Origin of the sequence: Christiangramia flava JLT2011 (assembly GCF_001951155.1) — a bacterium.
Classification (GTDB): domain Bacteria; phylum Bacteroidota; class Bacteroidia; order Flavobacteriales; family Flavobacteriaceae; genus Christiangramia; species Christiangramia flava.
The window spans coordinates 2,062,747-2,178,089 of record NZ_CP016359.1 but is presented as its reverse complement, the minus strand read 5'-3'; the positions used below and the strand labels follow the sequence as shown (position 1 = coordinate 2,178,089).

General features: G+C 42.3%; 117 protein-coding genes and 3 tRNA genes (2 of these 120 only partly in view). 52 read left to right on the top strand and 68 right to left on the bottom strand.

Going from position 1 to position 115,343, the window contains the following annotated elements; all coding sequences use genetic code 11:
* The 27 genes from GRFL_RS09580 to GRFL_RS09450 form a co-directional block, all read right to left on the bottom strand.
* On the bottom strand, positions 1-1,034 hold the beginning of the coding sequence (locus GRFL_RS09580; protein ID WP_083644408.1) for a GumC family protein. 1,369 nt of this gene lie to the left of the window's left edge; only the first 1,034 of its 2,403 coding nucleotides appear in the window; its start codon is at positions 1,032-1,034; its stop codon lies off the left edge, out of view.
* A 2-nt stretch (positions 1,035-1,036) separates the two neighbouring features.
* Positions 1,037-1,834 carry a polysaccharide biosynthesis/export family protein gene (locus tag GRFL_RS09575; protein ID WP_083644407.1) on the bottom strand — a complete coding sequence of 266 codons (798 nt, stop codon included), beginning with the start codon at positions 1,832-1,834 and terminating at the stop codon, positions 1,037-1,039.
* Positions 1,835-1,890: 56 nt separating this feature from the next.
* Complete coding sequence (locus GRFL_RS09570; protein WP_083644406.1) at positions 1,891-3,234, bottom strand: exopolysaccharide biosynthesis polyprenyl glycosylphosphotransferase; 1,344 nt, start codon at positions 3,232-3,234, stop codon at positions 1,891-1,893.
* Between the two features lie 66 nt (positions 3,235-3,300).
* Entirely contained in the window at positions 3,301-4,059 is a 759-nt protein-coding gene (locus GRFL_RS09565) for a glycosyltransferase family 2 protein (protein WP_083644405.1), read from the bottom strand.
* A gap of 6 nt (positions 4,060-4,065) precedes the next feature.
* The gene (locus GRFL_RS09560; RefSeq protein ID WP_083644404.1) at positions 4,066-4,959 is read right to left on the bottom strand and encodes a glycosyltransferase family 2 protein; all 894 of its coding nucleotides are present in this window, start codon (positions 4,957-4,959) and stop codon (positions 4,066-4,068) included.
* 5 nt (positions 4,960-4,964) lie between these two features.
* Positions 4,965-5,513: an LbetaH domain-containing protein gene (locus tag GRFL_RS09555; RefSeq protein ID WP_083644403.1), complete on the bottom strand. Its 549-nt coding sequence runs from the start codon at positions 5,511-5,513 to the stop codon at positions 4,965-4,967.
* Positions 5,503-6,051: an LbetaH domain-containing protein gene (locus GRFL_RS09550; RefSeq protein WP_083644402.1), complete on the bottom strand. Its 549-nt coding sequence runs from the start codon at positions 6,049-6,051 to the stop codon at positions 5,503-5,505. The genes GRFL_RS09555 and GRFL_RS09550 overlap by 11 nt, the downstream gene beginning before the upstream one ends.
* Positions 6,051-7,193: a glycosyltransferase gene (locus GRFL_RS09545; protein WP_086047709.1), complete on the bottom strand. Its 1,143-nt coding sequence runs from the start codon at positions 7,191-7,193 to the stop codon at positions 6,051-6,053. Before GRFL_RS09545 ends, GRFL_RS09550 begins: the two co-directional genes overlap by 1 nt.
* A gap of 23 nt (positions 7,194-7,216) precedes the next feature.
* Positions 7,217-8,053, bottom strand: coding sequence for a glycosyltransferase family 2 protein (locus tag GRFL_RS09540; protein WP_083644400.1), 837 nt, complete (start codon positions 8,051-8,053; stop codon positions 7,217-7,219).
* Positions 8,054-8,064: 11 nt separating this feature from the next.
* Positions 8,065-8,658, bottom strand: a complete 594-nt coding sequence (locus GRFL_RS09535; protein ID WP_083644399.1) for an acyltransferase — start codon at positions 8,656-8,658, stop codon at positions 8,065-8,067.
* Positions 8,659-8,664: 6 nt separating this feature from the next.
* The gene (locus tag GRFL_RS09530; RefSeq protein ID WP_169833973.1) at positions 8,665-9,789 is read right to left on the bottom strand and encodes a hypothetical protein; all 1,125 of its coding nucleotides are present in this window, start codon (positions 9,787-9,789) and stop codon (positions 8,665-8,667) included.
* A 26-nt stretch (positions 9,790-9,815) separates the two neighbouring features.
* The gene (locus tag GRFL_RS09525; RefSeq protein WP_083644397.1) at positions 9,816-10,730 is read right to left on the bottom strand and encodes a sulfotransferase domain-containing protein; all 915 of its coding nucleotides are present in this window, start codon (positions 10,728-10,730) and stop codon (positions 9,816-9,818) included.
* A complete protein-coding gene (locus GRFL_RS09520) occupies positions 10,699-12,075 on the bottom strand; it encodes a lipopolysaccharide biosynthesis protein (protein WP_083644396.1) in 1,377 nt (458 codons plus the stop codon). Before GRFL_RS09520 ends, GRFL_RS09525 begins: the two co-directional genes overlap by 32 nt.
* On the bottom strand, positions 12,072-13,463 hold the full coding sequence (locus GRFL_RS09515) for a UDP-glucose 6-dehydrogenase (RefSeq protein ID WP_083644395.1): 1,392 nt from the start codon (positions 13,461-13,463) through the stop codon (positions 12,072-12,074). Before GRFL_RS09515 ends, GRFL_RS09520 begins: the two co-directional genes overlap by 4 nt.
* A 41-nt stretch (positions 13,464-13,504) precedes the next feature.
* A complete protein-coding gene (locus tag GRFL_RS09510) occupies positions 13,505-14,455 on the bottom strand; it encodes a GDP-L-fucose synthase family protein (protein WP_269466420.1) in 951 nt (316 codons plus the stop codon).
* A 55-nt stretch (positions 14,456-14,510) separates the two neighbouring features.
* Entirely contained in the window at positions 14,511-15,626 is a 1,116-nt protein-coding gene (gene gmd / locus GRFL_RS09505; protein ID WP_083644393.1) for a GDP-mannose 4,6-dehydratase, read from the bottom strand.
* Positions 15,627-15,630: 4 nt separating this feature from the next.
* Positions 15,631-16,887: a sulfate adenylyltransferase subunit 1 gene (locus GRFL_RS09500; protein WP_083644392.1), complete on the bottom strand. Its 1,257-nt coding sequence runs from the start codon at positions 16,885-16,887 to the stop codon at positions 15,631-15,633.
* A 28-nt stretch (positions 16,888-16,915) separates the two neighbouring features.
* A complete protein-coding gene (gene cysD, locus GRFL_RS09495) occupies positions 16,916-17,821 on the bottom strand; it encodes a sulfate adenylyltransferase subunit CysD (RefSeq protein ID WP_083644391.1) in 906 nt (301 codons plus the stop codon).
* Positions 17,821-18,420: an adenylyl-sulfate kinase gene (gene cysC / locus GRFL_RS09490; RefSeq protein WP_086047707.1), complete on the bottom strand. Its 600-nt coding sequence runs from the start codon at positions 18,418-18,420 to the stop codon at positions 17,821-17,823. The genes cysD and cysC overlap by 1 nt, the downstream gene beginning before the upstream one ends.
* The gene (locus GRFL_RS09485) at positions 18,410-18,874 is read right to left on the bottom strand and encodes a DUF2061 domain-containing protein (RefSeq protein WP_083644389.1); all 465 of its coding nucleotides are present in this window, start codon (positions 18,872-18,874) and stop codon (positions 18,410-18,412) included. Before GRFL_RS09485 ends, cysC begins: the two co-directional genes overlap by 11 nt.
* Entirely contained in the window at positions 18,875-19,873 is a 999-nt protein-coding gene (locus tag GRFL_RS09480; protein ID WP_083644388.1) for a mannose-1-phosphate guanylyltransferase, read from the bottom strand. It lies immediately after the preceding gene.
* 299 nt (positions 19,874-20,172) lie between these two features.
* Complete coding sequence (gene rfbB, locus GRFL_RS09475; protein WP_083644387.1) at positions 20,173-21,192, bottom strand: dTDP-glucose 4,6-dehydratase; 1,020 nt, start codon at positions 21,190-21,192, stop codon at positions 20,173-20,175.
* Positions 21,189-22,064: a glucose-1-phosphate thymidylyltransferase RfbA gene (gene rfbA, locus GRFL_RS09470; protein ID WP_083644386.1), complete on the bottom strand. Its 876-nt coding sequence runs from the start codon at positions 22,062-22,064 to the stop codon at positions 21,189-21,191. The genes rfbB and rfbA overlap by 4 nt, the downstream gene beginning before the upstream one ends.
* Before the next feature lie 5 nt (positions 22,065-22,069).
* Positions 22,070-22,864 (bottom strand): 3'(2'),5'-bisphosphate nucleotidase CysQ, encoded by a 795-nt coding sequence (gene cysQ, locus GRFL_RS09465; protein WP_083644385.1) that lies wholly within the window; start codon positions 22,862-22,864, stop codon positions 22,070-22,072.
* Between the two features lie 45 nt (positions 22,865-22,909).
* The gene (locus tag GRFL_RS09460; RefSeq protein ID WP_083644384.1) at positions 22,910-23,344 is read right to left on the bottom strand and encodes a UpxY family transcription antiterminator; all 435 of its coding nucleotides are present in this window, start codon (positions 23,342-23,344) and stop codon (positions 22,910-22,912) included.
* Between the two features lie 57 nt (positions 23,345-23,401).
* Positions 23,402-24,076 carry a porin family protein gene (locus GRFL_RS09455; protein WP_083644383.1) on the bottom strand — a complete coding sequence of 225 codons (675 nt, stop codon included), beginning with the start codon at positions 24,074-24,076 and terminating at the stop codon, positions 23,402-23,404.
* Positions 24,077-24,197: 121 nt separating this feature from the next.
* Positions 24,198-24,270, bottom strand: a tRNA-Gln gene (locus GRFL_RS09450).
* Positions 24,271-24,481: 211 nt separating this feature from the next.
* Here GRFL_RS09450 and GRFL_RS09445 point away from each other — a divergent pair.
* Together GRFL_RS09445 and GRFL_RS09440 are read left to right on the top strand one after the other, a co-directional pair.
* The gene (locus GRFL_RS09445; RefSeq protein ID WP_083644382.1) at positions 24,482-27,793 is read left to right on the top strand and encodes a protein O-mannosyl-transferase family; all 3,312 of its coding nucleotides are present in this window, start codon (positions 24,482-24,484) and stop codon (positions 27,791-27,793) included.
* Between the two features lie 43 nt (positions 27,794-27,836).
* Positions 27,837-28,508 carry a polysaccharide deacetylase family protein gene (locus tag GRFL_RS09440; protein WP_083644381.1) on the top strand — a complete coding sequence of 224 codons (672 nt, stop codon included), beginning with the start codon at positions 27,837-27,839 and terminating at the stop codon, positions 28,506-28,508.
* Here GRFL_RS09440 and GRFL_RS09435 read toward each other — a convergent pair.
* Together GRFL_RS09435 and GRFL_RS09430 are read right to left on the bottom strand one after the other, a co-directional pair.
* Positions 28,480-28,776, bottom strand: a complete 297-nt coding sequence (locus GRFL_RS09435; RefSeq protein WP_083644380.1) for a thioredoxin family protein — start codon at positions 28,774-28,776, stop codon at positions 28,480-28,482. The two genes, GRFL_RS09440 and GRFL_RS09435, sit on opposite strands and share 29 nt — an antisense overlap.
* A 74-nt stretch (positions 28,777-28,850) precedes the next feature.
* On the bottom strand, positions 28,851-30,074 hold the full coding sequence (locus tag GRFL_RS09430) for a metallophosphoesterase (protein WP_083644379.1): 1,224 nt from the start codon (positions 30,072-30,074) through the stop codon (positions 28,851-28,853).
* 133 nt (positions 30,075-30,207) lie between these two features.
* Here GRFL_RS09430 and GRFL_RS09425 point away from each other — a divergent pair, with 133 nt between their 5' ends.
* From GRFL_RS09425 to GRFL_RS09415, 3 genes are all read left to right on the top strand, one after another.
* Positions 30,208-31,182 (top strand): glycosylasparaginase, encoded by a 975-nt coding sequence (locus GRFL_RS09425; RefSeq protein ID WP_083644378.1) that lies wholly within the window; start codon positions 30,208-30,210, stop codon positions 31,180-31,182.
* A 73-nt stretch (positions 31,183-31,255) separates the two neighbouring features.
* Complete coding sequence (gene polA / locus GRFL_RS09420; RefSeq protein ID WP_083644377.1) at positions 31,256-34,084, top strand: DNA polymerase I; 2,829 nt, start codon at positions 31,256-31,258, stop codon at positions 34,082-34,084.
* A 9-nt stretch (positions 34,085-34,093) separates the two neighbouring features.
* On the top strand, positions 34,094-34,660 hold the full coding sequence (locus GRFL_RS09415; RefSeq protein ID WP_083644376.1) for a sugar O-acetyltransferase: 567 nt from the start codon (positions 34,094-34,096) through the stop codon (positions 34,658-34,660).
* 37 nt (positions 34,661-34,697) lie between these two features.
* Here the strand turns inward: GRFL_RS09415 and GRFL_RS09410 are convergent, their stop codons facing one another.
* On the bottom strand, positions 34,698-37,346 hold the full coding sequence (locus GRFL_RS09410; protein WP_139839242.1) for a DUF5916 domain-containing protein: 2,649 nt from the start codon (positions 37,344-37,346) through the stop codon (positions 34,698-34,700).
* Between the two features lie 139 nt (positions 37,347-37,485).
* On the bottom strand, positions 37,486-38,040 hold the full coding sequence (locus GRFL_RS09405) for a DUF5004 domain-containing protein (RefSeq protein ID WP_169833972.1): 555 nt from the start codon (positions 38,038-38,040) through the stop codon (positions 37,486-37,488).
* Positions 38,041-38,379: 339 nt separating this feature from the next.
* On the opposite strand from GRFL_RS09405, the gene rplM reads away from it, so the two are divergent.
* From rplM to GRFL_RS09380, 5 genes are all read left to right on the top strand, one after another.
* A complete protein-coding gene (rplM, locus tag GRFL_RS09400) occupies positions 38,380-38,835 on the top strand; it encodes a 50S ribosomal protein L13 (protein ID WP_083644374.1) in 456 nt (151 codons plus the stop codon).
* Positions 38,835-39,221 (top strand): 30S ribosomal protein S9, encoded by a 387-nt coding sequence (rpsI, locus tag GRFL_RS09395; protein WP_083644373.1) that lies wholly within the window; start codon positions 38,835-38,837, stop codon positions 39,219-39,221. Before rplM ends, rpsI begins: the two co-directional genes overlap by 1 nt.
* Positions 39,222-39,385: 164 nt before the next feature.
* The gene (rpsB, locus tag GRFL_RS09390) at positions 39,386-40,279 is read left to right on the top strand and encodes a 30S ribosomal protein S2 (protein WP_083644372.1); all 894 of its coding nucleotides are present in this window, start codon (positions 39,386-39,388) and stop codon (positions 40,277-40,279) included.
* Positions 40,280-40,369: 90 nt separating this feature from the next.
* On the top strand, positions 40,370-41,194 hold the full coding sequence (tsf, locus tag GRFL_RS09385) for a translation elongation factor Ts (RefSeq protein ID WP_083644371.1): 825 nt from the start codon (positions 40,370-40,372) through the stop codon (positions 41,192-41,194).
* 195 nt (positions 41,195-41,389) lie between these two features.
* On the top strand, positions 41,390-42,112 hold the full coding sequence (locus GRFL_RS09380) for a tRNA1(Val) (adenine(37)-N6)-methyltransferase (RefSeq protein ID WP_083644370.1): 723 nt from the start codon (positions 41,390-41,392) through the stop codon (positions 42,110-42,112).
* 108 nt (positions 42,113-42,220) lie between these two features.
* On the opposite strand, the gene GRFL_RS09375 is transcribed toward GRFL_RS09380, so the two are convergent.
* Entirely contained in the window at positions 42,221-42,574 is a 354-nt protein-coding gene (locus GRFL_RS09375) for a bleomycin resistance protein (protein ID WP_083646054.1), read from the bottom strand.
* Between the two features lie 174 nt (positions 42,575-42,748).
* Between GRFL_RS09375 and GRFL_RS09370 the strand changes: the two genes are divergently transcribed.
* From GRFL_RS09370 to GRFL_RS09355, 3 genes are all read left to right on the top strand, one after another.
* Entirely contained in the window at positions 42,749-43,924 is a 1,176-nt protein-coding gene (locus GRFL_RS09370; RefSeq protein WP_083644369.1) for an acyl-CoA dehydrogenase family protein, read from the top strand.
* An 11-nt stretch (positions 43,925-43,935) separates the two neighbouring features.
* Positions 43,936-44,373, top strand: a complete 438-nt coding sequence (locus GRFL_RS09365; RefSeq protein ID WP_083644368.1) for an SRPBCC family protein — start codon at positions 43,936-43,938, stop codon at positions 44,371-44,373.
* A 306-nt stretch (positions 44,374-44,679) separates the two neighbouring features.
* Positions 44,680-45,465 (top strand): DUF3050 domain-containing protein, encoded by a 786-nt coding sequence (locus tag GRFL_RS09355; protein WP_083644366.1) that lies wholly within the window; start codon positions 44,680-44,682, stop codon positions 45,463-45,465.
* 66 nt (positions 45,466-45,531) lie between these two features.
* Here GRFL_RS09355 and GRFL_RS09350 read toward each other — a convergent pair whose 3' ends face one another.
* The 7 genes from GRFL_RS09350 to trmB all read right to left on the bottom strand — a co-directional run bounded on the left by GRFL_RS09350 (position 45,532) and on the right by trmB (position 50,111).
* Positions 45,532-45,867, bottom strand: coding sequence for a 2Fe-2S iron-sulfur cluster-binding protein (locus GRFL_RS09350; protein ID WP_083644365.1), 336 nt, complete (start codon positions 45,865-45,867; stop codon positions 45,532-45,534).
* Positions 45,867-46,928, bottom strand: coding sequence for an NAD(P)/FAD-dependent oxidoreductase (locus tag GRFL_RS09345; RefSeq protein ID WP_083644364.1), 1,062 nt, complete (start codon positions 46,926-46,928; stop codon positions 45,867-45,869). Before GRFL_RS09345 ends, GRFL_RS09350 begins: the two co-directional genes overlap by 1 nt.
* A 24-nt stretch (positions 46,929-46,952) precedes the next feature.
* Positions 46,953-47,198, bottom strand: a complete 246-nt coding sequence (locus tag GRFL_RS09340; protein ID WP_083644363.1) for a NifU family protein — start codon at positions 47,196-47,198, stop codon at positions 46,953-46,955.
* On the bottom strand, positions 47,199-48,335 hold the full coding sequence (locus GRFL_RS09335; RefSeq protein ID WP_083644362.1) for an Mrp/NBP35 family ATP-binding protein: 1,137 nt from the start codon (positions 48,333-48,335) through the stop codon (positions 47,199-47,201).
* 136 nt (positions 48,336-48,471) lie between these two features.
* Positions 48,472-48,807, bottom strand: a complete 336-nt coding sequence (locus GRFL_RS09330) for an MGMT family protein (protein WP_083644361.1) — start codon at positions 48,805-48,807, stop codon at positions 48,472-48,474.
* Positions 48,807-49,430, bottom strand: a complete 624-nt coding sequence (locus GRFL_RS09325; protein WP_083644360.1) for a LysE family translocator — start codon at positions 49,428-49,430, stop codon at positions 48,807-48,809. The genes GRFL_RS09330 and GRFL_RS09325 overlap by 1 nt, the downstream gene beginning before the upstream one ends.
* Positions 49,431-50,111, bottom strand: coding sequence for a tRNA (guanosine(46)-N7)-methyltransferase TrmB (gene trmB, locus GRFL_RS09320; RefSeq protein WP_083646052.1), 681 nt, complete (start codon positions 50,109-50,111; stop codon positions 49,431-49,433). It abuts the gene before it with no gap.
* Between the two features lie 67 nt (positions 50,112-50,178).
* On the opposite strand from trmB, the gene GRFL_RS09315 reads away from it, so the two are divergent.
* The gene (locus GRFL_RS09315; RefSeq protein ID WP_083644359.1) at positions 50,179-51,240 is read left to right on the top strand and encodes a glycosyltransferase; all 1,062 of its coding nucleotides are present in this window, start codon (positions 50,179-50,181) and stop codon (positions 51,238-51,240) included.
* Here the strand turns inward: GRFL_RS09315 and GRFL_RS09310 are convergent.
* On the bottom strand, positions 51,178-52,257 hold the full coding sequence (locus GRFL_RS09310) for an ATP-binding protein (protein ID WP_083644358.1): 1,080 nt from the start codon (positions 52,255-52,257) through the stop codon (positions 51,178-51,180). The genes GRFL_RS09315 and GRFL_RS09310 overlap by 63 nt on opposite strands.
* 2 nt (positions 52,258-52,259) lie before the next feature.
* The gene (locus GRFL_RS09305; RefSeq protein ID WP_083644357.1) at positions 52,260-52,943 is read right to left on the bottom strand and encodes a response regulator transcription factor; all 684 of its coding nucleotides are present in this window, start codon (positions 52,941-52,943) and stop codon (positions 52,260-52,262) included.
* 172 nt (positions 52,944-53,115) lie between these two features.
* Here GRFL_RS09305 and GRFL_RS09300 point away from each other — a divergent pair, with 172 nt between their 5' ends.
* From GRFL_RS09300 to GRFL_RS09285, 4 genes are all read left to right on the top strand, one after another.
* Positions 53,116-55,917 (top strand): TonB-dependent receptor, encoded by a 2,802-nt coding sequence (locus GRFL_RS09300; protein ID WP_083644356.1) that lies wholly within the window; start codon positions 53,116-53,118, stop codon positions 55,915-55,917.
* A 45-nt stretch (positions 55,918-55,962) separates the two neighbouring features.
* The gene (locus GRFL_RS09295) at positions 55,963-57,948 is read left to right on the top strand and encodes a hypothetical protein (RefSeq protein ID WP_083644355.1); all 1,986 of its coding nucleotides are present in this window, start codon (positions 55,963-55,965) and stop codon (positions 57,946-57,948) included.
* 157 nt (positions 57,949-58,105) lie between these two features.
* On the top strand, positions 58,106-58,447 hold the full coding sequence (locus GRFL_RS09290) for a T9SS type A sorting domain-containing protein (RefSeq protein ID WP_083644354.1): 342 nt from the start codon (positions 58,106-58,108) through the stop codon (positions 58,445-58,447).
* An 83-nt stretch (positions 58,448-58,530) separates the two neighbouring features.
* The gene (locus tag GRFL_RS09285; protein ID WP_083646051.1) at positions 58,531-59,505 is read left to right on the top strand and encodes a long-chain-fatty-acid--protein ligase; all 975 of its coding nucleotides are present in this window, start codon (positions 58,531-58,533) and stop codon (positions 59,503-59,505) included.
* Between the two features lie 144 nt (positions 59,506-59,649).
* Here GRFL_RS09285 and tyrS read toward each other — a convergent pair whose 3' ends face one another.
* Positions 59,650-60,945, bottom strand: coding sequence for a tyrosine--tRNA ligase (gene tyrS, locus GRFL_RS09280; RefSeq protein WP_083646049.1), 1,296 nt, complete (start codon positions 60,943-60,945; stop codon positions 59,650-59,652).
* A gap of 84 nt (positions 60,946-61,029) precedes the next feature.
* Between tyrS and GRFL_RS09275 the strand changes: the two genes are divergently transcribed.
* Complete coding sequence (locus tag GRFL_RS09275) at positions 61,030-62,043, top strand: NAD-dependent epimerase/dehydratase family protein (RefSeq protein WP_083644353.1); 1,014 nt, start codon at positions 61,030-61,032, stop codon at positions 62,041-62,043.
* Here the strand turns inward: GRFL_RS09275 and GRFL_RS09270 are convergent.
* Genes GRFL_RS09270 through GRFL_RS09260 form a run of 3 tightly spaced genes read right to left on the bottom strand, consistent with a single transcriptional unit; the run spans position 62,040 to position 64,679 of the window.
* Positions 62,040-62,615, bottom strand: coding sequence for a DUF4296 domain-containing protein (locus tag GRFL_RS09270; protein ID WP_083644352.1), 576 nt, complete (start codon positions 62,613-62,615; stop codon positions 62,040-62,042). The genes GRFL_RS09275 and GRFL_RS09270 overlap by 4 nt on opposite strands.
* Complete coding sequence (locus GRFL_RS09265; RefSeq protein WP_083644351.1) at positions 62,605-63,948, bottom strand: dihydroorotase; 1,344 nt, start codon at positions 63,946-63,948, stop codon at positions 62,605-62,607. The genes GRFL_RS09270 and GRFL_RS09265 overlap by 11 nt, the downstream gene beginning before the upstream one ends.
* Positions 63,948-64,679 carry a polyprenol monophosphomannose synthase gene (locus GRFL_RS09260; protein WP_083644350.1) on the bottom strand — a complete coding sequence of 244 codons (732 nt, stop codon included), beginning with the start codon at positions 64,677-64,679 and terminating at the stop codon, positions 63,948-63,950. Before GRFL_RS09260 ends, GRFL_RS09265 begins: the two co-directional genes overlap by 1 nt.
* A gap of 102 nt (positions 64,680-64,781) precedes the next feature.
* Between GRFL_RS09260 and GRFL_RS09255 the strand changes: the two genes are divergently transcribed.
* Both GRFL_RS09255 and GRFL_RS09250 read left to right on the top strand, forming a co-directional pair.
* A complete protein-coding gene (locus tag GRFL_RS09255; RefSeq protein WP_083644349.1) occupies positions 64,782-65,435 on the top strand; it encodes a DUF4271 domain-containing protein in 654 nt (217 codons plus the stop codon).
* 21 nt (positions 65,436-65,456) lie between these two features.
* A complete protein-coding gene (locus GRFL_RS09250) occupies positions 65,457-66,203 on the top strand; it encodes a uroporphyrinogen-III synthase (protein WP_083644348.1) in 747 nt (248 codons plus the stop codon).
* A 79-nt stretch (positions 66,204-66,282) separates the two neighbouring features.
* Here the strand turns inward: GRFL_RS09250 and pckA are convergent, their stop codons facing one another.
* The gene (pckA, locus tag GRFL_RS09245) at positions 66,283-67,881 is read right to left on the bottom strand and encodes a phosphoenolpyruvate carboxykinase (ATP) (RefSeq protein ID WP_083644347.1); all 1,599 of its coding nucleotides are present in this window, start codon (positions 67,879-67,881) and stop codon (positions 66,283-66,285) included.
* A gap of 77 nt (positions 67,882-67,958) precedes the next feature.
* Positions 67,959-68,348 carry a DUF423 domain-containing protein gene (locus tag GRFL_RS09240; RefSeq protein WP_083644346.1) on the bottom strand — a complete coding sequence of 130 codons (390 nt, stop codon included), beginning with the start codon at positions 68,346-68,348 and terminating at the stop codon, positions 67,959-67,961.
* Between the two features lie 69 nt (positions 68,349-68,417).
* On the opposite strand from GRFL_RS09240, the gene GRFL_RS09235 reads away from it, so the two are divergent.
* A complete protein-coding gene (locus tag GRFL_RS09235) occupies positions 68,418-69,791 on the top strand; it encodes a saccharopine dehydrogenase family protein (RefSeq protein WP_083644345.1) in 1,374 nt (457 codons plus the stop codon).
* Positions 69,792-69,843: 52 nt separating this feature from the next.
* Positions 69,844-70,314: an Lrp/AsnC ligand binding domain-containing protein gene (locus GRFL_RS09230; RefSeq protein WP_083644344.1), complete on the top strand. Its 471-nt coding sequence runs from the start codon at positions 69,844-69,846 to the stop codon at positions 70,312-70,314.
* A 53-nt stretch (positions 70,315-70,367) separates the two neighbouring features.
* Here GRFL_RS09230 and GRFL_RS09225 read toward each other — a convergent pair whose 3' ends face one another.
* Complete coding sequence (locus tag GRFL_RS09225; RefSeq protein WP_083644343.1) at positions 70,368-71,063, bottom strand: zinc metallopeptidase; 696 nt, start codon at positions 71,061-71,063, stop codon at positions 70,368-70,370.
* Positions 71,064-71,248: 185 nt separating this feature from the next.
* Between GRFL_RS09225 and pyrH the strand changes: the two genes are divergently transcribed.
* From pyrH to GRFL_RS09210, 3 genes are all read left to right on the top strand, one after another.
* A complete protein-coding gene (gene pyrH, locus GRFL_RS09220) occupies positions 71,249-71,956 on the top strand; it encodes a UMP kinase (protein WP_083644342.1) in 708 nt (235 codons plus the stop codon).
* 24 nt (positions 71,957-71,980) lie between these two features.
* Positions 71,981-72,535, top strand: a complete 555-nt coding sequence (frr, locus tag GRFL_RS09215) for a ribosome recycling factor (protein ID WP_083644341.1) — start codon at positions 71,981-71,983, stop codon at positions 72,533-72,535.
* 108 nt (positions 72,536-72,643) lie between these two features.
* The gene (locus GRFL_RS09210) at positions 72,644-75,106 is read left to right on the top strand and encodes a DUF5686 family protein (protein ID WP_083644340.1); all 2,463 of its coding nucleotides are present in this window, start codon (positions 72,644-72,646) and stop codon (positions 75,104-75,106) included.
* A gap of 89 nt (positions 75,107-75,195) precedes the next feature.
* On the opposite strand, the gene GRFL_RS09205 is transcribed toward GRFL_RS09210, so the two are convergent.
* On the bottom strand, positions 75,196-75,804 hold the full coding sequence (locus GRFL_RS09205) for a hypothetical protein (RefSeq protein WP_083644339.1): 609 nt from the start codon (positions 75,802-75,804) through the stop codon (positions 75,196-75,198).
* A 127-nt stretch (positions 75,805-75,931) separates the two neighbouring features.
* Here GRFL_RS09205 and GRFL_RS09200 point away from each other — a divergent pair, with 127 nt between their 5' ends.
* The 5 genes from GRFL_RS09200 (at position 75,932) to GRFL_RS09180 (ending at position 82,888) form a co-directional block, all read left to right on the top strand.
* A complete protein-coding gene (locus GRFL_RS09200; protein WP_083644338.1) occupies positions 75,932-78,349 on the top strand; it encodes an efflux RND transporter permease subunit in 2,418 nt (805 codons plus the stop codon).
* Positions 78,350-78,417: 68 nt separating this feature from the next.
* Positions 78,418-79,860: an asparagine--tRNA ligase gene (gene asnS, locus GRFL_RS09195; protein ID WP_083644337.1), complete on the top strand. Its 1,443-nt coding sequence runs from the start codon at positions 78,418-78,420 to the stop codon at positions 79,858-79,860.
* A gap of 18 nt (positions 79,861-79,878) precedes the next feature.
* Complete coding sequence (locus GRFL_RS09190; RefSeq protein WP_083644336.1) at positions 79,879-80,745, top strand: RluA family pseudouridine synthase; 867 nt, start codon at positions 79,879-79,881, stop codon at positions 80,743-80,745.
* 80 nt (positions 80,746-80,825) lie between these two features.
* The gene (gene rpoN, locus GRFL_RS09185) at positions 80,826-82,283 is read left to right on the top strand and encodes an RNA polymerase factor sigma-54 (RefSeq protein ID WP_083644335.1); all 1,458 of its coding nucleotides are present in this window, start codon (positions 80,826-80,828) and stop codon (positions 82,281-82,283) included.
* On the top strand, positions 82,283-82,888 hold the full coding sequence (locus GRFL_RS09180) for a hypothetical protein (protein WP_083644334.1): 606 nt from the start codon (positions 82,283-82,285) through the stop codon (positions 82,886-82,888). Before rpoN ends, GRFL_RS09180 begins: the two co-directional genes overlap by 1 nt.
* On the opposite strand, the gene GRFL_RS09175 is transcribed toward GRFL_RS09180, so the two are convergent.
* From GRFL_RS09175 to GRFL_RS09125, 11 genes are all read right to left on the bottom strand, one after another.
* A complete protein-coding gene (locus tag GRFL_RS09175) occupies positions 82,883-83,596 on the bottom strand; it encodes a porin family protein (protein WP_083644333.1) in 714 nt (237 codons plus the stop codon). The two genes, GRFL_RS09180 and GRFL_RS09175, sit on opposite strands and share 6 nt — an antisense overlap.
* Positions 83,597-83,685: 89 nt before the next feature.
* Positions 83,686-84,168, bottom strand: a complete 483-nt coding sequence (locus GRFL_RS09170; RefSeq protein WP_083644332.1) for an ExbD/TolR family protein — start codon at positions 84,166-84,168, stop codon at positions 83,686-83,688.
* Between the two features lie 30 nt (positions 84,169-84,198).
* Positions 84,199-84,807: an ExbD/TolR family protein gene (locus GRFL_RS09165; RefSeq protein ID WP_083644331.1), complete on the bottom strand. Its 609-nt coding sequence runs from the start codon at positions 84,805-84,807 to the stop codon at positions 84,199-84,201.
* 1 nt (position 84,808) lies between these two features.
* Complete coding sequence (locus GRFL_RS09160) at positions 84,809-85,246, bottom strand: hypothetical protein (RefSeq protein ID WP_083644330.1); 438 nt, start codon at positions 85,244-85,246, stop codon at positions 84,809-84,811.
* A 24-nt stretch (positions 85,247-85,270) separates the two neighbouring features.
* Positions 85,271-86,080: a MotA/TolQ/ExbB proton channel family protein gene (locus tag GRFL_RS09155; RefSeq protein ID WP_083644329.1), complete on the bottom strand. Its 810-nt coding sequence runs from the start codon at positions 86,078-86,080 to the stop codon at positions 85,271-85,273.
* Between the two features lie 65 nt (positions 86,081-86,145).
* A tRNA-Ser gene (locus GRFL_RS09150) sits at positions 86,146-86,233 on the bottom strand.
* A gap of 68 nt (positions 86,234-86,301) precedes the next feature.
* Positions 86,302-87,330: an asparaginase gene (locus GRFL_RS09145; RefSeq protein WP_083644328.1), complete on the bottom strand. Its 1,029-nt coding sequence runs from the start codon at positions 87,328-87,330 to the stop codon at positions 86,302-86,304.
* Entirely contained in the window at positions 87,314-88,456 is a 1,143-nt protein-coding gene (locus tag GRFL_RS09140) for a 1-acyl-sn-glycerol-3-phosphate acyltransferase (protein WP_083644327.1), read from the bottom strand. The genes GRFL_RS09145 and GRFL_RS09140 overlap by 17 nt, the downstream gene beginning before the upstream one ends.
* 49 nt (positions 88,457-88,505) lie before the next feature.
* Complete coding sequence (locus GRFL_RS09135; protein ID WP_083644326.1) at positions 88,506-89,273, bottom strand: TatD family hydrolase; 768 nt, start codon at positions 89,271-89,273, stop codon at positions 88,506-88,508.
* A gap of 77 nt (positions 89,274-89,350) precedes the next feature.
* A complete protein-coding gene (locus tag GRFL_RS09130; protein ID WP_083644325.1) occupies positions 89,351-89,794 on the bottom strand; it encodes a QcrA and Rieske domain-containing protein in 444 nt (147 codons plus the stop codon).
* Between the two features lie 187 nt (positions 89,795-89,981).
* Positions 89,982-91,046 carry a flavin-containing monooxygenase gene (locus GRFL_RS09125; protein ID WP_083644324.1) on the bottom strand — a complete coding sequence of 355 codons (1,065 nt, stop codon included), beginning with the start codon at positions 91,044-91,046 and terminating at the stop codon, positions 89,982-89,984.
* Positions 91,047-91,164: 118 nt separating this feature from the next.
* Between GRFL_RS09125 and GRFL_RS09120 the strand changes: the two genes are divergently transcribed.
* The gene (locus tag GRFL_RS09120; RefSeq protein ID WP_083644323.1) at positions 91,165-91,935 is read left to right on the top strand and encodes a creatininase family protein; all 771 of its coding nucleotides are present in this window, start codon (positions 91,165-91,167) and stop codon (positions 91,933-91,935) included.
* Here the strand turns inward: GRFL_RS09120 and GRFL_RS09115 are convergent, their stop codons facing one another.
* The gene (locus GRFL_RS09115) at positions 91,936-92,433 is read right to left on the bottom strand and encodes a DUF456 domain-containing protein (RefSeq protein WP_083644322.1); all 498 of its coding nucleotides are present in this window, start codon (positions 92,431-92,433) and stop codon (positions 91,936-91,938) included.
* A 112-nt stretch (positions 92,434-92,545) separates the two neighbouring features.
* Here GRFL_RS09115 and GRFL_RS09110 point away from each other — a divergent pair, with 112 nt between their 5' ends.
* The 5 genes from GRFL_RS09110 to GRFL_RS09090 all read left to right on the top strand — a co-directional run bounded on the left by GRFL_RS09110 (position 92,546) and on the right by GRFL_RS09090 (position 96,670).
* A complete protein-coding gene (locus tag GRFL_RS09110) occupies positions 92,546-92,911 on the top strand; it encodes a BlaI/MecI/CopY family transcriptional regulator (protein ID WP_083644321.1) in 366 nt (121 codons plus the stop codon).
* Positions 92,908-94,494 (top strand): M56 family metallopeptidase, encoded by a 1,587-nt coding sequence (locus tag GRFL_RS09105; RefSeq protein WP_083644320.1) that lies wholly within the window; start codon positions 92,908-92,910, stop codon positions 94,492-94,494. The genes GRFL_RS09110 and GRFL_RS09105 overlap by 4 nt, the downstream gene beginning before the upstream one ends.
* A 7-nt stretch (positions 94,495-94,501) precedes the next feature.
* The gene (locus tag GRFL_RS09100) at positions 94,502-94,972 is read left to right on the top strand and encodes an energy transducer TonB (protein WP_083644319.1); all 471 of its coding nucleotides are present in this window, start codon (positions 94,502-94,504) and stop codon (positions 94,970-94,972) included.
* A gap of 4 nt (positions 94,973-94,976) precedes the next feature.
* Entirely contained in the window at positions 94,977-96,122 is a 1,146-nt protein-coding gene (locus GRFL_RS09095; protein ID WP_083644318.1) for a tetratricopeptide repeat protein, read from the top strand.
* 74 nt (positions 96,123-96,196) lie between these two features.
* Positions 96,197-96,670 carry a hypothetical protein gene (locus GRFL_RS09090; protein WP_083644317.1) on the top strand — a complete coding sequence of 158 codons (474 nt, stop codon included), beginning with the start codon at positions 96,197-96,199 and terminating at the stop codon, positions 96,668-96,670.
* 40 nt (positions 96,671-96,710) lie between these two features.
* Here GRFL_RS09090 and GRFL_RS09085 read toward each other — a convergent pair whose 3' ends face one another.
* Positions 96,711-97,844, bottom strand: coding sequence for a glycosyltransferase (locus GRFL_RS09085; protein ID WP_083644316.1), 1,134 nt, complete (start codon positions 97,842-97,844; stop codon positions 96,711-96,713).
* A gap of 67 nt (positions 97,845-97,911) precedes the next feature.
* On the opposite strand from GRFL_RS09085, the gene ruvC reads away from it, so the two are divergent.
* From ruvC to GRFL_RS09040, 9 genes are all read left to right on the top strand, one after another.
* Positions 97,912-98,490, top strand: coding sequence for a crossover junction endodeoxyribonuclease RuvC (ruvC, locus tag GRFL_RS09080; protein WP_083644315.1), 579 nt, complete (start codon positions 97,912-97,914; stop codon positions 98,488-98,490).
* Between the two features lie 16 nt (positions 98,491-98,506).
* A complete protein-coding gene (locus tag GRFL_RS09075; RefSeq protein WP_206601038.1) occupies positions 98,507-98,758 on the top strand; it encodes a four helix bundle protein in 252 nt (83 codons plus the stop codon).
* Positions 98,759-98,903: 145 nt separating this feature from the next.
* Positions 98,904-100,028 (top strand): radical SAM family heme chaperone HemW, encoded by a 1,125-nt coding sequence (gene hemW / locus GRFL_RS09070; RefSeq protein ID WP_083644314.1) that lies wholly within the window; start codon positions 98,904-98,906, stop codon positions 100,026-100,028.
* A gap of 52 nt (positions 100,029-100,080) precedes the next feature.
* Positions 100,081-100,833, top strand: coding sequence for a cyclase family protein (locus GRFL_RS09065; RefSeq protein ID WP_083644313.1), 753 nt, complete (start codon positions 100,081-100,083; stop codon positions 100,831-100,833).
* Positions 100,830-101,180, top strand: coding sequence for a DUF4260 domain-containing protein (locus GRFL_RS09060; protein WP_083644312.1), 351 nt, complete (start codon positions 100,830-100,832; stop codon positions 101,178-101,180). The genes GRFL_RS09065 and GRFL_RS09060 overlap by 4 nt, the downstream gene beginning before the upstream one ends.
* Position 101,181: 1 nt before the next feature.
* Positions 101,182-101,796, top strand: coding sequence for a DUF4230 domain-containing protein (locus tag GRFL_RS09055; RefSeq protein WP_083644311.1), 615 nt, complete (start codon positions 101,182-101,184; stop codon positions 101,794-101,796).
* A 1-nt stretch (position 101,797) separates the two neighbouring features.
* Entirely contained in the window at positions 101,798-102,157 is a 360-nt protein-coding gene (locus GRFL_RS09050; protein ID WP_083644310.1) for an MmcQ/YjbR family DNA-binding protein, read from the top strand.
* On the top strand, positions 102,154-103,932 hold the full coding sequence (locus GRFL_RS09045; RefSeq protein WP_083644309.1) for a MutS-related protein: 1,779 nt from the start codon (positions 102,154-102,156) through the stop codon (positions 103,930-103,932). The genes GRFL_RS09050 and GRFL_RS09045 overlap by 4 nt, the downstream gene beginning before the upstream one ends.
* Positions 103,933-103,989: 57 nt before the next feature.
* Entirely contained in the window at positions 103,990-104,565 is a 576-nt protein-coding gene (locus GRFL_RS09040; RefSeq protein WP_083644308.1) for a PhnA domain-containing protein, read from the top strand.
* Positions 104,566-104,594: 29 nt separating this feature from the next.
* On the opposite strand, the gene GRFL_RS09035 is transcribed toward GRFL_RS09040, so the two are convergent.
* Positions 104,595-105,986 carry a dipeptidase gene (locus tag GRFL_RS09035; RefSeq protein ID WP_083644307.1) on the bottom strand — a complete coding sequence of 464 codons (1,392 nt, stop codon included), beginning with the start codon at positions 105,984-105,986 and terminating at the stop codon, positions 104,595-104,597.
* A 119-nt stretch (positions 105,987-106,105) separates the two neighbouring features.
* On the opposite strand from GRFL_RS09035, the gene GRFL_RS09030 reads away from it, so the two are divergent.
* From GRFL_RS09030 to GRFL_RS09010, 6 genes are all read left to right on the top strand, one after another.
* Positions 106,106-106,187: transfer RNA gene (locus GRFL_RS09030), tRNA-Leu, on the top strand.
* A 197-nt stretch (positions 106,188-106,384) separates the two neighbouring features.
* The gene (locus GRFL_RS18285; RefSeq protein ID WP_206601039.1) at positions 106,385-106,714 is read left to right on the top strand and encodes a GNAT family N-acetyltransferase; all 330 of its coding nucleotides are present in this window, start codon (positions 106,385-106,387) and stop codon (positions 106,712-106,714) included.
* Entirely contained in the window at positions 106,663-106,944 is a 282-nt protein-coding gene (locus GRFL_RS18280) for a GNAT family N-acetyltransferase (RefSeq protein WP_206601044.1), read from the top strand. The genes GRFL_RS18285 and GRFL_RS18280 overlap by 52 nt, the downstream gene beginning before the upstream one ends.
* Positions 106,945-107,068: 124 nt before the next feature.
* Positions 107,069-109,906, top strand: coding sequence for a hybrid sensor histidine kinase/response regulator transcription factor (locus tag GRFL_RS09020; RefSeq protein WP_083644306.1), 2,838 nt, complete (start codon positions 107,069-107,071; stop codon positions 109,904-109,906).
* Positions 109,907-110,062: 156 nt separating this feature from the next.
* Positions 110,063-110,635 carry a hypothetical protein gene (locus tag GRFL_RS09015; protein ID WP_139839177.1) on the top strand — a complete coding sequence of 191 codons (573 nt, stop codon included), beginning with the start codon at positions 110,063-110,065 and terminating at the stop codon, positions 110,633-110,635.
* A 142-nt stretch (positions 110,636-110,777) separates the two neighbouring features.
* Complete coding sequence (locus GRFL_RS09010; protein ID WP_206601040.1) at positions 110,778-111,383, top strand: class I SAM-dependent methyltransferase; 606 nt, start codon at positions 110,778-110,780, stop codon at positions 111,381-111,383.
* A 9-nt stretch (positions 111,384-111,392) separates the two neighbouring features.
* On the opposite strand, the gene GRFL_RS09005 is transcribed toward GRFL_RS09010, so the two are convergent.
* From GRFL_RS09005 to GRFL_RS08985, 5 genes are all read right to left on the bottom strand, one after another.
* Positions 111,393-112,943 carry a PepSY-associated TM helix domain-containing protein gene (locus GRFL_RS09005; protein ID WP_083644304.1) on the bottom strand — a complete coding sequence of 517 codons (1,551 nt, stop codon included), beginning with the start codon at positions 112,941-112,943 and terminating at the stop codon, positions 111,393-111,395.
* A 1-nt stretch (position 112,944) separates the two neighbouring features.
* Positions 112,945-113,247 (bottom strand): hypothetical protein, encoded by a 303-nt coding sequence (locus GRFL_RS09000; protein WP_083644303.1) that lies wholly within the window; start codon positions 113,245-113,247, stop codon positions 112,945-112,947.
* Entirely contained in the window at positions 113,247-113,576 is a 330-nt protein-coding gene (locus tag GRFL_RS08995) for a DUF3325 family protein (RefSeq protein ID WP_083644302.1), read from the bottom strand. Before GRFL_RS08995 ends, GRFL_RS09000 begins: the two co-directional genes overlap by 1 nt.
* A gap of 10 nt (positions 113,577-113,586) precedes the next feature.
* Positions 113,587-114,312 (bottom strand): DUF4198 domain-containing protein, encoded by a 726-nt coding sequence (locus GRFL_RS08990; RefSeq protein WP_083644301.1) that lies wholly within the window; start codon positions 114,310-114,312, stop codon positions 113,587-113,589.
* 79 nt (positions 114,313-114,391) lie between these two features.
* Positions 114,392-115,343: the 3' end of a TonB-dependent receptor gene (locus tag GRFL_RS08985; protein ID WP_083644300.1), read on the bottom strand. Its footprint extends 1,382 nt past the window's final position; the window shows 952 of its 2,334 coding nt (coding positions 1,383-2,334); its start codon lies beyond the right edge, outside the window; it ends in the stop codon at positions 114,392-114,394.

Genomic DNA, 115,343 nt, shown 5'->3' with positions numbered 1-115,343 from the left:
TCGAGCATGGTATTTGCCAGTTCCAGCTGAGTTTCAATTTCCTGTTGGCGTTTGTTAAAATCACTGGCATTTTCGATGAACATTTCCGATTCCGCCTCAATATCTGTAAGCCGATTAGTTTCTTTGAATTCCTCTTTGTCAGTTTCAATGGAATCCAATTCGGTATTGATAATCTGCAAGCGTTCGTCAATAAAATCTGCCGTATTTCTGGCAACCAAATTTTTATCCTCAATGGCTTCGCGGTTGTATTCGAAAACCAGTTGATCCAAGATATCCTGTGCTTTTGCTTTTACCGAATCATCCATACCTAATTCGATCAGGCTGGAATTCTTATCGGTCAAATTAATCTGAAGCTTTGAACGATAATTGGAAACAACCGATTCCAAGTTCGAAAATTTGACAATGGTATTTGGTATACCATCTTCAGGTATTTCAAATTCTGGATTTTCAATTACAAGGGCATCCGCAAAAGGCAATTCTATTGGCTGACCTGGTTTTCCTTTGAATTTTTCTTCCGTTTCGGAATTGATCAATTCTACGGAATTATCAGTTAGTATAATTCTATAGGTATTCGCAGATTCCTTTGAATAAGTTGATAATATCTTCTCATCAAGGTTTAAAACCTGGACATAATAAGGTGTATTTCGATATAACTCAGGGCTTTTAATAGCATCTTCATCATAGTAAGTGACATTCAGATTTAAAGCTTTCACCACGTTCGTCATCATTCGCTTAGACTTCAGAATTCCAATTTCATTTTCAATGGAATTGGTTCCCATTCCGCCTAATAAACCAAGGTCTGCAAAAGCAGCCATTTCCGAAGAAGGAGATTTGCTTTCTTCATCCTTGATAATAATACTCGCAATCGTGTGATAACTTGGAGTAGTTACTTTTAAATAAATGAAAGCGAGAATCACACAAGCAATGACTCCAAACACGAACCAAGGCCAGTGCTTTGAATATTTTTCTAATTCTTCCCGGAGATCAATTTGTTCTTCCTGAACAGGTCTGTTTGGATAATTTTGTTGCGCCATAATTATCTAGTTAAAAGTACTGCCAGTGAAACGAGCACTGACGCTATGGAAATATAAACTGAGGCATTTCTATTATAACTTGCAGACTGCACCTGTGCCCCATTCGGCTCCACATACACTACATCGTTTTGCTGCAAATAATAAAAGGGAGACTCTAAAACATAAGGATCGGTCAGGTCTAAATAAGCATGAGTCTTTTGCCCGTTTTGTTCCCGAACCACCAACACATTCTTGCGTTTACCATAAATAGTCAGGTCACCTGCAAGTCCTAAAGCTTTAGGCAAACTTAAATATTCATCACGTATTTCGAATGTGCCAGGACGATTGACTTCTCCTAAAACACTCACCTGGAAGTTCACGATTCTCACATTCACAATCGGGTCCTGAACATAATCACTTATTTTATCAGATAAAAGATCTGCCAGTTCCTTACGGTTCAAATCAATGGCTTTTATGCTTCCTAAAACCGGAAATCGAATCGTTCCGTCATTATTCACCAGGTACGTTTGTAATTGCTGTCTTCCGGTCACGCCAAGATCCATCGTGCTTCCTGATTGAGGCATCCCGACAACTGGTAAATTGAATGGCATAGCCGCCGCCTGCTCCGGCGCAGACACCGTTATAGTCAATAAATCATTAGGTTTGATTTTCAGACCTTTACTAATATTTTCAGATAGTTGCTGATCTGCCCTTTCCAGACCCTGGAAATAAACTACTTCCTTACGTGATACACAAGAGGTAAGGAAACTGCATACTAAAATAATCGATAAAATATTTCTTATCGAAACTCCAATTTTCATTCTCATTAAATTTTTGCGAAGATAGAATTATTAATTCGTTAAAAAAATGTGAAAACCTAATAAGCTTTTTCTTCACCTCCCAATGCATTAGTAACGGTACGAGTTATAATCTGAATATCCAGCAACGGAGACCATTTTTCTAAATAAAATATATCTAACCTTGTTCGATTAATAATATCTCGTTCCTCAATAATTTCTCCCCTATAACCCTTAATCTGTGCCAGGCCGGTTATTCCAGGTTTTGCATAGTGTCTAACTAAGTATTTGTCTACAGAAGTTTCATATTGGAAAGTATGAGCTTGCATATGCGGCCTTGGACCTACAACGCTCATATTTCCCATTAAAACATTAAAAAATTGCGGCAATTCATCTATACTAGTCCTTCGAATAAATGCCCCAATTCTAGTAACTCTAGAATCCCCTTTTAAAGCCATTTGTTCATGTGCCTGAGAATTTACCGCCATGGATCGAAACTTCAGACAATTAAATTCCTTTTTATTTACACCATGACGCTTTTGCCTAAAAAATAAAGGTCCTTTTGATTCAGCTTTAATTAAAATATATAATATCGGAGTTAACCAAGAAAGGATAAAAAGAATCACGACTCCCGAAAAAATAACGTCAAAAATTCGTTTACCATAAACCGCATAAGGGGTTTCCAAAGGCGACTTGCGCAAATTAAGAATCGGTATTTTATTAAAAAGCTCCACATCCATTGCCCTAGTAAAGATTTCCTTATTATCTGGAATTATCTTAATCTTCTTTAAATTATTGTCTGCAAAGGTTATCAAATCATTTAATTGTTGCTTACTTAATCTTGAGGCCAAACAATATATTTCATCAACACCATTTTCTAATATATACTGATAGGAGTGAGCAACCTTTCCATGATACGTTTGACTTGCAGAACTATTCTCATCGAAATAGCCTAAATAACGATATCCCAGTTCGGGCTCATCAAAAATCTGCCTTATTTTTTTTAAGTTTCGGTCACGGCCTATTACAATTACTCTCGCCGAATTCCCACCAAGAATCCTCCATTTATTTCTGATATAGAAAAACAGAATTCTATATATCAATAGGAAAAAGAACAGCCAACTTAATATGTAAGCCTGATTTAAAATTTGAAAATGAAAATTTTTAAATGCGAAAATTGTAAAATAACCCAGACAGAATAATAGAAACACCTGAATAAACCGATGGAAGTTTTCGAAGAAACGCTCTTTCCGGGATGTGGGATAAAAATCCATAAATATACATACCAAAACCCAGAAACCTAGATAAGCACTAATGGTTTTCCAACCGATAAGATGTGATGGCAAAAAGTAATTTAAAGTAAAATGAATGATCGCTAAATGTACTACAATAGAGATCGGAATGATAAGATCAGATCTTTTCATAACGAAAGTTGATTTGGGTGGTTAAAAATCAGTTTGAATAAAATAATTGAACTATTGTAGGGATAGTTAGGAGGCAATAAGCCTTGGAATAAGATATTGTGGGATCTTTCTTACTATTTTGCAGGCCAGAGTAAATTTACCCCTTAAGCCATGTTTCTTTATTATCTTAAGGTCTTCGGAAGATTTTTTCTTTTGAAGACTGGCAGTGGTACTTTTCCCTCCCAGTCTCATCTTCACCACCCACTCATCAAGAAAAACCTTTTTGATTTGATCATTTTTGAACCAGCGGAGCGAAATATCATAATCGCTTGCTATGGAGTATCTAAGATTATATAATCCAAATTTTTCAAAAACCTCTTTTTTAACATAAATAGTAGTGTGAAGGGGAATCCAACCGAAATTTAAATACTTGGGTTTATAGTCCTTTGAGGGATATAACCGCTTTATTTTAGAAATATCCTCCTTGTCCACATATTTCCCTTTGGCATAAACAAGATCAGCATCAGTTCTATTAAAAGTTTCAGCTATTTTTTCAAGCGTATCTTTTTTATAATAAAGATCATCCGAATGAAGGATCCCGATCACATCACCTGTACACTTCTGAATTCCTTTATTGAGAGCATCATAAAGACCATTATCCATTTCAGAAACGAAATAACCCAGATCATCTTTATAATTTTCAATAATTTCAAGAGTGCCATCGGTTGAACCCCCATCGATCAAAACATGCTCAACATTTGCATAGGATTGAAACCGCATCGACTCGATACACTGGGCTATGGAATCCTTGTTATTAAAGACAATGGTAATAATTGATAATTTCACAAGGGCTTAGATATTATATGTAGTTTTGATAAAATCGATAATGGCTTTACGGTCATTTTTGAATTTAAGATTTAATTCAAAGATCTTGGCATCCACTAAAAAACGATACCAGAATCCCTGTAGTAAGTGCCATACAAAGCCCTGTTTTCCATCAAGAAAACCTAATTTAAAGAAATACCTATAGATAAAATAAACAAAAGGGCGAAGGAAAAGAGGTAAATTTAAATACCTTAATTTCAACCATCTTTTTTTCTGTTCCGTGGTACCGAAAAAATTGGGCTTTAGTTCATTCTTAGAAAAGATTTCATATTTGGTATCCAATAGATCGATCATTTCCCGGGTAGCATAAGAATTATGTTTCGCTGTCCACCAAGTGAGATCGTTCAAATTTTCATCTACCTGTACAATATCAATCCGTTCGGTTTTTCCAGAATCCAATATAATGTGCTCATCCATCCATCTGGCTTCGCACTTTCCGGAACCGTGTCTCCATATTTTCAAATGCCATACAGGATACCAGCCTCCATACATTAAAGGTTTTTCTAAAAAAACTACTTTACGTTTTATGTATAAGCCAGTGATTTCTGGTGACAGTTTTGCTAAATAATTAGATATCGAGAATCCCAGAGGCTCAATGTATTCATCTGCATCAATTCTCCATACCCATTCAGAACTTATTTCGCAGTTCTTAAGAGCCCAGTTAAATTGGGTAGCATAATTAACCCAGGAGTTTTGATACACCTTAGCCCCCATATCTTTTGCGATCTGGACTGTATTATCACTACTGTAAGAATCCACCACAATAATTTCATCAGCAATTCCTTTTAAAGATTTAATGCATCTCTTAAGATGCTTTTCTTCGTTAAAGGTTAATATTATAACTGAAATAGAAGACCTCACTACTTCTAGGTAATTACTCTTTTTTTAATGAATTTGGCAGGATTACCTCCAATGACATCGAATTTTTCGGTGCTTTTTATAACATTTGAGTTTGCCGCCACGACGGTAAACTCCTTTAAATGAACCCCAGGAAGAATATAACACCCGGTCGAAACCCAAGTCCCAGAATCTATTTTAATTGGTTTAGTTGTTTGGTAAAAATTTGGATGAGAAATATCATGTGATCCAGTAATAAGGTAAGAATCCTTACCAATAGTACACTTTTCACCTATACTAATTTTATCTAGACAATATGCCCATGAGTTTTCACCTAGACTAGAAAGATTGCCGATTTCCAAATTCCACGGATGTTCAATGTTAGATTTTCGGTTTATGAAAGCTCCTGAATGAACTTTTGCTCCGAATAATTGCAGCAAGATAATTCTAGGACTACGAATTTGATTAGGGATAATTCTAAATAAAGTCCGATTAGTAAATCTCCAAAAATAAACTTTGAGTTTCACCAATAAAGAGTAAGGAGTAGTTTGAACAGGTTGAAAGTCATTAATGTTCATGTACAATTCGTTCTTTTAAAAATTTCGCGGGATTACCACCAACAACTGTCCAGGGTGCAATATCTTTAAATACCGCAGACCTTGCCCCCACAATAGCACCTTCCCCGATTCTAGTATTGTTCATTATAAAACTTTCCGCAGCTACCCATGCAAAATCTTCTATTTCAATTTTCCCTGAAATAAATGGTGTGTTTATTGAATCAATTTTGTGAGTGGCACTACATAAGTAACTTCGTTGAGAGATTGTAACCTTATTTCCAATTAAAGTTAAACCGATATGCAATTTGACTTCGGGTCCAATAGCTGATTCTTTACCAACTTTCAAATTCTTTGGTGATGGAATATATGCAGATGCATGGATAATGGATCCTTTTCCAATTTTAGCTCCAAATAATTTCAACAAAAATGCTCTCCACAAATTGAAAATTGGCAGGGAAAAGGGCTTAAAAAGAAACAAACTCACCAATCGCCAAATCAATCTATAGAACTTATCCGATCTCGGAATTGTATCCACATATGTTGGTATTTCCTTTTCCATCAAAGCTCCTGCAGTTCCCTTAAAAGCACTTCTGATTGTTTTTCGGCATTGAAAAGTCTCTGAAAACCAGTTTGAGCATTAGCGCCAGCTGCCTCAATTTGCTCTTTCGGTTTTAAAGTAAATTCCTTTAAAGAATTATAAATTGATGCTGCCGTAAGGTCTTTGAAAAACCAACCGCCCTTTATCTCTGAAATTTCCCTCCAAATATTCACGTTTTTAGAGATTAACACCGGTTTCCCGCAGGCCATAGCTTCAACTACCGCGATCCCGAAATTTTCCTGGTGACTCGGAAGAATAAAAGTCTCACAATTATACAATGCGCCCCATTTTTCCTCCCCGACCAACATTCCCGGAAAATGTATCTTGGAATGACCTCCAGCAATTTTCTGAATTTCTTTGGCATAACTTGAATTCAGCGGCCCGGCAATAACGAGGTCCGGAATTGAGCTATTTTCTTGCACACTTTCCTTATAAGCTTTTATTAGCAAGTCAACTCCCTTTTTAGGATGAATACGGCTTAAAAAAAGCCAATAGTTATTTTGGAGGTTGGGCAACCTCTTCCCAAAAGCTATTGAAAATTCCTCCCGGAATTTTGGAGGCTTCTGGATGCCATAACCCACGTTGATCTCCCTTTTGGGTTCGTAACCTTTGAAGGTGGTCCTTGCTAGCTTTAATTCCTCCTCACAGGTAAAAAAAATGGCATCGGCATTATTAATAGCTTTCTTCTCCGTAAATCTCCAAACAACTTCATTCCGTATTGCCTTAATTCTTCGGTCTTCGGCCTTTTGAAAATACGGATCAAGCATTCCGTGAGGCATAGAGGCTACCTTTGGGATACTTTCCCCTTTAGCTCTTAATTTTTCAATAGCTTTATATACCCCATAATTTGGAAACTGCCATAATCCGTGCACAATTACATGACTGTAATTACCTAGGTTCTGAACTAACCAATTCACTAGCCTTGGATGATATTGATATCCTGTCTTTCCAATACCAAGTTTATAGATCTTAAAATTATCTTTAGTGGGATAATCCAAGCTTGGATCATCAAGACACACTACTTCATTACTTACATTCATCGCCTCCAAATAAGGAAGACTATTACGAATACCCTGGCAAGGACCTCCTGATCTGGGGTCCATCGATGTTATTACTCTTAAAAGCTTCATTTTACCACGTATCTATCTCCGAATACAGTTTTGTTCAAACTGTCAGGCAGCAGATTTAAAAAATGTTGGAAAAGAAAGTAAATACTGGCATTAACCAATCCATAATGTCTTTTTCGGAAATGAAAATTTATAAATGGGTTGGATCCCAAAGGGGAATAAAGTTTTTGAAATCTTTTTCTAAGTGTACTATTCTGAAGCCTTACCCGACATTGCGGATTGGACTCACCGGAGGCCACTGGCTTTGTTGTTGTGAGAACATTAAAACCTCTTTTTTTAGCCCTTAGGCCAAAATCAACATCCCCTAAGTCATGATGAAAAACCGGATCCAAATTACCAATATTATTGAATACCACCTTCGGAACTAAAACTACATTGCCATTCATAAATGTAATATTCTGCATATTTCCGTTAGGCTTTATAAGACGTTTATACTCATCACTGCCTCCATATAGAATTTTCCGGGAGTTTTTACATTCAATTATCCCCGAAATAACAGCTCTGTGATCCTGAGCTCTTGAACACCTATATAGTTCTTCCAAAGAGTCTTCATATAAAACAACATCATCATTTAGCCAAATGTAAAAATCGTAATCTTTTTTTGAACCTTCTTGCCAAGCCTTATACATCCCTCTGTTCCAGAAGCAATTCCCAGAGCCGTTAATAATATTTACACTGGGGAAGCTTTCTGCAATTAACGAAGCAGTACCATCGCTAGAACTATCATCTAACAAGTAGACATCTAATTCTCGTTTTGATATTCCAAAAAGCCTTCGAATACATTTAAAAGTATGTTGTTTTCTATTAAAAGAAGTTATTAAAACTGCGACTTTCATATAAGATGATTCTACCGAATTTCAGTAATTATTTTTGCGGGATTGCCTGCAGCAATAACCATAGGTGGAATGGATTTAGTTACCACAGATCCTGCGCCAATAACTGAACCCTTCCCTATAGTAACACCTTTTAATATAATTGACCGTGCACCAATAAATACTTCATCTTCAATATTTATTGGTGAAGTTTTAATTTTTGAATTTATATCCCGGTCCTGCGGATGAATAGGATGGGCATCGCTATCAGTAATTAATACACCACTCCCAATCAAAACATTATTACCAATATTTATTTCCTTTCCAGAAATTGTTGCTCCTGATATACCAACATTATTTCCTATATATATTTTAGATTCTGGACTGAGAGCCTTAATAATTACTTTTTGGAATACCCCAATACTGTTTTTTCTTGGATTACTACATAACTTTATGTTCCGACCAAGAGAAATAGTTGCCTTAGAATGTTTTTGAATTAAGGGTAATTTAATAAACCTCCATGACTTGTTCCAGTAGCCTAACTTAAGAAAGCAAAAAATAAAATTTCTAGGTATATAAAGAAAAGATATTATAAAATACCTGTATTTTTTCAAAAGTTCTTTATTCATAAATTTTCATATAAAACTTGCTCTTGATTTCCCCAAAAAATTAGAAAATGTACAATAAGACAGGCCAATCACTAGACTCAGAACCAACACTTTATCAAACCTAAAAATACTTCCATTAAAATTTAGACTAAGAAGAATATAAAGAATTAGTAGCCAATTATGCTTGAATAACTTTACAAAAGCAAGAAAAATGGGTATGGACAAAATACCGTAATTTAAAACAAGTGCTATTGCTGCATTATCAATATCATCTCTTATATCTGAATAATTCGGAATTCCAAACAAACTTTGATTTTTCCAAATTTCTTTAATATACTCTAAGGGTTGTATTAACCTTCCATTATAAGACCTATCCGAACCCTCTATTATCCCGTACAATCTTTCAAAGATTTGAAAATTTTTATTTATGACAAATAGTATAATAGATATAAGTACTAAAACAACAATATAAATTAAAGAGTCCCTATTTGTTTTTATAAACCAAGTCAGTAAAATTATATTTATGGCAAAGAAACCAGACATCGCTTGCGAGATTATTATTATTAGGTAACTAATAATAATAAAGGTGTATTTAAATTTCTTTGTAAACTCATCTCTAATAAGGATTATCATTAAAAGGGAAATAACAATCCAGGAATTATAGGACGGCTCGCCATAAAATCCCACTGGTCTAAATCTCGTCCCATAATATAATGCTTTACTAGCCCCTTCCAAAGTGCCCTTATTCATTACAAAAAGATCAATAGGAATACCAAAGAAAATCCCTTTCGAGAAATAATAATATTGAGCAAGAACTACACCAAGTAGAATAATTAAAAAACAGCCAATTAACAGTTTGACCTTTTGTAAAGGCAAATGAGCCTTTATTAAATTTTCAGAAATAATTATAATTCCAATAAAGCAAACTAGATGTCTTAATGGAAGTAAAATATCGGTGATTGATGCATTATTTAGGATTTCGACAAAAACTTTGAGTAGAAAAAGAAATGTCGAAATTATTATTAAATTCCATCTCTTTTGAAGAGCAGGGATATAAAAGGAAATAATACCATAAAAAAGGAATGCAATAAAAAAAACCGATAAATAATAACTCATTCCCAACTGAATGACTGGGAAGATTAAAAACAACAAATAAATGCGTTTTGTATTAAAGGGTTTTATAACACTTTCCACACTTCTAAATCTCTTTTCAATAAAGCCTCTAACTTCTTAATATCTTCTCTATAAAATTCATTTAGTTCCATAAGAAGTTGCTCATCTACTTTGTCTTCTGCTGTTTCCAGTATAAACGAAAAACTATTTTTCAGTTTTAATATTGATTTTCTATCGAGAATCAGATTTAAAAATTCACCTATACCTAGTTTAAAAAGTAATTTTTTAAGATTCGAATTTCTCTTACTCTTATTGTGCACTTTAAAATTTGGCCGAATTGGTTCTACTTGAAGAAAACGAAATAAATTCGTCATTATCAATTGTGGATTCTTAATAAAATCTTCAAAAATTAAGACCTCTACTTTAGAAAAATTTTCCTTGTAAGCTTTTACTTGCTCGTAATACAACCCTAATTCCTTATAATACCAGAAAGAATTAAAATTTTGTGTGAAATAATTAATTTCATTAGCCAATTCCTTCCTCAAAGGATTGTAATGAAAATTATACAGGAAATCATAATTGGATTTAAGTCGCTTAATGGGATTTCTTAGTATAATTATTATAGATACTTCATCCCCTAAATAGGATTTTATTTTTGGAATAGCTGAAGAATGATGGTATAAATAATGCACACTTGCTTCCCCTTTTACTTTTTCTTCCCGTTCAAAATTTTCAAAATACTCCTTTTCATCTAAAATTGACTGCTCAAAAATCCGTTTTCTTAGCGGATCATCGGGAGAAATATCTTTAATTAGTTCACTGATAAAAAACCTTAGTTCCTTTTTATCTGGAATATAGATATCGGGATGATCATTTAAATATTTAGCTAATGAAGTAGTTCCAGCTTTTGCTGCTCCAACGATCAAAAAGTTAGGAGTATTTTCCTTGCTATGAAGCCCAGACACCTTTTGCTGTTCCATTGATAATTTTGTGATATTGAATTTTCCGAAGAATTACGTAGAGTAAAATTGATATATTCGTTGCCAAAATAACTCCGGTAGATCCTAACCCGAGATTTTTTGCAAAATAAATTGATAATGGAATATTTAAAATTACTGTGAATAAATTGGACCACATTTGTAAAGCAAGCTTTCCAGTACCGTTAAGGAAATAAGTGTAAATTTGATTAAGGGTTTGTAAAATTACAAAAATAGCCCATTGGCATGCAAGTAAAACTGGAATGTTTATTTTGTTCCCAACCCATAACTTCAAAACTGGATTATAAAATATAAACATTATTAAAACCATTATACAAACGCTCATCCAACCATAATTTAATTTTTTTATTAGATTTTTAATCCACCTTAAATCTTTTTTGATGTACGCGTCCGTAATTGCTGACCAGAAAGGGCTCATTAAAATAGTAAATATCATTAAAGCAACTCCAAAATATTTATTTGCAATCTGATAAGGTGTTACTTCCGCAGGTCCCAAGATTTTGGAAATGATAAGATTATCGCTCATAAAAAGAATGGTCATTCCGATTTGGATCACGAAAAATTTTCCTCCCAGCCCTAGTAAATCCCCAATTAAATTCTTATCAAAGTTATTCCAAGAAGGTACCAATTCTCTATATTCATGGGTATAAAAGTAAATGGATAAAATAGTCAGAACAAATATTGGAGTAAAAAGGTATAAACTAGCATAAGAAATAAGATCGCTGTCTTCAGAGAACATTAATAAAAGTCCTAAGCCTATAAAAATAAATAGTTTTGTAGCTGTATTTATCATACCGCTCATGACAGGCATCTGCTTAGCCAAGAAAATAGAGGATATAACTCTAAATGTGAGATTAACGGAAAGATATATTATCATTAAATCCATTATTGTTTTTAAAACATGTTCAGACACATTCGAAACATTTAAAATGTTCCTCCAATTTATAATTTCAACAATAAATAAGCCCAATATCAGAAATAGTGTGCTTATAAATCCTATTGTAAAGTAAATGGTGCTAGTGTAGCTCTTTGCTAATTCTACGTCACCTTTCCCTAAAGCTATAGCCATTTTATTCCGGTAACCATGCGACATACCCAAGTCAAAAAAGTTAAACCAGTTTATTAAGGAATAAATTGTTAGCCAAACTCCATATGATGTTTGTGTTAGATATGATAAGGATAAGGGCACTAGAGCAAACTCAAAGACAATATCAAAAAATTTAAGTCCGAATGAGCCTATAATATTTCTTTTTGCTAAAGAGGATCTTTGACCACCTCTATCGACATACCCTTTTATTTTTATAAAAAGTGTATCTATTTTGATCATCCTATAGCATAAAATTCAAATCCAATATCTTCTTTTTTCTTTCTGTTCAAAAGTTGCCTTCCATCAAAAAGAAAAGCAGGCTTGAGCATTCCATCGTAAATTCTTTGCCAATCATAATCTTTAAACTCATCCCATTCGGTAAGTACAGCAATTGCATGAGCATTTTCACACACTTCGTAAGGATTACTTAAAACAGTTACTCGTGCTATATTTTCTTCTTCCGATCTCGTTCCCAAATAGTTTAAATCAGCATAAATTTGCTCTTCAGTTACCTTTGGATCATAGATTACAATATCAGCCTGTTCATTTAAAAGATAATCTGAAACATAGATTGCAGCAGATTCTCTGGTGTCGTTAGTATCCTTTTTAAACGCCCAGCCTAATAAGGCAATTTTCTTTCCAGAAACGGTATTAAATAATGTCCTTACAATATTTAATGCAAAACGTTTCTTCTGATGATCATTCATAGTAATCACCTGCTCCCAATAATCAGCTACTTCATTTAAACCAAATGACTTTGCAATGTAAACCAGATTTAAAATATCCTTCTGAAAACATGATCCACCAAAACCAACAGATGATTTTAGGAACTTAGGTCCAATCCTAGAGTCCATCCCTACCGCTTTCGCTACCTCATTCACATCAGCTCCAGTTTTTTCACACAACTCACTCATCGCATTGATGCTAGAAACACGCTGTGCCAAGAAAGCATTTGCTGTCAGTTTAGATAATTCCGAGGACCAAACATTCGTCGTTAGAATCTGCTCTTTTGGAACCCAGTGGGCATAAACATCAACAAGCGCCTGAACAGCTTCCTTACCTTTTTCGGTATCAATATCCCCACCGATCAAAACCCTGTCTGGCTGCATTAGATCTTCCACAGCAGTTCCTTCAGCCAAAAATTCCGGGTTAGAAAGAATCTGAAAACTTACTCCATTACCAGTATTCTCCAGAATGTTCTTTAATGCTTCTGCCGTTCTTACAGGAAGGGTTGATTTTTCAATTACAATTTTATCTGAGGTGGAAACTCTAGCTATCTGACGAGCACATAATTCAATAAATTTTAAATCTGCAGCCATACCTTTTCCCATTCCGTAGGTTTTGGTAGGCGTATTAACAGAGATAAAGATCATATCAGCCTGATCGATTGCTTTATCAACATCTGTAGAAAAGAAAAGGTTTCTATCTCTAGCTTCTTCTACTACTTTTGATAATCCCGGCTCATAAATAGGAATGTTTTCTACATTCTCATCATTCCAGGCTGCTATTCTTTTTTCGTTTATATCGACAACCGTTACATTTATTTCAGGACATTTTTGCGCGATGACCGCCATAGTAGGACCACCAACATACCCTGCTCCAATGCAACAAATATTCTTGATTTTCATTTCTTGGTAATAAGCCTAAAGCGGTATGCCTCAAGCATTTCTTATAATTTAACTTCTTTAAATCTGCTCTGATTTTCTAAGAACCAATTATAAGTTATATGAATTCCTTCTTTAAGATCTGTATTAGCTTCCCATCCAGCTTTTTTTATCTTATCCACATTCATCAGTTTACGCGGAGTACCATCTGGTTTTGAGCTATCCCAGATGATCTGTCCTTTATGACCAACAATCTCTTGAATAGAATTAGCTAAATCATTGATAGTCAGATCCTTTCCGGTTCCAATATTATATAGATTCTCCGGAAGTTTATTTTCCAAAGCGAAGCAAACCGCGTCTGCCAGGTCGTCTACAAAAAGGAATTCACGCCTTGGGGATCCACTGCCCCATAGTTCGACTGGTGCATTATCATTCCGTTTTGCCTCGTGAAACTTTCTAATCATAGCTGGTAACACATGAGAGGTTTCCAGATCAAAATTATCATGAGTACCGTATAGATTGGTAGGCATCAAGCTAACATAGTCCTTTTCAAACTGTTCCCTTATGGCCTCACAGGCTTTTACGCCTGCTATTTTGGCGATGGCATACCATTCATTCGTAGGTTCCAGGCTATCGGTTAAAAGATATTCTTCTTTTAAAGGTTGCGGCGCATGCTTTGGATAAATACAGGAGCTCCCAAGAAAAATAAATTTTTGAACCTCAGATTTATGAGAAAAATCGATCAGGTTATTTTGTATCTGAAGGTTCTCCATCAAAAACTGGTATGGATAATCATTATTTGCCAGAATACCACCTACTCTTGCTGCAGCATCAATGACTACTTCAGGTTTTTCTGTTTCGAAGAATTTCTTTACAGCTGCTTGATTACGAAGATCAAGTTCTATAGAAGTTCTCCCAATAAGATTTATATAACCTTCAGCCTTCAGTTTTCTCCAAATCGCCGAACCGACCATACCTCTATGGCCTGCGATGTATATTTTAGTTGATTTATTAATCATAAATTTTCTAGCAGATAAGATGCTGAAACAAGTTCAGGATTACGTGTGTTTTCTATTCGAAATAATTCATAATACGATAACCACCTTCTTTTAAATACTGATCCTTTTTCATCAGTTTAAGATCGCTTTGCATCATGTCTTTTACAAGAGCTGGAAGATCGTACTCCGGAGTCCAACCTAACTTGGTATTGGCTTTGGTTGCGTCGCCTATTAAAAGATCCACTTCAGTAGGTCTGAAATATTTTGGATCTACTGCCAGAAGTTCTTTCCCCTCTTCAAGCTGATATTCCGGATTGGAGCAGGATTTAACATACGCCTTTTCCTCAACACCTTCCCCTTTAAATTCCAGTTCAATTCCTGTTTCTGCAAAAGCCATTTTAACGAAATCTCTTACGGTAGTAGTTTTACCGGTAGCAATCACCCAGTCTTCCGCTTCATCTGCCTGCAGGATCATCCACATCATTCGAACGTAATCTTTTGCATGCCCCCAGTCACGTTTTGCATCAAGATTACCCAGGTAAAATTTATCCTGCAGCCCAAGCGCAATTCGTGATGCTGCCCTAGTAATTTTTCTAGTTACAAAAGTTTCCCCTCTAATAGGCGATTCGTGATTGAAAAGAATACCGTTGCAAGCATACATGCCATAAGCTTCCCGGTAATTAACTGTAATCCAGTAGGCATACATTTTGGCAACAGCATAAGGAGATCTGGGATAAAATGGGGTAGTTTCAGATTGCGGAACCTCCTGCACTTTACCGTAAAGTTCTGATGTAGAAGCCTGGTAAATTCTGGTTTTCTTCTCGAGGCCCAGCAATCTAACTGCATCCAATATCCTGAGTGTACCTAATCCATCCGCATTTCCGGTATATTCCGGAGTTTCAAAAGAAACTGCCACATGACTCATCGCAGCAAGATTATATATCTCGTCTGGTTGAATTTCCTGGATCAGTCGAATTAAATTTGTAGAGTCTGTCATATCACCGTAATGAAGAATGAATTTTAAATTCGCTTCATGCGGATCCTGATACAGGTGATCTACCCTGTCAGTATTAAAAAGCGATGCTCTTCTTTTAAGCCCGTGAACTATATACCCCTTCTTTAAAAGAAACTCACTTAAATATGCTCCATCCTGTCCGGTTGCCCCGGTAATTAATGCTACTTTACTCATAATTCTAAACAATCATCCCCGCCGCGACGGTTTCGTTCGTATTTTCATCTATTAAAATAATGCTTCCGGTAATGCGATTATCACGATACGAGTCGAGCATTAATCTTCGGGTGGTACGAATGGTCACCCGTGCAATATCATTCATTTTTAGATCTTTATCTTCCTCATTACGGTTGTAGGAGTTAATATCAATCTTATAAACTACATTTTTGATCATCGCACGCTGCTCATTCGAGGTGTGCATGATCGTGTATTTTGCTCTTGGTTGTGCCGAATCATTATTCAACCAGCAAAGCATCACATCAAACTCCTGCTCTCCCTCCGGCTGGTTATTCTTTCTAACAATCATATCTCCCCTGCTCACATCAATATCATCTTCCAAAGTCATCGATATAGACATCGGAGCATAAGCTTCGTCTATCTCTTTATCTCCGGCATTCATCGATTTGATCTTTGAAGTAAATCCTGATGGTAATACTGCTACTTCATCTCCTTTCCGGTAGATCCCACTAGCTACCCTTCCGGCATAACCTCTGTAATCTCTATACTCCGCACTTTGTGGTCTTAGCACTGTTTGTACCGGGAATCTGGCGTCGATCTTATTGATATCACTACTAATATGCAGCGTTTCCAATATATTTAGCAGGGTTCCACCTCCGTACCAATGCATATTTTCTGAACGATTCACCACATTATCTCCCAGTAACGCACTAATCGGAATAAAACGAATGTCCTTTACCAGAAGTTTCGAAGAGAATTCTTCAAATTCTGAAATAATCTCATTGAATCGATCTTCTGAAAAATCAACCAGATCCATTTTGTTCACACATACGATTAGATGTGGAATATTCAGAAGGGACGCTATGAATGAGTGTCTTTTAGTTTGCTCGATTACTCCGTGCCTGGCGTCAATAAGAATGAGAGCCGCATTGGCTGTAGAAGCACCGGTAACCATATTTCGGGTATACTGAATGTGTCCCGGGGTATCAGCAATAATAAATTTTCTCTTCGGTGTGGTAAAATATCTGTAGGCTACATCAATAGTGATTCCCTGCTCTCTTTCATCTTTCAATCCATCAGTGAAGAGTGCCAAGTCCACTCCATCGTGTCCTTTCTTCTCACTGGTGCTAGTGATCGATTCCAACTGGTCCTCAAAGATCGATTTGGAATCGTATAATAGTCTCCCGATAAGAGTACTCTTCCCATCATCCACACTTCCTGCGGTTGTAAATCGTAGTAATTGATTATTATTAATTTCCATGATTCTTTATACTTGCTTTTCGTGTGTTTTAAAAATATCCCTGACGTTTTCTGTCTTCCATAGCGGTTTCCGATCGTTTGTCATCAGAGCGATCACCTCTTTCCGTTTTGCGCATAGCCGAAACCTCCTCCGCAATCTTTTCTAAAGTATCTGCATCTGATTCGATTCCGCCGGTAATAGTAATATCACCTAAAGTCCTAAATCGGATCTTTTTCTTTTCTATTTTCTCACCTTCTTCCAGTTTCAGGTATTCTGAAACAGGGATCCAGGAATTACTTCTGAAAACCACTTCACGTTCATGAGCAAAATACAAGGAAGGGATACTGATATTCTCTTTTTTGATATAGTTCCATACATCCATCTCGGTCCAGTTACTAATAGGGAAAGCCCTGAAGTGTTCTCCTTCGAACTGCTTTCCGTTTAACAGATTCCATAGCTCCGGACGCTGGTTTTTCGGGTCCCATTCTCCAAAATCATTTCGATGGCTGAAGAAACGCTCTTTAGCACGAGCCTTCTCCTCATCACGTCTTCCTCCTCCAATGGCACAATCCACCTTGTTCAATTCAATAGCATCTAAAAGTGTAGTGATTTGAAGCGCATTTCTGGTAGCATTTTTACCTTTCTCTTCCTTAACTCTACCCTGGTCGATCGATTCCTGAACAGATCCTACGATCAGCTGGGCTCCCAGTTCTTTGATCAGGTCATCTCTGAATTTAATGGTCTCCGGAAAGTTATGACCCGTATCCACATGCATCAGTGGAAACGGGATTTTACTCGGATAAAAGGCCTTTTTAGCCAAATGCGTTACCAATATCGAATCCTTCCCTCCTGAAAAAAGGATCACCGGATTTTCAAATTGCGCCCATACTTCCCGTAATATGAATATCGCTTCTGATTCTAATTCGTCTAGGTAATTTAAATAATACTTGCCCATTACTGATTAATTTTCAGTTTTGCTTGTAAATAATTCAGAACTTTTGCTACGGAAGCTTGCAGTTCTTCTTTTTCTGTTTCTATTTTTATATCAGGTTTCGCTGGTACCTCATAAGGTGCATCAATTCCTGTAAAATTTGTTATTTCTCCTGCCCGCGCCTTTGCATAGAGTCCTTTTACATCTCTTTTTTCGCATTCCTCCAAAGAAGTATTCACAAAAACCTCTACAAAATGATCCTTTCCAATGATTTTCTTTAAAAAATCCCGATCAGATTTCAACGGAGAGATAAAGGAGGCAATGACAACCATTCCTGAATCCACAAATAATTTAGCTACTTCTGCAATTCTTCGAAGATTTTCCCTTCTATCTTCCTGAGAAAAAGTCAGTCCTTTATTAAGTCCACTCCGAATATTATCACCATCTAAAGAAAATGTATGAATCCCTTCTTTAAATAAAGCTTGCTCAACCCTATTAGCAATAGTTGATTTACCAGAACCTGACAAACCCGTAAACCAAACGACTAAAGCCTTGTGACCGTTCAGTTTTTCACGACCGGCCCGATCCACCGAAAAAGTATGAGGAACGATATTATAATTCATCAGTATATTGTAAAGCTTTTTTTTCCTTCAGCTCCTTCTTTCGTCGTTGTTGCAATCCGTAATCGAACTTATACCAGGCCCGTTCATGTAAATAATAAAGCGCCATTTTCGTTACCAGTTCGATTCCACCGATCTTCAACCCTGTAAGCGGATTCCCAGAAATGATCCAGGCCAGAACCATTGTATCCATTGTTCCTATGACCCGCCAGGTTACAGTTTTAGCGAGATGCCTCTTTCTACTATCACCATTTTTGGTAACCCCGGCTTTAATATTGAACCAAATCCGCTCGTGTAAATAATACAAAACCATTTTTGTGGCAACCTCGGAGAAACCAATTTTTAAACCTGTTACCGGGCTTCCCGTCACAATCCAGGACAAAACTATGGTATCGATGGTTCCAACGATTCTCCAAGTAATGGATTTGGCTATATGACGCTTATAGGACTTTGGCATTTATGTCAAGTCCGAGTATTCCTTTTCCAAGTTTTTATACACCACCTTAACTTCCTGAGAATCTTCTTTTTGAAGTATCAGATTTGCATCTTCGGTAGCTACAAAAATACTGTTTTTAAGACCAACAAATGATGTAAACTTATTGCAGCCTATACTCATATTCCCATTTTCATCAACCGGGTGTCCCTGGGATTGCAGGTATTCATAAACTGACTCAAAGCTCCCCATGTCACTCCATTTGAAGGAAGAAGGCACCACCTTGATTTTATCACTTCTTTCCATAACGGCATAATCTACACTAATGGAAGGTATTTTCATAGAAAGATCCAGGTCAAGAAAATCGCTTTCAGTGTTCTCTAAAACATTTCTGGATTGATCATAAACATCAGGTTCAAACTTTTTTAATTCTTCCAGAAAGACCCCAGCTTTAAAACAAAACATTCCGCTATTCCAAAGAAAGTTGCCAGACCTTATAAAATCCTGAGCTGTTTCTTTATTAGGCTTTTCCCGAAAAGATTTTACCTCAGTTCCATTGTACTCTATGTAACCGTATCCTGTTTCAGGTTTGGTGGGCTGAATTCCAAATGTAACTATAGAACCCTTCTTTGCTAGTTCTTTGGCCTTTTCAATTGCCAAATCATATTGAGGTCCTTCAGCAATAATATGATCAGAAGGAGTTATAAGAAGCATATCATCCTTTTCCACAGAAAAAGCTGCAAAAGCTATTGCCGCAGCGGTATTTCGAGGAGTGGTTTCAACAATATGATGATTAGTTACTACACCAAGACGACTGAGAGAACCCTTAGACAACTGATCGTTTTCAATATTTCCAACCACACACAGCTCATCAGTTAATGCTTGATTACGTTTTACTGTTAACTCAAAAAGTGAATCTCCACCAAAAATATCAGCATATTGTTTTGGCCGGGCCTTTCTTGAAAGCGGCCACAACCTACTACCAACACCTCCCGTTAATAAAACATGAATAAATCTTGACATGAGATTTGAAAATTAAAAACGGCTTCGCCGCCGTGAGTCCCAAAAACCGAACTCCCGTAGAAAATTTTATAAAAACCTGAAGGAAAACTCTTTCCTGGATCGGTAAGAGAAGAGACATAAGTAGGGTTTATGATCAGGTCTTGATTCAGACCACAAAATTAATTTGAAACAAAGATTTGATCAAATTAGTACTGTTAAAATTTTTAACTTTTTTTATGAAAACGTTTGAGAAGTACCCTGAAAACATTTAATATTTAAAAGATTTCTAACACCCCCTGAAAAACACTGAAAATTAATCGTTAATTAAACATTAACAGCCAATTACGTAAATAGTTTTGAAGAGTAGATTCCAAGTCTTTCTTCGGCTTCCACTGAAGCTGCTTTTTGATTTTAGAACTGTCTATTGCATACCTCCTGTCGTGGCCAGCTCGATCTTTAACAAAACTGATTTGATCGCTGTACGACCCATCTTTCTTCGGTTTTAGTTCATCTAAAAGAGAACATATCAAATGCGCCAATTCTATATTCGACTTTTCACAATCTCCGCCGACATTATAGGTTTCCCCGGCGTTACCATAATTAAAAACACTGTCAATGGCCTCGCAATGATCCAGGACGTATAACCAGTCCCTGATATTTTTTCCGTCGCCATAAATAGGAATTTCCTCACCGGCAAGTGCTTTCCGAATAATGGTTGGAATTAGTTTTTCATCATGCTGATTCGGACCATAATTATTAGAACAATTGGCAATAATGGTATTGAGTCCAAAAGTATGGTGATAACTCCTCACGATCATATCTGAAGAGGCCTTGCTGGCAGAATATGGCGAATTGGGAGCGTAAGGAGTTTCTTCAGTAAATTTTCCGGTTTCGCCTAAACTTCCGTAAACCTCATCGGTGGAAATATGATGAAAACGAGCGTTTTCAAAAGCTTTTTTTACCTGAAATGGCTCATCAAACCAAGATCTATAAGCCACATCAACCAAATTATACGTTCCGTTTACGTTAGTTTCTATAAAAACTCCCGGATTTTTTATGGAATTATCCACATGTGATTCGGCCGCAAAATGAACAACTCCCTGAAATTGATACCTTTCAAATAATTCCTCTATTAATGCACGGTTTCTGATATCTCCATGGATGAATTGATAGTTCGGATGATCTTCAACTTCCTTCAGATTATCAAGATTTCCCGCGTAGGTAAGCAGGTCCAGATTGACAATTGCAGTCTGCGGATGCCGTTCCAGGTAAAAAGGAATGAAATTGGAACCAATAAACCCCGCACCACCAGTAACCAGAATCACTTTTTCGGTTTTCATCTTTTGAGTCGCTTTAACAGGTATTTGCCATATTCGCTCTTTTCAAGCGCTTTTGCTAGTTCTTCAAATTTCTGACGATCAATAAATCCCCGATCGTAGGCAATTTCTTCCAGGCACGCGATCTTTAGGCCTTGCCGCTTTTCTATGGTATGAATATAATTAGAAGCTTCCAGCATACTATCCTGAGTTCCGGTATCCAGCCATGCATAGCCACGGCCCATCAATTCTACTTTTAACTGGTTATTTTTTAAAAAATGCTCATTTATGGAACTAATCTCTAATTCTCCCCGGTTGCTGGGTTTGACATTTTTCGCAACATCAACAACCGAATTAGGATAAAAATACAAGCCCACTACCGCATAGTTACTTTTCGGATTTTCAGGCTTTTCTTCAATACTGGTAACTTTTCCATCCTGATCAAAACCGGCTACTCCATATCGTTCAGGGTCGTTCACATAATACCCAAAAATAGAAGCTTTTCGATCATTTGTTACATTCTGAATACTTCGCTGCAACATCGGCGTAAAACCATTTCCATAAAAAATATTGTCTCCCAGTACCAGGCACACATCGTCATTCCCTAGCCATTCTTCAGCGATTAAAAACGCCTGAGCCAGACCTTCCGGTTTAGGATGCTCTGCATAGGTGAATTGCAGGCCCCAATCTGCTCCATCGCCAAGTAATTTCTTGAAATTCGGAAGATCTTCAGGAGTCGAAACAATCATGATCTCGCGTATTCCGGCAAGCATTAAAACCGATAGCGGATAATAAATCAGCGGTTTGTCGTAGATATTCAGCAATTGCTTTGAAACCCCTTTCGTGATGGGGTAAAGCCGTGTCCCCGACCCGCCTGCCAGAACAATTCCTTTCATATTTGTTATTTTACCAAGAACCAGTTATTTAACAAATTCTCCCTATTGTACAACATTTCTTTTCCGGTTTCATGATCATAGACCGTTTTCCCGGCAAACGTACAAATTGCCTGTCCGGCGGCCGTGTCCCATTCCATTGTGGGTGCGAATCGAGGGTATTGATCGGCTGCACCTTCGGCAACCATACAAAGTTTTAAAGAACTTCCTTTGGAAATACGTTCCACCGTTCCATGTTTTTCTTCCAGTGTATTAATGTATTCCACCGTTTCTTCGGAAAGATGAGATTTACTGGCTACCACGGTAAACTTTTCCCTGTTGGTTTTCAGCGGAAGTTTTGTCGAAATTTCAAAAATTTTTGCCAGATCAGCATCAGAAGACACCTTTTCAGCTTTAAAGCTTCCGTTTTCCAAATCTCCGTAATACAGGGTTTCCAAAGCCGGAACATAGATTACGCCAAGAATGGGCTTTTGATCTTCGATCAGCGCTATGTTCACCGTAAATTCGCCGTTGCGTTTGATAAACTCCTTGGTACCATCAATAGGATCCACGATCCACAGCCTGTTCCAGTTTTTTCGCTCCTGAAAATCCAAATCTCTCCCTTCTTCTGAAAGTACGGGGATATCGGTTTTTTCCAGGTATTTCATAATAATATGATGAGAAGCAAGATCAGCTTTGGTCAGCGGAGAATCATCTCCCTTAAAATCGACCTCAAAATCTTCATTTTCATAAATCTCCATGATCCTTTTTCCTGCGTCCAAAGAAGCTCGGATGGCCGTATGCAGTAAATTTTTCAAATCCATATTTTTAATTGAAGAACAAAGATAGCATTCCTGAGAAGAAATGGCCTAGAGTACATCCTGGATGTTAGCGGTTACTTTCCACCCCATTTCAGGTAATATAAGTTGTAGTTTTTTAGATCCGATTTCCTCGATTATCGCCTCTTTTCCCTGAAACTGTCCATTTTTCAACTGAAGCCGATCGCCTTCCTGCAACTGAGCCACCTTCACTTCATCAATTCCCTCTTTATCAAGCCAGTTCTTAATGGTTTGTATTTCAGAATCTCTCACTAAAGCTGGTTTTCCAAGCCAATTTAAATACCCAAGGACTCCCGATGCTTCATAGATAAGGCTTACATTGGTTTTCTCTACCTGGACAAATAAATAGGAATTAAATAACGGGACCGTTACTTTCTTTTTCCGGTCACTCCATTGCCGAACCTCTTTCACCACAGGGCAGTAAACCTCTACCCCGAGTCTTTCCAGGCGCTCTGAAACTTTAATTTAGTGTCTTGGCTTCGTCTTTAAAACCCTCCATGGCATATCCTGAAAATTTTAATCCTAAAAATAGCAATTCCCGCTGCTATGAACTCGATACTGCTGAGTGTCAAATATCTTAAACCCGATACCGACCATCACATTATTTAGTCGCCCGTCGTCGAAAAAAGCATTGTACATGGTGTTATTGATATTGATAGTTTGGGAATCATCATTCGCCACCGTAAAATCGTAGCGTAAATCGATCTCAAACTTTCTAAAATTAAACTTGATGCCAGCCTGCCCGGCCAAAAAGTTTAGGTACTGCTGAAAATCTCCGTTTACATTCTCAAAACTTGAATTTATCAAAAATTGAAGAGACGGCCCGGCATATAGATCAATAGGACCTACAATATTGTATCCAACCAATAAGGGAATGCTTACTTTGTCAATCGTATAAACAGAAGTAGTATTCGGGAACTGGAATTCACCTTTAACGTGATTGTATAAAATTTCAGGTCGCAGAAAGATTTTCTCGAATCTCATTTCAGCAAAAGCTCCGGCATAAAAACCAGGCATTGACTGCGCCGTAAAATTTCCAAGGGAACCGGTAACTTCAGCACCTTCAGTATCCAGACTATAATTAAGACCAGCCTTTAAACCGGCATCGAATTCCTGGCCATATCCTTTTACAGAGAACAGAAAAGATAGTAAAAAAACAAAATAAAGAATGGACTGAAAAGGTTTCAGTAATTTCATAGATAAGTGGTTGGCTTCAAACAAAGATATTATTTCTCAAAAAACTACACTACCACAACGGCGTTTAGCTTTTCAAATTGCCGGAAAATAAAAAACCCGAACGAAATGTTCGGGTTTTTTGTTGGCCCACTAGGGCTCGAACCTAGACTCTTCTGGACCAAAACCAGACGTGTTGCCAGTTACACCATGGGCCAATGCTTAAATGCGGATGCAAATTTAATACAAAGTTTATTTCACACAAACTTTTTCAATTTTTTTTCTGAAAAAAATCACCTATTTCAACTCCTGAATTCCCCTCCTCCTCATTTCCAGCTACTTTTAAAATAAATCCTTTTCCAGTCCGTTCATAAGGCATTCAGCATTTTATTATTAAATTCGCCACTTTACTGGAAGATTCTAAAATCTATGACCGACATTAACTTTAGCAAGTGGAACAAAATACTGGGATGGCTGGTATTTTTGGTCGCTTTGACAACCTATACCTTAACGCTTGAACCTACCGCCAGCTTTTGGGATGCCGGCGAATACATCGCCACATCGGCCAACCTGGAAGTAGGTCACCCACCCGGAGCACCGCTCTACCAGATGCTCGGAGCATTTTTCTCCACCTTTGCACCCAGTAATGCAGATGTCGCCCATATGATCAATTTCATGAGCGGCCTAGCCAGTGCTTTTGCCATCCTGTTCATGTTCTGGTCGATCAGCCTGTTAGTCCGGAAAATTGCAGGCCCCGCCGAAACACTTACTCCCGGTAAAAAAATAGCTGTTTTGGGAAGTGCTATGGTGGGCTCACTCGCCTTTACGTTTACTGACAGTTTCTGGTTCAATGCCGTGGAAGCCGAAGTATACGCCTCAGCCGCCTGCCTCATGTCCTTAATGTTCTACCTGGGATTGCTCTGGGAACGCGATATGTTTACCCCGCGTGGCAACAAGTGGATCATCCTGATCTCCCTGGTTATCGGGCTTTCTTTCGGAGTGCATTTTATGGGGCTTCTAACGCTCCCGGCGATCGGTTTCCTGTATTTCTTTAAGAATTACAAAAAAGTGACCATTAAAAACTTCATCATTGCTAACATCGTGGTAGTGGCCGTATTAATGTTCATCTTTAAACTCCTTTTACCTTATACACTTACTTTTTTCGCCGCTTCGGAAGTATTCTTTACCAACAGCCTGGGAATGCCTTTCAATACCGGAACAATCATTGCCTTTTTGGTGATCGTGGCCATCTTTTACTTCGGAATTAATTACACCCGAAAAAAGAATCTGTATCAATACAATACTTTATTACTGTGTATACTGTTCGTCTTAATTGGTTTCTCAAGCTGGATCATGCTTCCCATCCGAAGCAATGCTCCAACCGTGATCAATGAGAACAGTCCTGATAATGCCCGGGAACTACTGGCCTACTACAACCGCGAGCAATATGGGGAAACCTATCTTTTCTACGGTCCGCAATGGACAGAGATGTATGCCAATATCGATGAAGACAATCCGTATCGCGATGGCAAACCGAAGTATGAAAAAGATGAAGAGCAGGGAAAATATGTGATCGTAAATGATTATAAAAATGCCCGGCAAAACCTGGATGATACTCATAAGGCTATTCTTCCCAGAATGTGGAGTACCGAGCATGCTGTAAATTATATGGCTTACACCGGCCCACTGGAATTCACCATTAAACCCGAATACCAGGGAGAAGACCGGCTTATACAGGCCGTGAACCAGTTCAAGACTCAGTTTGCGCGCGGCGAACGGGATCTGGAAGATTACCACAACTTCCTTCGGCAGTTTAGCGATTATATAAATGTAGAGAAACCTTCTTTCGGCGATAACATGAAATACCTGTTCCAGTATCAGATTGGTTATATGTACTGGCGTTATTTTATGTGGAATTTTGTGGGTCGACAGGACGATATTCAGGGAAAAGACAATGTGTTGCATGGCAACTGGCTCAGCGGCATCAAATTTATCGATGAGTGGCATCTGGGTTCCCAGGATAACCTCCCTTCAGATGCGAAAAATAACCCGGCAAGAAACACCTACTATTTTTTACCATTATTACTGGGACTTGTAGGCCTGGTCTTCCATTTTAAAAGAGATCAGAAAAGCTTCTGGGTACTACTCGTCTTTTTCTTATTCACCGGGATCGCCTTAAAGATCTACCTGAACGAGCGCCCATTCGAACCAAGAGAACGGGATTATGCTTTAGTAGGATCGTTTTATGTTTTCGCAATGTGGATCGGCTTCGGGGTGTATGCCATTTTTGACAAACTTCGGTCGAAACTCTCAGCAAAAGTCCTGGCACCGGCCATTACGGTGGTTTGCCTGCTGTGCGTTCCGGTATTGATGGCTTCGGAAAACTGGAATGATCACGACCGCTCCGGAAGGGATACCGCCTTTACAATGGCCAAAATGTACCTCGATTCCGTAGACAAAAATGGGATTATTTTCACCATTGGAGACAATGACACCTTTGCCCTGTGGTATGTCCAGCAGGTCGAAAAATACCGAACCGATGTTCGAATTGTGAATACCAGTTTACTGGCAACCGACTGGTACATCGACCAAATGAAACGCAAGGCCTTTGATAGTGATGCAGTTCCATCCCAGCTTACCAACGATTTTTATAATGGTAAAAATGAGGCCATTTTACTTCGGGAAGTCACAGATGATACGATCCCGATCAAAACGTGGATGAACTACATCCAGAATGACGATCCAAGAACGAAAGTGGAAATGCAAAGCGGAAGCATGTTGAGTACTTTCCCATCCAAGTACATCCGTATTCCGGTAAACAAAGAGACCGTTTTAAAGAACAGGATCGTAGACCCGAAAGATGCCGATAAAATTGTGGATCATATTGATGTGACCATCGATGACCGCGTGTTGTATATCAACCGCCTGATCATGTTCGATATTATCGCCAATAATAACTGGGAACGCCCAATTTATTTTACCGGCGGTAGTTTTGGAGATGACGATTACCTGTGGATGAAAGATTACCTGGAACTCGACGGAATGGCATACAAACTGGTTCCGATCAGGACACCGATCGATCCAAGAAATCCGTTTGACATGGGCCGAATTGATACGGAAAAAATGTATAATATCGTCAAGAAATGGGATTGGGGAAACATGAGTTCGCCTGATATTTACCACGATCCTGAAACCCGTAAAAATTCGATTTCTTACAGAAGCAACCTGGCCAGGCTTACCGAAAACCTCATCAATGAAGGTGACACCATTCATGCCAAGGAAATCCTGGATATGGGGATGGAACAGATGCCGGTAGATTATTTCGAATATTACACCTTGCTGGAACCGTTCATCAAGGGCTATTATGAAGTGAACGAACATCAGAAAGCTCGAGAGCTTTGGGATCAAGTAGCTGAAAAATACCAGGAAAACCTGAAGTTTTATAGCGGCTGGAAAGTAGACAGGCAGTATAACTATGCGGATGACATCATCACCGACATGGAACGATATCGCGCCCTTCTGGACATGATGGCCCGTTACGAAGATGCAGAAACCATCCGCAGGAAAGCAGATGAATTCAACAGCTACATTAAGCTATTCAGCCATTTTTACCGGGATGACGAACAATTTGACACGGAAGATAATCTTCCCGAGCAAACTCCCGAAATGCAGGGAATTGATGGCTCTCCTACTGCAGTTCCGATAGATTCCCTGGACATGGATTCAGTTGATCAACCATAAACAATCAAGCAGGCCGTTCACGCGGCCTGTTTCTATTTAGAGAATGTCACTTTTTCTACCAAAATATCCACAACTCCTGAAATGGCTTTACCCGAAGAGGCTTAGCAGACTGCCAGGCAAAGACACCATTTACCTGAGCTTTGATGACGGCCCTATTCCGGAGGTTACGCCATGGGTGTTGCAGGAATTAAAGAAATTCGACGCCACCGCGACGTTTTTCTGTATAGGCGATAATGTGCAAAAACATCCGGAAATATTTCAACAGGTTCTGTATGCCGGCCACGCGATTGGCAACCATACTTTCCATCACCTGAACGGGTGGAAAACGCGCACTTCGGAATATCTTCAGAATACAGAGAAGGCCCAGCAACTGATGGCCGACTATTCGCAGCATCAGAACCAGGTTATTTCAGCCAAGTTTTTTAGACCTCCCTACGGAAAGATCAGGAACAGCCAGGCTTCCAGTTTGGTGAGAAACGGGTATAAAATCGTCATGTGGGACGTGATCAGCGGGGATTATAATTCCCAGTTTTCCGCTGAAAAATGTTACCAGAATGTAGTTCAGAATACGGTAGCGGGCAGCTGCATTGTTTTTCATGACAGCCAGAAAGCATTCCCAAACCTTCAGGAAATCCTTCCGAAGATTTTGCAGTATTACGCTGAAAAAGGTTGGGAGTTCGGCAGTCTTACTGATGCTCTTTCAGCAGGCCAATAAGCGTATTAGCGTCCTGCTCGCCGCTATGTCTCCATTTCATCTCACCAGATTTGTAGATCATGAGCGTTGGCAGGCCTTTCACGCGCAAAGCTTCTGCCAGCTGGGAATTCTTATCCACATCGATCTTGATCACTTTCGCCTTATCGCCCATTGCCGCGGCAACGTCGCGTAAAACCGGGTGCATGGCCACCGAGGCTTCATTCCATTCGGTATAAAAATCGAGAAGAACGGGAATATCCAGATCTACTAATTCACCAAATTTTGACATACTTCATCCATTTATAGAGACAGGAGTTTGGAAGAGCTGCTGCCTGTTTAATCAAATATAGCAAATTCTGCTAATTATGCAGGGTTCGGGCCTTTTTTCAACTCGATCACACTTACTTCCGGCCAAATTCCAACCCTGCCCGGGTAAGCCAGAAATCCGAAGCCGCGATTCACATTGATGTACCGCCCGTTGTGCTCGTAAATCCCCGCCCACTGCTTGTACCGGTATTTCACGGGACTCCACTTGATCCACCCAGGAATTTCAATCCCGAACTGCATCCCGTGGGTATGACCGCTCATGGTTAAATGGTACTTATTATTATGATTTTTAACCTGCTCGTTCCAGTGGGAAGGATCATGACTCAACAGAATCTTGAAATCATTCGCCGCGACGCCCTGTTCTGCCTTTGCCAGGTCTCCAACCTGCTTGAATCCGGCACCCCAGTTCTCTACTCCTACCAGCGCAATTCGCTGGCCGTTCTTTTCCAGGTAACGATGCTCGTTTAACAGTAAATTCCAGCCCATTTGCCCGTGCGTATCTTTTAACTTCTGAAGATTTTCAGCTTTTGCCTGGTCGCTGGACCACTGATGATAATCGCCATAATCATGGTTCCCGAGGATGGAATACACACCGTCTTTTGCTGAAATTTCAGAAAACAAGCCTTTCCAGTTCTCCATTTCATCGGCAATATTATTTACCAGATCCCCGGTGAAGACAATAAGATCGGTATCCTGTTCCTTGATCAGGTTCACCCCGTATCGAATCTTCTCTTCATGATCAAAACTTCCGCTGTGAATATCACTAATCTGGGTGATTCGGTAACCGTCAAAAGCGTCTGGAAGATCTTCGAAATACAGCGTGTAATTCAGCACCCGGAAATTATATCTTCCGCGGAACATCCCGTATAAAAATCCGGCAAAAGGAATTGCTGCGATTCCCAGCGCCAGCGTTCCCAAAAATTTCCTGCGGGACGGCAGACTGAAGTTTTCCGAAGAACCAAAAAGTTTCTGAATACCGGCAAAAGGCACGCGCACAACATCTTCCCCAAGCATCAATATCGCCACCAACAATTTGGAAACAAAAAATGCCAGGAAAATCCCGATAGCATACCCGCGACCTCCGCCCAGTCCGTCGTATGGTGCAGGCTGATTGAACTGGTAAAAAAGATTAGCGATCACCAGGGCCGAGACTGCAAAATAGGCAATGCCGAACCAGCCATTTCTAGTAAAGATTCTAAAGGCCTGGTAAGCATAAATATCAACAAGGAGGTACAGAAGGATGAGAATGATCCAGCGCATGAAACAATTTTTTATGCGAAGATAAATTCATTCCCAGTCTTTTAAGGTTAATTTCCCGTTATTTTATGGCAATAACTCCAGGCCAGTGACAATTTTAGTAATTTAGAAAACCTATCGAAGCTTAAATTTTACAATGAAAAGAAGAAATTTCCTAAAATCAGCGGGAGTGGCCGGCCTCGGAATCTCAGTTTCCGGTGACTTGCTCGCACAATCTCTTTTACAAAATACTATGCAAAGTACTACTTATCCTGTAGCGGTGGCTACGTGGAATTTTCAGAATGCGGTAAAAAAAGCCGGTGAATTTTTAAGCACAGGATCCAGTGCTCTTGATGCTGTGGAACAGGGAGTCATGGTGGAAGAAGCCAACCTGAAGAACACAACTGTTGGGAACGGAGGTGCTCCAGACCGCGATGGCAACGTGACCCTTGACGCCTGTATCATGTCTCCGGCCGGTGATGCCGGTTCGGTGGTGTACCTGCACCATATTGAGCACCCGGTTTCGGTAGCGCGGAAAGTCATGGAAGAAACGCCACATGTGATGCTGGCCGGGGAAGGTGCTTTGCAGTTTGCGATTCAGCAGGGTTTCAAAAAACAGGAATTGCTCACTGAAGAATCTGAAAAAGCCTGGAAAGAATGGTTAGAGCATAAAAATTACAAACCGATCATCAATATTGAAAACCACGACACCATCGGGATGTTGTGCATGGACGAAAAGGGTGATATTGCCGGGGCCTGCACCACTTCTGGTCTTGCCTATAAAATGAATGGCCGGGTTGGGGATTCCCCTATTATTGGCGCCGGGCTTTTCCTCGATAATGAAATTGGTGGCGCAGTTGCAACCGGGATGGGGGAAGCAGTCATGAAGAGCGTGGGCTCTTTCCTGATCGTGGAGTTGATGCGCCAGGGAAAAACTCCGCAGGAAGCCTGTGAAGAAGCAGTAAACAGAATTGTCGCTAAAAACACCAATTACCAGGATTTCCAGGTAGCTTTTGTAGCGATGAACAAAAAAGGAGAAATTGGTTCTTACTGCATCCACGAAGGCTTCAGTTACGCCAAATTTCAGCATGACGAAGTAACGAACAACCCCAGCAAATTCTACACTAAGTAAAAAATCGCTACCGGAGAACAATTAAATCTTCGTAGTTTTGAAAGAATTGAATTTCCAACTTTAAAATCTCGAAATGGCAGATAAAAAACGCCTGTTCTTACTCGACGCATACGCTCTCATTTTCCGCGGATATTACGCTTTTATCAAAAATCCCAGGATCAACTCCAAAGGTTTCAACACCTCGGCGATCATGGGCTTCACCAATTCACTTTTTGATGTGATTCGCCGCGAAAAACCAGATCACCTGGCAGTGTGTTTTGATAAGGACGGCAGCGAGGCCAGGACCGAGATGTTTTCTGATTATAAAGCGAATCGCGACGAAACACCGGAACCCATCCAGCTTTCCATCCCGATCATACAGGATATTCTGCGCGCCATGCACATCCCGGTGATCGAGTGCGCCGGAATGGAAGCCGATGATATCATCGGGACCCTTGCGAAACAGGCCGAAAAACAAAATTACCAGGTCTTTATGGTGACCCCTGATAAGGATTTTGCCCAGCTGGTTTCTGAAAATATCTTTATGTACCGCCCCGCCAGAATGGGTAACGGCATCGAGATCTGGGGAATTCCCGAAGTGCAGAAGAAATTTGAGGTAGAAAGACCGGAACAGGTGATCGATTTCCTCGGAATGATGGGCGACTCGGTAGACAATATCCCCGGGCTTCCCGGTGTTGGCGAGAAAACAGCCAAAAAATTCCTCAAGCAATTCGGAAGCATGGAAGGACTCCTGGAAAATACCGATCAACTGAAAGGCAAAATGAAGGAGAAAGTCATAGAAAACGCGGAGTTGGGCCGACTTTCCAAAAAACTTGCCCGCATCTTTACCGATTGTGATGTGCAATTTCACGAGGAAGATTTTGAGCTTTCGATGCCCGATGGCCAGAAAGTTCAGGAGATCTTTGACGAACTGGAATTCCGAAGATTGAAAGACCAGTTCATCAAGTTGTTCAGCGGCGAGGACGATCAGCCGCAAACGCAGGTTACGAACTCTCCTTCCGCAAAAAAAGCCGCTGTAACCGTAGCCGGCGCAGGACAGTTTTCGTTATTTGATTCGGATGGCGGGCAAATTGAACGAACAGATTCCAGGAAATCACTTACTGATACGCCGCACGTTTATCAAAGCATCGAAACCGGGCTTGCCAAGAAACTTTTCCTGGAGAAATTAATGCTTCAGGAAAGCGTGTGTTTTGACACAGAAACCACCAGTATCAATCCGCTGGAAGCCGAGCTGGTAGGGATCGCATTTTCATGGGATTCCGGCAAGGGCTTTTACCTGCCGTTTCCGGAAGATCAAAAGGAAGCTCAGAAGCTCATCGAGGAATTACGGCCATTTTTTGAGAATAAAGCAATTGAGAAGATCGGTCAGAATTTAAAATATGACATTAAGGTTCTCGACAAGTACAAAGTCAAATTAAAAGGACCTTTATTTGATACGATGATCGCGCATTACCTGATCAATCCTGATATGCGCCATAACATGGACGTGCTGGCTGAAACCTACCTGAACTATTCCCCGCAACCCATCACGGAACTGATCGGTAAAAAAGGGAAAAACCAAGGCACGATGCGCGATGTGGAGCTTTCCAAACAAACAGAATACGCCGTGGAAGATGCCGACATCACGTTTCAGCTGAAGAACTTTTTCGGCAAAGAACTGGAAGAAGCTGAAACCAAATCTTTATTTGAGGATATTGAAATTCCGTTGGTCAGGGTGCTGGCAGATATGGAGCTGGAAGGCATCAAACTGGACGAAGTGTACCTGAAATCGCTTTCCGAAGCCTTAAGCAGCGATATTCAGCAACTGGAAAAAAATATTTACCAGCATGCAGGCGAGGAATTTCTAATCAGCTCTCCGAAACAACTGGGAATCATCCTCTTTGAAAAAATGGCGCTGGTCAACAAACCCAAAAAGACCAAAACCGGCCAGTATTCCACCAGTGAAGATGTGTTATCTGCGATCGCTGATAAACATGAAATTATCCAGGATGTTCTGGATTACCGCGGACTGGTTAAACTACAGAACACCTATGTAGACGCGTTGCCGTCGCAGGTTGAAAAAACTACCGGCAGGGTGCACACCGATTATGTACAAACCATTGCCGCTACCGGAAGATTGAGTTCCAACAACCCAAACCTTCAGAACATCCCAATTCGAACCGAAAGAGGGCGACAGGTTCGGAAGGCATTTGTGCCAAGAGATGAAAATTTTGTGCTGCTGGCTGCCGATTATTCCCAGATCGAACTACGGATCATCGCAGCGCTAAGTGAAGAGGAAAACATGATCAAGGCCTTTCAGGACGGCGTAGATATTCACGCTTCCACGGCCGCCAAAGTATTTAACGTTCCTATCGAGGAGGTGACACGCGAGCAAAGAAGCAACGCCAAAACAGTCAATTTCGGGATCATTTACGGGGTTTCAGCCTTCGGGCTCAGCAACCAGACGTCTCTTTCCCGCAGCGAGGCCAAGGAACTGATCGACACTTATTATAAAACCTACCCGAAATTGAGCAATTTCATCGGCGACCAGGTAGCGTTCGCCCGGGAAAACGGGTATGTTTCTACCGTGCTCGGGAGAAGGCGGTATCTTAAAGACATCAATTCCAGGAATGCCGTGGTACGCGGTGCTGCGGAAAGAAACGCGGTAAACGCCCCGATCCAGGGTAGCGCAGCAGATATCATCAAGCTGGCGATGATCAACATTCACAACAAACTGGAAGAAGAGCAATACAAAACCAGAATGCTGCTTCAGGTGCATGATGAACTGGTTTTCGACGCGCACAAGGACGAACTGGAAAAAGTTCAGAAAATGATCAAAACCGAAATGGAGAACGCCTACAAATTATCGGTTCCACTGGAAGTTGACCTTGGTATTGGCCAAAACTGGCTGGAGGCACATTAAAATTTCCGCATGAAAACTGAAAAAGAAAAGATGCTGGCAGGCGAAGCTTATATCGCGGTTGGCCGCAAAGGCGAAGAACTTTTTAAAGAAAGGCAATTCGCCAAGGAACTGCTATTTCAGTTTAACAATTTACCACCTTCAGAAATTCGCGAACGCAACGAAATCCTGAAGAAGCTACTCGGAAAAACCGGTAAAAACTTTTATTTCGAACCTCCCTTCCGCTGCGATTATGGTTACAATATAGAGATTGGAAGAAATTTTTACTCTAATTACAACATGACCGTACTGGACTGCGCATCGGTAAAAATAGGCGACAACGTGATGCTTGGCCCGAATGTGCAGTTATATACGGCCGGCCACCCCATTCACCATGAGAAACGCAACGAGCTTTGGGAATATGCAAAACCTATCAAGATTGGCAATAATGTATGGATTGGAGGCAACACGGTCATCAATCCAGATGTAACGATTGGCGATAATGTGGTAATTGGCGCCGGAAGCGTGGTCACCAGGAATATCCCGGCAAACGTGATCGCGTTTGGCAATCCTTGTAAAGTTTACCGGGAAATTACCTAAGATGACAAAAAATACTTCTATAAAAACAGCGAATTTCCTACAGAATAAATCGATAGGTCGCCTTGATTAAAAAGGTGTTTTGTGGGCGCTGCCTCAATAACTGGTTATCCACGATCGCGCTAAAACGGTTATTCACATCCCCAAGACCGGTGATTCCCTGCGACCAGACCAGGTAAATTTCACTCCCTGGAATATACTCCCAACGCGCCACGAGGTTGGAACGAAACTGTACGAATGCAAAATCTGGATTGGACACCGTATAATCTATATTCTGATCGCGATTTTCATCGATATAATAGGTGTCATCCTCGAACCGGATCTGGTCATTCTTGTACCAGGTTACGCGCTGATCCAGGTTTTTGGCCGTTGCATCGTTCACGTAATTGAGTTCGGAATAATCGGCTTTAAAGATAAACGGCTGCCCGTAATACTGAATGGTCAGGTTAGGATTGATATTATAATTCAGCCGAAGTGTAGCGCTATAGGTTTCCTGGTCGATATTCCCAAGAATGTAACGCGGCATACCATTAAAAGCTTTTTCTGTGATATACTGAGTTTTACTCGGATTGGTTTCATATTCGAGGTTGAGTGACATACTCAACGCATTGATGGGTTGGTAACGTGCCCTGAAAACATAACGCCTCAGGTCAAAAGCATCCTGTTTTCCTTCGGAATGAACATAACCCAGGTCGAAACTGGCTTTTTTCCTGCGGTCTGTTCCGGAGAAAAAATAGAAATAATTTTCTTCATTGTACCGCCAGCGTGGACCACCGCGCAAAAAGGAGTTCACGTAGATCCTCGGTTTATGGGCCGCGCCGAACTCGCTCCACCAGTTGTTCTTATAGTTCAGGAACCCAACCATTTCATACATCATGCGGTTATAGTTTCCTTCAAAATCAAAAGCTGAAGACTGCTCCAGGGCAAAATTCATTCTTCGGTACCAAGAAGTTGGTTTATTGAAAAGCCTCACCACTCGGGCATATTGCTGAATCTGATCGGCCTGGCGTAAAAAACCAATGTCGTTCAGTTCCAGTTCCGGGGAAGACCAGTTTCCGCCGGCATAATATCGCCAGTTTCCGCCACCACCTTTCCCGAATTCAACACGGCCGCCAGTTCCGCTAAGCGAGGTGCGGCTCGTATCGACCTGAACATGAGACGCGTCGCTACGCTGAAAGAGGTGCACGATGGAATTTTGGGTATTCAGGATGGCCTCTCTGCTTCCGCGAACATGGCTACCCACCACATTCCCTTCAATATAATAGGTACGATCTTTCCAGTTATGCTTAAAATCGAGTCCGCCGGAATAGGCCTGTGTATGCAGAAAAGATACATTTTCGTGCATTTGCCGGTGTGTTCCGGTCACCATGCCGCCGATATAGCTATTGCGGTCATTGAAATCTTTTTGAAGTCGACCCACAAAATAATTGCTGAGGGGCTCCACGAGCACTTCATCTTCCTGCCCGTTTTCCGCGATCACATCAGCATATTCCTTGGCAGTAACCGATTCCAGCACGCCAACCGTCCAGCCATTTTTGGTCTTTCCGCTGAATTTTGCGGCACCGAGAATGGTCGTATTATTGGGCTGATCAATGTACGCTGTTCCGGGACCTACTGCCGAACCCTGAGGGTCTCTTCCAATTCTACGCGAAAAGAACAGGTTGTCCTGCCCACCGGAGTAATTAAAATTGAAGATGTTTTTATTTTCCACAAAGAAGGGTCGCCTTTCCTGGAAAAAGATCTCGAAACCGTCCAGGGAAACTGCGCCGGGATCAGCTTCCACCTGCCCAAAATCTGGATTAATAGTGAGATCGAGTGTGAGGTCATTGGTTACACCGATCTTCGCGTCCAGTCCCGCGGAAAACTTCCCATCAGTCCCATCGCGAAAAGGATTGCCATTTTCTTTTTCATACGTGGAATAACGCCCAAGCGCATACGGCTGAATTTCCAACTGTTTCTGTGGTTTCAGGTTTTTGAGTCCGCGAAGTTCTCCAAAGGAACTTACCCAACCGGCAGGGTTTGCTGGAATTGGCTGCCAGGTAGAACGTTCTTCTTTACTGAAATATCTTCGGGTAGACTGGATTCCCCAAACCTGTTCGGCATCATTTCCAAAGCGCAACTGGCTAAGCGGAATACGCAATTCTGCAACCCAACCGTCAGCTACCATGCTTGTTTTAACGTACCATATAGGATTCCAGCTCACATCCCAGTTATTCCCATTATTGGAAACAAACTCGTCGCCTTTCACCCCGCTAACCGAAGTCGTGAAGGAAAAAGCCGTGCGATCGTCGTTGTAACTATCAATATTTACCTCGATCCAGTCACCCGGAAAATCATCTCTCCTTCCCATTCGCTGGATAATATTTTCAGGATTCGATTCCAGGCAATAAAAAGCCAGGTACAGGTTCTTATCGTCGTAAACCACTTTCATTTTTGTTTGCTGCGTGGGCGGTGTTGCGTTATCAGGCTCCCATTCCACGTAATCGGAGGTCCATTCTACCGTTGCCCATGCAGGATCGTTTAGAGACCCGTCAATTTTAATAGGTTCCAGGCCCTGGACTGTTGTGGTAGTGTAGCTGCGTTTCGGGTAGGTGACGGTAGAATCGGCCTCTTTTTCTTCCTGGGCCATTGCTGAAAAGCAGAAAAAGGACAAGAGCATTCCCAGTAGCTGATGAGATGATGAAGACATAAATAATGATTGATGGTTAAAATTGATGTTCTCCTTAAGGACGCTAAAAAAATTTCAGTGTTACACTATTCATAAAAAAACCCTGCTTTTGGAGCAGGGTTTTTTAAAACTAACACTAAAAACTACAATTGGACTGCAATTACCTTCGGGTATATTCCAGCTCCAAAATTCGTATTCCAGAAGCCTGAGTATCGCCTGGATCGTTTACATATTGTTCAGACTCCAGTTTATTGACATCAAAACTAAAGGTATTGGATGTCATATCTAATGCTTTTTTGTGCGTAAAAGTATCCGCATTGATCTTCATGGTGAGCACCAAAGTGTCCTGGCTTACTTCCCAGGAACCGCTATCCTGTCTATCGGCGATGCATTCAAAGCGATCTGCCGTGGTTCCACCTTCGAAGGTCATGGTCGCGTTATTACTATTAAACGTACCATCATTATTAAATGTTATGCTCATTGTGTTAAAACAGTTCGTTTCATCGAGCAGGTTGGCACTGCTGGTTCCGTTTTCATCGAGATCTACGGGAGCATCGGCCAGCATCCTGGTGAGATCCCAGGAACCAATCAGGTCTGCCCGGTTGATTGCGGTAGCGTTGCTTACTTTAATTTCTTCGGTCATTACCGCTTCGGAATCTTTGGAGCAGGAAACCGCCAAACTTCCGATCATCAGTGCGCAGACAGCGCTTTTCATTCCATTAAAAGTCATAAGTCATTACTATTTAGGGGATTGCAAAATTAGAATATAAAGTAGAATTTTATGACTTTATTAAGAATTAATTTGACGTTAAACGAATATTTATGTATTTCAACGATAGCTTATTGTCGAAATTGTCCGTTTTTCGACTTTAACATTCGCAGAATTTCGATTAGTGGTAAAGGTCATGGCTATCAGTCTTTTCCGCCGAAAATAAAATAATGAACCGCCTATTTGCTATATGAATTTATAATTGTACATTTGCACCCCTGTTTTCCCGATTCAGATCGAGGCAAACGGGATTGGAATGTTTAATTATTTGTAAAAACTATTGGTGTGGACACATTGAGTTACAAGACAGTATCGGCTAACAAAGCCACCAGAACCAAAGACTGGGTTGTGGTAGATGCTGAAGGACAGGCTTTAGGTCGTCTTGCCTCTAAAGTAGCATTTATGCTAAGAGGAAAGCACAAGCCTAATTACACCCCACATGTTGACTGCGGAGACAATGTTATTATTATCAATGCATTAGGTGTGCAGTTAAGCGGTAAGAAATGGGACGCGAAAGAATACATCCGTCACACAGGTTACCCAGGTGGGCAAAGAAGCCTAACAGCTAAAGAATTATTCGACAAGAATCCTGAAAGACTTGTTGAAAAAGCAGTAAAAGGAATGCTTCCTAAGAACAAACTTGGAGCAGACCTATTCAGAAATCTAAAGGTTTATGCGGGAGCTGAGCACGATCACGAAGCGCAAAAGCCGAAAGCTATTAACTTAAACGACGTTAAGTAATGGAGGTAATTCACAAAATTGGCCGTAGAAAAACAGCTGTGGCCCGTGTATATGTTTCGGAAGGAAGCGGAAACATTACCGTAAACAAGAAAGACCTTAAAGATTACTTCACAACTGGTACCCTTCTATACAAGGTAAACCAGCCAATGATGCTTACCGAAAATGAAGGGAACTTCGACGTTAAAATTAACGTATACGGTGGAGGTATCACTGGTCAGGCTGAAGCGATCCGTTTGGCTCTTTCCAGAGCAATGGTGGCGTTAGATGAAGAAAACCATGGCGCTCTTAAGCCAGAAGGTCTTCTTACCAGAGACCCACGTATGGTAGAACGTAAGAAATACGGACAGAAGAAAGCCCGTAAGAAATTCCAGTTCTCGAAACGTTAATATTTTTCCGGATTGGTTTCCGGGGAGTTCATTTAAAAAATTAATTTTTTGTTGTTACTCTGGTTTGTTCCAGAGGTTAGTTTAGCATCTAAACCTACAGGGCCGTACGCATTCCGTAGCCACCTGTAAGTTGCTATCTCAACAGAACGTAAACTATTACAAAAATGGCAAACAAAGTAGAAGTAAAAGAATTACTTGATGCTGGTGTACATTTTGGACACCTTACCAGAAGATGGAATCCAAACATGGCTCCTTACATTTATATGGAGCGTAACGGGATTCACATCATCAACCTTTATAAAAGTGCTGCCAAAATGCAGGAAGCCGGAGAGGCACTTGCTAAAATTGCAGCCAGTGGACGAAAAATCCTTTTCGTAGCCACTAAAAAACAGGCTAAAGAAATCGTAGCCGAACAGGCAGAAAGAGCTAACATGCCTTACATTACCGAGCGTTGGCCAGGTGGTATGTTAACCAACTTTGTAACTATCCGTAAAGCTGTTAAGAAAATGGCTTCTATTGATAGAATGAAAAAAGATGGTACCTACAACACACTATCTAAGAAGGAACGCCTTCAGGTAGATCGTTTAAGAGCTAAATTAGATAAGAACTTAGGTTCCATCGCTGATATGTCTCGTCTTCCAGCTGCATTGTTCATCGTGGATATCACCCGTGAGCACATTGCTGTGAAAGAAGCTCAAAAATTAAACATTCCAATTTTTGCAATGGTAGATACGAATTCAGACCCACGTGAGGTTGAATACGTAATTCCATCTAACGACGATGCTTCTAAGTCTATTAGCAAAGTCATGTCTTATGTTGCAGATTCTATCATAGAAGGACTTTCTGAAAGAAAAGCAAGCAAAGATTCCAAGAAGAAAGATAAAGACGCCTCTGGAGAAGACAAACCAGCTAAGAAATCCAAAAAGGAAAAAGCTGAAGTTCCTTCCGAAGACAAGTCTGATAAGAAAGCCATGAAAGAGGCGAAGAAAGATGTAAAGCTGGAATCTAAGCAGGAAACTCTTGAGAAAGCGAAATCTTCTAACGACGAAGAAGAATAAAATAACATTTTGATAATTTCTAAAAGTCGTTTAGTTCCTTTCTTTACAGCGAGTTTCTAAACGACTTTTTTTAAATAAAAAAACAATATTATGGCTAAGATAACCGCCGCTGAAGTAAACAAATTAAGAAAAGCTACCGGTGCTGGTATGATGGATTGTAAAAAAGCATTGGTTGAAGCTGATGGTGATTTTGATCAGGCAATCGAACTACTTCGCAAGAAGGGTCAGAAAGTTGCTGCAAAGAGAGCCGACAGAGATTCTTCTGAAGGTGCTGCTATCGCTCAGGTTAATGCTGATAACACTAAAGGTGTGATCATTTCTTTGAACTGTGAGACCGATTTCGTTGCCAAGAATGATGATTTCATCAAACTAGCGAATGATTTAGCTGAAATGGCTCTTAACTACTCTACTAAAGAAGAGTTATTGAAAGCTGATTACAAAGGTATTTCTGTAGAAGATAAACTTACCGAGCAAACAGGAGTGATTGGTGAGAAGATCGAGATCGGCGCTTTCAGAACTTTGGAAGCTCCATTCGTAGGATCTTACATTCACGCTGGTAACAAAATTGCCGTTCTTACTGGTTTGAACAAGAACGTAGACGGAGCTGAAGAAGCTGCGAAAAACGTTTCTATGCAGGCTGCCGCTATGAATCCGGTTGCTTTGAACGAAGAAGGCGTAGACCAGGCAACTATCGATAAAGAGATCGAGATCGCTAAAGATACTTTGAGAGAAGAAGGAAAGCCAGAAAACATGCTTGACAAGATCGCTCAGGGTAAACTTCAACGTTTCTTTAAGGATAACACTCTTGTTCACCAGGATTACATCAAAGACAACAAACAAAGCGTTGCCCAGTACGTAAAGACTGTAGATAGCGAATTGGAAGTTGTAGGATTTGAAAGAGTAGCTTTAGGATAAGCTCATCATGATATTTTCATAAAAAAGAGGTCTTGTTTGCAAGGCCTCTTTTGTTTTTAAGATGGTTTCTTCATTACCAGCGAAACGTCTCCATTTCACGAGATTGTTTCACTTTGTTCGCAATGATCAAACAATAAAATTACTGCACTCAACTAAAACATCTAAATTCACACTAACTTTAGTCAATATTAAAATATGTCCAGCAAACCATTTCAATTCAAACAATTCACAGTCCAGCAGGATCGCTGCGCTATGAAGATCGGGACTGACGGAGTTCTCCTTGGTGCCTGGGCAAGTATTGATCATTCTCCAGGAAGTATTCTTGATATTGGTGCTGGAACAGGTATCATTTCCCTAATGCTGGCTCAGCGTTCAGAAGCTTTCCAAATCGACGCTATCGAAATTGAAGAGAACGCTTACGAGCAGACGGTCGATAATTTTGAGGCATCAGACTGGGGCGATCGGCTGTTTTGCTACCATGCCGACTTTGATGAGTTTGTGGAAGAAATGCAGGATGAAGAACAATACGACCTGATCATTTCCAATCCGCCATTCTATTCTGAAGATTACAAATCTGGAGATCAAAATCGCGATCAGGCACGTTTTGCTGATGCCCTTCCTCTTTCCGAATTAATCCCAGGCACTTCCCTCCTGCTTTCCGAAAATGGACATTTCGATATCATCATTCCTTTTTCTGAAGAAGAGTACGCGATACAAATTGCGCAAAATTCGGGGTTATTTCCACGGAAGATCACACGCGTAAAAGGTAATTCCGAAGCGCCTATCAAAAGAAGCCTGATCAGTTTTCAGAAAGCCAACACTACTTCGGAGATTGACGAGCTGATCATCGAAATTTCCAGACACCATTACACGGAAGATTACAAAAATCTGGTACAGGATTTTTATTTGAAATTATAGGTTTTTCCAGTCCCTACCATTCTGAAAACGATCTGGAAATTTCCCGGTTGCAACATCACGAAGGTTAAAAAAAATGTTCCAGTCAAACTTTTAGCTCTGAATTTACAGCTAGAGGCTTTCCCCGAATGTCAATAAATTATGATCTGGATCCAGAAGCGCAAATTCCTTCTGCCCCCAATGTTTTGTCTCTAATTTGCCCGCAGGATGTATCGCGATCTCCCGGTCTAAAAATGATTGATACAAATCTTCAATATTTTCAGTTCGTATATAAACCTGCCCGTAGTTCTCGCTTGGATCGAGCGCCTGAAACTCAAAAAAATGTATTTGGATTTTATCCCTTTGCATCATTAAGTAGCCTTCATAGTCATTTTCTCCAAATTCTCTAAAACCCAGTTTATAATAATATTCTCTCGTTGCCTTTTTACCGCGCATCGGTAGTTTCGGGTGGATCTCTTTCAGCATCATTTGAATTTTATTAAAGATAATCTGGTTTTCGGAAATTCCGTGGGTTATTATCCGGTTTCTCTCCACTGAAGACCGGGTAAAAAAATGATGTTCTTCGGAAGGAGTATTGCTCCAATAAAAAGATTGCTTCCCAGAAAAGACTTGGTTACATTTGTTAGAAACACTACACACATGAAACCAGATCAATTCCAGTCGCCAGATTACTACAATCTGGATGAACTGCTTTCAGACGAACATAAAATGGTACGTGATGCCACGCGGGAATTCGTAAAACGGGAAGTTTCGCCAATTATCGAGGATGCGGCGCAAAAAGCTGAATTTCCGAAGCAACTTATCAAAGGCCTGGCAGAAATTGGCGCTTTTGGCCCTTATATTCCTGAAGAGTATGGTGGCGCCGGGCTCGACCAGATTTCCTACGGCCTCATCATGCAGGAAATTGAACGCGGCGACAGCGGAATTCGGTCTACGGCTTCTGTTCAATCCTCTTTGGTGATGTATCCCATTTTTAAATACGGAACCGAAGAGCAAAAGAAGAAATTCCTGCCAAAACTGGCAAGCGGTGAAATGATTGGATGTTTCGGTTTGACCGAACCTGATTTTGGCTCGAACCCCGGCGGAATGGTTACAAACTTCAAAGATAAAGGCGACCACTACCTCCTGAACGGCGCGAAAATGTGGATTTCCAATGCTCCTTTTGCAGATATCGCCATCGTGTGGGCGAAAAACGAAGAAGGAAGAATCCACGGTTTGATAGTGGAACGCGGAATGGAAGGTTTTTCTACTCCTGAAACCCATAATAAATGGTCGCTCCGAGCAAGTGCCACCGGCGAACTGATTTTTGACAACGTAAAAGTTCCAAAAGAAAACCTGATGCCTGAAAAAACAGGTTTGGGAGCTCCTTTGGGTTGTCTGGACTCCGCACGTTACGGGATTGCCTGGGGTGCCATTGGTGCGGCGATGGATTGTTATGATACAGCCTTAAGATATGCTAAAGAACGCGTACAGTTTGGAACACCTATCGCCACGAAACAGCTTCAGCAAAAGAAACTGGCAGAAATGATCACCGAGATCACTAAAGCACAATTGCTGGCATGGCGCCTTGGAACACTCAGGAACGACGGAAAAGCGACTTCCGCTCAAATATCTATGGCGAAGCGTAACAACGTGGAAATGGCTATTAAAATCGCCCGTGAAGCAAGACAAATACTCGGCGGTATGGGAATCACGGGGGAATATAGCATTATGCGACATATGATGAACCTGGAAAGCGTGATCACTTACGAGGGAACGCACGATATCCATTTATTAATAACCGGCCTGGACATTACGGGCCACGCGGCATTCTAAGTTTTTCCAGGATGAAAAAAGTTCAGTATCAAATAGGGATCAACTGCAAGCCGGAAAAAGTATTTTCCATCATGCTGGACGAGCAGTACTACCGGGAGTGGACCGCGGTTTTCAATCCTACTTCTCATTTCAAGGGCAGCTGGAAAGAGGGCGAAGTCATATTATTTCTTGGGGAAGACCAGGATGGCGAAGAAGGCGGAATGCACAGTCTTATAGAAAAAATAATTCCCAATGAGTTCCTAAGCATTAAACACCTCGGAATGCTGGAAAAAGTCAAAAAGACTTTCTTTGAAGAAGATTACTACGAAAATTATCATTTTGAAGACACCAGTGCCGGCACCTTGCTGAAGGTTGAGATGGACACAGAGGATAGCTGGGCAGACTACCTGGATAAAACCTGGCCAGATGCCCTCCAGAAACTGAAAGAAATCTGTGAAAAGCAGTGCTAAATCAGGATTAAATTACAGCAAATCGAAACAAGGGCAGCGTTTACAACGTTTGCCCTTTTTATATTTCTCACAGCATTCCTTCTTCAGCGGTTTGGGTTTTTTAGCAAAAACACCTTCTACCTGTAAATAATCTTTAGATTTTTCAGAATAGAATACCAACACCAAAGAAAGATAACCAACATATCTGCCCATATTTTCAAATTACTTCAACAAACTGATTTTCTGCGTTAAACAAGCATTAAATCGGGCTTAAGATTTTATAATTACTCCTACAGCAATTACCTTTGCAAAAAAATTGGAATTGTTATGATAGCAGAGATCAACGCGAATTTAGCGCCTCTCACCAACCAACTAATCAATCATTCCCTTTACCAAAAAATAAGCACTCCGCGACAGCTGCAAATCTTCATGGAACACCATGTTTTTGCGGTATGGGATTTTATGTCGCTGCTTACGGCGTTGCAGGAAAAGCTTACGAAAACCACCAATCCGTGGTTACCAGTGGGAAATCCGGAAACCCGCTATCTCATCAACGAGATCGTCCTGGCGGAAGAAACCGACATTAACATGTTCGGGAAACGCCAGAGTCATTTTGAAATGTACCTCGACGCAATGGAAGCTGCGGGAGCCAATAAGAAAAAGATCGAGGATTTCCTTCTTCAGGTAGGACACGGAACCGATATTTTCCTGATCATCGCCGCGAGCAAACTGCCCATCAGCATCAAGCAGTTTTTAAAGAATACTTTTGAAGTGGTGTATAGCCGGGAACCACACCGAATCGCTTCCGCGTTCACTTTTGGGCGTGAGGGCCTGATCCCCGAAATGTTCAATTCCATCATTGAGAAAGTCCAGGAGAATTTTCCGAAGGAAGATCTGAGCCAGTTTAAATATTATTTTGACAGGCATATTGAACTGGACGGCGATGAGCATGGCCCAATGGCTTTTCAGATGGTGGCAGAACTCTGCGGAAATGATGAACGCAAGTGGCAGGAAGCGGAAGTCACCGCTCAATATGCCCTGGAAAGCAGGTTGCAGTTGTGGAATGGCATTGAAGCTGAAATTGAAAAAGAAACCAGCGTCGAAATGGCCTGATTTCTTCATAAATCAAAAAAAGCCTGAACGAACGTTCAGGCTTTTTTTATTTCCCACTATTCTAATTTATTCCAAAGCTGGAGCGATTCGTATTTCCAGTCCTTCCAGATCTTCCGTTATCGGGATCTGGCAACTCAACCTGGAATTATCTTCCACGAAAAACGCCTGGTCCAGCATATCTTCCTCCTCAATGCTTTTCTCCGGTAACATATGTTCAAAATTGAGAATATAGCATTGGCAGCTGGCACACATGGCCATTCCACCGCAGATCCCAATCGTTCCTTCTTCAGCCAATTCGTAAGACCTGATCACTTCCATCAGGTTCATATTCATATCTGTCGGAGCATCGATCGTGTGCGCTTCGCCCTGTCGATCGATAATGGTAATTTTGATATCAGACATTAATTGATGCTTTTAACAACTTCTCTTTTCGCCTCTTTTTTACTTCCGTCGAAACCGCTCACCCCACTTACAGTGGTATATTTCATCACGTATTTCTTGTCGGGATTGATTTTCTGGTAGGCACTCTGGCACATGATCGCCGCTTCGTGGAAACCACAAAGAATCAGTTTCAGTTTGCCCTTATAAGTATTGACGTCACCAATGGCGTAGATTCCAGGAATATTGGTCTGGTAATCATAGGTATTGTCGACTTTAATCGCGTTCTTTTCAATTTCCAGCCCCCAGTTGGCGATAGGACCCAGTTTGGGAGATAAGCCGAAAAGCGGGATGAAATGATCTGTTTCCTTCAGTTCTTCTCCACGCGCTTCATCTTTATGCCGGATCAAAACAGCATCCAGTTGCCCTTCTCCTTTAAGATCCACTACTTCTGCATCAGTGATCAAATTGATCTTACCGATTTTTGATAATTCTTCCACCTTTTCTACGGAATCTAAAGCTCCTCGGAAATCTTTTCTTCGATGTACTAGCGAAACTTCCTTTGCCACATCGGCCAGAAAGATGCTCCAATCCAGTGCGGAATCTCCTCCGCCGGCAATAACCACTTTTTTATCGCGATACACTTCCGGATCACGAATAATATAGGCTACACCCTTATCTTCATAATCCTGAATACCCTTGATAGGAGGCTTACGAGGCTCAAAACTACCCAGTCCACCAGCGATTACGACCACCGGAGCCTGATGGCTGGTGCCTTTGTTCGTAGTTACGATAAAACTGCCATCTTCCTGTTTTTCGATAGTTTCAGCCCTTTCTCCAAGCGTAAATCCAGGTTCAAAAGGTTTGATCTGCTCCATCAAATTATCTACCAGATCGCCGGCAAGTACTTCCGGAAAACCGGGAATATCATAAATAGGTTTTTTAGGATAGATCTCTGAACATTGCCCGCCAGGTTGTGGCAAAGCATCGATCAGGTGGCACTTCATTTTCAGTAATCCTGCTTCAAAAACGGCGAAAAGCCCGGTTGGGCCAGCGCCAATTATTAGCATATCGGTTTTAATCATAAGCAATTCTTTTGGTGGCAACTATCAGTTACGAATGTTCACCACTTTTTCAACCTGAGGCACGTATTTTTTGATCGTCATCTCCACACCGCTTTTCAGGGTCATCTGGTTCACGGTACAGTCTACGCAGGCGCCTTCCAGTCGCACCTTGACCAGCCGGTCTTCATCTTCGATCGCAACCAGGGAAATATTCCCGCCGTCGCTTTCCAAAAACGGGCGAATTTCGGCCAGGGCCTTTTCAACATTTAATTTAACTTCTTCGCTTGTCATTTATTTCTTTTTAACGGCACTACAGCCGGCCATCGTTGTGATCTTGATCGCTTCGGTTGGAGGAAGATCGTTATTGCGCTTCACGGTCTCCTCAACCATATCCCGGGTAAGCTCTTCAAAAGCGGTCTCCAGCGAAGTTGCCGTTTGAAGCGCCGCAGGCCTTCCTATATCTCCAGATTCCCTGAGGCTCTGAACCAGCGGAATTTCTCCCAAAAAGCGTGCATCGATATCTTCAGACAGGTTTTTTACGCCATTCTTTCCGAAGATATAATATTTATTTTCCGGTAATTCTTCCGGAGTGAAATACGCCATATTTTCGATCAGTCCCAGAACCGGAACATTAATGCTTTCCTGGCGGAACATGGCCACACCTTTTTTAGCATCGGCCAGGGCCACGTTTTGAGGGGTACTCACGACCACCGCACCGGTAATTGGCAACGATTGCATGATAGACAAATGAATGTCTCCTGTTCCCGGGGGAAGATCTACCAAAAGAAAATCCAGTTCTCCCCAGGCTGCATCAAAGATCATCTGGTTCAGCGCTTTTGCAGCCATGGGACCTCTCCAGATCACTGCCTGGTTTGGTTTGGTAAAGAAACCAATTGAAAGCACTTTCACGCCATAATTTTCAACAGGTTTCATTTTTGATTTCCCATCGACTTCCACAGAAAGGGGCCTTTCAGCTTCCACATCAAACATGATCGGGATAGATGGACCATAGATATCGGCATCCAGGACGCCCACCTTAAAGCCCATTTTAGATAACGTCACGGCGATATTAGCGGTCACGGTAGATTTTCCCACGCCACCTTTTCCAGATGCCACCGCCACAATATTCTTGATTCCGGGAATCGCTTTTCCCTTGATCTCTGGCATTTTTTTTTCAGGTGCCTGGACCTTGATATTTACTTTAACTTTTGCTTTTTCATAAACCTTTTCATGGATCACCTTCATCACATCTACTTCTGCACGTTTCCGGATGTGCAGCGCAGGGTTGGAAAGGATGAGATCTACTACCACCTCATCACCAAAGGTCATGACATTTTGCAGGGCCCCGCTTTCCACCAGATTTTTGCCTTCCCCGGCAACCGAAATGGTTTCTAACGCCCTGATTATTTCTTTTCTATCTAATTTCATATAATTTTTTAATCAGATTCCTATCTAGCTTATATAGACTGATTCTAAATGCAAATATAGGTTGAAAAGCTAAGAATATGAAGGAATTGTAAATATTAGATTTATCTGCTTATAAGCGCTGATTATCGATCGCAATTCAGGAAAGTTCCTTCATGGGATCCCAGAAATACTGCTGAAAATTTACAATTTGCAGGTCGTTTACCGGCACTCCTTCTGCTTCGAGCATTTGAGCCATGGCATCACTGCCTCCAAAATGGCTTTTCCCGGTAAGCATTCCGTTGCGATTAACCACGCGATGGGCCGGAACATCTTCCAGGTTTTTAGAACCATTCATGGCCCAACCTACCATCCTGGCACTGCGAGCCGCACCAAGATAGCGGGCGATCGCGCCATAGGATGTCACCCTGCCTTCAGGAATTTGCCGGCATACTTCATAAACCTTCTCAAAAAAACCGGAATGATCCTTTTTCATCAGCTATTCAGGATCCTGATTACGGTTATAATGATAAGCACCAGCATTAGCAACGCCATGAAATAATTAGAATATTTGCTGAATTTCTCTGCCTTCTGTTCAATCCTGTTGAAGAAGAACACATACAGGTACAAACTGGTAAAACTCCCGGAACTTGCCGCAAGTGCAAAAGCCGTGATCATGGACCAGTCATAGCTCACGCCGCTGCTCAGGTTCATGGTACCCGCGATCGCGATGAAATATGGAATAGGAAACAAGTTGAGGGCCGCGATCAGCATTCCTTTGAAAATACTGTGCGCGTTACCAGATGTTTCCTTGTGTTTGACACGTTTATTTTTCTTGGCCTGAATAAAAAAGTAAATTCCTAAAATTGAAAATATCACCAGGCCAGCGCGGAGCAAGATCTTTTTTACATACGGGTGGTCAAAAACGTATTTCGCCAGCAATACGGCAATTAAGGCCTGGATAAGAATAACAATTCCGGCGCCAATGGCCACGTAAAGCCCGTCTTTTTTCCCTCGTTCCACACAGGTCTTGGCGACCGTCATATTTACCAGACCCGGCGGAAGCACTCCCAAAAAGGCTGCCGCATAAACGATGAAGAATAGTTTGGTTTCTTCCAATTAGCTGTTTTTTAACCTGAAACGAATATAGGTGATCGGTTTCCCTTTTTCAAGATATTGTTTTTCGTAGAAAGTCTGGATACTGGTCACTTCTTCCGGAGAATATTCGTTGCTGTACACATCATGATGGGCGTACTCTATCTCATGCCCAGCCCCGTGAAGCAATCCAAGGGTATAACCGTGCATGAATTCGGAATCTGTTTTCAAATGAATATAGCCCTCCGGTTTAAGAATTTTACGGTAACGCTCGAGAAATTCAGCATTTGTAAGGCGATGCTTGGTGCGCTTGTACTTGATCTGCGGGTCTGGAAAAGTGATCCAGATCTCGCTAACCTCATCCTGTGCAAAAACATAATCAATCAGTTCTATCTGAGTGCGAACAAATGCCACATTCGGCAAATCTTCTTCCAGTGCCGTTTTCGCGCCTCTCCAGAAGCGGGCGCCTTTGATATCGACACCGATAAAATTCTTTTCTGGATATTTTTGAGCTAATGCTACCGTGTATTCCCCTTTTCCGCAGCCCAGTTCCACCACAATGGGATGATCGTTTTTAAAAAATTTCCCGCTCCAATCCCCGCGAAAATCAAAATTTCCACCCTGCAATTCCTGCCTTTCAGGCTGAATCACATTTTCAAACTGTTCGTTTTCCTTAAACCTTTTAAGTTTATTCTTGCTTCCCACTAAAAAATTAATATTTTGGTAAAAGTAAAGAAATTCGCCCACCTGCCGGTAAGAATATATTTGTTATATGCAGAAGAAAAGGATTCTGGTGGCCGCGTTAAACTGGGGACTAGGTCACGCCGCCCGTTGCGTACCCATCATCGAAGAACTACAGAGACAGCATTTTGAACCCATCATTGCTTCTGATGGGGAGGCCCTGCGATTGCTTCACAAGGAATTTCCGCATCTCAATTACGAGAAACTGCCTTCCTATCACATTAAATATCCCGAAAACGGTGCGTATTTTAAATGGAAGCTGATCATGGAAACTCCGCGAATTCTAAGTGCGATCGAAGAGGAAAAGAAGTTGACCAAAAAACTGGTCAAAAAGTACAACCTCTTCGGAATCATTTCGGATAACAGACTCGGGGTGAGGAGCAAAAAACTGAAGCGAAACGTTTTTATCACGCACCAGCTCAATGTACTCAGCGGCAGCACCAGTTTTTTCAGCAGTTTCATTCATCAGAAATATATCCGGAAATTCGACCAGTGCTGGATTCCTGATTTTGAGGGCAGCCAGAACCTCAGCGGCAAGTTAGGTCACCTCGACAAAAAACAGAAAAATTGCCAGTATATCGGCCCCTTGAGCCGGTTCGAGAAAACCGCCACTCCCATCATGTACGAATATGCTGTGATCCTGAGCGGGCCCGAGCCGCAGCGCAGCATTCTCGAATCGATCTTATTGAAAGAACTTAAAGATGCTTCAGAAAAGATCTTATTCATTCGCGGTGTCATGAGCGACGAGGGTTTCCAGTGCGACAACCCGAATATCAATATGAAAAATCACCTCTTCGGAAAAGCCCTGCAGGAAGCTTTGAACTGCAGTCGCGTCATCATTTCCCGGTCTGGCTATTCTACGATCATGGACCTGGCTGCCCTTGGTAAAAAAGCCTTTTTCATCCCTACTCCCGGGCAGTATGAACAGGAATACCTTGCTGAAAAATTTCAGGATAACGGGATCGCTCCATATTGCGATCAGAATCATTTCAGCCTGGAACAGCTTCAGAAAGTGCAGAATTACAAGGGCCTAAGTGATCTGGGCGGCAGCGCTGGGTTGAGGGGCTGCCTGGCTTTTTTCCATAGTAAATGAGAATTCGCTTCCCACGCCAAAAACGCTTTCCACGTAGATCTTTTCACCGTGCGCCTCGATGATGTGTTTTACGATGGAAAGGCCAAGACCAGAGCCTCCTTCTTTGCGGGAGCCGCTCTTATCAACGCGGTAAAAGCGCTCGAATAAGCGCGGAATATTCTCTTTTTCGATGCCTTCACCGTTATCGGTCACGCGAACGATAACCTTATTCTTGATCAGGTTCTCGATGCTGATCTCGGTAGTACCGCCAGATTTTCCGTATTTGATGGAATTCACGATCAAATTGGTCAGGACCTGCTGAATGCGTTCCTTATCGGCCCGCACCCAGATTGGTTCCTCGTAATCCATATCAAATGTGAGGGTGATGTTCTTTTTGGATGCTTTCATTTCCAGCAGGTCAAACGACTGCTGAATAAGTTCCACCATATCGAATGTTTCAAACTTCAGGTGGAGGTCTCCGGTTTCGAGTTTGGTGATCATATCGAGATCTTTCACGATATAGATCAGCCTTTCCACGCCCTTGCTGGCTCTGGTTAAATATTTCTTGCGAACAGCCTTGTCTTTATAAGCACCGTCGAGTAAGGTTAAAATATAGCCCTGAACGGTGAAAAGAGGGGTTTTCAGCTCGTGGCTCACATTCCCCATAAATTCCTTCCGGTAGGCTTCCCGCACTTTTAAAGTTTCGATTTCCAGTTTCTTATCTTCTGCAAACTTTTCGACCTCGCGAGTAAGTGTAGACATATCAGTAGTTACCTGAGTGGGGCTTAAGGTTTTTGAATCCAACAGCGAAACGTCGTCGTAAATTTTCTTGATCCGGCGGTAGATAAAACGTTCTACGCGGTATTGCACGATGAAGAAACAAAACAGGTAACAAACCAGGGAAAAACCAACAATCCACCAGAAATGGAATTCAGAAGTCAGAAACATGAAAACGCTCATAATCACCGCCATGAACAACGTGATATACACGGAGGTCCTGATGGCAAAACGGTATGAACGTTTGAACTTTCTGGCCATTATTAAACTACGAACTTATAGCCTACTCCTTTTACGGTTTTAATTTTATCATCACCAATTTTTTCCCGGAGTTTCCTGATGTGCACATCAATGGTTCGGCCGCCAACCACGATATCATTTCCCCACACTTTATCCAGAATATCCTCTCTTTTGAATACTTTTCCAGGCTTGGAAGCCAGCAACGACAGTAATTCGAATTCCTTTCTGGGAAGTGCCATCTCATCGTTATCCTGGATGATCTTGTATTCCTCGCGGTTAATTGTGATATCCCCTAGCTTGACTACGCTGGCAGCTTTATCATTATCCCGATATCGTCTCAGCAGGGCTTTCACCTTGCTTACCAGAACTTTCGGCTTGATGGGTTTGGTTATGTAATCGTCTGCACCGGCATCAAAACCGGCCATCTGGCTATAGTCTTCCCCACGAGCGGTTAGAAAGGCGATAATGGTATCTTCCAGTTCAGGTATTTTCCTGATCTGCTCACAGGCTTCAATCCCATCCATTTCTGGCATCATCACATCCAGGATGATCAAATGGGGTTTGTTTTTCTTGGCCAGTTTCACGCCATCACTACCATTGTCAGCAGTGATCACCTGGTAACCTTCTGAAGACAGATTGTAGCCTACAATTTCCAGAATATCAGGCTCATCATCAACTAAAAGGATAAGGAGATCTTTTTTCTTCATAACTATTTGGTGAGGTTAATGCCGTAAAATTAACCATTAATTTGAATTTAAAAGGCTTCCCGCGATTAGTAACATTAAGCTAACACTTTAACAACAAAGCATTAATCCTGAGATAACACAAGCTTTACTTAGCCGCCTTTAATTTGCAGCGTAAATCTATTAGACAAAAACAATGAAGAAAATTTTCACACTCACCCTAATCCTGATCTTCGCGACCATGCAGGCGCAGGAGACCACTGGATCCATTGCCGGTAAGCTTACCGATAAGGAAATGAACGGTGAGCCGCTTCCTTTTGCCAATGTTATTATCAAAAATACATCAAAAGGAACAACTTCAGACTATGATGGTCTTTATTTATTAGATAATATCGAGCCTGGAACCTACACCGTAAGTTTCAGTTTTGTAGGTTACGAAACTTTGGAAGTACCCAATGTCGTGGTAGAAGCCGGAAAAGTAACCGAGGTAAATACCGAATTAGGATCCAGCGCTGCCAGCCTGGACGAAGTAGTGATCACGACGGTTTCCAGAAGAGATTCTGAAGTGGCCCTGCTTATCGAACAAAAGAATTCTATTGAAATTAAAGAAAGTATCGGGGCGGTAGAACTTGCCAAATTAGGAGTTTCTGATGCGGCCACCGCAACAACCAAGATTTCCGGGGTAACCAGCAGTGAGGCCTCAGGAGATATTTTCGTACGCGGACTGGGAGATCGTTACCTGTACACTACCATGAACGGGCTTCCCATTCCTTCAGACGATGTGGAGAGAAAGAATATCGACCTGGGACTTTTCCCAACGCGAGTGATTCAGAATATCAGCATCAGCAAGGCGTATTCCGTAGAAAATTCTGCCGATCAGGCTTCAGGAAATATCGATATCACTTCCCGTGAATTACGCGGAAAAGATGAATTAGACCTTGGTTTCCAGTTTGGCGTAAACACCAATGCAGCCGGGCAATTTGGAGATTTTAAAGTATCACCGAACCAGGATGATGTGTATTTTGGAGTTTATGACCAGTTGATCCCGACTGAATATGCATTAAACAACCAGTCATGGAATCCGCAAACCGCCGTCTTGCCGCTTAACCGCAAATATCAGGCGACTGCAGGAAAAGAATTCGGAGATTTCCGGGCGCTGCTTACCGCTTCTAACGCGACCAGTTTTGAGTACAACAAAGGAGTCTTCAGAAATTACCGTACCAACGTACTCGAAGACCAGTTTACCGATGTGGAGCAGTTCAAAAAGACGGATAACAATACAGCCCTTTTAGATCTTGGATACAGCATCAATGATAACCACAGGCTGAAGGCGACCAGTTTATTCATCAATAAGGTGACCGATGAAGTTTATGAAGCCGGGCGTAACGGGGAAGGTTTCGTTTTTGAGGAAACCAACGAAGCGGAAAACCTGAATCAGTTCGTACGCGATATGAACACTAAGCAAACCAGGCTTTGGGTGAACCAGTTACATGGTGACCACAATTTCCTGGATGGTAAAAATGAACTGGAATGGTCTATAGGATACAACATCGTGAATGCCGATGAGCCAAACCGAATTCGCAACGAGGTAAATATTGGTGATGATAACTTCGTACAACTGGCAAGAACCGGTGGTTTTCAGCAAAGAAAATCCCGCCAGGAGATCGATGATAAAGAATACAATGCCTTGTTGATCGACCAGATCAATTTTATCAAAAATGAAGATGATGCGGAAGAAGGCGGAAAAAATGTGTACCTACAGTTAGGAGGAAATTATAGAAATAAAGAGCGTAACTTCTTCTCCCAATTCTTCGGAGCTGAAGAGGTGACTTACAATACTGTACACCCAACCTCTATTGATGACCTTTCTTCTGTTTTTACGACGCAGAATTTCAATTCAAAAAGACTTCAGTTCAACAAGCTAACACCAGACCGTTATAACGGGATCCTGGAATCATATGGCGGCTTTGCCAATTTTAACTTCGGAAACGAGCAGTGGAATGTGAACGTGGGCGCACGCTACCAGCAGGATAACCTGGATGTGGCGTTCGCGGTAAACAACTACCCGGCAAACCTTCCGAACTATGCTTCGCAATCCTACAACAACGTTTATCCAAGCATCAACGTGAAGTTTTCTCCGAACGAAGATTCAAACTTCAGGCTTGCGGCCAGCAAAACTATTACGCTTCCCGAATTTAAAGAAGTAGCTCCATTTGAATACGTTTCTCAAACCGGGCAGATCACACGAGGAAATCCAAACCTGACAGCTTCCAATAACTACAACCTGGACCTGAAATATGAAATGTTCCCAAGCTCGGGAGAGCTGATCTCTTTAACAGGTTTTTATAAAAAGATCCTGGACCCGATCAACAAGGTACAGGCCCGCGGAGCTTCAGGAGTATTCTCTTATTTCAACGCCAGTGACGAAGCCAATATTTATGGTTTGGAACTGGAAACCAAGGTAGATGCAGTGGAAACTGATGCCTACAACCTGAATATTGCCGGAAACATCACCAGAATGTGGCACAGCCAGGATCTGAAAGACGTTTATGACGCCAATGGCAATTTCATCAGGACCTTTAGATATAACGGAAATAGCAAAATCGGACTTCAGGGTGCTTCAGACTGGATCTTTAATGCCTCTGCCAATTTCGCAACCGAATCTGACAATCCTTTCAGAGCCACTTTAGTCGGAGCTTATTCTTCAGACAAGATTTACGCTCTTGGATCGCCAGATACTCAAAACCTGGATTTGATCGACGTTCAGTATAACGACGAAATCATTGAAAAAGGCTTTGTGACCCTTGATTTGATAATGACCAAAGAATTTAATGAAAACTGGACGCTACAGTTCAAAGGGCAGAACCTGTTAAATCCTGAGATCGAAAGATACCAGGCAATTAAACCACTTTCAGGGACCATGCCAGAGCAGGATCAAACCGTAAGATCTTACACCCGGGGAGCCGTATTGACGCTTGGTGTAAGCTATGACTTTTAAAATTTAACCATTCATAAACCCAGAACGACAATTAAAATTTAAATTATGAAAAAAGTAAGCACAAAATTAGTGGTAATGGCTATGCTGATCTTAGGAGTATTAAGCTCCTGTAGCAAAGATCCGGTAATTGAGCCAATTGATCCTACTGATGATTCAGGCTGTACTGATTGCCAGGGAGGAACCGATTTGAGCGGTAGCCTGGAAGAAGACAGAACCCTGGACGCCAGCCAGACTTACAACCTTACCGGAGTTTATTCCGTAGAATCGGGAGCGACTCTTACCATTCCTGCAGGAACAGAGATCATCGCCAATCCTGATCTGGATGAAAGCGATGCAACCAATGTGTACATCGTAGTTCAAAAAGGTGGAAAAATCGATATCCAGGGATCTTCTTCTGCACCGGTGATCATGAGATCATCAAACGGGCAGGCCGGAAGCTGGGGAGGTTTGATCATCGCCGGTAACGGGGTGACCACTGAAGGTGTTGATGCTACTGCGGAAGTTGGCGGAATCCTTTATGGAGGAACCGATAACGGTGATAATTCAGGTTCCATCAATTACCTGGTACTTTCTGACGCCGGGGCGCAAATCAACGCAGAATCTCAATTCAACGGTCTTTCGCTTTACGCTGTTGGATCAGGCACCAAAATCACAAATGTGGCTTTGAACAACGGCGCTGATGACGGTGTGGAATTCTTCGGAGGTGCTGCTTCTGCAACCAATCTTTACCTGGAGAATAATGAAGATGACGCGGTAGACTGGACTGAAGGATGGAGCGGAAGCATCGATAATGTTTACATTCTGCACACTATCGCCAATTTCTCTACGGCACTGGAAGGTGACGGCGAGAACAAGAATCCAAAGATCAATAACCTTACAGCTGTTTCTACAACCGGTGGAACTGCTCTTCAGTTCAAAAAGAACTCCGGAATGACCATCACCGGGCTGTCTCTTTCAGGTTACGACACTGCTGTTGATATTACCGATGACACCAGAACAGATCTTTCAGGAATCATCCTGAACGGTGAAACTGCCGATCTTTCAAAGTCCTACTCTTCAGAACCTACTGTTCAGGCTTCAGCTTTTGACTGGATCTCAAACAGAGGCGCAGTTTCTGTACTTCCGGGAACAATCGATAACGACCTTTCTTTAGACGCCAATACAGAATATGTGATCAGCGGTGTGGTTTCTGTTAACGAAGGCGCTACCCTTACAATTCCTGCAGGAACCAAGATCACTGCAAGAAGTGATGCCGAAACAGCTGCTACCAGCATTTATATCGTAGTTCAAAAAGGAGCGATGATCGATATTCAGGGAACTGAAGCCAAGCCAGTAGTAATGTCTTCCACTTCCGGAACTGCCGGGAGCTGGGGTGGTCTTGTGATCGCTGGTAACGCGGTAACTACCGAAGGTGTTGATGCAACCGCGGAAGTTGGAGGAATCCTTTACGGAGGAACGAATCCTGAAGACAATTCCGGTTCCATCAAATACCTTATCCTGAAAGATGCCGGAGCACAGATCAACGCCGAATCTCAGTATAACGGCCTTTCGCTTTACGCCGTTGGATCAGGCACTACTATTGAAAATATTGCTATGCTTAATGGAGCTGATGACGGCGTGGAATTCTTCGGAGGTTCTGTAACCGTGACCAACGCTTATTTCGAAGACAACGAAGATGACCAGATCGACTGGACTGAAGGTTGGGACGGCGGTGTCACCAACGCATACATCAACCTAACGATCAATAACTTTTCTACAGCTTTGGAAGGCGACGGAGAGAACAACCTGCCAGAATTCACAAATCTGACGGCCGTTTCTTCTACTGGCGGAACAGCTCTTCAGTTCAAGAAAAATTCAGGAGCCGTGATCACAGGTCTTTCCTTAAGCGGTTTTGACACGAATATTGATATTACTGACGATACAAGAACAGACCTTTCTGGTATCCAGATCGAAGGAGTTGCAGCAACGCTTGAAGCAGCATATGACGCTGATGCTACTGTAGACGTGAGTATTTTTGATTGGGTAAACTAATCTGGAATTTGTAGATTCTCTTAGAGAATATTTATTAGCCATAAAAGCCGGGATGTCTCATTTACATCCCGGCTTTTTTTAATTTATTTTTCAGAATTTTTTTGGCAGGATTTTTGAAAATTTCTTTGTAAGTTTGTCTAAATCTGTACAATACGGAATGAAGCATAAGTACCTAATCATTTTCTTACTTCTTGGCCTACTGACATTTGCAACTCCTGCATTTGCTCAGGACAGCACCGCTACGCCAGTTCGTACAGAGATTCCTATCGATGGACTTTCCATTTATCCAAACCCGGTGGTCACCGGTGGAAAAGTTTTCATTTCCACTACTAAAAACGATGATAAGATCATTGAGATCTTTAATGTTTTGGGAAAACCGGTACAAAAAACCCGAATGAGAGGTCGGGAATTAGACGTTTCAACCTTAGATCCTGGAATTTATATTCTGAAGATCCAGGAAGGAAAAGCAAAGGCTACCAAGAAACTGGTAGTGAAATAACATTTCTTTTTACTGAATTTTTCCAGGGCTTCTGTTTACAGAGGCTTTTTTATTGCCTAATTTTGATGCGGAATTCGATTCGCATGCTCGAAAAAGACATTTTTAAAATTTCATCTGAAGAGGAATTTGAAGCGGTCGCTCTGGCCGTTTTCAATTACCAGTATCAAAATAATTCGGTTTATCACCAGTTTTGCGACCTGCTCGGAAAAAAACCAGCTGCGATAAATTCCATTTTGGAAGTTCCTTTTTTACCCATTGAATTTTTTAAATCTAAAGATATTATCAGTTCCGGTAGGAAACCAGAGATCATCTTTACCAGTAGCGGCACCACAGGAATGGAGCGCAGCAAACACCTGGTGCCTGAACTCGACCTCTACCGCCAAAGTTTCCGCACTGCTTTTGAGCAATTCTACGGGGATATCCAGGAATATTGTGTACTGGCCCTGCTTCCCTCCTACCTGGAACGGGAAGGCTCGTCTCTAATTCACATGGTAGATGACCTCATTAAACGATCCCATCATCCCGAAAGCGGATTTTACCTCAACGACCTCGCACAATTAAGCCAGAAACTAAAAGAAATGGACCGCAACGGCCAGAAGGTTCTATTGATTGGTGTTTCCTTTGCCTTGCTGGACCTCATTGAACAGGAACAATTTCAGCTGAAGCATACGATCATTATGGAAACCGGCGGAATGAAAGGCCGGCGAAAAGAAATGATCCGGAAGGAACTGCACGCAGAACTTTCAAAAGGTTTTGGCGTACAGTACATTCATAGCGAATACGGGATGACGGAATTACTCTCCCAGGCCTACAGTCCGGGAAATGGGATTTTTCACTGTCCTCCCTGGATGAAACTGCTTATTCGAGATCCTGAGGATGCCCTGCAATATATCCAGATGGGAAAAACCGGCGGCATCAATGTGATCGACCTGGCAAATCTTCATTCCTGTTCGTTCATCGCCACGCAGGATCTTGGAAAAATCACTTCAGAAGGTACGGAAATACTGGGCAGATTTGATAATAGCGACATCCGGGGATGTAACCTGCTGGTTGTCTGATATTTTTTTAAATTTCCTGTAAAGTTCCGGAAAGTTTTACGACACACTTAAAGCAGAAGAGATTCTGCAGGCTAAGTGAAAATTTTTCATATTAGATTGGTTAGTTAGTTGCAAAGCCTCCGAAATTCGGAGGCTTTTGCTATGTTAAACCGCTCTGATAATATAGGTATTCTTTTTCCCTTTATTAATGATCACATATTTCCCGTTGATCAGGTCCTCTTCGGTGATCGTATAATCTTCTTTGACCTTTTCCTTATTCACGGAAACCGAGTTCTCTTTCAAAGCCCTTCTGGCTTCCCCGTTGGAATTCAGGAAATTGGTTCTAGCTGAAAGCGCCCCGATCATGTCCAGGCCGTTTAGGATTTCAGATTTTTCAATTTCAGCCTGAGGCACTCCTTCAAATACATCTAAAAAGGTCTTCTCATTCAGTTTTTTAAGATCATCCGCAGTACTTTTTCCGAATAATACTTCAGAAGCTTTTACCGCATTTTGATATTCTTCTTCGGAATGCACCATAATGGTCACTTCTTCAGCAAGCTTGCGTTGCAGCTCCCGAAGATGTGGCGCTTCCTGGTGTTTCTCCACTAAAGCCTCGATCTCTTCTTTGTTCAAAAATGTAAAGATCTTGATGTATTTTTCAGCATCAGCATCACTCGTATTCAGCCAGTACTGGTAAAATTTATATGGCGAAGTTCTTTCTGCGTCCAACCAGACATTTCCGCCTTCGGTTTTTCCAAATTTCGTCCCGTCGGCCTTCGTGATCAGTGGGCAGGTAAGCGCAAAGGCTTTCCCGCTTTCCTTCCTTCGGATTAGTTCCGTTCCGGTGGTGATATTCCCCCACTGGTCGCTACCACCCATTTGCAGTGTACAGTCATGCTCCCTGTACAAATACAGAAAATCATAACCCTGAACCAATTGATACGTAAATTCAGTAAAAGACATCCCCACGGAAGATTCCGAAGAAAGACGCTTTTTTACCGAATCTTTTGCCATCATGTAATTAACGGTGATGTGTTTTCCCACATCCCGGATGAATTCCAGAAAACTGAAATCTTTCATCCAATCGTAATTATTGACCAGTACCGCAGTATTTTCTGCTTCACTATTAAAGTCCAGGAATCGTGACAATTGTTCCTTCAGGCAATTCTGGTTATGTCGCAAAGTCTCTTCATCCAGCAAATTCCTCTCAGCAGATTTCCCGGAAGGGTCCCCGATCATCCCCGTTGCCCCACCAATAAGTGCATAGGGTTTGTGCCCGCAAAGCTGAAAGTGTCGCAACATCATCACCCCTACTAAGTGCCCGATATGCAGCGAATCTGCCGTAGGATCAATGCCTACATAAGCACTTCGCATGGCTTCCATAAGATGCTCATCAGTTCCTGGCATCGCATCATGTAACATTCCTCTCCAGGTAAGTTCTTCTACGAAATTCTTGCTCATAAATTTCTTTTTTGATTCAAAAAGCAGGCGTAAAGATACCATAATGCTTTATTTTTCCTAAGTTGCAATGAGTATATTTACCACATGATTCTTGTAACCGGAGGGACGGGTTTGGTAGGCGCACATTTGCTCTTTGAGCTCTGCCTTCAAAATGAAAAGCTGATTGCTACCCGGCGACCAGGCAGCGATGTGCAGGCCGTTCGCAAAGTCTTCAATTATTATACTTCTGAAAAGGAAGCTGATTTGCTGTTTTCCAGGATCCTGTGGAAAGAGGCCGATTTGCTGGACATTCCTGCCCTTGAAAAAGCTTTTGTGGATATCGATATCGTGTACCACTGTGCCGCGCTTATCTCTTTCGATCCCAAAGACGAGCAACTTCTGCGGAAAACCAACATCAAAGGCACCGCAAATCTGGTAAATCTTTCGATAGACCGAAAAGTGGAAAAATTCTGCTACGTGAGCAGCGTGGCCGCATTGGGTTCTCCTGATAAAAACGGGAAAGTCACTGAAGTTTCAAAATGGAACCCGGAAGAAAATCATAACGATTATGCCATTTCCAAGCATGGAGCAGAAATTGAAGTTTGGAGAGGCAGCCAGGAAGGTCTGAAAGTCTATATTGTAAATCCGGGAATCATCGTAGGTCCTGGTTTTTGGAACAGCGGTAGCGGAGAACTTTTCAGCAGGATAGATAAAGGGCTTTCTTATCATTTTCCGAAGGTGAGCGGCTTTGTAAGTGTTCATGATGTGGTGAAAGCTATGTTGATGCTTACGGAATCTGATCACGAAAATGAGCAATTTGTGCTGGTTGCTGAGAATTTAAGTTTTGAACAAGTATTGAAGCAAACTGCGAAATATCTTCAGAAACCTGTGCCCAACAAACAGCTCAAAAAATGGATGATCGCCACCGGCTGGTTTTTTCAGAAGATCGGAGGGATTTTTGGAAGGCGGCAGCAAATCACCAGGGATTCCATAAACGGACTTTTTGAAGCAACCTATTATGATTCTTCAAAAATTCAGAAACATTTATCCTTCCATTTCCAGCCTGTAGATGAGGCGCTGGAGGAAACGGCAAAAATTTATTTACAGGAAAAAAATTAGTTAGAATCGTCAGTTTTGATAATCGCAGGAGGAGCGATAAGACTATCCTGTTCTTCAGCATCCTGCTCTTCCAGCAAGAGATTTTCTCCTTTCCAGTTCTTCATGAACTGCTCGATCTCCAGGCTGTCCATTTTAACGGTATTCCGCAAAGAATCTACTATTTTCAGCGAATCTTTCGTGATGAGCGCCAGGCTATCCCTGATCTCGATCTCCCGATCCCTGATGGAATCCAGACGCACCTTCAGTTTTTCGATACGAGCTTTAACGCTGTCATACATACGATCGTACTCCAGGTAATTTTCAGCATAATAATCGCTGCTTTTCTCGAATTGCAGCGAATCGATGCCGTATTTTTCGTAAATATATTCATCAGGATTAATACCGAGATCTTCCAGTTTCTGCTTATTGAAATTTCTCGCGGCCTGAACCAGGCTTAATTCTGTTAAAATATCGATCATTTGATCTTCCGCGATCAGGTCATCGGGCTTTTCCGCTTTATGAACATCCTGGCAGGAAAAGGCTGCGAGCCCTAGAAGGATCCAAAGAACGCTATTTCTAAATTTACCTGTCAAAAGTCAATCTTTCCGCAACCTTTTGAAAAGGCTGATGTTTGAAATTTTTATAGACGAGTCTACCGTTCACAAAAGTATGCGTCACACGAGATTTGAAGGTGGTGCCTTCAAAGGGAGACCACTGGCATTTTGAAAAAATATTGTCTGGTTGTACTGCCCAGGGCGAATTCAGATCTACCAGCACCAGATCTGCCTTGTAACCTTCCCTAATGAATCCTCTTTTTTCGATATCAAAAAGAATTGCAGGATTGTGACAGGCTTTTTCCACAATTTTCTCCAAAGTGATCTTTCCCTGATGGTGCATTTGCAGCAGTGCCGGTAAAGCATGCTGCACTAGAGGCCCACCACTGGGTGCTTTGGTATAAACATTCTTTTTCTCCTGCTTGGTATGAGGCGCATGATCGGTCGCCAGTACGTCCAGGTGATCATCGATAAGTCCCTGGATCAGGGCTTCCTGATCTTTCTTGGTTTTAACTGCCGGATTCCATTTGATGTAAGTACCTTTTTTCGCATAATCATCTTCGTTGAACCAAAGGTGATGGATACATACTTCCGCAGTGATTTTCTTGTCTTTCAGCGCTTTTTTATTATTGAAAAGACTAAGCTCCTTGGCGGTCGAAACATGAAAAACATGCAGCCGCGCGCCGGTTTTTTGAGCCAGTTTCACCGCCCGGGAAGAAGATTTATAACAGGCTTCTTCACTTCTGATCTTCGGATGCAATTCAATAGGAATATCATCGCCATAACGCTCTACACATTCCTGAAGATTTTTCTTGATCGTTTCTTCATCTTCACAATGTGCCGCGATGATAACCGGTGATTTTTTAAAAATCTCTTCCAGTACTTTTTCGTCGTCTACCAGCATATTCCCGGTAGAAGAACCCAAAAACAATTTTAAAGCCGGCACTTTTTTAGGATCGATCTTTTCAATTTCTGAAAGGTTGTCGTTGGTGCCTCCAAACATGAACGCATAATTGGCGTAAGAAGTTTCAGAAGCGATACGGTATTTTTCTTCCAGCAGCTCCATTGTAGTGGTCTGCGGAAGCGTATTCGGCATCTCCATAAAAGTGGTGATCCCACCGGCAACAGCAGCTCTGGAGCCTGTTTCAATATTTTCCTTGTGGGTAAGACCCGGCTCACGGAAATGTACCTGATCGTCAATTAACCCCGGAAGCAAATAGGTCCCTTCTGCATCGTAAATATTTACATCGGGTGATTTGGCACTGATACTTTCGGAAATTTCTGAAATAATTCCATCTTCAATGAAAACATCACCTTCGTGAATCTTTCCCTCATTAACTATTTTCGCGTTCTTAATTAGTACTTTTTTCATCAGACTTTTATCCTGTTAAACAGACTTTTCAGCTTCATTTTAATTACTCCAAAAACGGCTTCAGAAATAATAGCGCCGCTCATCTTGGAAGTTCCCCGGGTCCTGTCAGTAAATATCACCGGTACTTCCACAATTTTATATTTTAGCAAATAGGCCTTGAACTTCATTTCGATCTGGAAAGCATATCCCACAAACTGAATTTTATCCAAATCTATTGCTTCCAGAACTTCTCTTTTGTAACATACGTAACCTGCCGTGGTATCCTCTATATCCATTCCTGTCACAAACCGAACGTATCTCGAGGCCAGCCAGGACATCAAAACCCGGTTCATGGGCCAGTTGACCACATTAACTCCCGTAATATATCGAGAACCTATTGCCACATCGGCCTCATCGCGCTTGCAGGCATTGTACAGGCGTATGAGATCGTTAGGATTATGCGAAAAATCGGCATCCATTTCAAATATGAACTCGTAATCTTTTTCCAGAGCCCATTTAAAACCATGAATATAGGCGGTTCCCAAGCCCTGCTTCCCTTTTCGTTCCAGCAGAAAAAGGCTGTCATGGAACTCGGCCTGAAGGGTTCGAACCCTGGTAGCCGTACCGTCTGGAGAATTATCATCAACCACCACTACATGAAATTTGCGTCGCTGCGAGAAGATATTGCGAATAATTCGCTCTATATTCTCTATTTCATTATAGGTGGGTATAATAATTATCCCATTCGCCATTCCCAAAAATTTTGCACAAATGTATGCAAATTAAATCTTCGAAACTTTAAGTTTTGATCGGCAAATTGCCCGGCAATAATTATAAATTTGTAAAAAAATTTGATGCAGGCTGTAGACCGAATTTATGATTCTCACGACTGGATAACCATGTTATTCGTCTTCAGTTTTTTCCTACTTGCCCTTGCCAGAATTCTCTATCCTCAACGTTTCGTTGAATTCATTAATATTCCTAACTCCGGTAAATTTATTTCCTTTAAAGGAAAAGAGAACCATGCTTTTCATGGTTTTAACATTTTGTTGTTACTGGTGCAGGCAATTGCGATTTCCATCTTCCTTTTTCTGGGCTTCCAGGCATTTTTTCAAACGGAAGAACCTGCCGGCATCATTTTCATCAGGATCATGACGGGTTATCTCTGCTTTTTACTGCTGAAGACCGGAGTGGAAAAAATCATTGGAAATATCTTTGAGCTGGATGCTCGAATGGACTATTATATCTTTCAGAAAATAAGCTACCGGAGTTTTGTGTCACTATTCGTATTACTGGCTTCGGTTTTTCTCGTTTACAGCCTCCAGCCATCCCGCGCAATTCTTCTGGGAATTGGCCTTATCGTACTGCTCTCGAACGTTATCGCGTTAATTATTATCTATAGAAGAAATCAAAACCTGCTTGTAGCCAATTGGTTCTATTTTATTTTGTACCTTTGCGCTCTCGAAATCGCCCCTTATATTATTTTGTACAAGCTGATTACAATTTAAGGATTTATTAAAAATAATTATATGAAAGTGAAAACAATTTTGGTTTCTCAGCCTGAACCTAAGGTAGAAAATTCTCCTTATTTCGAGCTCGAGGAAAAACAGAAAGTTAAAATTGATTTCATCCCTTTTATTCATGTTGAAGGTGTTCCTTCAAAAGAAGTAAGACAGCAAAAAGTTGATCTTACCAATCATACGGCGATCATTCTTACCAGCCGTAATGCCGTTGACCATTTTTTCAGAATTGCTGAAGAGATGCGTTACAAAGTGCCCGACACCCTGAAATATTTCTGCCTGAGCGAAGCGGTAGCTTACTATCTTCAGAAATATGTGGTGTATCGCAAGAGAAAGATTTATGTAGGGAAGAGAACATTTGCAGATCTGGCTCCGCTGATCAAGAAATACAAGAACGAGAAATTTTTACTGCCTTCTTCAGATATGCTGAAACCTGAGGTTCCACGCACCCTGAACAAACTGGGAGTAGAATGGAAAAAAGCGGTTTTTTACCGAACCGTGGTAAGCGACCTTTCCCACCTGAAAGATGTGACTTACGACATCCTGGTATTCTTTAGCCCTAGCGGGATCAAATCACTTTTTGAGAATTTCCCAGATTTCAAACAAAACAATACCCGAATTGCCGTTTTTGGCAATACTACCATCAAGGCCGCCAAGGAACACGGGCTTACCGTAAATATCAAGGCGCCAACACCCGAAACACCCAGTATGACCATGGCGATCAGTAAATACATCAGCGAGGTAAACAAAAAATAGCTGTAGCTGACTTCAGAACATAAAAAAATCCGGCTCATTCGAGACCGGATTTTTTATTCAACATCTAACAATTTAAAACTTAATCTATAGGTGCGCCCTGAAGGATCTCTTCATTTGCAAAGCGCTCAAATTTTTTAAAATTCTCTTTGAAATACCCCGATAATTGACGGGCTTTCTGGTCATATGCTTCTTTGTTGCCCCAGGTGTTTCCAGGGTTCAGCACTTCAGCCGGAACACCTTCACAGCTCGTGGGCATCAGCAAACCAAAGATCTCATGCTTTTCAAATTCGGCATATTCCAGCTTGCCATCCAGTGCCGCGCTGATCATGGCACGGGTGTACTTCAGTTTCATACGCGTACCGGTTCCGTAAGGGCCTCCCGTCCACCCGGTGTTTACCAGCCAAACATTTACGTCGGCGGCGGTCATTTTTGCACTGAGCATTTCCGCATATTCCGTAGGATGAAGTGGCATGAACGGTGCTCCAAAACAGGCAGAAAAACTAGGAACCGGCTCATCGATACCTGCTTCGGTTCCCGCTACTTTTGCCGTGTAGCCACTTATAAAATGGTAGGCAGCCTGGCCCGGAGTAAGTTTACTGATGGGCGGCAGCACACCAAAAGCATCAGCCGTTAAGAAAAATATGTTCTTGGGGTTTTTCCCGGAAGAAGGCTCCTGGATATTCTCAATATGATCAATAGGGTAACTTACGCGGGTATTCTGCGTGATAGAGGTATTGGCAAAATCTACATTCCCGTCTTCATCTACGACCACATTCTCCAGGATCGCGCCCGGTTTGATCGCGTGATAGATATCGGGTTCATTTTCTTCGGAAAGGTTGATGACTTTCGCGTAACAGCCACCTTCAAAATTAAAGATCACGTTATCTTCTGTCCAGCCATGCTCATCATCGCCGATCAGTTTCCGATTCGGATCTGCTGAAAGCGTGGTTTTTCCAGTGCCCGATAATCCGAAGAAAATAGCGGTATTCCCGTCTTTTCCAACATTTGCGGAACAATGCATCGGCAGGGTGTTCTTATAGACCGGAAGGATAAAATTCAAAGCGGAAAAAATACCTTTTTTGATCTCGCCGGTATAACCGGTGCCACCAATAAGTGCAATCTTTTTACTGAAGTTCAAAATTGCAAAGTTCTCCTGGCGGGTACCATCGGTTTCAGGATTTGCCAGAAATCCAGGGGCATTCACAATCAGCCAGTCTTCTTTGAAATTTTCCAGCTGCTCTTCCGAAGGCCGAAGAAACATATTAAAAGCAAACATATTAGACCAGGGAAATTCATTGATCACCCTGATGTTCAACCGGTAACCTTTTTCGGCACACGCATAGGCGTCACGGGCATAAACTTCCTTCTTACTCAGGTATTGCGTAACCTTGTCATATAACTTATCAAACTTGTCTGGATCAAACGGGATATTGATATCTCCCCACCAAACACGGTCTTTGGTAACTTCATCTTTTACAATGAAGCGGTCTTTAGGCGATCTACCGGTAAATTTCCCGGTGTTAATTGCCAGCGCACCAAAATTCGTTTCTTTTCCCTGTCCCAACCGAATGGTTTCCTCGTGAAGTTCCTCGGCTGTAAGTTGATAATGTACTCTCGCATTGCGAATTCCATAAGTCTCTAACGAAATCGTTTTCGTAATTGGGCTGTTTTCAACCATAAAAATTACTGTTCATTGTGTGTTTAGGCGTACAAATTTAGGAATCTTCCCTCGATAAAAAGTTAAAGGAGGTTAAATTATTTCGCTTTCATTTTAATGAAACGGTATAAAATCATCGCCCATCCCACTATTAATAAGGTGCCACCAAGAGGTGTTAAAAGTGCGATTGTTGTGAAATCAAAAAAAGGCGTCAGTGTATTGGTTGCCAGCAAATAAATTGATCCTGAAAATAGGATCGTACCGCTAAGCAATAATATATAAGTGGTTTGAAGGTTCAACTTTCGGGGATCCAGGAAGCCCATGAGCAGAAATAAAAAAGCATGATACATCTGGAAACGTACGCCGGTTTCAAAGCTTTCCACCGCCTGGACATCTACCAGGTTTTTTAGCCCGTGGGCCGCAAATGCTCCAAAAATGATCGCAAAAAGACCTAAAATAGCTCCGGTTATCAAGAATTTCCTGTTCATTCTTTTAATTTTTATTGATCAGAAGTTTTAATACATTCGTTCATACACTACACAAAACTAACTTATTTTATGCGAGAAATTTTAATCGTAGGAGCGGGAAAATCTACTTCCGTTCTTATAAATTACCTGCTCGACCAATCAGAAAAAGAAAATTTAAGCCTGCGCATTGGCGACCTAGATCATTCAGCGGCTCAGAAAGCTTGCAAGGGTCACCCAAATTGTGAGGCTTTTGAACTGGATGTTTTTAAGGCTGAAAGTCGGGAACCGGCCATCCAAAGAGCTGATATTGTTATCTCGATGCTCCCGGCAAGGTTTCATATCGAGGTGGCGCGTGATTGCCTGAAATTTGGAAAAAACATGGTCACCGCTTCCTACATCAGCGAGGAGATGAAAGCCCTGGATGAAGCCGTGAAGCAAAAAGGCCTTGTGTTTATGAACGAGATCGGCGTAGATCCCGGCATCGACCACATGAGTGCCATGAAAGTGATCGATAAAATCCGGGATCACGGCGGAAAAATGCTGCTTTTTGAATCTTTTACCGGCGGACTTGTTGCTCCGGAAAGCGACAACAATCTATGGAATTACAAATTTACCTGGAATCCGCGGAATGTGGTGGTCGCCGGCCAGGGCGGTGTAGCCGAATTCATCCAAGAAGGAAAATATAAATACATTCCGTATCACCGACTCTTCCGAAGAACCGAATTCCTGGAAATTGAAGGTCATGGAAAATTTGAGGTGTACGCCAACCGAAATTCCTTAAAATATCAAAGTATCTACGGGCTGGATGATGTCCTGACCCTCTACCGCGGAACCATGCGAAAAGTAGGTTTCAGCCGGGCCTGGAATATGTTCGTTCAACTAGGAATGACTGATGATAGTTTCGTGATGAAAAATACCGAAGACATGAGCTACCGGGATTTTGTGAACAGCTTCCTTCCCTACTCACCTAAAGATTCGGTTGAACTAAAGGTTCGCCATAACCTGAAGATCGACCAGGACGATATCATGTGGGACAAGCTTATTGAACTGGACCTGTTCAACCCGGAGAAAAAGATTGGTATTAAAGAGGCGACTCCGGCGCAAGCTCTTCAGAAGATTTTAATGGACAAGTGGACACTTTCTCAAGATGACAAAGATATGATCGTGATGTATCACAAATTTGGCTACGAACTCAACGGGGAAAAGAAACAGATCGATTCAACGATGGTTGCCATTGGGGAAAACATGACCGAAACCGCGATGGCCAAAACTGTAGGACTACCGGTAGCCATGGCCGCGATCATGATCCTGAACGGGGAAATTGAAACTCCGGGAGTTCAGTTGCCTATTCGGAAAGAAGTTTATAATCCCATCCTGGAAAAACTGGAAGCTTTTGATATCAAATTTCAAGAAAAAGAAACCGAATACTTAGGATATAACCCATTTGGCGAAGTAGGCAATTAAAATTGAAAAGCATTTTTTGTAAATTAGCTTAACAACCAAAAAATGCCCCTCTATGAAAATTGTAAACGAAACCGTAAAACTGGACGGTATCGATAAAACGATACTGAACTACCTGATGGAAGATGCCAAAAAGCCCATTTTAGAGATCGCGAAAAGCATCGGGATCACGGGCGCGGCAGTACATCAGCGCCTTCGAAAGCTTGAGAAATCGGGATTGATACAGGGCAATAAAATGCTGCTGGATGCCCGTATGTTAGGATATAAGACCATGGCATTCGTGGGTGTTTACCTCGATAAGGCAGTAAGCAACCCGCAGGCGGTCAAACAGCTTCGGGAGATTCAGGAGGTGATCGAATGTCATTACACCACCGGAAACTGGTCCATTTTCCTGAAGATCCTGTGTAGAGACAACGAGCATTTAATGAATGTACTGAACAAAAATATCCAGGCGATCGAAGGAGTTTCCAGAACCGAAACCTTTATTTCGCTTAACCAGCAGATCAATCGCCAGATCAAGATCTAAAAAAAAATCCGCCTGTAAAAAGGCGGATTTCTCTATTCCAAATTCCGAAGTTTTTAGTCTCGTCCTCCCATGAAAATGCTGAGGAAATACAGCAGTGTAGCCAGCGAACCAATAGCGGCAACAACGTAAGTCCTGGCAGCCCATTTCAGAGAGTCTTCGGCAGCCTCGTGCTCTGAGCGCGTAAGCATGTTCGAATCTTCCAGCCAGACCAAAGCACGTTTACTTGCGTCGTATTCCACAGGAAGCGTTATAAAACTGAAAAGCGTTCCCATGGCATACATGATAATCCCTATCAGTAAAATAGTTTGCCCGATACCTGCGCCAACCATAGCCATCAGGACAATTCCGCCGAAAATGGCAAATTGTGACAACCTGGAGGCAACACTTACCACGGGCACCAGTTTACTTCTCATTTGTAACCAGCTGTATGCCTTGGCATGCTGAACAGCGTGACCGCATTCGTGAGCCGCAACAGCAGCCGCAGCCGCGTTACGCTGACTATACACGCCTTCACTTAAATTCACGGTTTTCTTCGAGGGGTTGTAATGATCTGTAAGCATCCCGGCAGCAGAAATCACTTTTACATCGTAAATCCCATTATCATGCAACATCTTTTCAGCGATCTCTTTTCCGCTCATGCCATTTTGCAGGTGAACTTTTGAATAATGCTTGAACTTGCTTTTCAATTTATTGCTCACATACAGACTCACTAAAAAAATGAGGCCGGCAATGATATAATATCCCATCATGGTTTCTAATCTTTATTAAATAGTGGAATGAAAATAGCAAAAATCTCGCCATTTAGAAACACTTCAGAAAACTGACAGATCGTTAAAATTCGTTAGAGTTTGGGAATCCTTTCCAAAATCCTGCCGTTTCATTTCACAAATTCAGATATTAGCTATATTTGCAACGGTCAAATCAAAATCAAATCATGCAGTACAAGCGTATACTTTTAAAACTATCAGGAGAAGCTTTAATGGGAAACCGCCAATATGGCATTGACCCGCAAAGGCTGGCAGAATATGCAGAAGAGATCAAAACGGTAGTTGATAAAGGTATTGAGCTGGCGATCGTGATTGGCGGAGGAAACATTTTTCGAGGTGTGGCCGGAGCCAGCCGTGGGATGGACCGCGTTCAGGGTGACCACATGGGAATGCTCGCCACCGTGATCAACGGCCTGGCCTTACAGAGCGCCCTGGAAGATGCCGAAATTCAAACCAGGCTGCAGTCAGCCATCAAAATTAACGAAGTGGCAGAACCGTTCATCAGGAGAAAAGCGATTCGCCATTTGGAAAAAGGCAGGGTTGTGATTTTTGGAGGCGGGACCGGAAACCCGTACTTCACGACAGATTCCGCAGCGGTGCTTAGAGCGATCGAGATCAAAGCCGATGTTATTCTGAAAGGAACCCGCGTGGATGGGATCTATACAGATGATCCTGAAAAGAATAAGGAAGCCACCAAATTTGATTTCATCACGTTTGAAGATGTGATCAAAAAAGGACTCAAGGTTATGGATACCACTGCTTTCACACTGAGCCAGGAAAACGAACTGCCCATCATTGTCTTCGACATGAACAAACCGGGGAACCTGTTAAAAGTCGTGACCGGAGAGCCGGTGGGAACAAAGGTAAATTTGTAATAAACGAACTAAATTTTCAATAAAATGGATGAAGTTGAATTAATCTTAGAAGAAGCTCAAGAGGGAATGGAAAAGGCCATCGCCCACCTAAAAAAACAACTGTCTAACATTCGCGCAGGAAAAGCAAATCCAGGCATGCTGGGCAGTGTAATGGTGGAATATTACGGCTCTCAGACTCCCTTGAACCAGGTGGCAAATGTGAATACTCCAGATGCCCGCACCTTGTCCATCCAGCCTTTTGAGAAAAGTCTTATTCCAGAGATCGAAAAGGGCATTCTTCAGGCAAATCTCGGCTTCAACCCTATGAACAACGGTGAAAGCGTGATCATCAACGTTCCACCTTTAACCGAGGAGCGCCGGAAACAGCTGGTAAAACAAACCAAAGCTGAAGGTGAAGATGCCAAGGTTGGTGTGCGTAACGATCGTAAGGCTGCGAACCAGGAATTGAAAAAACTGGAGGAGATTTCTGAAGATCAGTTAAAAGATGCTGAAGGAGAAGTTCAGGAACTTACTGATAAATTCATTGCCAGAATTGATGAGATCCTGGTCGTGAAAGAAAAAGAGATCATGACTGTTTAATATTGAAAACGTCACTATTGATGCCGGTAAGAATTTGAATAAATTTCAGATTTTTACCGGCATTTCTATTTTTAAACGTATTTTCCTGAACCTAATCCTTTCTCCCCTATGCGTCATTTTGTAACGATTCTGCTGCTGCTTTTCGGAGTCCAGGTATTTGCACAGGCGATCATCAGGGGGAAAGTAGTCTCGCGCCAGGATGGTGAGGCTTTGCCTTATGCAGAAATTCAGGTAAACGGCAATCGCCAGATCCTTACGAATATCGACGGAAGTTTCAAATTCGAGATCCTTGGCGACTCCGCTTCAGTTGAAGTTAGCTACATTGGCTTCAAGACTTTCCGAACCACGGTTTATTCCGCAGTAAAATTTGTGCAATACAGTTTGCAACCAAGCCAGGAAATGCTTCAGGAGGTGATGATAGGCAATAAGTCCAATCCTGCGGAAGACCTTATCCAACGAGCTATCGAGGCAAAAGACCGGAATGACCCCGAAAAGGTGCTGGAAAATTTCCAGTTTCGCTCGTACACCAAATTTATTATCGATAACGAAAATAGCCAGATCAGCCTGGCGGCCGATTCTACCTCAAGGGATATCCGGACCATTATCAACGAAGGTCGCGGCTATCTTTCTGAAAAAGTGTCCGCGCATCGATATAGTCAGCATGGCGGTGAGCAGGAAGAAGTGATCGGCACCAAAACGGCCGGTTTTGAACGCCCGGTTTACCAGCTGCTTAATCTTAATATCAACCCGTTTTCGCTGTATCAAAACTCTTACAATCTTTATAAAACCGATTATGCCGGGCCACTGGCCAACGACGCATTGCGAAATTACACCTATAAAATACTGGACACCACCCAAACGAAGCGACCGGCCTACATGATCTACTTCAAACCACGCCGGGAAAAGGTCGTGGCCGGCCTGGAAGGAATTCTGTATCTCGACACGGAAACGCTGGCCATCCAGAAGGCCAAGGCGCAATTACTGGGAGCCATACGCCTGGAAGTGGTTCATAATTACCAGTATTTTCAGCAGGAAAACATCTGGTTTCCCTCGAGCCAGACCACCACGATCAGGCCCGGAAGCGGCGGAAAGGAGATTGCGGTTTTCGGCGGAACGATTTCCGTTGGAATGATCCAGCCGAAAAAGTCAGTTTTGGACATTTTCAGCAAACAGAAGAGCGTCACCAATGACATTTACCTGAATTCGAGCACGACGAATTATGATATTCAGTTCAATTCCGAAGAGATCACACAAACACATGGTGCTGAAATACTGGTCAATGCTGAAGCCAGTGATCAGCCGGAAAATTTCTGGGAATCGAACCGCCAGGAAGAATTTAGCCGTAGAGATGCCGGAACACAGCGAAAAGTTGACAGCCTGCTGGCTGCTAACGGGGTGAAACGCAAGATCGAGATCAAAAATGCCATTGCCAGCGGTTATTACCCATTTGGATTTTGGGATCTGGACCTGAGCAAGATCTTTAAATTCAATAATTATGAAGGAATCAGGCTTGGTCTTGGCGGAAAGACCAATGACCAGGTTTCAGATAAATTCAATATTAAGGGTTACACTACTTACGGTTTCAAGGACCAGGTGCTGAAATACGGCATCGGGACCGAAATTTACCTGAATAAACGGACCAATTCCAGCCTGAATTTTTTCCATTCCAGGGATATTGAGGAAACCGGAACGTTTGATTACCTGAAGGGCAGTAATACCTTTGCTATCCTGGAACCCAGGTTTGTCAATATCAATTTCTTCTATAACTACCGCAACACCTGGGCTTCAGTAACGCATGACATCATCCCCCAACTCAGTACAGAGCTGCGGCTTGGCAGGCAGGAGATATGGCAGATCAAGAACTATGCATTCCAGGAAAACGGGCAGGCATGGAGCGATTATGAAATGGGAATGGCTACTTTTTCATTTATCTGGCGTCCTTTCTCGAAATTCCTGAGCACTCCGGAAAGTACCAAGATGATCGAACGGAATTTTCCGCAGCTTACAGGACAAATTGAACATTCCTTTAAGGGGCTTTTCAACGGGGATTTTGATTTTACCAGGCTGGGATTGAAAGCCGAACACGAGATCAAAAACCTGGATCGATCCAGAACTGAATTTATCCTGGAAGGAAATTTGGCCTTTGGCGAGGTGCCTCTCACCCACGTTTTTCATTCCTACCCAAACAACCCAAACAGGGAGCAAATCTTCCGTAGATTTTCGGTAGCAGGAAGAAATAGTTTTGAAACGATGTATTATAATGAATTCTTCAGTGACAGGCAGGCGATGCTCCACGTGAGACATCAGCTACGCCCATTTTTGATCACAGAAAAGTTCCAGCCGCAGCTGGTTTTGATCTCAAGATTTGCCATTGGAAATATGGATAATCCTGAAGAACACCTCAATATCCCGTTTAAAACGATGGAAAAAGGTTTTTCCGAAGCAGGTCTGGAACTAAACAGGATCTTCAGCGGCTTCGGAATAAGCACCGCCTATCGATACGGCGCTTATCACTTACCCACATTCAAAGAAAACTTCAGTTTAAAATTTACGCTACAGTTAGAGCTTTGATATTTTACAAAGTCTTTGACTTACCTTAAAATTAACCAATAAAGCAACCTGGTTGCTTTGGCTACGAATTTCTAACTTAAGTGTATTCCTTACGGTAGATCCCATTTAGTTGTATCAATAACCCATACATCCAAAGCCTTTTGACTTTCTATAAAAGTTTTAAAATACTTTTTTATTTCAGGCTTAGCTTTGTTGTTAATATGATCAAATATAATTTGCTGCGATTTACCATCCTTTTCTATATAAATATAATAGTCGAAATCCATTGTAAGTTGATGAATAACATCATCACTAACGTTTTCATCTACAAAAATACTTTCTGGAAAATCAGCCATTCCCTTAACTTTTTCAAATTGTTCTTGTGACATAGGAACAGTATCAAAACTGGTATGTTTCAATACCTGCCTTTCACTACCAATCCAACCGTCTATATCCATATCTCGAAAAAGTTGACCATCTTTTATCAAAAACAACTCTCTGCAATCTAGAGAGCAATAACCATCTGAGTAGTTACCAAAAATGATCCTGTCTCCCTCAACAGAAAATTCTGAACCTTCCTCAACTTCTGTATTTTCATTATTATCTTCAGAGACAGGAAAATCTTGACCTTCCTCAACTTCAACTTCTGTAATTTCATTACTATTTTCAGAGCAGGAGATAACAAAAAAACATAGCAATAGTATGTATAAATTTTTCATACAAATTCCTTTTAATGATTTATGAATTATTGAAAAATAACTTAAGATAGTTTGGAAGGTAATATTAATTCATTGGAATCGAAAATGTAAGGTGAGTTTTTTACCTTTGCACCGCTAAAAACAAGCCATGCATAAGATTTTCAGCTTCGGATTCTGGAATTCCATCGCCCGCCTGATCCTTCGAAATAGAATCATCATCATACTGGCAATCATCGTTGCCACCGTTCTACTTGCCACACAGTGGAAATATATGAGGTTTTCGTACACCGAGGCGAATCTGATGCCAGACGATCATGAGGTTAATAAGGTGTATAACAGTTTCCTGGACAAATTTGGCGAAGAAGGAAACCTCATTCTGCTAGGCGTAAAAGATTCTTCGCTTTTCACCCCGCAAAAGTTCAAAGCCTGGAATAAACTTACCGATACCCTGCAAACATTTCCGGAGGTAGACCACGTGATCTCCCCGGCCAGCCTTATGGAACTGAAAAAATTCGAGGATCCCAAACGCTTCGAAATGGTGCCGGTAATTACTGAAAAAAATCCTGATGCGGCTGAATTGAAAGATTTTGAAAACCGGCTTTTTACCTCCATGCCTTTTTATGAAAACCTGGTTTACAGCGGTCATTCCAACACCATACAATCAGCCCTTTACCTGAACAAAGAGCTGGTAAACACCAAGGCGCGGAAAATCTTTGTATTAGAAGAACTCGATCCTATCATCGAAAAATTTGAACAGGAACAGGGAATAGATGTTCGTGTCTCAGGAATGCCATACATCAGAACGCTGAACAGCCAGAATATTGTAAACGAGATAGGGTATTTTATTTTAGCAGCACTACTCGTAACATCTCTTATCTTCTTTTTCTTTTTCAGGTCCTTCCGCGCTACGTTAATCAGCATGGTTACTGTGTGCATTGGCGTAATGTGGGCTTTTGGGGTCATAGGATTATTGAATTACGAGATCACCATTTTAACCGCCCTTATTCCGCCGCTGATCATCGTGATAGGTATCCCGAACTGTATTTTCCTTATCAATAAATACCAGCAGGAAATTCAGAAACACGGGAACCAGGCAAAATCATTGCAACGGGTGATCGCGAAAGTGGGTAATGCCACTTTGATGACCAACCTCACAACTGCTTCGGGTTTTGCCACGTTCATTCTAACCGACAGTGAATTACTGAAACAATTCGGGGTCGTAGCTTCGATCAACATTATCGCGATTTTCGTATTAAGCCTGCTCATCATCCCGGTCATCTACAGTTATCTGAGACCACCCAAGACCCGTCACCTTCGTCACCTGAACAAAAAATGGATTGGCGCATTCGTAGACTGGATGGAAAAAATGGTAAGACACCATAGAATTGCCATTTATATCACCGCCATATCGCTACTGGTTGCCAGCATTATTGGGATTTACACCATCAAAATCTCCGGAAGCATGCTCGAAGACATGCCGGAAGAAGCACAGTTCTTCCAGGATGTAAAGTTCTTTGAGTCGGAATTTGAAGGCGTAATGCCTTTGGAGATCCTGGTCGACACGAAGCGCCCCAATGGCGTGCTGAAGCTTAGTACGCTCAAGCGGATTGAGGAGCTGGAGAACTATATTGCTGAAATTCCGGAGCTTTCCAATCCAATATCAGTAACCAGGCTGGTGAAATACACCAAACAGGCCTATTATAACGGAAACCCAAAATATTACCAGCTACCAAGTTCCCAGGAAAGAAATTTCATCATGCCATATGCTAAGAATATGGATACCGGTGACGGGTTGCTGAAAGCTTATGTAGACAGCACCGGGCAATACGCCAGGATCACGACCTATATGCAGGATGTGGGGACAGATAAAATGGAGAAGATCGAAGAGAACATGATGCCGCAGATCGAAAAGATCTTTCCAAAAGAAGCCTACGAGGTACAACTTACAGGAAAAGCGCTGCTCTTTCAAAAGGGCACCAACTACCTGGTGAAAAACCTGATCATCTCCCTGGGACTGGCCATTTTACTAATCGCCGGACTCATGGCCTGGATGTTCCGAAGCTTTAAAATGATCCTGATTTCCCTGGTTCCAAACCTTTTACCACTACTGGTAACCGCGGGACTTATGGGATACCTGGGCGTAGCGATCAAGCCGTCAACTATCTTGGTATTCAGCATCGCTTTCGGGATTTCTGTAGATGACACGATCCATTTCCTGGCCAAATATCGCCAGGAATTAAAGGTCAATAACTGGAAGATCAAGCGTTCGGTTTATGCAGCGCTTCGGGAAACGGGCGTTAGCATGTTTTACACTTCCATCGTCCTGTTTTTCGGTTTTTCCGTATTTATGATCAGTAGTTTTGGTGGGACCGTAGCGCTGGGCGGACTGGTTTCGGCTACTTTGCTGTTTGCCATGTTGGCCAACCTGTTACTGCTTCCGTCGCTGCTGCTTTCTTTGGAACGAAATATTGCCAACAAGCAGGTGATGAAAGAGCCGGCCATGAAGATCATTGAAACCGAAGAAGACGACGAAGAACTAGATAAAAACGAGACCAATAATTCATAAGCAAAAAGATAGGCCGCTTGCCCCGCATTTGGCTAAAAACTATCTTTGCTGATCTAAATTTTGAAGAAATGATACGAGCAAAAGTCGCTGAAATACTGGAAAGCGATCAGTTCCTGCAGGAATTTCACGTGAAAGGATGGGTAAGATCCTTCAGAAGCAATCGTTTTATTGCCCTGAATGACGGTTCTACCATCAAGAATCTCCAGTGTGTTATCGATTTTGAGAATACGGAAGAAGAAATTCTGAAAAAAATCACCGTAGGAGCGGCAATTTCTGTCAAAGGAACGCTGAAAGAAAGCCAGGGCAGCCAGCAGCGCGTGGAAATTGAAGTTACATCCATTGAAATTCTTGGAGAAGCCAATCCCGAAGAAGTAAAATTTACCATCCTGTCGCCTAAAAAACACAGCATGGAAAAACTGAGAGAGCAAGCGCACCTGCGTGTTCGCACCAATACTTTTGGAGCGGTGATGCGTGTGCGAAGCAGACTTTCATTTGCTGTTCACCAGTTTTTCCAGGAAAAGAATTTCTACTACGTAAACACCCCGATCATTACCGGTAGTGATGCGGAAGGCGCAGGTGAAATGTTTCGTGTGAGCGCTCTGGATATGAAAAATCCTCCTATGAATGAGGACGGATCGATCAACTATAAAGAAGATTTCTTCGGAAAAGAGACCAATTTAACAGTTTCCGGTCAGCTGGAAGCCGAGGCTTACGCACTTGGTTTAGGACAGGTTTATACTTTTGGCCCTACCTTCCGGGCAGAAAATTCCAATACTTCCCGCCACCTGGCAGAGTTCTGGATGATCGAACCGGAGGTTGCTTTCTGTGATCTTGACGGAAATATGGACCTCGCTGAGGAATTCATCAAATATGTGCTGAAATACGTTCTTGAGAATTGTAAGGATGACCTGGAATTTCTGGCCGAAAGACAGGAAAATGAAGACAAGCTGAAGCCGAAGGCAGAACGCAGCGAGATGGGACTTCTTGAAAAACTGAATTTCGTACTGGAAAACAACTTCAAAAGAGTTAGCTATACTGAAGCCATAGAAATCCTGAAGAACTGCAAACCAAATAAGAAGAAAAAATTCAACTATATCATTGAAGAATGGGGCGCAGACCTTCAAAGTGAGCATGAGCGCTACCTGGTGGAAAAACATTTCAAGAGCCCGGTGATTCTTTTCGATTATCCTGCAAAGATCAAGGCTTTTTACATGCGCTTGAATGAAGATGGAAAGACCGTAAGAGCGATGGATATTCTGTTTCCCGGGATTGGAGAGATCGTTGGCGGTAGCCAGAGAGAAGAGCGCCTGGATGTACTAAAACAAAAAATGCACGAGTTGGGTATCGAAGAGGAAGAACTTTGGTGGTACCTGGATACCCGTAAGTTCGGAACCTGCGTACACAGTGGTTTTGGATTAGGTTTCGAGCGATTGGTGCAGTTTACTACCGGAATGGGCAATATTCGTGATGTGATCCCTTTCCCGAGAACACCTCAAAACGCCGAATTTTAGTCGGAAAAAAAAAACTATTTGAAAGTCATAGAAACTCATATTGTTCCTGCAATCGATGAATCCATCAGGTTGCAGGAATACGGAGTTTCAATTTTCGAAGGAATACCTACCCGCAGCAGCCTTAAAAAAGCCATCAAAAAAGGGCTTATTTTAATTGATGGCAGCACGGCTACCACTGCCCAATGGATTCAGAAAGGGCAAAAAATCGAGTTACTTCAGGAGACTGCCACATTCAAAATCTTCAAATTACCGCTCAAGGTTCTTTATGAAGATGAGGAACTGGCGGTGATCGTAAAACCTGCCGGGGTTGCCACCAGTGGAAATTATTTTAAAACCATTCGAAGTGCACTTCCTTTTAACCTGCAAGCTTCAAAAGCAACCGACGCCTTGCCTGCCCCAGAACCGGCACATCGGCTGGACAAGGAAACCTCCGGTTTGCTCTTAATTGCAAAAACCCGTAAGACCCTGCTTCAGTTACACCAGCATTTTACAAAAAAGCATATTCAGAAAACCTATTTTGCAATTATTCACGGGGAATTTGAATCCCATCAAAGCATCAGGAAACCAATTGCAGGAAAAGCAGCGGAGACCATCATCGAACCACTGGAAACCTATGAAGTGGAATCCAAAACCTATAGTTTAGTCAAATTATTACCCATTACGGGCAGAACGCATCAGCTTCGCATTCATCTCTCCGAAGCCGGCAAACCGATCGTTGCTGATGACATTTATGGCCAAAAAGAGGGTTTTTTCAGCAATAGATCGCTGTTCCTCTTTTCCGGTAAAATTGAATTCCAGCACCCGGCGACAAGTAAAAAAATGATCTTTGAAGAAAAGCTTCCGAAGAAATTCCGCTTTTTAAAACGTCATCTTCGTACACCTTAACAAAAGTTTATTAGAGTAAGAACGATGCCAAAGCGAGGTTGGCCTGGATTTTCCTTATTTTTGTTATAGAAGTATGAACTATGCTAAAGCAACAATTAAATCTTAAGTTATCCCAGAAACTGTCACCGCAGCAGATCCAGCTAATGAAGTTGATCCAGCTGCCCACCCAGGCTTTTGAGCAACGAGTGAAGCAGGAACTGGAGGAAAACCCTGCTCTCGAAGACGGAAAGGAAGATCGTTTTGATGAATATGAAGATCTTTCTAATGAGAATTCTGACGACGATTATGATAACGAAAGCATAGAAACCGAGATCGATGTTGATGAATATTTAAGCGATGACGAGATCCCGAGTTATCGTTTACAGGCAAATAATTACAGCCCTGATGATGATGAAAAAAGCGTGCCCTATGCTGCGGGTACTTCGTTCACCCAGCATTTGAAGAACCAGTTAAGCACTTTCAGGTTTGGAGAAACAGAGCGCGAAATTGCTGAATTTTTGGTTGGAAGTGTGGACGAGAGCGGGTACATTCGACGTACGATCATGGATATCGTAGATGACCTGGCCTTTACCCAAAATGTGTACACTGATGAGGAAACGGTGGAAAAAGTGCTTAAGAAAGTACAAAAACTGGATCCTTCCGGGGTTGGAGCAAGAGATCTTCAGGAGTGTTTGTTGATTCAGTTAAACCGAAAAGAGCCTACCAAACAGGTAGAACTGGCAACGGATATTTTGGATCGATCTTTTGACCAGTTTACCAAAAAACACTACAAAAAACTGCTTACACGCCACGATATTTCCGAAGATGAACTTCGGGAGGCCATTGAAGTGATCGAGCACCTGAACCCGAAACCAGGCGGAGCCTATTCCGGGAATACCCGTATCGTGGAACATGTTACACCAGATTTTACGATCAAGATCGAGGATGGTGAATTACAGCTTACACTGAATGGACGAAATGCTCCGGAAATGCATATTTCCCGGGATTATAGCAACATGCTGAAAGGCTATAAGGAATCGAAAGAAAAGACTAAAGCGCAGAAGGATGCCGTCATGTTCATCAAGCAAAAACTGGATGCGGCGAAATGGTTTATCGAAGCTATTAAGCAACGACAGCAAACTCTCATGGTTACTATGAGTGCTATTATGCACTACCAGGAAGAATACTTTCTTACCGGTGACGAACGAAATCTTCGGCCAATGATCTTAAAAGATATTGCCGATGAGATCGAAATGGATGTTTCTACCGTTTCGCGAGTAGCTAACAGCAAATATGTGGACACCCCTTACGGCACGAAACTGATCAAGGAATTCTTTTCAGAATCCATGAAAAATGACCAGGGAGAAGATGTTTCTACCCGTGAGATCAAAAAGATCCTGGAAATGTCTATCGAAGAAGAAAATAAACGCAAGCCTTTAACCGATGAGAAACTGGCAAAAGTTTTAAAAGATAAAGGTTATCCCATAGCAAGAAGAACCGTGGCAAAATACCGGGAACAACTGGACATTCCGGTAGCCCGTTTACGCAAGGAAATTTAATGAAACTACTCCTGAAACTCGCATCATACGTTTTTCACCCATTATGGATGCCATTTGCTGGCAGTTTGTTCTATTTCCTGTTCATTCCCCGTTTTTTTCCTGAAGAGGTGATCAAAGCCAAATTACTCGCAATCTCGATCATTACAATTTTCATCCCCATCGTGTTTTATTTCCTTCTGAAGAATTTGGGAAAAGTGGGAAGTATCTTTCTCAAAGACACTAAAGAGAGGCGCTGGCCGCTGTTTGTATTTATCCTGTTATGCTTCATGGTCCTACACCAGATCCTCAATAAATACAATTATCCTGCGCTATTTTATTATTTCCTTGGAATTCTGATTTCGACCACGCTTGTTTTATTATTTACTTATTTTAACCTGAAAGTGAGTCTGCACATGGTGGGAATTACAGCATTAATGATGTTTATTTCGATTTTTTGCATGTACTTCCAGATCTATTTCGTCTATACCATTTGCTTCCTGATCATTGCGACCGGTCTTACGGCCAGCAGCCGACTTTACTATAAAGCGCATACCAATTGGGAATTGATATTGGGTGTTATAATCGGGATTATTCCGCAGATACTGGTCTGGAAACTCTGGTTATAAAATATAGAAGTTCAGGCCGATCTGAAGCGTAGAAATCCCGAAAGATTCCTGGTCCACTTCGGCATTTTGAAAAAACGGATTCAGCGCATAGTAAAATTGAAAGTTAAAGGTATTATACCCAAAAGTAAAAGTGGTTCCTATCCGAAATCGATCCAGTTCGGGCAAATCATGGAGTTTCAATTGGCCGTTAGCATCTTTATAATTGCTTCTGAAACGGTAAATATACCCTAAGCGCAAACCTGTATAGATCCGCCAGAATTTATAGGTTTCAGGAGTACTGGTACGCCACCTGAATTCGATTGGAGCTTCAATCAATTGTGTGGTAAAGCGATTCGTCTGGTAATCCTGGTTGTTTTCCAGGCTACTGAAAATGGTACTACCCTGCGAATCCCGGTCGATCTTCAGGTTTTGCCCATAACTATTCAGGGACCAGCCTAAACCAGCTCCCAAAGCAATATTTCGACGTTTATTCAAAGGAAAATCACGAATCATTCCCAGGTGCAAACCTCCGGAAAAACTTTGTTGCCCAATGGTGGAGGGTTTATCGGTTATCAGATTAAAACTGAATCCTACATACAACTGATCTTCCCGATACAGACTGTCTATGGAAGTAGGGACGGTATCCGGAAGCCGGGTAAGAAGTTCACGTTCCTGAGCAAAGCCGTAAATACAACTAAAGAGGAAAAGTACGAAAAGGGCATTCTTCATAACCTGCTAACCTGAAACGTAAATATAAAAAACATCCTGTTCGATTTGGCATCAAACAGGATGTTCTATAATTAAATTGAAAAGATTATTTAATCAACATTTTGCTGGGCATCTCCAACCAACGTGGTATAGTTGATCTTCAAAGCTTCAGCTTTCCTTAGTTCCTGTTTAATATCAGAAACAAGGCCCATATTGGTTTCTTCATCCACCTTTAAGGCTGTGGTTAAATATGGGATTAATTCTTCACGCTTCGCCTGTCTTTCAGAATAGATAAACTGCTGTACTTCTTCAACACTAGCAAATTTATCATTCAGCTGGATACGAGCTTCGGTACCGTATTTGGCCTGATATCTCTTACTCGGTTTCCCGGCGTAGATATACATGATCAAATCCTTCTTATCAAGTTTTTCAACCTGATCGGCATAAGGAAGCTTGTTCTCAATCATCAGGGTATTCTCACGCATTACGGTCGCAACCATAAAGAAGAATAGCAGCATGAAAACGATATCTGGTAAAGATGCCGTACTAATGGCAGGCAAATCTCCGGATTTCTTCTTTTTAAATTTAGACATAATAAAAGTCGTTTTCGGTTTTAGAAGCTTTTAGCTTGTTGGCTCTGCTTCTGATAATTTCTGTGGAATCATATCCTGAATGACGTCGATCTTTTCTTTAAGGGCATCTTTATCGCCGTTATAGTTAGGATCGTTGTACATTTTTTCCATCTCAGTAAACGTTGTACCGAACATACGTTGTGCCTCACGATCTCTTAATTGATTGTAGGCCGCTACCAGTTCGTTCTGTACAGCAATGTAAGTTCCATACTCTGTTCCCCTGTTGTTCACAAGAGAGATAATAGCTTTTCGTGGATTGTCTGACGATGCAGGATCTTTCGCTCCCTGACAGAAGCTACAGGCATCATCACCGCTACCACCACCATTATCCAGGAACTCTACTGCTGCCTCCCTAAGATCGGAAAGCTCCATCTCCTCCTCTTCAACCAGTAACTGGTTATTCGAGTTTACCAGTACGGTAAAGATGTTCTTCTGCTTAATTTGCGGAGGATCCTGCTCTTCAGGTTGCCATGGCGGAAGCTTTCTACTAATCCCCTTATCGGTCTCAATGGTAGTGGTTACCAGGAAGAAAATAAGAAGAAGGAAAGCGATATCAGCCATAGACCCAGCATTCACTTCCGGTGCTGATCTCTTTGCCATATTATTTCGCTAATTTTCTAATTCCTGAGAATACCATTGAAAGAATGGCAATTCCCGCTAAAATATAGAATACGATTAAACCGGCTCCTACCCAGTGATCTCCGCTAGCGGATAGAGTAGTACCGTCTTTCAGAACTTTTTCAGTTCCATCGCTTAATGCATATGCAATAACAATGATAGCAATAAATGAGCCAATTGCTATTAGTGTGGTCTTAATGTTCCCTCTAAAGAGACCAACGATCACGAAGATCGCTACCAGAACAACTGTTGCCAGCAGAATGATATAAGCGATATACATGAATGGATCCAGGTGACTCACCTGCATGTCTGCAGAGGCCTTGATGGCATCGTCCCCGGCAGCGATGATTCGTCCCAGAAGGATCAAACCAATCACTCCAATCACGATTGCCAGATATTTTAAAATTTTATGTAAAGTCATATTACTCTGTCTTAAACTTTCTTCTTAGACTCTTTTTTTGTTCTTGTAAGCTACTAACATATCGATAAGAAGGATTGACGCATCTTCCATATCATTAACGATACTGTCAATCTTAGCGATAATGTAGTTATAAAAAATCTGAAGAATAATCGCAACGATCAAACCGAATACTGTAGTAAGAAGTGCTACTTTAATACCTCCTGCTACAAGTGACGGCTGCATATCTCCTGCTGCCTCGATACGGTCGAAAGCCTGGATCATACCAATTACCGTACCCATGAACCCAAGCATAGGGGCAAGTGCGATAAATAATGATACCCAAGACACGTTTTTCTCAAGTTGTCCCATTTGAACACCACCGTAAGCTACAACAGCTTTTTCTGCTGCTTCGATGCTCTCATCGGCACGGTCAAGACCCTGGTAGTAAATAGATGCTACAGGACCTCTTGTGTTACGGCAAACTTCCTTAGCTGCTTCAACACCGCCGCTGTTTAGAGCATCTTCAACGTCTCTTGCAAGTTTCTTGGTGTTTGTAGAAGCCAGGTTTAGATAGATAATTCTCTCAATGGCAACAGCCAAACCTAAAATCAAACAAAGTAGTACGATACCCATGAAGGCAGGTCCACCTTCAATAAAACGCTTTTTAAGCTCCTGGTGGAAACCAAGATCCTCTTCTTCTCCAGCATCGTCTGCAGCAGCTGCCGCATCCTCATCCTGCTGAACAAAGGTAGCAATCGTTTCCGGCAAAATATTCGCACTGTTAGCCGCCTTGACGTTAGTGGCCCCAAGAACCGTAATCGCGGCGATTACCAAAATAGAAAATAATCTTTTCATTACTGTTTGTCTTAATTTAATTAGTTAAAGGGTTAAAGATATAAATAATTTTTAATAAAAGTTAGCAGAGAGGAAGGGATTCGAACCCTCGATACGCTTGTGACGTATACACACTTTCCAGGCGTGCGCCTTCGACCACTCGGCCACCTCTCTGTGAATTTACTTTTCGGGGCGGCAAATAACAAAAAAAAAACTTGTGCGTCAAGTAAGACGCGTTAATTTTAAGACATTTCGCCTCGCAGGGAAGTTTCGAAGATAGTTTTGAAAACTTTTGGAGACAAATCTTTGTCTAGCAAATACATCAATTTCGAAATTGCAGCCTCCGTAGTGATATCTTTTCCAGAGGTTACTCCTACTCTTTTTAATCCTACGCTGGTTTCATAATTACCCATTACCACACTCCCGCCGGCACACTGCGTGACGTTCACCACACTGAGCCCCTTCCTGATCTTATCTTTCAGCAAATCAAGGAACCAGCCCTCATTTGGCGCATTGCCACTTCCGTAGGTTTCGAGAACAATACCTTTCAAACCGGGTTTAGACAACACGTATTCCACACTGCTTTCAGTAATGCCCGGAAACATTTTCAGGATCAGGACCTCATCATTAAAGCCGGTGTGCAGCTTCGGAAATTGTTTTCTTCCAGATTTCCAGAGCGATTTGTAATCTACGGAAAGGTACACCCCAGACTCGGCCAGCGGCGGATAATTCATCGAGGCAAAGGCCTGGAAATGTTCTGCATTGATCTTGGTAGTCCTGTTAGCCCGGTATAATTTATATTCAAAATACAGCCCAACTTCTGTAATTACAGGTTTTCCGTTCTTCCGAAGCCCGGCGATCTGAATACTGGTGATCAGGTTCTCTTTGGCATCGGTACGAAGATCTCCAATTGGCAATTGTGACCCGGTAAAAATGATCGGTTTGGATAGATTTTCGAACATGAAACTGAGGGCTGAAGCGGTGTAAGACATGGTATCACTGCCATGCAACACCACAAAACCATCATACCCTTCGTAATGTTCATAGATGATATTGGCTATTTTGATCCACTGCTGCGGATTCATATTCGAAGAATCGATCGGGTTTTCAAAACTCACCGTATCGATCTCATGTTCCAGGATATTCAGCTCCGGGATATTCTGCAATAATTCATCAAAATTGAAAGCCTTCAGGGCGCCGGTTTCATAATCCTTGATCATCCCAATGGTTCCCCCGGTATAAACCAGCAGAATTCTAGACCTGTTCTTCATGCAGGGACATTTTATTGATCACCGGGTTGGCATACATCAGCAAATAGCTGTTCAGGGCCAGTGAATTTTTCACATCCACCCTTCTGCTGATCCTGCGCTCAAATTGTCTTTTTTCCTTTTCGGAATAATGGTCTGCAAAACGCGTTTCATTATTCACCAGGTCATACGCGATATAATTGGCAGGCCATAATTTGAAATTTCTATAGATCGCCTGATCGATCAGCGTCCCCAGTGCTTTCAACTGCTCATTTATAGAAAGATCCTGCTCGCGGATCTCCTGAATTTTCTCTTTGGAAAGCACTTTCCCGGCAGAAAGGCTGATCCTTCCCTTTTGCCCGAGTGCGCCCTGCATGATGCTGTTAAAATCTTCGTTGGCCGACTTCTTATACTCCTCTTTCATTCTTTTGGCCAGGACTTCAGGCATTTTCAACATATCAGTTGGGTCAAATTCATAAGAAATGGCAACTGGTACGATTTTCAGCTTTTCAAAATAGTCCAGCACGTCCAGATCTCCTTTGGCCATTGCCAGCATTTTCAGTACACCCTGCTGCGTGAAGTCATTTCCGTCCTTTGTTCGTCCCTCCCGCTGCGCCATCCACACCGAGCGTTTTTCCTCCAGTAGCAGCTGCCTGATGTATTCCGAAAGATTCATGGAACTCTTCAGCATTTCCCTGGGAGACTGCCCGCGGAGTACCAAAAAGTTTCGATTCAGCCTGGAAAGCGCCATCAAAAATGGCTTCTGCACCAGGTTATCGCCAATCGCCGATGCGGTCATTACCAGGTCATGATTACACAAAGTATAATTGATAAGCGAAGTATCCAGAATGATATCGCGGTGATTGGAAATATAAAAGTAGGATTCTCCCGGTTCGAGTTTGTCGAAACCACGGTCTTCGAGACCCTCACTGGTTTTCTCCAGTACTTTTTCTACGGAATGGTAGATGACCTTTGTTTGAAAGTCCCGAATGGAGCGGCAGGAAAGCACAATCTCCTCGATCTCTTCAAACTCTTTTTCAGGAAAAGTATAGGTCAAAAGCGCCTTGATCATAGGATGCTTCACGTATTCCGCAAGAGCTGCCTGGACCTCGGCGTCGTTATAAAATCTTATTTTTTCAAAATTCTGCACAGTTCGCTTGGTTCTTTAAACAAATGAACAAAATTTCTGCCTAATAGCTTTAAATTCCGAAAACTTCCTTGGAATTAGCGGTAGTGATCTCAGCGATCTTTTCGATTGGCAGATTATAAAGTTCGGAAAGCTTTTCGGCCACCTTCAGAATGTATATGGGATCGTTGCGTTTCCCGCGGAAAGGTGTTGGTGCCAGGTATGGCGCATCGGTCTCCAGCACGATCTCTTCGATAGGAAATTCTGAAATGAACTGATCGAGTCCGCCATTTTTAAAGGTCACGATCCCTCCAATCCCCAATTTCATATTATAGGACAGTGCTTTTTCTGCCTGCTCGCGATTGCCGCTGAAACAGTGAAAAATGCCGAAAAGATCGTCGCCCTTTTCTGATTCCAGTACTTCGAAAACCTCATCAAAAGCATCGCGGCAATGGATCACAATGGGCAGTTTTTTACTTTTTGCCAGCTGGATCTGTCTTCTAAAAGCTTCCTGCTGAATTTCCAAGGTAGATTTATCCCAGTAAAGATCGATGCCAATTTCTCCAACCGCGTAAAAATCTCTTTTTTCAAACTGCTGCTGAATATGAGTCAGTTCTTCTTCAAAATTTTCCTGGACATGAGTTGGATGGAGCCCCATCATCAGAAATACATTTTCAGGGAACTGTTTTTCAAGATTATACATCGCCTGCGTTGTTTCGGAATCGATCGCCGGAATAAAAAATCTTTTTACCCCGCTATCAATGGCTTTCTGTATGACCTCTTTTCGGTCCACGTCAAAGGCTTCGCTATATAAATGAGTATGCGTATCTGTAATTTTCATAGTCGCAAAAATAACAGAAGATTACAGAATCCTAAAAAACAGAGACAAATTAGGTCTCTCATTTTTAAATACGATCCTCAGGGTTTTGTAGCTGTGATATTCCCATTACTGATGCTCGTGGAATAGATCGCCAGATCACGGGTTGAACCAGATTCGCCTTGTGGCCCGCGAATCACATCGCCATCTTCTTCATAACGGGCGAAGTGCAACTGGCATTCAATATAGCCTTCATCTTCCAGCCACACCAGCTGTCCTCCCTGATGCGGACAAACAGCTTCCGTAGCGACAAAATCTGCCGAGGTATTTCCAGCGCCAATACGAAAGAACAAGATTCCATTACTGGTAAACTGATCTCCCACATTCGCTAAATTGGAAAGACTTACTGTGACGGTTTGAGGACCACTATTTCCCGGCGGGTCCGGACTATCGCCTCCATCATCGCCTGTACTACAAGCTGAAAATACACAGGCACCTGAGCATGCCAGCAAAACTCCTTTCACTAAAAATTCACCTCTTTTCATAATTTGATATTTTAAAGATTGTAAGTATTCAACTCCTGATTCTATTAGCGGTTAAGATTCCTGCATATTCCCGTTCATTAAGCGTTTGGGCCAAAAACCCTGACGATTATAATATTTACGAAAAAACAAAGGGTATAGTTTCAACCTATACCCTTATAAATTTAAGCAATATTTACAATATATAAAATCAGCTATTTCCTTTGCTTTTATCGGCCTCTCGCTGAATGAAATTTGACAGATATTCTGCATCCTTTTTGATACCGCCCAAAGTGGCTGACCCGCGGGTATGTAACCAGGGAAGTCCAATAAAATAGAGCCCATCTATACTGCTCACCCCTCTTTCGTGCTTCGGATAGCCATCTTTGGTCAATTCCAGGCCTTCGATCCATTCAAAATTAGGCCTGTAACCCGTAGCCCAAACGATATTCCGAAGTTCGCTGAGTTTCTTTTTTTCAGTAAGCACCATATTGCCTTCCGCATTTTTCGTCTTACCAACCGGCTCCACATTGGGTCGGGCCAGAATTTCCTTCACGTCTGTCCCGATAACCGGCTGCCGGGATTTGCTTAATTTCCTACCCAACCAGGAATTCCGACTGAAACTCAAAAAACCTGTCTTTGTGAACCACCACCAGAGGGTCTTTCCTAAGAGTTGCTGCGGAAGTACCCGAACATCGGTAGTTCCTGAAAAATACACTTCTCGCTCCTGTTCTGCTGAAACCTCATCGAGGATCTGGAAGCCGCTGTCCCCCGCTCCCACAACCATCGTTGCCCCTTCCTGAAGCTGATCCGGATTTTTGTAGTAATTACTGTGAATCTGGAAAACCTCCCGATCGATCTTTTTGGAAAACGGCGGTGTATACGGAATATGAAACGGCCCGGTCGCCACCACAACGTTCCTGCTCAGAAATTTGCCATTTGGGCCAGACAGTTCAAAATGATTGCCTTCGTGGCTGATGTGTTCAATGAGCGTGTTAAGCTGAATGGGAATTTCAAATTTATTCGCGTAAGATTTAAAATACTGCGCCACTTCTGTTTTGGTGGGATAATACCCCTTTTCAGCAGGAAAATCCATTCCGGGCAGATTATTGAATTCCGAAGGTGTGAACAGTTTCAGGGAATCCCAGCGATTGAGCCAGGAAGCGCCAATTTCAGATTCTTTATCTACCACCAGGAAATCCATCTTCAGCTCCTGAAGGTAATACGACATGGCCAGACCGGCCTGAGCAGCTCCAACAACAATAAAATCAAGCATTCCGCAGTATTTTCGGCAAAAATACCATTAATTAAAGGTTTCTGAAAATGAGAAGAATCGGAATAACTTTCTTTTCACACTCGGAACTTCCGTAATTTTAAGCAAAAATGAAATCAGCATGAAGAACATACGACCTTACGTTCTCGCCGAAACGAATTGGAAACAGGTGAAAAATGACAATTATCACCTCGCCCTGTTGCCCTGGGGTGCCACCGAAGCTCATAATTACCACCTGCCTTACGCAACCGATAATATTTTAGCTGAAGAAGTGGCCATTGCAGCAGCAGGAATTTCCTGGAAGTCGGGAGCAAAACCCATTGTACTGCCCACCGTCCCGTTTAGCGTAAACACCGGCCAGCTTGATGTTCCGCTTTGTATGAACATGAATCCCAGCACGCAACTGGCCGTTTTGAAAGACCTGGTTCAGGTGTTGGATCATCATCAAATTCATAAACTGATCGTGGTAAACGCGCACGGTGGGAATAATTTCAAACAAATCATCCGGGAGCTCAGCCTCATTTTTCCGAAGGTATTCATCTGCTCGATCAACTGGTGGAAAGTGGAGAACGCTGAAAATTATTTCGATGAGCCGGGGGATCATGCCGGGGAGCTTGAAACAGCTGCAGTCATGCACCTGCGACCAGACCTGGTTTTACCTTTGGAAGAAGCCGGAAACGGAAAAGCCAGAAATTATAAGCTGAAAGGTTTGCAAGAAGGCTGGGCAAGTGCTCAAAGAGAATGGACCAAAGTGACCGAAGATACCGGTGTGGGAAACCCAAAAGCAGCAACTGCAGAAAAAGGCCAAAAATTCTTTGATAAATGCGTGGACACGATTGCCGGTTTTATTTCGGAGTTGGATAAGACCAGCCTGGACGACCTTTACGAGTAGTTAAAAGATGACTTCTTTATAATTCCAGAACTGGTATACAAACAAAATAAGATAAGCAACACACACCAGGAACTCCATAAAACTGGAAGTTAGCAAGCCAAGAAAAGATCCAAACGCGGCCCTGACTGCGGTCTTGGAATTGCTTTTATTGAGGATTTCCCCTATTAGCGCACCCAAAAATGGCCCAATGATCACCGCGAAAGGAACCGGCGCGAAGATTCCAATTACCAGCCCAATAGTTGCGCCGATCATTCCTTTTTTACTTCCGCCAAATCTTTTGGTTCCCATTGCCGGGATTACCAGATTCAGAATATACACGATGATCGCGATGACCAGCGTGATCGAAAGGAACAAATAATTCATGGGCACGGTTGGGATCAGGAAAAACAGCAACAATCCGATCCAGCTTAAGGGCACACCCGGAAGTACCGGGAGAAAACTCCCCAAAAGGCCGAGGATCATAAAAAACGCCGCTATACAAAAGAGTATGATTTCCATATTTCCTGATTTCCCACGAAGATAGAAAAAGCGGATGATTTAATTTTTAACTAAATAATTAGTTTAAACTAATATTTTAGTTTATATTAGTCTTCTCAAACAACATTTTAAAATGAAGCAGCTCACCAAAGCAGAAGAGGAGATCATGCAATTATTGTGGGATCTGGAAGAAGCAAATGTGGCAGCGCTGATCGCTGAAATGCCCGAGCCTAAACCGGCTTACAATACCGTTTCCACGATTGTGCGCATCCTTGAAAACAAAGGCTTTGTGGATCACCGGCAACAGGGAAAAGGTTATATCTATTTTCCCATTATCGCCAAAGAAACCTATAGCAACCAGAGCATTAATCAGCTGATGAACAACTATTTCAATGGTTCTTTTAAAAGTATGGTGAGCTTTTTCATGAAAAAGAATGACATGAAGACCAGCGATCTGGAATCCATTTTAAAAGAGATTAATAAAGAAGAAAAACGATGACCGACTATTTACTTGAAATCTTGATTTTTCAGCTGGCATTCTTATTAATATATGAAATCTGGCTGCAGAAGGAGACATTTTTCAATCTTAACCGTGCCTATTTACTGGCCACTCCCCTGCTGTCACTTTTGATTCCATTTATACGAATCACCAGTCTGCAAAAAACAACTCCGGCAATAGCATTTCAGAATTTATCTGACAAAACGATGGTTTTGCTTCCGGAAGTATTTATAGGAAACAGAACTGCAACTACCGCTGCATCACAGATCGAAAATGATATTCAACTTAATTGGTGGCTAATCCTCTATTTTCTGGGAGCTACAATAGCGTTTGGTGTTTTTCTTTATAAACTATATAAGCTTGAGAAAATATCGAGGAGCAGCCGACCAATTAAACAGAAATACTATGACATTTTCGAAATCCCGAATTCGGATGCTGCCTATACCTATTTCAATCAACTATATATAGGAGACAGGATTTCTGCGGAAGACCGAAAACAGATCATTACCCACGAGCTGGTACATCTGGACGAACGACATGGTGTGGATTTGATGACCTTCGAAATTCTGAAAATCGTGCTATGGTTTAACCCGCTCATCTATCTTTTTCAGTCCAAACTGGCGGTCATTCATGAGTACATCGCAGATGAAACTACCGTTAAGAAATCTGGCAAGAAACAATATTTTGAACAACTGCTGAATACTGCTTTCGGTACCAGCAACATCACGTTCACTAATCAATTTTTTAATCATTCATTAATCAAAAAACGAATAGTTATGTTACAAAAGAACAAATCAGGAAAACTGAAACATTTTAAATTTCTATTGATCATTCCCGTATTGTTGCTGATGCTAACCTACGTGGCTTGCTCCCAGGATGATGAATTAGAGGCCGAACTTGATTTGCAGCAGTACAGTTACGAACTTGGAATGGATAAAAGTTTCAACAGTGATCCTAAACTGAAAGAGCAGCATGATAAATATGAAACCTTTCTGTTGAATAATCCTGATTATGTAAGCTGGGCAACCATAGATTATAGCAAGAAACAGATATCTTATTCTGTACACCCAAAGACGGAAAGGGTTCCGGAAGGTTACAACCCAATGGAACTTGCTTTTAAAAATGGCGGTACCTATACCATGTATATCAATTTGAGGGATTCTGCCAACACCGGCAATTCTTCAGCAACAATTACGAAATCGCAAGACTCAGGAAACAACATGAAGGATGTACCATTTGCTGTGGTTGACAAAGCTCCTGCATTCCCGGATTGCGAAGAGTTTACTTCCAATGACGAACGAAAAAAATGCACCAGCGAAAAAATTTCCATGTTCGTGAATCAAAATTTTAACACCAATATTGGCAAGGAATTAGGACTTACCGGAATCAGCCGCATAATCGTTCAGTTTAAAATAGGCCAGGATGGAAATATTGCTGAGGTGCGAGCCAGAAGTTCCAGAGAGGAGCTAAAAGAAGAGGCTATTCGAGTGATCAACTCGCTGCCAAAAATGACACCTGGAGAACAAAATGGGCAAAAAGTTTCAGTGATGTATTCTTTACCAATTGCCTTTCAAACTAAATAACATAGCTATGAAAAAGAATATTTTAAAAAATTTAGCCCTGGGTTTGATGCTGCTGTTTGCGGCATCTGCCTTTGCGCAGGATGAAGCCGTGCCCTTTGCGGTTGCAGACAAAGCGCCGGCATATCCAGGTTGTGAAAATCTTTCTGGAGAAGTATTGCAGGATTGTACCTCTCAAAAGATCATCAATTTTGTAAATGCTAATTTTGACACGTCTCTTGGTAAAAAACTCGGAATTGTAGGCTCCACCAGAATTGTGGTTCAGTTCAAGATCGATGCAGATGGAAATACTACCGATGTCCGTTCAAGATCGCTGGATAATGATGCTAAGGTTCGCGAAAGGCTGCAAACCGAAGCAAACAGGGTTGTTGAAAAATTACCTAACATGAAGCCCGCAGAGAAAGAAGGGAAAAAAGTGGCAATTCTCTATTCATTACCCATTCAATTCGAAGTTCCAAAAACAACTGAAGAAAAAAATTAATCCCATGCAGTACATCCTGATAGTCTTTATTTTCCTGGGACAATTCCAGGCGGCGAGTCAGCAAAGTGATTTTTTAAAGGAAGCCGATAGCCTGAATGCAGTTGGGAAAACTTCGGCGGCCATTGCTCTCTTAGAATCCAATTCAGACCAGTCTGAAAAAACCTTACTCCGACTGGCAGAATATCAGAAAAAATCGAATCTAAAAGAAGCAGCGCTGGCAAACTACCAGCAGGTGCTTCGGATGAATCCCAACCGCGTCCTAACAGCCATGGATTATGGGGAACTGCTCCTGGATACCGACAAACCGGAAGCTGCGAAAAAACTTTTCAGCGAACTTTCAGAAAAATATCCCGAAAATGCCAGTTTTCGATTCAGGCTGGGTCTTGCCCGCGAAAAACTACAGGACAGCTCCGCCATCGATGATTTCTATAGAACGGTGGAACTGGATTCTACCCACCAGGGCGCATTCTATAAAACTTCTAAATATGAGCTCAGAAATGGCCGGCATTTCAATGCTGCTGCCCTTGCCAAAAAGGGCCTGGAGGTTAATGCTAACAACGCGTCTTTACTGTCTATTTTGGGACAATCCTATATGGTATCATTTCAGTTTGAAAGAGCGATCGAACCTTTTCAACAATTAGTGGCGCAGGGCGAAAGCAGTGAATTTATTCTTCAGAACCTGGCAAAAGCCTACACCGCTACGGGCAAGACCGATCAGGCAATTGAGACTTATTTGAAAATGATTGAACTTTCACCGGGAAACGCCTCTGCCTTCACCAATCTAGGTGTGCTTTATTTTAAAAAAGGCGAAAATTCTCTTGCTCGCGAGTCATTTTTCAACGCTTTAAAATTGAAAAATCCGGAAGTTGACAATGAATATGTATATATCGGTCTCACTCTCAAAAACGAAAAAAATCACCAGTTGGCCTATCCTGCTTTCCTGAATGCCTTAAAAGAAAATCCCAATAACGAACGGGCTTTACTGGAAATAGCGCTGGTTGCAGATGCCTTTATGGAAGATAAGAAAACCATCCTTCAGCTTTACGAAAACTACATGAATCGCTACCGCGGATCAGGTAACCCAAGCCAGCTGGAACTCGCAGATTTTCGCATTCGTGATCTCAAAAAAGAGCTGCATATGGCTGAATAATTTCGGAAAAAGCAAATGATTTTTAGTAACCTGCTAGATTTCACTATTTTTGACATCCGGAAAGGATCTCATCAATGAAAAAAGCACTACTGCCCGCCATTCTTATGATGGCCGTTGCCTGTAAATTCGAAACCAAAAAGATTACTTCAGAAGAAGTTCTGGAACAGGAAAGTCGTGCGCTTAACTGGAAGGAAGTTGACGAATACCCGGCATTTGAAGAATGCGAAAATGAAACGGAACTGGTCGCAGCTAAAAACTGTTTTGAAAACAAAGTAGCAACAGAGATCTATTCTTACCTGGCGAGTCAGCAGCCCGTGGTTTCCGAAAGCATTCATGACACGGTTTACCTGTATCTCGAAATTACGAAAGAGGGAAAACCCCAGATCGACTCGGTTAAAATTGACACCACGGTGACCAACCAGCTACCAAAGATCCGGGAATGGCTGTATGAAAGCATCGATTCCCTGCCAAAAATTTACCCGGCCAGCAAACGCGGCATCCCGGTTTCCACCGTTTTCAAAATGCCCGTTGTTGTGAAAGCCGAATGATAGGCTGATCGCCTGCTTCGGAAGAATGATCATCGAATTCTTATCTTTTGAAAGGTCTTCCTTTCCAGTAATACCCTCCGAAAACTGACCTTAGCGCGACGGCCGTACTGAAAAAGGGATAAATCACCGCCGCCCACCAGTAACTTTGTAACACTGCCCTTCTTCGGAAGAATTTGGCGGTAACCGCAATAAGCGGGAAATCCACTAAAAATTTGGCCAGTATCATTCCGAAGACCAGCTGAAAATTCCAAAACTGTAAAACTGCGAGGAAAAACCAGGTCACCGTCATCAGGTTCGTGAAGAAAACCACGATTGCCACAATCTTTCCAAAAGCATCCGGATAGGCTGAAGTTTTTGCCGCCCATCGCACCCGTTGCCAAAAAAGCTGTTGGAAACTTTTCTGAAAACCAGTTTGCACGATGCTTTTCTCTGATTTTACAAAACTTACCGGAAGCTGATGCTGTAAAAAATGCTGCAATAAGAAAACATCGTCACCGCTGGCGATTCCTAAATCCCGGCGTTGCTGCTGAAGATGAAGATAGGCAGATTTCCGGTAGCACAGGTTCGCAGAATTACACATAAAAGGTTTGTTCATCCCGAAGCCTCCAATAGTGCTGCCTTGCAAACTGAGGAAATCAATTTCTTCAAAAGCTTCGGAAAAACCGACGCTCATGGCGTGCCTGAAACCAACCGGCCCGGCAATTAAAACCGGGGATTCTTCCTGAAGGAGCTGATCGAAATTCCGAAGCCACTGGGATGGGAGCAGGCAATCGGCATCTGTAATGGTCAGGTACTCAAAACGGGCTTTCCCGGCCGCTAAAAATATCGCGTCCTTTTTGGGAGAAAGCGAGCTTTCGGCATTCAGTAGCTGAAACCGAATTTCCGGGAAATCCTTTGCATATCTTTCACAGATCCCAACCGATGCATCTTCGGAATGATCGTTTACCAGGAAAACTTCAAAAAGTTCCCTTGGGTAATCCAGTGCCACGATCGAATTCAGCAGTTCCGGGAGGTTTTCGGCCTCATTACGATAGACCACGACCAGGCTAAAACCGGTCCTGGGAACCATTTCCTTTTCTAAGAAAACGGGCATTTTCCGGAAGCCAATGAAAAAAGACCCGATCAAGACCAGGTACAGGAATAGCATCGAGAACATGAGAATTTGAAAAAGCATTCAACCCGGGTTCGTGCTGCAAAGCAGAATTGCTTAGCTTTGTGAAAGTCCAAAATAGACAATTTTTGTGAGCCGCTCTTCGGAAAAATCAACTTTACAAACGGAAAGAATCATCCTTGGGATTGACCCCGGGACCACGATCATGGGTTTCGGACTGATCAGGATCGTTCAGAAAAAGATGGAGTTTGTCCAAATGAATGAACTGCAGCTCAAAAAATACGACGACCCTTATATTAAGCTGAAATTGATCTTCGAACGCACGGTGGAACTGATCGATACGTACCATCCTGATGAGATCGCGATCGAAGCACCTTTCTTCGGGAAGAACGTGCAGTCCATGCTCAAATTGGGCCGGGCTCAGGGCGTCGCGATGGCGGCGGGACTTTCACGCCAGGTTCCCATAACCGAATACCTTCCGAAGAAGATCAAAATGGCGATTACTGGAAACGGAAATGCCAGCAAAGAACAGGTCGCGAAGATGCTGCAGGGCCAGCTCAAGATCAAAACACTCCCGAAAAACCTGGATGCGACCGATGGTCTCGCTGCCGCGGTCTGCCATTTTTATAACTCAGGGAGAAAGGAAATCGGTACGAGTTATACCGGTTGGGAGGCTTTCGTGAAGCAAAATCCGGGAAAAATCAAATAATAATAAACAATTATCAATGGGTGGTTTCAGAAAGGAAAATGTGTTATCCGGAAAGTCGTATGACTTAGCATTGAGAACTGTTTTGTTGAATAAAGAATTAAAGCTCCAAAGAGAAAATATTTTATCTAAGCAATTACTGAGATTCGGAACATCAATTGGAGCAAATGTAGCAGTAGCTAACGCAGCTATTTCCAATACAGATTTTTCCGCAAAGATTTCGATCGTCTCTAAAGAATATGTGCAAACCAAATACTGGCTTAGGCTATAAAACGATTCATAAACTATTGAAACTTCAAAATTTACAGAGCTTTTTGAACTCGCATGTAAATTATCAAAATTCTTTACTCTATTTTGAAATCAACCAGTATGAATAATCTAAAATGATAATTGGTTATTGTTAACTGAAGAATGGTATGAGCGGAATTTACCTTCATATTCCTTTTTGCAAGCAGGCCTGTCACTACTGCGATTTTCATTTTTCCACTTCCACGCGAAAAAAAAGTCGGCTGGTAGATATGCTGTGCCGGGAAATGATCCTTCGGAAAAGCGAAATTCCTGCCAGCGTGGAAACCATCTATTTTGGCGGAGGAACGCCCTCCTTACTTTCTTCCGAAGAACTACAGCAGATCTTTGAGACCATTTTCAGCAATTTTCAGGTTGCCGAAGATGCCGAGATCACGCTGGAAGCAAATCCAGACGATCTTTCTGAAGAAAAAATTGCTCAACTCGCCGCCTCGCCCGTCAACCGCCTGAGTATAGGCGTTCAGTCTTTCTTCGAAGATGACCTGAAGCTGATGAACCGGGCGCATAATGAAACCGAGGCACTGGAAAGCCTGCAGGCTGCAAAAAAGCATTTTGAAAATATTTCCATCGATCTTATTTACGGAATTCCGGGCCTTACCGATGAGAAATGGAAAGAGAACCTGAAAATCGCCCTCGAACTGGAAATTCCGCATATTTCCAGCTATGCTTTGACCATTGAGGCCGACACTGCCCTGGAAAAGTTCATCGAAAAAGGCAAATTACAGCCTGTGGAAGATGAGCAGTACCGGCGCCAGTTCGATATCCTGGTACAAACCTTAACGCAGGCTGGTTTCGAACATTATGAGTTTTCCAACTACGGAAAAACCGGTTTTCATTCTAGGAACAACATGGCTTACTGGCTGGGCAAACCCTATCTGGGAGTAGGTCCTTCGGCTCATTCGTTTGACGGAAAACAGCGCAAATGGAACATTTCCAACAATTCCATCTACATCAATTCGCTGGAAATGGAAAAGATTCCGCAGGAAACCGAAGAACTTTCCATCAATGATCGCTATAATGAATATGTAATGACGAGGCTGCGTACCAAATTCGGCGTAAACGTGCTGGAACTGGAGCAGGATTTCGGGAAGAAATACCGGGACTATTTTGAAAGAAATGCTGAAAATTTCCTTCAGCAGGAACTGATGCTGCGAAGCGATTTAGTCTACCTCATTACCAAAAAAGGGAAATTCCTGAGCGACGGGATCGCCGCTGATTTATTTTATATCGATTAAGCCCCATTCTTACTGAAATTTTCTCTCTACATTTGTTAGAGTTCCAACCATTATGCTTGCAAAAATTCAATACCAGTCTGCAGAACTTGAGATCGATTTTTCCAAACCCCTGGATATTTCAATCAGTTTACGCGGGGACGATAAAAACCCGGTGGCCTGGTATTTAAAACATCCCGAGATCAGCCCGGTACGTGACGGCAATTTTATTGGGAAGGTTAGTGAAGGTGCTTCGGTGAATTTTAACAATATCTGGTTCAATCCGCATGCGCATAGCACGCATACCGAGTGTGTGGGACACATCAGCCGGGAATTTGAAAGCCTCGAAAAGCATCTGAAAACCTATTTTTTCCGAAGCCGGCTAATTTCCGTAGAACCTGAAAAAAAAGGAGCTGACCAGGTCATTACCAAAGCCATGCTGGAAAAGAAACTTTCAGGTTTTGAAGGTGAAGCCTTAGTTATTAGAACGCTTCCGAATTACATTGGGAAAATCAGCAGGCAGTATTCGCATTCCAATTGGCCCTATCTCGAGGAGGCTGCCAGTGTCCTGATCAGGGAAAAAGGCATCAGGCATTTGCTCATTGATCAACCTTCAGTAGATAAAGAAAAAGACGACGGAAAATTGCTGGCTCATAAGGCTTTTTGGAACTTTCCGAAGCAGACCCGTTATGATGCCACGATCACTGAACTGATCTATGTTCCCAATAAGATCGAAGATGGGGAGTACTTTTTAAACCTTCAGCCGGCCTCATTTTTAAACGACGCAGCTCCCTGCAAACCGGTTTTGTATAAAATCCTAAACCTATGAAAAGCCTCTCAAAACTGGAAGAAACGGCCATGTTCCTACTGGGGATTTTTGCATTTTCCAGGCTCGACTATAGCTGGTGGTGGTTTGCGGGATTATTTTTTCTTCCCGATATTGGAATGCTGGGATATCTTTGGAACAGTAAAGTGGGCGCCTGGACCTATAATGCGTTTCATCATAAAGGCCTGGCGATCGTAATTTTTGTTTGCGGACTGGCTTTGATGTCTGCCGCTTTGGAAATAGCCGGGATCATCCTGTTCACTCATGCGAGTTTTGACCGGATGCTGGGTTATGGCCTCAAATATGAATCAGGTTTTAAAAATACCCATTTAGGGAATTTAGATAATTAATATGGATTTACTTTTTATTGGTCTTGCCGTTGGAGCTGTGGTCGCCTATTTCATTTTCAGGGCGTTCAATAAAGATCGCTCCAGGATGAAAGCCAGTGAACAATCGGCTGTTTTGATGGATAAAATCAAAAGTGTTTGCAAGTTCATTACCGTGGAGGGTGATTTTTCAGAAATCTACCATTACGAAAATATGAAAGATAAATACCTGAATTTGATCCTCGGAAAGAAAAAAGCCATCGTTCTCGTAAACGCTAAGGCCCACGTGGGTTTTGACCTGAGCAAGATCAGGATGAACAGCGATAATGAACATAAAAAGATCATTTTGACCAATTTCCCGCAACCGGAACTGCTCACCGTGGAAACCGATTTCAAATATTATGACAAGCGTGAAGGCTGGGCCAATCCCTTCACTACTTCTGATCTTACCGATATCAACCGTGATGCGAAAAAACATATTATAGACAAGATCCCTCAAAGCGGACTCATGGACCAGGCGAAAAAAGAAGCTCTGGACACGATCGTCCTTATGGAAAAAATCGTGGAAACCATTGGCTGGAAACTGGATTATACGGCGCTTACCACCGCTGAAGAGCCACGCAAAATCGAAAATTCTTAAAATGACTATCGATAGTTTCAGAGATTATTGCCTCGCTAAAAAAGGGGTAACCGAGGGCCTTCCCTTTGGACCGGATACCCTCGTTTTTAAGGTCATGGGAAAAATGTTCGCCCTGGTCGCACTCGATGAAGTGCCTCTTAGGGCGAATTTAAAATGTGAGCCCGATCGCGCCATTCAGCTCCGTGAGGAATATGATGGCCAGATCATTCCCGGCTACCACATGAACAAACAGCACTGGAATACCCTGGTGATGGATCACCGCCTGGACCCCAAACTGATACTGGAACTGGTAGATCACTCTTACGAACTCGTAGTAAGCAGCCTTACCGGAAAATTGAAAAAGGAACTGGTAAACCTATGAATGACTCGGCTTTAGCGTTTTACAAAGATCGTCTTCAAAAACATCAGCAAACCGCCTCCAGGCTCAAATCCCGTTTAGGTGCCAGCAGCCTGATGCGACTGGCAATTTTCCTGGCTGCCTGCGGCACCGTGTATGTTCTTTGGGGGAATTTCCAGCTGATGTTGCCTATTTTGGTGGTATTAACGGCCATTTTCCTGTTTCTCCTCTCCAGGCATACCGACCTGAAAAGAGAACGTGACAAATTCCTGGAATTGATACAACTGAATCAAACGGAAATACACATTCTCGAAACCGGTGATTTCAGCAAGCTGCCAGACGGAAAGAAACTGGAACCGGCAATGCATCCTTTTAGTCGGGATATTGACCTCTTCGGAAAAAAATCATTTTTTCAGTATTTGAATCGAACTTCACTGAAAGAAGGCCGGGAAAAACTGGCGTACAAACTGCTTTCCAATGATACTGCTTCCATACCCGAAAAACAGGAATGCATCAAAGAACTCAGCCAGAAAACCGACTGGCGACAGGAATTCCTGGCTACTGCAAGACTGGTTAAAACCGAAACAAAATCTACCACCATCACTCACTGGATCAGGGAATACCAAAGCTTCATCCCAAAATACGCGACCTGGCTGGTTCCGGTATTTTCGCTTATTTCACTGGCTGTGATCCTTGCATGGTACCTGGATTATATTGGATTTATGCAACTGTTGCTCTGGCTTTTCATCGGCATCGGGATTACTGCTTTCCGCATCAAAAAAGTCACGGCGCTCTCCGGAGATCTGGCTAAGGTAGAAGACATTTTTCAGCAATATCACCGGTTACTGGGTTTGATTGAAAGCGAAAATTTTGAGTCGGCTTACCTGCAAAAGATCCAGCGTTCCATCAGAAGCGAAAAAAGCAAAGCTTCGCACATCGTTCGGCAATTTTCAAAAGCCATTGATGCACTGGACCAGCGTAACAATTTTTTATTCGGGTTTCCAGCCAACGGATTTTTTCTTTGGGACCTTCAGAAGAGTTACGCGATCGAGAAACTGATCGAAGAAAACAGGGATTCCATGGGTGCCTGGTTTGAAGCGGTTGAGGAAACCGATGCGCTCATCAGCCTTGGCAATTTTGCCTTTAACCATGCAGATTATGCATTTCCGAAGATCATAGACGAACCGGTAATAAGAGCAAAAAACCTTGGGCATCCTCTAATCGCCTCAGAAAAAAGGATTTCTAATGATTTTGAGATCAAAAACGGCAATTTCTTTATCATTACCGGAGCGAACATGGCCGGAAAAAGCACCTTTTTACGAACGGTTGCCTTGCAGATTCTGATGGCTAACACCGGCCTCCCCGTGTGTGCCGAAAGTTGTAAGTATTCGCCTATCAAACTCATTACCAGTATGCGCACCAGTGATTCCCTGGGTGACGACGAATCGTATTTCTTTTCTGAATTAAAACGCCTGAAGTATATCGTAGATACCATTTCCAAAGACCGCTATTTCATTATCCTGGACGAGATCCTGAAAGGCACGAACAGCACCGATAAAGCTATTGGTTCTCAAAAATTTGTGGAGCGTTTGGTGGAAACCAATTCTACGGGCATTATCGCCACCCACGACCTAAGCCTGTGCGAACTGAGTGAAAACCTGGGAGCGGTAGAAAATTACTACTTCGATGCCGAGATCGTGAACGATGAATTGCATTTTGACTACCTGCTGAAAACCGGAGTTTGCCAGAATATGAATGCGTCGTTCCTGCTGCGGAAGATGAAGATTGTTAGAGACTGAAAATAATTCAGGTATCGGCCTGCAGTTTCAGCTATCTTTGCGCTCAAATTCAACAATATGACCACGGAAGAAATTTTAAAGGAGCGCAGCGATGCTACCTGCGAATTATGCCGCGCGACAGATCACCTGCAGGTTTTCGAAGTTCCAGATTCCCCGGAAGATGCCGAAAATAAGATTCTTATTTGTACCACCTGCTCCGAGCAGATCCAGCAGCCGGAACAGGTAGAGATGAACCACTGGAGATGTTTGAACGATAGTATGTGGAGCAGTGTTCCTGCCGTGCAGGTGGTCGCGTACAGGATGTTGCACCAGTTGAAACACGAAGGCTGGCCAAATGATCTGCTGGAAATGATGTATCTGGAAGAAGACGTGAAAGACTGGGCCCAGGCAGGTATTTCAACTAAATCCAATAAAGCTGAGATCATTCATAAAGACAGCAATGGAGCCATCCTGGAAGCCGGTGATACCGTTGTCCTCACTAAGGATCTGAATGTGAAAGGTTCCAGCCTTACAGCAAAAAGGGGAACGGCGGTTCGTAGAATCTCGCTGGTTCATGATAATCCCGAACAAATAGAAGGTAAAGTAGAAGGTCAACAAATCGTGATCCTGACGAAATTTGTCAAAAAATCATAAAAAAAGCGCGGATTTCCGCGCTTTCTCATTTATTGCTGATGCATTTCCGTAAAATATTTATAGAACCACGGAATGGTTTCAATACCCTTAAGATAATTCCACACGCCAAAATTTTCATTCGGTGAATGGATGGCGTCGGTATCCAGCCCAAAGCCCATCAAAATGATCTTGCTGTCCAGTTCCTTTTCAAAAAGAGAAACGATGGGAATACTTCCCCCACTTCGCTGCGGAATTGGCGTTTTTCCGAAGGTCTTTTCATAAGCTTTGCTAGCAGCCTGGTAACCCACCGTGTCAATAGGCGTTACGTATGGATAGCCTCCATGATGCGGCTTCACTTTTACCCGAACGCTATCTGGAGCCAGGCTTTCAAAATGTTTTTGGAATAATTCGGTGATTTTTTTCCAGTCCTGGTCTGGCACCAGCCTCATGGATATCTTCGCATAGGCTTTTGACGGTAGTACTGTTTTAGCACCTTCGCCAATATAGCCGCCCCACATTCCGTTCACATCCAGAGTAGGCCTTATAGACGCTCTCTCCAGCGTGGAATAACCTTTTTCGCCATGTACATTATTAATATCCAGCTTTTTTTGGTATTCCTCTAAACTAAAAGGTGCTTCAGCCATTTTCTGGCGTTCTTCTTCGGAAAGTTCTTCCACCTGGTCATAAAAACCGGGAATCGTAATATGGTTGTTTTCATCGGTAAGGGATGCGATCATCTGGCTCAGCACATTCAGCGGATTCGCCACTGCACCGCCGTACAAACCTGAATGCAGGTCACGATTGGCGCCGGTAACCTCCACTTCCACGTAAGAAAGTCCGCGTAAACCGGTAGTGATCGAAGGCACATCTTTCGCGATCATACCGGTATCTGAGATCAGGATCACCTCATTTTGCAGGCGATCTTTATTTTCTTTTATGAACCATTCCAGGTGCTCGCTGCCCACTTCTTCCTCACCTTCGATCATAAATTTGACATTGCACGGCAGTTCCCCGTTTTGCGTCATATATTCCAGCGCTTTCACATGCATGTACATCTGTCCCTTGTCATCACAGGCGCCGCGGGCAAAGATCGCTCCTTCCGGATGTATATCGGTTTTTTTAACGACTGGTTCGAAAGGCGGAGAATCCCACAGATCCAGCGGATCTGGCGGCTGAACGTCGTAATGCCCATAAACCAGGACCGTGGGAAGATCTTTGTCTAAAATTTTTTCTGCATACACCACAGGATGCCCCGGTGTCTCGCAAACCTCTGCCGTATCACAGCCGGCATCCAGCAATCTGGACTTCACGACCTCGGCAGTTTTCAGCATATCTTGCTTATATTCAGGATCTGCGCTAATAGACGGGATTCGCAACAATTCTTTTAGTTCCTCCAGGAACCGATCTTTATTTTGATCGAGATACTCTTTAATCGTGCTCATAAATTGGATCAATTTAGCGTAAAGTTAAAATAATTTTCTCGAGATACTTTGTGATTTAAAACTTATGTTTATATTTGCATCCGCTTAGGGAAACTAAGTGATTTTATTGAAAAGAACACGCGGGTGTGGTGGAATTGGTAGACACGCTAGACTTAGGATCTAGTGCAGCAATGTGTGAAGGTTCGAGTCCTTTCACCCGCACAGAGAAAAGCCGACTTTTAGTCGGCTTTTTTTATGGACTTTTTCCAGCTTCGGAAAAATCACCTGCTCTCTTCCAACGATTTTCTGCGGAAAGCAATCTTTGTCACATTCCGCACCTCAAGCAACTATTACCTGAAAGAACTCCCGAAAAATAAACCTGGATACTTATTTTTACCAGTACTGCAGAATTTTAAAAAATGATCGACTTTCAGAAAAGCCTAGAAACCGAAAAAGTACTGCTTCGTCCCATCTGCCAGGAAGATTTTGACGAGATGAAAGAACTTACCAAAGACGAAAAGGTCTGGGATTATTTTACCAGCAACCTGGCGGTGAAAGAACAGTTATTTCGCTGGATCCAAACCGCAGTGGAGGCCATGAACAATCAGGAAAGACTGGCTTTCAGCATTATCGACAAAGAACATAAGAAGATCATTGGACAACCAGTCTTGGGAATTTTTCTGAAAGAGATCAGCGTATCGAGATTGGGTGGACCTGGCTCGCGGCATCGGCACGTGGAACCGGCATGAATCAGCACGTCAAAAAGTTACTTTTGAGATACTGTTTCGAAGAATTGCAGCTGGAGCGTGTAGAAAGCAAAACCGATGTATTGAATCTCGCAGCTCGAAAAGGCTTGCAAAAAAGCGGTTTAACAGAAGAAGGCGTGCTCAGAAGCCATACCCTGCTGGCCAACGGCAGAAGGCGCGATTCCATTTTCTACGGAATCCTGAAAAACGAATGGTTCGAGTCGCAGCTGTAATTCCGCAAAAAACTAGCTTGGTTTCCACGTCAAAATTTAACAGTATGCAATTCCTGGAGGTTTTATCAAATGCAGCTTTATAATTTGAAAATCAATAAATTGCAGTAGTGTTTTCCCAACCGCTATGCGAGCAATTCTGATTCTGCTGCTTCTGAAGATGTCTTTTTCCTATGCCCAACAGGCATACGAGATCGATACTTCCTACCCGGTTCATAAGCTCGACGGACAGTTACAGGTAATTCCTGATGAAAATAAGGAATTCACTCCGGAAGATATTTTGAACAAGCATTTCGAAAAACAGCTGAAGGGTGATGAATTACCCAGGATGCTGGAGATCGGGACGCTCTACTGGGGAAAGACCCGGATCCTGACGAAAGAGGAACTTACGGGTTGGACGCTTCACCTGGAGGATAAAATGATTGGCCCTCCAGCCTGGACCAAAAGCAACGGCAAGGTAGATGTTTATTTTTACGCGAATGGAAAACTGTTATTTCACAGGAAAGCGGGAGTGGAATATCCCAGGAAAAACCGTGATATTAAAAATAACTGGGTTCTGAACCGGGTTTCCCTGGAGGGCCTTCCTCAGCATACACCCATTGATATCGTGATGAAAGTGCAGGGAAATATCTTTGGCTACCCGGCCTACTTCAACCTTTCCGCCAGGAGCCCGGAACAGGGGTTTTACCATGAGTTCAACCAGTTTCACAGCAGTTTTAATATTTTCATGTTCGGGGTTACATTCATTATTTTCCTCTACCATTTCCTGCTATTTCTTTATCTGAGGCAAAAAGTCTTTTTCTGGTTCAGCGTCTGGCTATTTTTTTGTGCATTGACCCAGGCGATGTCTATGGGTTTAAGCCTTGACTGGTTTCCTGAATACCGCTATCCTATCTGGATGCTGGCATCGAACGGTATTTTTTATTCTTTCTGGTTCTTCGGAAGAGTGTTTGTTAATTCCAAAAAGAAGTTCCAGCAATTAGATCGACTGATGCTTGGGCTGGCTCTAACCGTGCTTGTAGAGGTGATCTGCGTCATTCTTTACATCATTTTAGCCAAACCTCAGCTATATTTTACCGGAATCCAGTTCCACTATATTTTCCTTTTGGTTTATACGGTTTTTAGCCTGGCACTTTCGGTCATTTTGGCACTGAAAAAAGACAGTTTTGCCAGGTATTTCGGGATTGGGACCCTGATCGCCAATATTTTCCTGATCATTGGGCTGTTATGGACGCTTTCCCTTATCGTTCCGCCGTTCCGCATAGACCCATACGTGACCGGCATTTTTCTACAGATCATTATTTATAGCTTCGGAATTTCCTACAGGCAGCAGCGACTTTCGAAGATCTCGCAGCAGGAAAAACTGAAGAATCAGCAAATCCAGGCAGAAATGACGCGCATCAAAGACCTGGACGAACTAAAAACCCGTTTTTTTACCAATATCAGCCACGAGTTCCGCACGCCTTTAACCCTGATCCAGGGCCCTATCAAGCAGGCCAAACTAGCCGCCACCGGCACAGGTGAAAATATTCGTATTCCTGAAGAAGGTTTTAAGATCGTGGAAAGAAACACGCAAAGGCTTCAAAACCTGATCGATGAGCTGCTGGAATTGTCAAAAATAGAAAGTGGCAACATGAAGCTTTTACTTAGCAGGGGCAATCTCATTTCTTTTCTGAAACCGCTCGTTCTCTCGTTTGAAAGTATGGCTGAAGGCCATGGCACTACCTTTAGCGCAACCTTTTCGGAAGAAAGCACAACTGATTATTTTGATAAGTCCAAACTGGAAAAGATCGTTTCCAACCTGATTTCAAACGCCCTGAAATACACCCGGGACGAAGTCCATGTTTCCGTAAAACTGGAAAAAGAGGAACTTACTTTTGAAGTTCGGGATAATGGCCCGGGGTTGAGCGAAAAAGAACAGGAGCTTATTTTTGACCGTTTCTACCGGGTGGAAGGTTCAGAAAAAAAGGGCTCAGGCATTGGGCTCGCACTATGTAAGGAACTCGTGGAACTACATAACGGGATCATTTCCGTAACAAGCAGGAGCGGGCAGGGAACAACTTTCAGGGTTCAAATACCGGTAAGCCTGGAGAAACTTCCGCAACAGCTTCAACTGGTTCAGCCTTCAGAAAAAGAGGACCCGGCAATTCCATTTTCCACAAACATTCCTTCCGAAGAAGAACATTTAAAAACTCCAAATACCAACCCACAAACCAAAATCCTGGTAGTAGAAGATAATGCCGACCTGCGGAATTTCATCATTGGGATCTTAAAACCTCATTTTACCACCTATTCCGCAGAAAATGGCCAACTGGGCGAAAAAATGGCCATCGAGTTGATTCCCGATATCATCATTAGCGATGTGATGATGCCCGAAAAAAGCGGTTACGAACTCTGTGAGGCCACCAAAACCAATATCAAGACGAGTCATATTCCCGTAATCCTGCTCACGGCCCGGGCAGATCATCATTCCAAAATGCAGGGTTTTACACAGGGAGCTGATGTGTACCTCACCAAACCTTTTGATCCCGAAGAACTGTTACTGCGCATTAAAAACCTGCTTTCCAGCCGCGACCAGCTTTGGAGTAAGATTACGAGCAACCAGAATATCCTAATAGACGAACTGGACCTGGCCTCTATGGATGATGAATTCTTTGGACAGGTAACTCAAACGATCAGTAAACACCTGGACGACGAGACGTTTAGCGTAGAAATCCTGGCCGAGGCAAATGGGTTTAGCCGTTCGCAGTTATTCCGAAAGATGAAAAGCCTGTTTAACAAAACGCCGAACCAGCTCATCAGCGAAATGCGGCTCAATAAAGCGCACGAACTCCTGAAAAATAACGCCTGCACGGTTTCTGAAGCGGCTTACGCAGTGGGATATTCCAACCTTTCCTATTTCACCAAAACCTTCAAAGAGCGTTTTGGCGTGGCGCCGAGCAAAGTGAATGAATCTTCAGAATAATTAGGAGAAACCTCCTTTTTTCAACGTTTCTAAAGGCTTTGGGATGATTTTGTTAGCATCTGCAACATCAGTGTTAAGCCGTTTTGATCACAAAACAGACATTTGGAAAGCTTCTTTTTACAAGCCAGTTCAATTGTATCACTAAACCTTAAAACGATGAAATTTTTAGTACCAAACCAACTTACTTCCATTTTCAGTCTGCTTATTTTTACGAGTTTGCTTTGTTCCTGTTCTATGGAAGACACCGCGACCACCGAAAACGATCTTTTCACTGCCGATCTGAAAGCCGAAAAATTGGAAAATCTCGAGGACCAGTTAAAGTTCGTGCGGCAAAGCACGATGAAATTCCACAGTTTTGAACAGGCTGCTAAAGCCGGTTATGCGGAAGACCTGCCGTTCAATCCTTCTCCCTACGTGCCGCAAATGGGATATCATTATATCAACGTTGGCCTGATGGATGGGGTTTTTGAAATGGATAAGCCCGAAATTCTGCTCTACGTCCCCAATGAGGATGGCGAGTTGAAACTGGTAGGCCTGGAGTATGCCGTACCAATTGCTGCTTCACCCGAAGCACCGGAAGGTTTTATGGGCGAGCAGGATCACTGGGTAGAAAATCCCAATGTGGCCGGTGGCGCGTGGACACTGCACGTTTGGATGCCGCTGGAAAATCCAGATGGTATCTTCGCGGAATTCAATCCGAATGTGCCGCTCAGCGACCCATCTCTTTAAAAACAAAATAATTAACCAACCAAAAACGAAGTTTATTTGAAGTGCTTTTGTTGGGGGCAACAGAAGGTGCCGGTTCCAGACCTATGATCTGGAACCGGTTTTTTTGTAGCGCCAACATGAAATTTCAGTAGTTTTATGAAAAATGAAACAGCGATTGAAAAATGAGCGTTTTATAGATCATTCAAATGGCTACGAGCAGCTGGCCGAAACTTTTAACGCTATCAGAAGTAAAAATACAATTGGCGTTAGCAGTGTTCAAAATTGGGTACAGGGACTACCCGCCCATGCCAGTATTCTCGAGTTGGGCTGCGGAACGGGGTTGCCGATCACGAAAGTTCTACTCGAACAGGCTGTGAAGGTCTATGCTATCGATGCTTCTCCCACCCTATTATCTATTTTCAGGCAAAATTTCCCGGATGTTCCCAACCGTCTGGAAGCGGTGCAGAATTCTGATTTTTTCGGAAGAAAATTTGACGGCATCCTCGCCTGGGGGCTGCTCTTTTTACTTTCCGAAGGAGAACAACTTGCTCTATTCAAAAAAGCTTCTGAAAGCCTGGTACGCGGCGGAAGATTCTTGTTCACTGCTCCCGAGCAACCGGCAACATGGAAAGATGTACTTACCGGGCAACCATCGGTCTCATTGGGTTCCACAACATACCGAAGCATGCTTTCCAATTTCGGGATGGAGATCATCGATACTTTCCAGGATGAGGGTGAAAACCATTATTTCGAGGCTCAGAAGATCTAATTTTCACCGCTATACTTTTGTAGTTCGGCCTCGCCTCAGTTTCAGGTAAACCAGCAAGGAAATTACAGAAAGGATCAGCCACAGCAGATCGATCAAAAAAATCTGCGTTTGATCTTCGGAAAAGCTTTTCCAAATCCAGTTACCGGTTACCAGACCATTGGTGATCGGGACCAGAAAACCCAGCAAACTTCCCGAAAGCAGGGTGAAATTATTGGTAAAACGGTCATCTTTCCGAAGCACGAGGAAAACAGAAAAGGCCAGCCAGTTGAGGAAATAGGCGTAATAAATAAAACTCATGGAGGCCGGATTGATTTTTACCAGGATAAAAGCCAGCGCCGTGACCGGAAACATGCTCAGGCAGATCGCCAGGTAATACCGAACCACCGTAGCATTAAATTTTCGCCTTTTTTCAAGGACATGTTTCTTGTCGCGTGCCACCAGCCAGATCATTACCCCGGAAATGATCACGAAACAGGAGATCAATCCCAGGATAAAGGAGATCAGCTTGAGTCCGTAACCAGCATAATCCCCAAAATGAAGCCGAAACATCATGTTCTTTACCCCATCAAGATAGGAAGCTGCTTCAGTGGGATCTTTCACCTCCACCGGGCTATTTTCAGTTACCTTGTAAATAATATTCCCGATACCATTCATTTTGGCCCTGCGGTCCAGATTCCCACTAATGGAAACATGCATCCCGGTATCGCCGTAATTAAAGATATGCACTTCAGTTACCTTGAAATTTTGCCATTTTTCTTTCGTAGTGGCCACGAACTGGTTAATATTTGGTGTTTCAGGAAGGGCTGTATGCTGAAAAGCAAATGAAGGATGGGTATATTCCAGGTCTTTATACAATTCAGCTTCCTCTCCATCATACAAACCAAAAACCATTGGTGCGACCAGTAAAAGCTTCAGCATAAAAAATGCGCCGGTAACCGCATAAACAAACTGGAACGGAAAACCAATCACGCCCAGAGCGGTATGAGCGTCTGTCCACAATGTTTTCAGCTTGGCCATAGGGCGAAAAAGGTAAAAATTGGATACGATCTTTTTCCAGTGCACAATGATCCCGGTAAGGATCGCGAAAAGGAAAAAGAAAGCGACGAATCCGGAAAGATAATAGCCATAAGGATAAGGAACCTGGGCGAAAAAATGAAGGCGATACAGGAATTCCCCCAACGAATAGGATTCCACATAGGTCTGCGTGGAGCGATCTTCGGTATCCAGGTAAAAGAAGGAATTCGTTTTGGCTTTTTCCGAAGCCAGGGAGTCTTTGGACGGACCAATATTTACACCAATCTGGCGCTCGTTGAAATAATGAGCCAGTTCCACGTCCCTTCCGTATAGATCATGATCTTTTTTAAGATCTTTCAGGACCGAGTTAAAATCTACCGACAATTCATCATAATCCTCCACCGTATGCCCTCTTTCCCAATTCACGATCTCATCCCGAAAAAAGGAAAATGAACCTGCGAAAAAGATCACGTAGAGCGCCACGCTGATCACAATCCCGCTGACGGTGTGCGTATGAAAAAGTATGTTATACGTCCTGTTTCCCATGTTATGAATTGATTGGATTATGAGCATTTCCGAAGTAGACCATAGCGCAAAGAACAAGGCTTATCAGCAAATAGATTCCCAGGATCTTCCAGCCATTCCGAGCCAGAAATGCCAGGATCATCAGGGCCGCCCAGAGGATAAAAATGGAATAGGTGCTGGTGATCAAAACTTTTACCGGATCGAAAACGAGTGCCAGAACCATGTGCATAGTAACGCTAAGCGCGTAGCCCCCCAGGATACCGGCGGTGATCTTGGCAAAACGCTGCCAGTTGGATTGTGTTAAATACTTCGGATTTGCAGGCATTAAAACAGAAAGATTTCAGTGAACAACAGGATTAAAAAAGTGGCCAGGATCAACGGGTAGCGGAAGATCCTGAGCGGAACCAGCAGGATGGTTAAACTTGCCAGGCTCATCAGCACGATGAAAAAAAGGAATATTCCTGCGCCCACTCCGGAAGATTTCACAAGCAGCATGCAGGAAATGATCAAAAAGATGCTCCCAGTTACTTTCGTGAAATTGGGGCGGTTATTCATCCATTTTTGAAATTTTGAACCAGACTGTTTCACTCTTTTGGAGCTCAGGTACCAGCAGTAAAATCCCAAAAAGCACAATAAAAAAGCAACTGAGAACATTTTTCAGTAATTAGGGGTTAAGACTAGTGGTCGCACAATGCCAGATGAACTCGTATTCCTCGCCTTTGTAGGTTCCCGGAGTGCGTTCTTCAAAAGTCGTTTCCACGATGTATTTAGTATCCCAGGGAAGCTGGAAAGAGACCATTCCGTTCTCATCGGTCTCCAGGGTTTTGGACCAAAGATCTTTTACGAACACCTTCAGTTCATTGTTTGCCAGAGGCTTATTTTTGAAAAACACCTGGAGTTTGATCGCCTCTTCGGAAACAGGAAATCGCTTGATGCTCAATCCTTTTTCATTCTGAACAATCGTCTCGTTTTCCGCTGCTCCCACCTGGAATTTGGCTACGGAATGATAGTGTGTCTTAAAGATCCCGAAATCATATTCGGTATAATCGATCACGTCTATAGAATCATTATTCAATAGAACGGTGTAAGTTCCTGCTGATTTCGGCACATAATGCGCCACATAATGGTCTTTTTGTGCAGTGACCTGCAGCTGCGTTTTATTCCCTTCACTGTCCAGCACCCAAAGGCTGAAATCTTTTACATTCGGAAAATTCTCGCCCTTCACTTCTTCAATGACTCCGTAAGTATATTCACCGAAATAAACCCTGATTTCCTGCTGCTGGTTCAAGGTTCCTGAAGCAGCCGTTTCGACCCATAAATAGTGAGCAAAAGACTGGGCTGAAATGGCCATTATAAACAAAATTGTGAGGATAATTTTTTTAGTATTCATCGTATTATTTTAGTAATAACAGCCCTTATCGGAATAAGGGCTGTTGGTTAAACATTGAAAAACTCAAACAAAAACAACATTAAAAGTTATAGGTCAGGGTCAGTCTCCCGTTAATGCCGGGCTCTGATTGCCAATACAGGTATGAGCCGTAGTTAGACCCTGAGTACAGGTATTCATCCAAAAGGTTGTTCACATTCAGCTGAATTCGCACTTTGTCATTTTTCCAGGAAACCGCGCCGTCCAGTCGGAAATAATCCGGCAGATCAGTTTGATTGTCGGCTCCCCAGGACCAGGCAGAACGATCAATCTGGTATTGATAGCCCAACGAAGTCCCAAAACCATTCAGTATAGATTCGGAAGGAAAATTATAGTTCAGCCAGCCGTTGGTCAGGTGCTTGGCGTGACCGGCCACTTTCATTCCAATATTATCAGGATTGGTATCTTCGGTGATCTCTACATCAGTATTGGCGTAATTCAGGATGATGTTCAGCTCTGGAGTGATCTGTCCCTGCAGGTCCAATTCCACTCCTTTAGACTGTACTTCTCCCAGCTGAATGGAAAAATCGGTATGTTCGGGATCGGTCACCAGCACGTTCTTCTTGGTGATCTGGTAAACTCCAAGGGAACCTTTCAAACGACCACCGAAAAATGCTTTTTTGATCCCTCCTTCCACGTCGATGGCATCTACAGGATCGAAGGTTTCCCCGTCATAACTTAACCCGCTCTGCCCTAAAAACGACTGGTCGTAAAGCGCGTAGGCCGTGAAGTCTGGCAAAATATCCCAGCTCAAACCAAATCTTGGAGTGAATTTATGATCGGTTTCTTCCTTGCCAAGAGTCACCAGTTCGGTATATCTTCCGGCAAGAGTAAGTCTCAAGCTGTTTTCAAACAGGCCAATCTCATCCTGGGCGTAAAAACCTCGCGTCGTATTCCCGGTGTTGTAAACATTCTCCCGGTCTTTCAGGTCTACTGATCGGTCGAACTGCGGAGTTTCTGTATTTCCGTAGACCGGATCATAGATATTGAAAGCC

What these genes read in the sequence shown, in the direction of transcription:
- GRFL_RS09575 (WP_083644407.1), bottom strand. Translation starts at nt 1,834, where the DNA reads ATGAAAATTGGAGTTTCGATAAGAAATATTTTATCGATTATTTTAGTA.
- GRFL_RS09570 (WP_083644406.1), bottom strand. Translation starts at nt 3,234, where the DNA reads ATGAAAAGATCTGATCTTATCATTCCGATCTCTATTGTAGTACATTTA.
- GRFL_RS09555 (WP_083644403.1), bottom strand. Translation starts at nt 5,513, where the DNA reads ATGAACATTAATGACTTTCAACCTGTTCAAACTACTCCTTACTCTTTA.
- GRFL_RS09550 (WP_083644402.1), bottom strand. Translation starts at nt 6,051, where the DNA reads ATGGAAAAGGAAATACCAACATATGTGGATACAATTCCGAGATCGGAT.
- GRFL_RS09545 (WP_086047709.1), bottom strand. Translation starts at nt 7,193, where the DNA reads ATGGACCCCAGATCAGGAGGTCCTTGCCAGGGTATTCGTAATAGTCTT.
- GRFL_RS09540 (WP_083644400.1), bottom strand. Translation starts at nt 8,053, where the DNA reads ATGAAAGTCGCAGTTTTAATAACTTCTTTTAATAGAAAACAACATACT.
- GRFL_RS09535 (WP_083644399.1), bottom strand. Translation starts at nt 8,658, where the DNA reads ATGAATAAAGAACTTTTGAAAAAATACAGGTATTTTATAATATCTTTT.
- GRFL_RS09525 (WP_083644397.1), bottom strand. Translation starts at nt 10,730, where the DNA reads ATGGAACAGCAAAAGGTGTCTGGGCTTCATAGCAAGGAAAATACTCCT.
- GRFL_RS09520 (WP_083644396.1), bottom strand. Translation starts at nt 12,075, where the DNA reads ATGATCAAAATAGATACACTTTTTATAAAAATAAAAGGGTATGTCGAT.
- GRFL_RS09515 (WP_083644395.1), bottom strand. Translation starts at nt 13,463, where the DNA reads ATGAAAATCAAGAATATTTGTTGCATTGGAGCAGGGTATGTTGGTGGT.
- gmd (WP_083644393.1), bottom strand. Translation starts at nt 15,626, where the DNA reads ATGAGTAAAGTAGCATTAATTACCGGGGCAACCGGACAGGATGGAGCA.
- GRFL_RS09500 (WP_083644392.1), bottom strand. Translation starts at nt 16,887, where the DNA reads ATGGAAATTAATAATAATCAATTACTACGATTTACAACCGCAGGAAGT.
- cysD (WP_083644391.1), bottom strand. Translation starts at nt 17,821, where the DNA reads ATGGGCAAGTATTATTTAAATTACCTAGACGAATTAGAATCAGAAGCG.
- cysC (WP_086047707.1), bottom strand. Translation starts at nt 18,420, where the DNA reads ATGAATTATAATATCGTTCCTCATACTTTTTCGGTGGATCGGGCCGGT.
- GRFL_RS09485 (WP_083644389.1), bottom strand. Translation starts at nt 18,874, where the DNA reads ATGCCAAAGTCCTATAAGCGTCATATAGCCAAATCCATTACTTGGAGA.
- GRFL_RS09480 (WP_083644388.1), bottom strand. Translation starts at nt 19,873, where the DNA reads ATGTCAAGATTTATTCATGTTTTATTAACGGGAGGTGTTGGTAGTAGG.
- rfbB (WP_083644387.1), bottom strand. Translation starts at nt 21,192, where the DNA reads ATGAAAACCGAAAAAGTGATTCTGGTTACTGGTGGTGCGGGGTTTATT.
- rfbA (WP_083644386.1), bottom strand. Translation starts at nt 22,064, where the DNA reads ATGAAAGGAATTGTTCTGGCAGGCGGGTCGGGGACACGGCTTTACCCC.
- cysQ (WP_083644385.1), bottom strand. Translation starts at nt 22,864, where the DNA reads ATGGATTTGAAAAATTTACTGCATACGGCCATCCGAGCTTCTTTGGAC.
- GRFL_RS09455 (WP_083644383.1), bottom strand. Translation starts at nt 24,076, where the DNA reads ATGAAATTACTGAAACCTTTTCAGTCCATTCTTTATTTTGTTTTTTTA.
- GRFL_RS09445 (WP_083644382.1), top strand. Translation starts at nt 24,482, where the DNA reads ATGACCGACATTAACTTTAGCAAGTGGAACAAAATACTGGGATGGCTG.
- GRFL_RS09440 (WP_083644381.1), top strand. Translation starts at nt 27,837, where the DNA reads ATGTCACTTTTTCTACCAAAATATCCACAACTCCTGAAATGGCTTTAC.
- GRFL_RS09435 (WP_083644380.1), bottom strand. Translation starts at nt 28,776, where the DNA reads ATGTCAAAATTTGGTGAATTAGTAGATCTGGATATTCCCGTTCTTCTC.
- GRFL_RS09430 (WP_083644379.1), bottom strand. Translation starts at nt 30,074, where the DNA reads ATGCGCTGGATCATTCTCATCCTTCTGTACCTCCTTGTTGATATTTAT.
- GRFL_RS09425 (WP_083644378.1), top strand. Translation starts at nt 30,208, where the DNA reads ATGAAAAGAAGAAATTTCCTAAAATCAGCGGGAGTGGCCGGCCTCGGA.
- polA (WP_083644377.1), top strand. Translation starts at nt 31,256, where the DNA reads ATGGCAGATAAAAAACGCCTGTTCTTACTCGACGCATACGCTCTCATT.
- GRFL_RS09415 (WP_083644376.1), top strand. Translation starts at nt 34,094, where the DNA reads ATGAAAACTGAAAAAGAAAAGATGCTGGCAGGCGAAGCTTATATCGCG.
- GRFL_RS09410 (WP_139839242.1), bottom strand. Translation starts at nt 37,346, where the DNA reads ATGTCTTCATCATCTCATCAGCTACTGGGAATGCTCTTGTCCTTTTTC.
- GRFL_RS09405 (WP_169833972.1), bottom strand. Translation starts at nt 38,040, where the DNA reads ATGAAAAGCGCTGTCTGCGCACTGATGATCGGAAGTTTGGCGGTTTCC.
- rpsI (WP_083644373.1), top strand. Translation starts at nt 38,835, where the DNA reads ATGGAGGTAATTCACAAAATTGGCCGTAGAAAAACAGCTGTGGCCCGT.
- rpsB (WP_083644372.1), top strand. Translation starts at nt 39,386, where the DNA reads ATGGCAAACAAAGTAGAAGTAAAAGAATTACTTGATGCTGGTGTACAT.
- tsf (WP_083644371.1), top strand. Translation starts at nt 40,370, where the DNA reads ATGGCTAAGATAACCGCCGCTGAAGTAAACAAATTAAGAAAAGCTACC.
- GRFL_RS09380 (WP_083644370.1), top strand. Translation starts at nt 41,390, where the DNA reads ATGTCCAGCAAACCATTTCAATTCAAACAATTCACAGTCCAGCAGGAT.
- GRFL_RS09375 (WP_083646054.1), bottom strand. Translation starts at nt 42,574, where the DNA reads ATGCTGAAAGAGATCCACCCGAAACTACCGATGCGCGGTAAAAAGGCA.
- GRFL_RS09370 (WP_083644369.1), top strand. Translation starts at nt 42,749, where the DNA reads ATGAAACCAGATCAATTCCAGTCGCCAGATTACTACAATCTGGATGAA.
- GRFL_RS09365 (WP_083644368.1), top strand. Translation starts at nt 43,936, where the DNA reads ATGAAAAAAGTTCAGTATCAAATAGGGATCAACTGCAAGCCGGAAAAA.
- GRFL_RS09355 (WP_083644366.1), top strand. Translation starts at nt 44,680, where the DNA reads ATGATAGCAGAGATCAACGCGAATTTAGCGCCTCTCACCAACCAACTA.
- GRFL_RS09350 (WP_083644365.1), bottom strand. Translation starts at nt 45,867, where the DNA reads ATGTCTGATATCAAAATTACCATTATCGATCGACAGGGCGAAGCGCAC.
- GRFL_RS09345 (WP_083644364.1), bottom strand. Translation starts at nt 46,928, where the DNA reads ATGATTAAAACCGATATGCTAATAATTGGCGCTGGCCCAACCGGGCTT.
- GRFL_RS09340 (WP_083644363.1), bottom strand. Translation starts at nt 47,198, where the DNA reads ATGACAAGCGAAGAAGTTAAATTAAATGTTGAAAAGGCCCTGGCCGAA.
- GRFL_RS09335 (WP_083644362.1), bottom strand. Translation starts at nt 48,335, where the DNA reads ATGAAATTAGATAGAAAAGAAATAATCAGGGCGTTAGAAACCATTTCG.
- GRFL_RS09330 (WP_083644361.1), bottom strand. Translation starts at nt 48,807, where the DNA reads ATGAAAAAGGATCATTCCGGTTTTTTTGAGAAGGTTTATGAAGTATGC.
- GRFL_RS09315 (WP_083644359.1), top strand. Translation starts at nt 50,179, where the DNA reads ATGCAGAAGAAAAGGATTCTGGTGGCCGCGTTAAACTGGGGACTAGGT.
- GRFL_RS09310 (WP_083644358.1), bottom strand. Translation starts at nt 52,257, where the DNA reads ATGGCCAGAAAGTTCAAACGTTCATACCGTTTTGCCATCAGGACCTCC.
- GRFL_RS09305 (WP_083644357.1), bottom strand. Translation starts at nt 52,943, where the DNA reads ATGAAGAAAAAAGATCTCCTTATCCTTTTAGTTGATGATGAGCCTGAT.
- GRFL_RS09300 (WP_083644356.1), top strand. Translation starts at nt 53,116, where the DNA reads ATGAAGAAAATTTTCACACTCACCCTAATCCTGATCTTCGCGACCATG.
- GRFL_RS09295 (WP_083644355.1), top strand. Translation starts at nt 55,963, where the DNA reads ATGAAAAAAGTAAGCACAAAATTAGTGGTAATGGCTATGCTGATCTTA.
- GRFL_RS09290 (WP_083644354.1), top strand. Translation starts at nt 58,106, where the DNA reads ATGAAGCATAAGTACCTAATCATTTTCTTACTTCTTGGCCTACTGACA.
- GRFL_RS09285 (WP_083646051.1), top strand. Translation starts at nt 58,531, where the DNA reads ATGCTCGAAAAAGACATTTTTAAAATTTCATCTGAAGAGGAATTTGAA.
- tyrS (WP_083646049.1), bottom strand. Translation starts at nt 60,945, where the DNA reads ATGAGCAAGAATTTCGTAGAAGAACTTACCTGGAGAGGAATGTTACAT.
- GRFL_RS09275 (WP_083644353.1), top strand. Translation starts at nt 61,030, where the DNA reads ATGATTCTTGTAACCGGAGGGACGGGTTTGGTAGGCGCACATTTGCTC.
- GRFL_RS09265 (WP_083644351.1), bottom strand. Translation starts at nt 63,948, where the DNA reads ATGAAAAAAGTACTAATTAAGAACGCGAAAATAGTTAATGAGGGAAAG.
- GRFL_RS09260 (WP_083644350.1), bottom strand. Translation starts at nt 64,679, where the DNA reads ATGGCGAATGGGATAATTATTATACCCACCTATAATGAAATAGAGAAT.
- GRFL_RS09255 (WP_083644349.1), top strand. Translation starts at nt 64,782, where the DNA reads ATGCAGGCTGTAGACCGAATTTATGATTCTCACGACTGGATAACCATG.
- GRFL_RS09250 (WP_083644348.1), top strand. Translation starts at nt 65,457, where the DNA reads ATGAAAGTGAAAACAATTTTGGTTTCTCAGCCTGAACCTAAGGTAGAA.
- pckA (WP_083644347.1), bottom strand. Translation starts at nt 67,881, where the DNA reads ATGGTTGAAAACAGCCCAATTACGAAAACGATTTCGTTAGAGACTTAT.
- GRFL_RS09240 (WP_083644346.1), bottom strand. Translation starts at nt 68,348, where the DNA reads ATGAACAGGAAATTCTTGATAACCGGAGCTATTTTAGGTCTTTTTGCG.
- GRFL_RS09235 (WP_083644345.1), top strand. Translation starts at nt 68,418, where the DNA reads ATGCGAGAAATTTTAATCGTAGGAGCGGGAAAATCTACTTCCGTTCTT.
- GRFL_RS09230 (WP_083644344.1), top strand. Translation starts at nt 69,844, where the DNA reads ATGAAAATTGTAAACGAAACCGTAAAACTGGACGGTATCGATAAAACG.
- GRFL_RS09225 (WP_083644343.1), bottom strand. Translation starts at nt 71,063, where the DNA reads ATGATGGGATATTATATCATTGCCGGCCTCATTTTTTTAGTGAGTCTG.
- pyrH (WP_083644342.1), top strand. Translation starts at nt 71,249, where the DNA reads ATGCAGTACAAGCGTATACTTTTAAAACTATCAGGAGAAGCTTTAATG.
- frr (WP_083644341.1), top strand. Translation starts at nt 71,981, where the DNA reads ATGGATGAAGTTGAATTAATCTTAGAAGAAGCTCAAGAGGGAATGGAA.
- GRFL_RS09210 (WP_083644340.1), top strand. Translation starts at nt 72,644, where the DNA reads ATGCGTCATTTTGTAACGATTCTGCTGCTGCTTTTCGGAGTCCAGGTA.
- GRFL_RS09205 (WP_083644339.1), bottom strand. Translation starts at nt 75,804, where the DNA reads ATGAAAAATTTATACATACTATTGCTATGTTTTTTTGTTATCTCCTGC.
- GRFL_RS09200 (WP_083644338.1), top strand. Translation starts at nt 75,932, where the DNA reads ATGCATAAGATTTTCAGCTTCGGATTCTGGAATTCCATCGCCCGCCTG.
- asnS (WP_083644337.1), top strand. Translation starts at nt 78,418, where the DNA reads ATGATACGAGCAAAAGTCGCTGAAATACTGGAAAGCGATCAGTTCCTG.
- rpoN (WP_083644335.1), top strand. Translation starts at nt 80,826, where the DNA reads ATGCTAAAGCAACAATTAAATCTTAAGTTATCCCAGAAACTGTCACCG.
- GRFL_RS09180 (WP_083644334.1), top strand. Translation starts at nt 82,283, where the DNA reads ATGAAACTACTCCTGAAACTCGCATCATACGTTTTTCACCCATTATGG.
- GRFL_RS09175 (WP_083644333.1), bottom strand. Translation starts at nt 83,596, where the DNA reads ATGAAGAATGCCCTTTTCGTACTTTTCCTCTTTAGTTGTATTTACGGC.
- GRFL_RS09170 (WP_083644332.1), bottom strand. Translation starts at nt 84,168, where the DNA reads ATGTCTAAATTTAAAAAGAAGAAATCCGGAGATTTGCCTGCCATTAGT.
- GRFL_RS09165 (WP_083644331.1), bottom strand. Translation starts at nt 84,807, where the DNA reads ATGGCAAAGAGATCAGCACCGGAAGTGAATGCTGGGTCTATGGCTGAT.
- GRFL_RS09160 (WP_083644330.1), bottom strand. Translation starts at nt 85,246, where the DNA reads ATGACTTTACATAAAATTTTAAAATATCTGGCAATCGTGATTGGAGTG.
- GRFL_RS09155 (WP_083644329.1), bottom strand. Translation starts at nt 86,080, where the DNA reads ATGAAAAGATTATTTTCTATTTTGGTAATCGCCGCGATTACGGTTCTT.
- GRFL_RS09145 (WP_083644328.1), bottom strand. Translation starts at nt 87,330, where the DNA reads ATGAAGAACAGGTCTAGAATTCTGCTGGTTTATACCGGGGGAACCATT.
- GRFL_RS09135 (WP_083644326.1), bottom strand. Translation starts at nt 89,273, where the DNA reads ATGAAAATTACAGATACGCATACTCATTTATATAGCGAAGCCTTTGAC.
- GRFL_RS09130 (WP_083644325.1), bottom strand. Translation starts at nt 89,794, where the DNA reads ATGAAAAGAGGTGAATTTTTAGTGAAAGGAGTTTTGCTGGCATGCTCA.
- GRFL_RS09125 (WP_083644324.1), bottom strand. Translation starts at nt 91,046, where the DNA reads ATGCTTGATTTTATTGTTGTTGGAGCTGCTCAGGCCGGTCTGGCCATG.
- GRFL_RS09120 (WP_083644323.1), top strand. Translation starts at nt 91,165, where the DNA reads ATGAAGAACATACGACCTTACGTTCTCGCCGAAACGAATTGGAAACAG.
- GRFL_RS09115 (WP_083644322.1), bottom strand. Translation starts at nt 92,433, where the DNA reads ATGGAAATCATACTCTTTTGTATAGCGGCGTTTTTTATGATCCTCGGC.
- GRFL_RS09110 (WP_083644321.1), top strand. Translation starts at nt 92,546, where the DNA reads ATGAAGCAGCTCACCAAAGCAGAAGAGGAGATCATGCAATTATTGTGG.
- GRFL_RS09105 (WP_083644320.1), top strand. Translation starts at nt 92,908, where the DNA reads ATGACCGACTATTTACTTGAAATCTTGATTTTTCAGCTGGCATTCTTA.
- GRFL_RS09100 (WP_083644319.1), top strand. Translation starts at nt 94,502, where the DNA reads ATGAAAAAGAATATTTTAAAAAATTTAGCCCTGGGTTTGATGCTGCTG.
- GRFL_RS09095 (WP_083644318.1), top strand. Translation starts at nt 94,977, where the DNA reads ATGCAGTACATCCTGATAGTCTTTATTTTCCTGGGACAATTCCAGGCG.
- GRFL_RS09090 (WP_083644317.1), top strand. Translation starts at nt 96,197, where the DNA reads ATGAAAAAAGCACTACTGCCCGCCATTCTTATGATGGCCGTTGCCTGT.
- GRFL_RS09085 (WP_083644316.1), bottom strand. Translation starts at nt 97,844, where the DNA reads ATGCTTTTTCAAATTCTCATGTTCTCGATGCTATTCCTGTACCTGGTC.
- GRFL_RS09075 (WP_206601038.1), top strand. Translation starts at nt 98,507, where the DNA reads ATGGGTGGTTTCAGAAAGGAAAATGTGTTATCCGGAAAGTCGTATGAC.
- hemW (WP_083644314.1), top strand. Translation starts at nt 98,904, where the DNA reads ATGAGCGGAATTTACCTTCATATTCCTTTTTGCAAGCAGGCCTGTCAC.
- GRFL_RS09065 (WP_083644313.1), top strand. Translation starts at nt 100,081, where the DNA reads ATGCTTGCAAAAATTCAATACCAGTCTGCAGAACTTGAGATCGATTTT.
- GRFL_RS09060 (WP_083644312.1), top strand. Translation starts at nt 100,830, where the DNA reads ATGAAAAGCCTCTCAAAACTGGAAGAAACGGCCATGTTCCTACTGGGG.
- GRFL_RS09055 (WP_083644311.1), top strand. Translation starts at nt 101,182, where the DNA reads ATGGATTTACTTTTTATTGGTCTTGCCGTTGGAGCTGTGGTCGCCTAT.
- GRFL_RS09050 (WP_083644310.1), top strand. Translation starts at nt 101,798, where the DNA reads ATGACTATCGATAGTTTCAGAGATTATTGCCTCGCTAAAAAAGGGGTA.
- GRFL_RS09045 (WP_083644309.1), top strand. Translation starts at nt 102,154, where the DNA reads ATGAATGACTCGGCTTTAGCGTTTTACAAAGATCGTCTTCAAAAACAT.
- GRFL_RS09040 (WP_083644308.1), top strand. Translation starts at nt 103,990, where the DNA reads ATGACCACGGAAGAAATTTTAAAGGAGCGCAGCGATGCTACCTGCGAA.
- GRFL_RS09035 (WP_083644307.1), bottom strand. Translation starts at nt 105,986, where the DNA reads ATGAGCACGATTAAAGAGTATCTCGATCAAAATAAAGATCGGTTCCTG.
- GRFL_RS18285 (WP_206601039.1), top strand. Translation starts at nt 106,385, where the DNA reads ATGATCGACTTTCAGAAAAGCCTAGAAACCGAAAAAGTACTGCTTCGT.
- GRFL_RS09020 (WP_083644306.1), top strand. Translation starts at nt 107,069, where the DNA reads ATGCGAGCAATTCTGATTCTGCTGCTTCTGAAGATGTCTTTTTCCTAT.
- GRFL_RS09015 (WP_139839177.1), top strand. Translation starts at nt 110,063, where the DNA reads ATGAAATTTTTAGTACCAAACCAACTTACTTCCATTTTCAGTCTGCTT.
- GRFL_RS09010 (WP_206601040.1), top strand. Translation starts at nt 110,778, where the DNA reads ATGAAACAGCGATTGAAAAATGAGCGTTTTATAGATCATTCAAATGGC.
- GRFL_RS09005 (WP_083644304.1), bottom strand. Translation starts at nt 112,943, where the DNA reads ATGGGAAACAGGACGTATAACATACTTTTTCATACGCACACCGTCAGC.
- GRFL_RS09000 (WP_083644303.1), bottom strand. Translation starts at nt 113,247, where the DNA reads ATGCCTGCAAATCCGAAGTATTTAACACAATCCAACTGGCAGCGTTTT.
- GRFL_RS08995 (WP_083644302.1), bottom strand. Translation starts at nt 113,576, where the DNA reads ATGTTCTCAGTTGCTTTTTTATTGTGCTTTTTGGGATTTTACTGCTGG.
- GRFL_RS08990 (WP_083644301.1), bottom strand. Translation starts at nt 114,312, where the DNA reads ATGAATACTAAAAAAATTATCCTCACAATTTTGTTTATAATGGCCATT.